Annotated in this window: 99 protein-coding genes and 2 tRNA genes (1 of these 101 running past the window's edge); 60 read left to right on the top strand and 41 right to left on the bottom strand. The window is 34.4% G+C overall.

What is annotated here, in order from left to right; translation table 11 throughout:
- The 7 genes from AC4FQ5_RS02885 to tssD (AC4FQ5_RS02855) all read right to left on the bottom strand — a co-directional run.
- Positions 1-97: the beginning of a hypothetical protein gene (locus tag AC4FQ5_RS02885; protein ID WP_491140998.1), read on the bottom strand. The gene continues 317 nt to the left of window position 1, outside the view; the window shows 97 of its 414 coding nt (coding positions 1-97); the start codon lies at positions 95-97; the stop codon falls past the left edge of the window.
- Between the two features lie 108 nt (positions 98-205).
- Positions 206-646 carry a hypothetical protein gene (locus AC4FQ5_RS02880; protein ID WP_491140997.1) on the bottom strand — a complete coding sequence of 147 codons (441 nt, stop codon included), beginning with the start codon at positions 644-646 and terminating at the stop codon, positions 206-208.
- 4 nt (positions 647-650) lie between these two features.
- On the bottom strand, positions 651-2429 hold the full coding sequence (locus AC4FQ5_RS02875; RefSeq protein ID WP_491140996.1) for a DUF3289 family protein: 1779 nt from the start codon (positions 2427-2429) through the stop codon (positions 651-653).
- 2 nt (positions 2430-2431) lie between these two features.
- Positions 2432-4330, bottom strand: coding sequence for a type VI secretion system Vgr family protein (locus AC4FQ5_RS02870; RefSeq protein WP_491140995.1), 1899 nt, complete (start codon positions 4328-4330; stop codon positions 2432-2434).
- Positions 4331-4452: 122 nt separating this feature from the next.
- On the bottom strand, positions 4453-4842 hold the full coding sequence (gene tssD, locus AC4FQ5_RS02865; protein WP_089875222.1) for a type VI secretion system tube protein TssD: 390 nt from the start codon (positions 4840-4842) through the stop codon (positions 4453-4455).
- 122 nt (positions 4843-4964) lie between these two features.
- Positions 4965-5351, bottom strand: coding sequence for a type VI secretion system tube protein TssD (gene tssD / locus AC4FQ5_RS02860; RefSeq protein ID WP_491140994.1), 387 nt, complete (start codon positions 5349-5351; stop codon positions 4965-4967).
- Positions 5352-5522: 171 nt separating this feature from the next.
- The gene (tssD, locus tag AC4FQ5_RS02855; protein ID WP_491140993.1) at positions 5523-5909 is read right to left on the bottom strand and encodes a type VI secretion system tube protein TssD; all 387 of its coding nucleotides are present in this window, start codon (positions 5907-5909) and stop codon (positions 5523-5525) included.
- 1315 nt (positions 5910-7224) lie between these two features.
- Here tssD (AC4FQ5_RS02855) and AC4FQ5_RS02850 point away from each other — a divergent pair.
- Genes AC4FQ5_RS02850 through AC4FQ5_RS02830 form a run of 5 tightly spaced genes read left to right on the top strand, consistent with a single transcriptional unit; the run spans position 7225 to position 16024 of the window.
- Positions 7225-8124, top strand: a complete 900-nt coding sequence (locus tag AC4FQ5_RS02850) for a DUF4007 family protein (protein WP_491140992.1) — start codon at positions 7225-7227, stop codon at positions 8122-8124.
- Positions 8114-11329, top strand: coding sequence for a hypothetical protein (locus AC4FQ5_RS02845; protein ID WP_491140991.1), 3216 nt, complete (start codon positions 8114-8116; stop codon positions 11327-11329). The genes AC4FQ5_RS02850 and AC4FQ5_RS02845 overlap by 11 nt, the downstream gene beginning before the upstream one ends.
- A complete protein-coding gene (locus tag AC4FQ5_RS02840; RefSeq protein WP_491140990.1) occupies positions 11329-12435 on the top strand; it encodes a phosphoadenosine phosphosulfate reductase domain-containing protein in 1107 nt (368 codons plus the stop codon). Before AC4FQ5_RS02845 ends, AC4FQ5_RS02840 begins: the two co-directional genes overlap by 1 nt.
- A 12-nt stretch (positions 12436-12447) precedes the next feature.
- Complete coding sequence (locus AC4FQ5_RS02835; protein ID WP_491140989.1) at positions 12448-14793, top strand: sensor histidine kinase; 2346 nt, start codon at positions 12448-12450, stop codon at positions 14791-14793.
- A gap of 19 nt (positions 14794-14812) precedes the next feature.
- Positions 14813-16024: a hypothetical protein gene (locus AC4FQ5_RS02830; RefSeq protein ID WP_491140988.1), complete on the top strand. Its 1212-nt coding sequence runs from the start codon at positions 14813-14815 to the stop codon at positions 16022-16024.
- Here AC4FQ5_RS02830 and AC4FQ5_RS02825 read toward each other — a convergent pair.
- The 8 genes from AC4FQ5_RS02825 to AC4FQ5_RS02790 all read right to left on the bottom strand — a co-directional run bounded on the left by AC4FQ5_RS02825 (position 16021) and on the right by AC4FQ5_RS02790 (position 25805).
- Positions 16021-18951, bottom strand: a complete 2931-nt coding sequence (locus AC4FQ5_RS02825) for a tetratricopeptide repeat protein (RefSeq protein ID WP_491140987.1) — start codon at positions 18949-18951, stop codon at positions 16021-16023. The genes AC4FQ5_RS02830 and AC4FQ5_RS02825 overlap by 4 nt on opposite strands.
- A gap of 2 nt (positions 18952-18953) precedes the next feature.
- Positions 18954-21344, bottom strand: a complete 2391-nt coding sequence (locus AC4FQ5_RS02820) for a hypothetical protein (RefSeq protein WP_491140986.1) — start codon at positions 21342-21344, stop codon at positions 18954-18956.
- Between the two features lie 13 nt (positions 21345-21357).
- Positions 21358-22500 carry a cysteine desulfurase family protein gene (locus AC4FQ5_RS02815; protein WP_491140985.1) on the bottom strand — a complete coding sequence of 381 codons (1143 nt, stop codon included), beginning with the start codon at positions 22498-22500 and terminating at the stop codon, positions 21358-21360.
- Between the two features lie 136 nt (positions 22501-22636).
- Positions 22637-23314, bottom strand: a complete 678-nt coding sequence (locus AC4FQ5_RS02810; RefSeq protein WP_491140984.1) for an IS1 family transposase — start codon at positions 23312-23314, stop codon at positions 22637-22639.
- 188 nt (positions 23315-23502) lie between these two features.
- Positions 23503-23579, bottom strand: a tRNA-Asn gene (locus tag AC4FQ5_RS02805).
- A 179-nt stretch (positions 23580-23758) separates the two neighbouring features.
- Positions 23759-23832, bottom strand: a tRNA-Asn gene (locus tag AC4FQ5_RS02800).
- Between the two features lie 80 nt (positions 23833-23912).
- Positions 23913-25259 carry an RIP metalloprotease RseP gene (gene rseP, locus AC4FQ5_RS02795; RefSeq protein ID WP_491140983.1) on the bottom strand — a complete coding sequence of 449 codons (1347 nt, stop codon included), beginning with the start codon at positions 25257-25259 and terminating at the stop codon, positions 23913-23915.
- A 105-nt stretch (positions 25260-25364) separates the two neighbouring features.
- Positions 25365-25805 carry a DUF6646 family protein gene (locus tag AC4FQ5_RS02790; protein WP_300348987.1) on the bottom strand — a complete coding sequence of 147 codons (441 nt, stop codon included), beginning with the start codon at positions 25803-25805 and terminating at the stop codon, positions 25365-25367.
- A gap of 99 nt (positions 25806-25904) precedes the next feature.
- On the opposite strand from AC4FQ5_RS02790, the gene AC4FQ5_RS02785 reads away from it, so the two are divergent.
- On the top strand, positions 25905-26657 hold the full coding sequence (locus AC4FQ5_RS02785; RefSeq protein WP_491140982.1) for a nitrilase-related carbon-nitrogen hydrolase: 753 nt from the start codon (positions 25905-25907) through the stop codon (positions 26655-26657).
- 141 nt (positions 26658-26798) lie between these two features.
- On the opposite strand, the gene AC4FQ5_RS02780 is transcribed toward AC4FQ5_RS02785, so the two are convergent.
- Both AC4FQ5_RS02780 and AC4FQ5_RS02775 read right to left on the bottom strand, forming a co-directional pair.
- Entirely contained in the window at positions 26799-27098 is a 300-nt protein-coding gene (locus tag AC4FQ5_RS02780; protein WP_491140981.1) for a thioredoxin family protein, read from the bottom strand.
- 52 nt (positions 27099-27150) lie between these two features.
- Positions 27151-28560, bottom strand: coding sequence for an MBL fold metallo-hydrolase (locus AC4FQ5_RS02775; protein ID WP_491140980.1), 1410 nt, complete (start codon positions 28558-28560; stop codon positions 27151-27153).
- A gap of 289 nt (positions 28561-28849) precedes the next feature.
- Here AC4FQ5_RS02775 and AC4FQ5_RS02770 point away from each other — a divergent pair, with 289 nt between their 5' ends.
- The 13 genes from AC4FQ5_RS02770 (at position 28850) to AC4FQ5_RS02710 (ending at position 44487) form a co-directional block, all read left to right on the top strand.
- Positions 28850-30376, top strand: coding sequence for a helicase HerA-like domain-containing protein (locus AC4FQ5_RS02770; RefSeq protein ID WP_491140979.1), 1527 nt, complete (start codon positions 28850-28852; stop codon positions 30374-30376).
- 115 nt (positions 30377-30491) lie between these two features.
- Positions 30492-31715 (top strand): 3'-5' exonuclease, encoded by a 1224-nt coding sequence (locus tag AC4FQ5_RS02765; protein ID WP_491140978.1) that lies wholly within the window; start codon positions 30492-30494, stop codon positions 31713-31715.
- Positions 31716-32056: 341 nt separating this feature from the next.
- Positions 32057-33256: a diaminopimelate decarboxylase gene (gene lysA / locus AC4FQ5_RS02760; RefSeq protein WP_491140977.1), complete on the top strand. Its 1200-nt coding sequence runs from the start codon at positions 32057-32059 to the stop codon at positions 33254-33256.
- 231 nt (positions 33257-33487) lie between these two features.
- Positions 33488-35221, top strand: coding sequence for a thiamine pyrophosphate-dependent enzyme (locus tag AC4FQ5_RS02755; RefSeq protein WP_491140976.1), 1734 nt, complete (start codon positions 33488-33490; stop codon positions 35219-35221).
- An 88-nt stretch (positions 35222-35309) separates the two neighbouring features.
- Entirely contained in the window at positions 35310-35795 is a 486-nt protein-coding gene (locus AC4FQ5_RS02750; protein ID WP_491140975.1) for an energy transducer TonB, read from the top strand.
- A 273-nt stretch (positions 35796-36068) separates the two neighbouring features.
- Positions 36069-36602 (top strand): hypothetical protein, encoded by a 534-nt coding sequence (locus AC4FQ5_RS02745; RefSeq protein WP_491140974.1) that lies wholly within the window; start codon positions 36069-36071, stop codon positions 36600-36602.
- Between the two features lie 151 nt (positions 36603-36753).
- Positions 36754-38190 carry a tRNA (N6-isopentenyl adenosine(37)-C2)-methylthiotransferase MiaB gene (gene miaB / locus AC4FQ5_RS02740; protein WP_491140973.1) on the top strand — a complete coding sequence of 479 codons (1437 nt, stop codon included), beginning with the start codon at positions 36754-36756 and terminating at the stop codon, positions 38188-38190.
- Between the two features lie 49 nt (positions 38191-38239).
- Positions 38240-39358, top strand: a complete 1119-nt coding sequence (locus tag AC4FQ5_RS02735; protein ID WP_491140972.1) for a PDDEXK nuclease domain-containing protein — start codon at positions 38240-38242, stop codon at positions 39356-39358.
- Positions 39342-39776, top strand: a complete 435-nt coding sequence (locus AC4FQ5_RS02730; RefSeq protein WP_491140971.1) for a hypothetical protein — start codon at positions 39342-39344, stop codon at positions 39774-39776. Before AC4FQ5_RS02735 ends, AC4FQ5_RS02730 begins: the two co-directional genes overlap by 17 nt.
- An 84-nt stretch (positions 39777-39860) precedes the next feature.
- Positions 39861-41141 carry a sigma-54 interaction domain-containing protein gene (locus AC4FQ5_RS02725; RefSeq protein WP_491140970.1) on the top strand — a complete coding sequence of 427 codons (1281 nt, stop codon included), beginning with the start codon at positions 39861-39863 and terminating at the stop codon, positions 41139-41141.
- Positions 41142-41146: 5 nt separating this feature from the next.
- A complete protein-coding gene (locus tag AC4FQ5_RS02720; RefSeq protein ID WP_491140969.1) occupies positions 41147-41839 on the top strand; it encodes a hypothetical protein in 693 nt (230 codons plus the stop codon).
- On the top strand, positions 41836-42354 hold the full coding sequence (lptE, locus tag AC4FQ5_RS02715; protein WP_491140968.1) for an LPS assembly lipoprotein LptE: 519 nt from the start codon (positions 41836-41838) through the stop codon (positions 42352-42354). The genes AC4FQ5_RS02720 and lptE overlap by 4 nt, the downstream gene beginning before the upstream one ends.
- Positions 42355-44487, top strand: a complete 2133-nt coding sequence (locus tag AC4FQ5_RS02710) for a DUF8458 domain-containing protein (protein ID WP_491140967.1) — start codon at positions 42355-42357, stop codon at positions 44485-44487.
- A gap of 58 nt (positions 44488-44545) precedes the next feature.
- Here the strand turns inward: AC4FQ5_RS02710 and AC4FQ5_RS02705 are convergent, their stop codons facing one another.
- The 4 genes from AC4FQ5_RS02705 to AC4FQ5_RS02690 all read right to left on the bottom strand — a co-directional run bounded on the left by AC4FQ5_RS02705 (position 44546) and on the right by AC4FQ5_RS02690 (position 47141).
- The gene (locus AC4FQ5_RS02705; RefSeq protein WP_491140966.1) at positions 44546-45154 is read right to left on the bottom strand and encodes a DUF4126 domain-containing protein; all 609 of its coding nucleotides are present in this window, start codon (positions 45152-45154) and stop codon (positions 44546-44548) included.
- Positions 45155-45423: 269 nt separating this feature from the next.
- Positions 45424-45798, bottom strand: a complete 375-nt coding sequence (gene rnpA / locus AC4FQ5_RS02700; RefSeq protein ID WP_491140965.1) for a ribonuclease P protein component — start codon at positions 45796-45798, stop codon at positions 45424-45426.
- Positions 45785-46522 (bottom strand): tRNA threonylcarbamoyladenosine dehydratase, encoded by a 738-nt coding sequence (locus AC4FQ5_RS02695; RefSeq protein WP_491140964.1) that lies wholly within the window; start codon positions 46520-46522, stop codon positions 45785-45787. Before AC4FQ5_RS02695 ends, rnpA begins: the two co-directional genes overlap by 14 nt.
- Positions 46515-47141, bottom strand: coding sequence for a TatD family hydrolase (locus AC4FQ5_RS02690; protein WP_491140963.1), 627 nt, complete (start codon positions 47139-47141; stop codon positions 46515-46517). Before AC4FQ5_RS02690 ends, AC4FQ5_RS02695 begins: the two co-directional genes overlap by 8 nt.
- A 97-nt stretch (positions 47142-47238) precedes the next feature.
- Here AC4FQ5_RS02690 and AC4FQ5_RS02685 point away from each other — a divergent pair, with 97 nt between their 5' ends.
- The 11 genes from AC4FQ5_RS02685 to AC4FQ5_RS02635 all read left to right on the top strand — a co-directional run bounded on the left by AC4FQ5_RS02685 (position 47239) and on the right by AC4FQ5_RS02635 (position 58184).
- Positions 47239-47868 (top strand): TetR/AcrR family transcriptional regulator, encoded by a 630-nt coding sequence (locus tag AC4FQ5_RS02685; RefSeq protein ID WP_491140962.1) that lies wholly within the window; start codon positions 47239-47241, stop codon positions 47866-47868.
- 97 nt (positions 47869-47965) lie between these two features.
- Complete coding sequence (locus tag AC4FQ5_RS02680; protein ID WP_491140961.1) at positions 47966-48961, top strand: outer membrane protein assembly factor BamD; 996 nt, start codon at positions 47966-47968, stop codon at positions 48959-48961.
- 41 nt (positions 48962-49002) lie between these two features.
- Entirely contained in the window at positions 49003-49326 is a 324-nt protein-coding gene (locus AC4FQ5_RS02675; protein WP_050377732.1) for a DNA-directed RNA polymerase subunit omega, read from the top strand.
- A gap of 125 nt (positions 49327-49451) precedes the next feature.
- Positions 49452-50654: a bifunctional phosphopantothenoylcysteine decarboxylase/phosphopantothenate--cysteine ligase CoaBC gene (gene coaBC / locus AC4FQ5_RS02670; protein WP_491140960.1), complete on the top strand. Its 1203-nt coding sequence runs from the start codon at positions 49452-49454 to the stop codon at positions 50652-50654.
- 78 nt (positions 50655-50732) lie between these two features.
- Positions 50733-51635: a type IX secretion system protein PorD gene (gene porD / locus AC4FQ5_RS02665; RefSeq protein WP_491140959.1), complete on the top strand. Its 903-nt coding sequence runs from the start codon at positions 50733-50735 to the stop codon at positions 51633-51635.
- A 71-nt stretch (positions 51636-51706) separates the two neighbouring features.
- Entirely contained in the window at positions 51707-53356 is a 1650-nt protein-coding gene (locus tag AC4FQ5_RS02660) for a DNA repair protein RecN (protein WP_491140958.1), read from the top strand.
- 238 nt (positions 53357-53594) lie between these two features.
- Complete coding sequence (locus AC4FQ5_RS02655; protein ID WP_491140957.1) at positions 53595-55061, top strand: DUF5687 family protein; 1467 nt, start codon at positions 53595-53597, stop codon at positions 55059-55061.
- Between the two features lie 4 nt (positions 55062-55065).
- The gene (locus AC4FQ5_RS02650; protein ID WP_491140956.1) at positions 55066-55779 is read left to right on the top strand and encodes an ABC transporter ATP-binding protein; all 714 of its coding nucleotides are present in this window, start codon (positions 55066-55068) and stop codon (positions 55777-55779) included.
- 169 nt (positions 55780-55948) lie between these two features.
- A complete protein-coding gene (locus AC4FQ5_RS02645; protein WP_491140955.1) occupies positions 55949-56509 on the top strand; it encodes an RNA polymerase sigma factor in 561 nt (186 codons plus the stop codon).
- Positions 56496-57116 (top strand): hypothetical protein, encoded by a 621-nt coding sequence (locus AC4FQ5_RS02640; RefSeq protein ID WP_491140954.1) that lies wholly within the window; start codon positions 56496-56498, stop codon positions 57114-57116. Before AC4FQ5_RS02645 ends, AC4FQ5_RS02640 begins: the two co-directional genes overlap by 14 nt.
- A 30-nt stretch (positions 57117-57146) precedes the next feature.
- Positions 57147-58184, top strand: coding sequence for an outer membrane beta-barrel protein (locus AC4FQ5_RS02635; RefSeq protein WP_491140953.1), 1038 nt, complete (start codon positions 57147-57149; stop codon positions 58182-58184).
- A 314-nt stretch (positions 58185-58498) separates the two neighbouring features.
- Here the strand turns inward: AC4FQ5_RS02635 and fumC are convergent, their stop codons facing one another.
- Entirely contained in the window at positions 58499-59893 is a 1395-nt protein-coding gene (fumC, locus tag AC4FQ5_RS02630; RefSeq protein ID WP_491140952.1) for a class II fumarate hydratase, read from the bottom strand.
- 281 nt (positions 59894-60174) lie between these two features.
- Here fumC and AC4FQ5_RS02625 point away from each other — a divergent pair, with 281 nt between their 5' ends.
- Together AC4FQ5_RS02625 and AC4FQ5_RS02620 are read left to right on the top strand one after the other, a co-directional pair.
- Positions 60175-61782, top strand: a complete 1608-nt coding sequence (locus tag AC4FQ5_RS02625; RefSeq protein WP_491140951.1) for a fumarate hydratase — start codon at positions 60175-60177, stop codon at positions 61780-61782.
- A 179-nt stretch (positions 61783-61961) separates the two neighbouring features.
- The gene (locus AC4FQ5_RS02620; protein WP_491140950.1) at positions 61962-62252 is read left to right on the top strand and encodes a hypothetical protein; all 291 of its coding nucleotides are present in this window, start codon (positions 61962-61964) and stop codon (positions 62250-62252) included.
- 96 nt (positions 62253-62348) lie between these two features.
- Here the strand turns inward: AC4FQ5_RS02620 and AC4FQ5_RS02615 are convergent, their stop codons facing one another.
- A complete protein-coding gene (locus AC4FQ5_RS02615) occupies positions 62349-63221 on the bottom strand; it encodes a helix-turn-helix domain-containing protein (RefSeq protein WP_491140949.1) in 873 nt (290 codons plus the stop codon).
- 146 nt (positions 63222-63367) lie between these two features.
- Here AC4FQ5_RS02615 and AC4FQ5_RS02610 point away from each other — a divergent pair, with 146 nt between their 5' ends.
- The 12 genes from AC4FQ5_RS02610 (at position 63368) to AC4FQ5_RS02555 (ending at position 80482) form a co-directional block, all read left to right on the top strand.
- Positions 63368-65428 (top strand): T9SS type A sorting domain-containing protein, encoded by a 2061-nt coding sequence (locus tag AC4FQ5_RS02610; RefSeq protein ID WP_491140948.1) that lies wholly within the window; start codon positions 63368-63370, stop codon positions 65426-65428.
- Between the two features lie 173 nt (positions 65429-65601).
- A complete protein-coding gene (locus AC4FQ5_RS02605) occupies positions 65602-68439 on the top strand; it encodes an alpha-amylase family glycosyl hydrolase (RefSeq protein WP_491140947.1) in 2838 nt (945 codons plus the stop codon).
- Positions 68440-68545: 106 nt separating this feature from the next.
- Positions 68546-69631, top strand: a complete 1086-nt coding sequence (prfA, locus tag AC4FQ5_RS02600; protein WP_491140946.1) for a peptide chain release factor 1 — start codon at positions 68546-68548, stop codon at positions 69629-69631.
- A 96-nt stretch (positions 69632-69727) separates the two neighbouring features.
- Positions 69728-70300: an STM3941 family protein gene (locus AC4FQ5_RS02595; protein WP_491140945.1), complete on the top strand. Its 573-nt coding sequence runs from the start codon at positions 69728-69730 to the stop codon at positions 70298-70300.
- A gap of 252 nt (positions 70301-70552) precedes the next feature.
- Complete coding sequence (locus AC4FQ5_RS02590) at positions 70553-72664, top strand: prolyl oligopeptidase family serine peptidase (RefSeq protein WP_491140944.1); 2112 nt, start codon at positions 70553-70555, stop codon at positions 72662-72664.
- Between the two features lie 124 nt (positions 72665-72788).
- Positions 72789-74912: a methylmalonyl-CoA mutase gene (scpA, locus tag AC4FQ5_RS02585; RefSeq protein WP_491140943.1), complete on the top strand. Its 2124-nt coding sequence runs from the start codon at positions 72789-72791 to the stop codon at positions 74910-74912.
- Between the two features lie 66 nt (positions 74913-74978).
- Complete coding sequence (locus tag AC4FQ5_RS02580) at positions 74979-75479, top strand: hypothetical protein (RefSeq protein ID WP_491140942.1); 501 nt, start codon at positions 74979-74981, stop codon at positions 75477-75479.
- A 564-nt stretch (positions 75480-76043) separates the two neighbouring features.
- Positions 76044-77435 carry an RtcB family protein gene (locus AC4FQ5_RS02575; RefSeq protein ID WP_491140941.1) on the top strand — a complete coding sequence of 464 codons (1392 nt, stop codon included), beginning with the start codon at positions 76044-76046 and terminating at the stop codon, positions 77433-77435.
- 266 nt (positions 77436-77701) lie between these two features.
- Complete coding sequence (locus AC4FQ5_RS02570; protein ID WP_491140940.1) at positions 77702-78247, top strand: nucleotidyltransferase domain-containing protein; 546 nt, start codon at positions 77702-77704, stop codon at positions 78245-78247.
- A gap of 1 nt (position 78248) precedes the next feature.
- Positions 78249-78947, top strand: coding sequence for a peptide chain release factor H (gene prfH, locus AC4FQ5_RS02565; protein ID WP_491140939.1), 699 nt, complete (start codon positions 78249-78251; stop codon positions 78945-78947).
- The gene (locus AC4FQ5_RS02560; protein WP_491140938.1) at positions 78934-79458 is read left to right on the top strand and encodes a tetratricopeptide repeat protein; all 525 of its coding nucleotides are present in this window, start codon (positions 78934-78936) and stop codon (positions 79456-79458) included. The genes prfH and AC4FQ5_RS02560 overlap by 14 nt, the downstream gene beginning before the upstream one ends.
- A gap of 25 nt (positions 79459-79483) precedes the next feature.
- Positions 79484-80482, top strand: a complete 999-nt coding sequence (locus AC4FQ5_RS02555; RefSeq protein ID WP_491140937.1) for an enolase C-terminal domain-like protein — start codon at positions 79484-79486, stop codon at positions 80480-80482.
- A gap of 15 nt (positions 80483-80497) precedes the next feature.
- On the opposite strand, the gene AC4FQ5_RS02550 is transcribed toward AC4FQ5_RS02555, so the two are convergent.
- Positions 80498-80785, bottom strand: a complete 288-nt coding sequence (locus tag AC4FQ5_RS02550) for a cytochrome C (RefSeq protein ID WP_491140936.1) — start codon at positions 80783-80785, stop codon at positions 80498-80500.
- Between the two features lie 26 nt (positions 80786-80811).
- Positions 80812-81105 carry a c-type cytochrome gene (locus AC4FQ5_RS02545; RefSeq protein ID WP_491140935.1) on the bottom strand — a complete coding sequence of 98 codons (294 nt, stop codon included), beginning with the start codon at positions 81103-81105 and terminating at the stop codon, positions 80812-80814.
- Between the two features lie 180 nt (positions 81106-81285).
- Between AC4FQ5_RS02545 and meaB the strand changes: the two genes are divergently transcribed.
- Positions 81286-82269: a methylmalonyl Co-A mutase-associated GTPase MeaB gene (gene meaB, locus AC4FQ5_RS02540; protein WP_491140934.1), complete on the top strand. Its 984-nt coding sequence runs from the start codon at positions 81286-81288 to the stop codon at positions 82267-82269.
- A 2-nt stretch (positions 82270-82271) separates the two neighbouring features.
- On the opposite strand, the gene AC4FQ5_RS02535 is transcribed toward meaB, so the two are convergent.
- Entirely contained in the window at positions 82272-82820 is a 549-nt protein-coding gene (locus AC4FQ5_RS02535; protein WP_491140933.1) for a DUF4251 domain-containing protein, read from the bottom strand.
- A gap of 103 nt (positions 82821-82923) precedes the next feature.
- Between AC4FQ5_RS02535 and AC4FQ5_RS02530 the strand changes: the two genes are divergently transcribed.
- Together AC4FQ5_RS02530 and AC4FQ5_RS02525 are read left to right on the top strand one after the other, a co-directional pair.
- Complete coding sequence (locus AC4FQ5_RS02530) at positions 82924-83727, top strand: M48 family metallopeptidase (protein ID WP_300348801.1); 804 nt, start codon at positions 82924-82926, stop codon at positions 83725-83727.
- A gap of 49 nt (positions 83728-83776) precedes the next feature.
- Positions 83777-84088 (top strand): hypothetical protein, encoded by a 312-nt coding sequence (locus AC4FQ5_RS02525; protein ID WP_491140932.1) that lies wholly within the window; start codon positions 83777-83779, stop codon positions 84086-84088.
- A 32-nt stretch (positions 84089-84120) separates the two neighbouring features.
- Here AC4FQ5_RS02525 and AC4FQ5_RS02520 read toward each other — a convergent pair whose 3' ends face one another.
- The 10 genes from AC4FQ5_RS02520 to AC4FQ5_RS02475 form a co-directional block, all read right to left on the bottom strand.
- The gene (locus tag AC4FQ5_RS02520; protein WP_491140931.1) at positions 84121-84759 is read right to left on the bottom strand and encodes an outer membrane beta-barrel protein; all 639 of its coding nucleotides are present in this window, start codon (positions 84757-84759) and stop codon (positions 84121-84123) included.
- Entirely contained in the window at positions 84743-85558 is an 816-nt protein-coding gene (locus AC4FQ5_RS02515; protein ID WP_491140930.1) for an ABC transporter ATP-binding protein, read from the bottom strand. Before AC4FQ5_RS02515 ends, AC4FQ5_RS02520 begins: the two co-directional genes overlap by 17 nt.
- Complete coding sequence (locus AC4FQ5_RS02510) at positions 85558-86310, bottom strand: MlaE family ABC transporter permease (RefSeq protein ID WP_491140929.1); 753 nt, start codon at positions 86308-86310, stop codon at positions 85558-85560. Before AC4FQ5_RS02510 ends, AC4FQ5_RS02515 begins: the two co-directional genes overlap by 1 nt.
- A 29-nt stretch (positions 86311-86339) precedes the next feature.
- Positions 86340-87710: an exopolysaccharide biosynthesis polyprenyl glycosylphosphotransferase gene (locus AC4FQ5_RS02505; RefSeq protein ID WP_491140928.1), complete on the bottom strand. Its 1371-nt coding sequence runs from the start codon at positions 87708-87710 to the stop codon at positions 86340-86342.
- A gap of 40 nt (positions 87711-87750) precedes the next feature.
- Positions 87751-88380 carry a 7-carboxy-7-deazaguanine synthase QueE gene (locus AC4FQ5_RS02500; RefSeq protein WP_491140927.1) on the bottom strand — a complete coding sequence of 210 codons (630 nt, stop codon included), beginning with the start codon at positions 88378-88380 and terminating at the stop codon, positions 87751-87753.
- A 6-nt stretch (positions 88381-88386) separates the two neighbouring features.
- Positions 88387-89271, bottom strand: coding sequence for a bifunctional 5,10-methylenetetrahydrofolate dehydrogenase/5,10-methenyltetrahydrofolate cyclohydrolase (locus AC4FQ5_RS02495; protein WP_491140926.1), 885 nt, complete (start codon positions 89269-89271; stop codon positions 88387-88389).
- Between the two features lie 309 nt (positions 89272-89580).
- Complete coding sequence (locus AC4FQ5_RS02490; RefSeq protein ID WP_491140925.1) at positions 89581-89799, bottom strand: hypothetical protein; 219 nt, start codon at positions 89797-89799, stop codon at positions 89581-89583.
- A gap of 42 nt (positions 89800-89841) precedes the next feature.
- Complete coding sequence (pgi, locus tag AC4FQ5_RS02485; protein WP_491140924.1) at positions 89842-91482, bottom strand: glucose-6-phosphate isomerase; 1641 nt, start codon at positions 91480-91482, stop codon at positions 89842-89844.
- 123 nt (positions 91483-91605) lie between these two features.
- Positions 91606-92544: a hypothetical protein gene (locus tag AC4FQ5_RS02480; protein ID WP_491140923.1), complete on the bottom strand. Its 939-nt coding sequence runs from the start codon at positions 92542-92544 to the stop codon at positions 91606-91608.
- Between the two features lie 109 nt (positions 92545-92653).
- Positions 92654-93559, bottom strand: coding sequence for a DUF4349 domain-containing protein (locus AC4FQ5_RS02475; protein ID WP_491140922.1), 906 nt, complete (start codon positions 93557-93559; stop codon positions 92654-92656).
- 201 nt (positions 93560-93760) lie between these two features.
- On the opposite strand from AC4FQ5_RS02475, the gene AC4FQ5_RS02470 reads away from it, so the two are divergent.
- Positions 93761-95119 (top strand): acyl-CoA dehydrogenase family protein, encoded by a 1359-nt coding sequence (locus AC4FQ5_RS02470; protein WP_491140921.1) that lies wholly within the window; start codon positions 93761-93763, stop codon positions 95117-95119.
- 93 nt (positions 95120-95212) lie between these two features.
- On the opposite strand, the gene AC4FQ5_RS02465 is transcribed toward AC4FQ5_RS02470, so the two are convergent.
- Positions 95213-95590 carry a DoxX family protein gene (locus tag AC4FQ5_RS02465; protein WP_491140920.1) on the bottom strand — a complete coding sequence of 126 codons (378 nt, stop codon included), beginning with the start codon at positions 95588-95590 and terminating at the stop codon, positions 95213-95215.
- Between the two features lie 152 nt (positions 95591-95742).
- On the opposite strand from AC4FQ5_RS02465, the gene AC4FQ5_RS02460 reads away from it, so the two are divergent.
- Positions 95743-95988, top strand: coding sequence for a bacteriocin-like protein (locus AC4FQ5_RS02460; RefSeq protein WP_491140919.1), 246 nt, complete (start codon positions 95743-95745; stop codon positions 95986-95988).
- A gap of 127 nt (positions 95989-96115) precedes the next feature.
- Here the strand turns inward: AC4FQ5_RS02460 and AC4FQ5_RS02455 are convergent, their stop codons facing one another.
- Both AC4FQ5_RS02455 and lon read right to left on the bottom strand, forming a co-directional pair.
- The gene (locus AC4FQ5_RS02455; protein ID WP_491140918.1) at positions 96116-97228 is read right to left on the bottom strand and encodes an AI-2E family transporter; all 1113 of its coding nucleotides are present in this window, start codon (positions 97226-97228) and stop codon (positions 96116-96118) included.
- A 70-nt stretch (positions 97229-97298) separates the two neighbouring features.
- A complete protein-coding gene (gene lon / locus AC4FQ5_RS02450) occupies positions 97299-99704 on the bottom strand; it encodes an endopeptidase La (protein WP_491140917.1) in 2406 nt (801 codons plus the stop codon).
- 256 nt (positions 99705-99960) lie between these two features.
- Here lon and AC4FQ5_RS02445 point away from each other — a divergent pair, with 256 nt between their 5' ends.
- From AC4FQ5_RS02445 to AC4FQ5_RS02420, 6 genes are all read left to right on the top strand, one after another.
- Complete coding sequence (locus AC4FQ5_RS02445; protein WP_491140916.1) at positions 99961-102096, top strand: peptidylprolyl isomerase; 2136 nt, start codon at positions 99961-99963, stop codon at positions 102094-102096.
- 127 nt (positions 102097-102223) lie between these two features.
- Positions 102224-103174: an MlaD family protein gene (locus AC4FQ5_RS02440; RefSeq protein WP_491140915.1), complete on the top strand. Its 951-nt coding sequence runs from the start codon at positions 102224-102226 to the stop codon at positions 103172-103174.
- An 8-nt stretch (positions 103175-103182) separates the two neighbouring features.
- Entirely contained in the window at positions 103183-104517 is a 1335-nt protein-coding gene (locus AC4FQ5_RS02435; RefSeq protein WP_491140914.1) for a 4Fe-4S dicluster domain-containing protein, read from the top strand.
- A gap of 64 nt (positions 104518-104581) precedes the next feature.
- Entirely contained in the window at positions 104582-105367 is a 786-nt protein-coding gene (locus tag AC4FQ5_RS02430) for a (Fe-S)-binding protein (protein WP_491140913.1), read from the top strand.
- A gap of 189 nt (positions 105368-105556) precedes the next feature.
- Positions 105557-106045 (top strand): hypothetical protein, encoded by a 489-nt coding sequence (locus AC4FQ5_RS02425; protein ID WP_491140912.1) that lies wholly within the window; start codon positions 105557-105559, stop codon positions 106043-106045.
- A 21-nt stretch (positions 106046-106066) separates the two neighbouring features.
- On the top strand, positions 106067-106882 hold the full coding sequence (locus AC4FQ5_RS02420; protein WP_491140911.1) for an FkbM family methyltransferase: 816 nt from the start codon (positions 106067-106069) through the stop codon (positions 106880-106882).
- Positions 106883-106890: 8 nt separating this feature from the next.
- Here the strand turns inward: AC4FQ5_RS02420 and AC4FQ5_RS02415 are convergent, their stop codons facing one another.
- Positions 106891-107700, bottom strand: coding sequence for a class I SAM-dependent methyltransferase (locus AC4FQ5_RS02415; RefSeq protein WP_491140910.1), 810 nt, complete (start codon positions 107698-107700; stop codon positions 106891-106893).
- Positions 107701-107755: 55 nt separating this feature from the next.
- Here AC4FQ5_RS02415 and AC4FQ5_RS02410 point away from each other — a divergent pair, with 55 nt between their 5' ends.
- The 5 genes from AC4FQ5_RS02410 to serS all read left to right on the top strand — a co-directional run bounded on the left by AC4FQ5_RS02410 (position 107756) and on the right by serS (position 113928).
- Positions 107756-108889, top strand: coding sequence for a glycosyltransferase (locus tag AC4FQ5_RS02410; RefSeq protein WP_491140909.1), 1134 nt, complete (start codon positions 107756-107758; stop codon positions 108887-108889).
- Positions 108886-110118, top strand: a complete 1233-nt coding sequence (locus tag AC4FQ5_RS02405) for an oligosaccharide flippase family protein (RefSeq protein ID WP_491140908.1) — start codon at positions 108886-108888, stop codon at positions 110116-110118. Before AC4FQ5_RS02410 ends, AC4FQ5_RS02405 begins: the two co-directional genes overlap by 4 nt.
- Positions 110119-110120: 2 nt before the next feature.
- Positions 110121-112019: an asparagine synthase (glutamine-hydrolyzing) gene (asnB, locus tag AC4FQ5_RS02400; RefSeq protein ID WP_491140907.1), complete on the top strand. Its 1899-nt coding sequence runs from the start codon at positions 110121-110123 to the stop codon at positions 112017-112019.
- 33 nt (positions 112020-112052) lie between these two features.
- The gene (locus AC4FQ5_RS02395) at positions 112053-112559 is read left to right on the top strand and encodes a hypothetical protein (protein WP_491140906.1); all 507 of its coding nucleotides are present in this window, start codon (positions 112053-112055) and stop codon (positions 112557-112559) included.
- A 100-nt stretch (positions 112560-112659) separates the two neighbouring features.
- Entirely contained in the window at positions 112660-113928 is a 1269-nt protein-coding gene (serS, locus tag AC4FQ5_RS02390; protein WP_491140905.1) for a serine--tRNA ligase, read from the top strand.
- A gap of 129 nt (positions 113929-114057) precedes the next feature.
- Here the strand turns inward: serS and AC4FQ5_RS02385 are convergent, their stop codons facing one another.
- Positions 114058-114621, bottom strand: coding sequence for a hypothetical protein (locus tag AC4FQ5_RS02385; protein WP_491140904.1), 564 nt, complete (start codon positions 114619-114621; stop codon positions 114058-114060).
- Positions 114622-115343: the final 722 nt, after the last annotated feature.

Below are 115343 nucleotides of genomic sequence, written 5' to 3'. Positions count from 1 at the left end.
TAAGATTATTATACACTTTAGATTGAATAAATTTTGCTTTCTTTTCTTGACAAGAAAGAAAGAATATTATTAATATAGAAAGAGAAATTTTTTTCATATATCTATAATTTAGGACTATTCCATATTTCTTGTTGGGTTTTTTCTATCAATTCTTCTTCTTCTATTTTATCCAATATTCAGAATTATAGAAAATTCTTTAGTAATATTAATTACATTTGTATATCAATGTATCCGATTTATTTTGACCATTTATATATCCTCTCAAACCATAAAAATGAAATTTCCCAACCAATTGTGTAGAATCATTTTCACATTTTGATATTAAATAATATGCAAGTTCATCTTCTGGATAGTCATTTAACTCATGATTTGAAACCCCTCCAGAAATATCCTCTCTGTTTTTTAAAAAAAACTTTGTATCAGTTGTATATCTATAAAAACTAAAATAAGTAATACTTTTATCATATTTTTTATAATTCTTTAATATAAAATATGAAATCTGATTTTTTATTAAAGAATCCTCTTCTGGAAGATTCTTTAATAAAATTAAATTTCCTATGGGCTCTGATTTTATAAACTCTATTTTTTTTTCTTCACAAGAAAAAAAAATAACAGAAATTAATAATAGTAAAAACAAATTCTTCATAAAATTAAAATTTAGGGCTATTCCATATTTCTTGCTGGGTTTTTTCTATCAACTCTTCTTTTCGTCTTTGTTCTTCTGCTGCTCTTCGCGCTTCTATTTGATCTAATCCTATATTCAGATTTCCAGAAAATTCTTTTGTGAAATTCATTCTGGTTAGTAATGGTTTGTATCCCCATAAATGCTGTAAAACAAACCAAGCACGGAAACCTGCTAAAATAGCATAAACTTTACCTTGGCTTAGTATTATATCTACATCTGGTATATCCAATCCAAAGTGATCCCAAAGAGTAACCTCATATTTTGCAGTATAATCATCTCCATTGAACTTAACATCTTTTAAAATTACTTCAGTTGCCCAAATGTCGTTTAGAGCAATAGTTTCCCCTCTAAATATATTCCAATTTTTTTTCCAAGTATATGCAGGACTTCCAAAATTTTTCCTTGCTTCTATTCTGTTTCCTTTATTTACATTAGAGAAAACAATCCTATCTCCTATTTTTTTTCCAAAATATGGCTCTTTATCTTCAGCCTTTTCTAGTTTAGAAAAATTTGTTTTCAATTGCTCTGCAATATAATCTTCCACATTTTGACAATAAGATGATGTTGCAGGATTCGCGAGAATAGCATCTGTTAAATCACTATTTTCATAAATTCCACCTTTATTCTGTTTCATCTTATCAACCATCATTAATATATTTGCTTCTAGTTTTCCTGAAGAGAATATATCTTGCACCATATCTTTAAATTTATTCCATAATAATCCTTCATCATCAATACTAATTGCTCCTCGCATTATAAATAATTCATTTATTTTTTCTTTAGAATAAATAGCTTTTACGTTTTTATTTCTAACTTTTCTTAATCCATTTCTTTCTTCTGTTGGAGTGGGAAATTGGGGTCTGTAAACGGTTGTATTATCTGCTTCTAATTTGTAATCTTCCTGCTTTTTATTAATTATTACTACATCTTCTATTTCCTCAGGTTCCATGAGGATATAATCTTCTGCATCTGCAAATAGAGCGTGTTTAGAAAAATCAAAACCAAAAGTGGTATACTCTTCTTTATATTTTGATAGTTTATCAGCAGAATATATAAGCTTTTTATGAGGTTGACCTGTCCCATAGGTCATATCATCGGCAATATTAGAACCGTCTGGTTTCAAGCCAGGCATTTTGTAACGGTCTATAACCAAAGTTCCCAATTGCAGATAATCATGAAAATTATAAGGGAGTCCCACATGTTCGGTTGCTCCTTTGTTTACATAAGAACAGCGAAAATAAAGTTCAAAAATTTTGTCCTGATCTAACCATTGAGTCCATCTTTCAAGAGTATCATCAGTAGAAAAATGAATAATTACTTTATTCTCATTATTTACTTTTTCCCAAGTGTAGGGCTTTTTAGTAGTTGAGTGGATTAGGGGAATTGGGTCATCTGCTTTCACTACATCATTCCCAAAAGTTTTCAAGTCGCTATCATATAATGCAAAGTAAATCACATCACCAGGTTTTGCATACGTTTTATCCATCTCTATATGAAAACGTAACAATTGACCATAGACAGCTCTTTTTATGGGTTCATCTTTATGGTTTGTCCACCAACCTTTTACAAAATATTTTCCTGCTTTCGGTTCTTTTTCTGGAGTACCATGATTAGTAACTTTTGCCTTAAAGCCATTATTATCTCCAGCGGTCATTGTTAGATTTTTATAAAATCCTTCAAAATTACCTTCTACCTCTGTACTGGATTTTTGGATAGCTACTCTCGTAATTTTTCCACCTGCCATAATTAGTGAGATTTAGAGTTTTGTCCACTATTATTATTAAATTCTCCCTGAGTGTGCCAATTATTATTCCCTTGCACCGAAACTTCTTTATTTTCGGCACTTTCGTTTATTTCCTTCGCCTTAGACTTCCTCTCACCCTGAGCAACTTCCATAATATTTGCAGCCATTAAAGAATAATCTGCAATAGCATTCTGCATCATCATTGCTCCAGCAAAACTACTGTGGTTCATGCCTGCAGTTTCAGAAATATTTAAACCAGCTGATGAAGTAATGTTCATTCCCGCCGTTATTGTTACATTCTCCCCCGCCGTAAAAGTCATATTCTTCGGTGCATTCACATTAATATTCCCATTACCATCCATCAGATAAGTATTTCCACTCGGATCTTCTATAAAAACAGAACCTTCAGCATCATTCAAAATAATCTTTGTTCCCGATCTGGTGTGAATTACTTTCTTATCGTTTCCACTGGTGTGGTAAGAACTCGTTTCACTCCCATTATAATGCGTTCCCATCACAAAAGGCTTCTCGGCATTTTGCGATTCATGACTTACCAATACTTCCTCCCCGATCTCAGGAATAAAATGAAAACCTTTTCCTGCTCCAGAGTGGGGTTGTATTAATCTAATCCACGGAGTTTTCTGCCCCTTTTCTTCCTGCCATGGAAATTGCACACGAACTCTTCCTGCTCCTGTTGGGTCGTTGTTATCAACAACTCTTGCAGGCTGTTCTTCGCCTTTTGGGACAGCTTCGGTGTCGATGTAAGGTGCAGCATTGAACAAATCCGGGATTCCTACAAACTCGTTGTAATAATCTCCCGGCTCGTAAACGTGCCTGATTTCTATGATTCGGTAAGTTTCCATCGCTTTGCCGTTGATATCGGAAAGCTGCGTTCTTCCGCCGATTTTCAGTTCGGGAGTTTTACTTCTGCCTTTTACCTGCATCAGATTCTCACGCTTTTCTTTCTCCAGTCTTACCGCTTCTTCCAACTGACCTTCCGACCACTTTTGGATTCCGGTGTGGTTGAAGTGCATTTTAGGTTTCTTCTTGAATACGTTTTTAGAAGCATTGGTTGCAATCACCTGAAACGGACTTTCCTTAAATTCGCTTCTTGCGCTACTGCTGTTTCTTTCTATTTTGGCTCCGCTTTGGGTGTCGTAACCCGTGAAGGTAAAATCCTGAGCCTGCATCTGCATCTCAAATTCAACATCGATTAAATCTACATTTTCGCTCAGCTTAAGGATAGGCTGTACCTGACCTCCAAAAATCAACTTCTCTCCAGTATAATAGAAATATTCTCCGTGCCGGATTGCCAGTCTTTTAATAAACCCATAATCGGATTCTTTGTACTGAACTGTGTAAGGAAGCGGATTTTTGTTGTACCCGTTGAGATAATTAGAAGAAATTTCAATTTTGGCTTCCTGCGGATATTCTTCGGTTACCTGTTTTATAATCTGTTCCAGTGTTTTGTCCTCAAAACTCTGGCAGTCTTTACCGGTTTCCAGCAAAATACTTGGTGCAAATCCGGTAATGTGAAGGTCTCCGTAACCACCGCCTTCGTCTTTTTTGTTGCGGATTTTCCCGATGATGCCTCTGAAATAATGCTGAACTGCCCCAAACCGCCAATAGGTAATTCCTATTTCTTTGCCCAGCAAATTTCTGGAGTGTTCCATCACATAACCCTTGAAGGTGTCTAAAGCATCATCCGGAACGATAATCGTAAAGCTGTCGTGGTCATTGGTTTTCTGGCTCAGTTCTACTGTATAGCTGTTTTTACGGATAAATTCTTTTCCGTCTAAAGTCAACAAACAATAAACGAGAGGGTTGGTTTTATCATGAAGCCAGTCTTCAAACCTGCGGGAAGTGCCGAATATTGAGGGATCAAAAGGTTCGTTTTCCATACTATGTTTTATTGGTGAATGATTATTGATGAGGGGATGATGATTAATTTTAAAATCAATTGTTTAAATTCAGGAAAAATATCTTTAATTGTTGGCAACTATTTATAATTATTCACTTATCATTATTCCAGCCACTGTTTTTCGTGCGTAGCTCCGTTGATGTTGAATTTCTTGGCAATCAGGCGCATCTCTATTTGCAAAGGCTGGCTGTCAAGTCCATTGAAGCATTCTGTAAACTCGATGCAGTATGCTTTTTCAAAATTCAGTTCCTGAAGTTTGCTCATCGCATCTCTTCTGTAGAAAATAATTTTTCCGTTTTTCATCTGGTTATGATCCAGCATCCATCCTAAAAGTTCAGGGTTTCCGGTACTTTCGATCTTGATGATGATGTCTCCTCCTTTGGGCATTCCTTTCGGTTTTCCGGTTCCGTCAACAGGTTGAATGAAGTTGTATTTGCACTCCAAAATATTGTAGGTGTTGCCGTCTAGTTCTAGTTTTGATAAAAATGACATGTTTTTAGTTGTTAGTTGATGATTTCCTGTTGATGGCTTTTAATCCTTTTTTTTTGAATCTCTATTTCAAAAAGCAAAAAAATGGGCAATTCTATATTACCCATTTTGTTACATTAAATGGTTTACACCCACTCATTCTCATAAGCTCCGCTTCCCATTTCTATTTTTCTTGCAGAGATGATGAAACTTTCGGTAAGGGGATTGTCTCCTACGGAGTCAAATTTTTCTTTGTGCTTTACCAGATATGCTTCCGTGAATTTCAGTTCTTTAAGCGTAGCTTCACTGTCTCTTTTGTAGAATACAACGCTACCGTCTTTTCTCTCGAATGAATTGGTCATCCACTCAAAAAGATCGGTCTCGCCCGTACTTTCAACGGTTACTTCAATTTTCCCGCCTCTTGTAATGGTAGAGGGTCTTCCTGTAGCATCTGTTTCCTGGAATAAACCGTAATTTACATTTAATACGTTGTAGTTTTTTCCGGCTACTTTTAATATGGATTTAAATGACATAATTGTAAAATTTTAATTGTTATGAATAGAATTTGTGTTTTAAAAAGTCTTTGCACCAATAAATTTGTACCTGATAAGGAAACAATTGAAGTTAGTTAAATTTAATCCCTATCTCTACAGTAAGGTCAAATTAGTGGTTTAAAGAATGTTGACGGATTTGCTGAAAAAAAACTATACCCACTCATTGGTATGTTTGGCATTCCCCAACTCAATCTCTTGCGCTGAAAGAACAAAAGTCTCAGTTAACGGATTTTCTCCTGATGCATCAAAGTTTTCGTTGTATTTTACGATGTAGGCTTCCTTGAATTTAAGCTCCTTCAGTGTCGCATCGCTGTCTCTTTTCACAAACCTCACACTACCGTCTTTTCTCTCAAATGAATTGGTCATCCACTCAAAAAGATCGGTCTCGCCTGTACCTTCTACTGTAATAAAGATTTTACCGCCTCGGGTAACGGAAGAGGGTCTTCCTGTTTTGTCGGTTTCCTGTAGCATTGCGTATTCTACAGATAGTACGTTACGCTTTTTTCCTGCGTACTCCAAAATGGTTTTAAATGACATAATAAAATATATTTAAAGGTTTAAATTTTAATACTACCAATAATGGAATATATCCGGATTTGTGTTTTTCATCATTCTGCAACTTTTACATCAAACCAATATGGAATATATTCGGATGTTACTAAATATTTTCTGACATTTTACTCTTACGTAGAAATATTTATAAAACAAATGTAGAATTATTTTTCAATCCTGCAAATACTTTCAAATGCTCTTTTTCAAATTAAGCTTTAGTAAATCAGTTTGTTATGGAAAGATATTCGTAAAATAGAAAGCAAAAATTACAAGCAGATTTTCACATAATTAAAAAATGTGATATTTATTCATATTAATAAAATACTACAGCTAAATTATTTGGAAAATGAAAATTTCACAATTTATTCACCTTTGTAGATAAAAATCTACAAAATTTCTTTAAAAACGGATGGTTTTTGTTCCAATTATTTCTGATTTGAAATGAATTGTTTAATTTTTTTCGAAAAAACTCCGATGGAAATACCAATCGGAGTAACTTGTTAACCTTTCTTGCAGAATTTAATTAGATAATACCCAACAGTTGACCAAGGGATAACTTCGTCACAGTTGTGATTTCTAATCATTTCGTACAATACTTTTTCATATAGACTTCTGTTTGAGTTTAATGACTTTATACAATTTTCATGTCATCTTCAATCCAAATGTAATGCTCACACAAAAATCTTAAAAAAAAGAATTTTAAAACTCTTAGAGAAACTGTATTTATTGTTTAAATATTAGTTTTCTTCTTATTTATTTTCTTGAAAATCAAATAGGAACCTGACGAAATGGTTAGCGTAAATAATGCTGCTTAGTTACGAAACTCTTATCAAACTCAACAAATAAATATGATTGGTTAGGGAATTGCCTAAAACCCATCATTTTATTTTGAACTTCTCAATGCTTGTAAGGAGATATTATTTTGTATCAAAGGGTATAAACGAAAAAGACCTACATTTCTGTAAGTCTTTTTGCTCCCCCTATTGACACTAGCTCGAACCTATTAGTAATGATTTTCAGCACATTAACTTAATTTATAACTCCTTGCAGGGCTCGAAACATTTGGTTTCTTAAAGAGTTGAGAACTTATTATTAAGAACAATATCACTTCAGTTCAAATAATGCCTTGAAAGATATATTTAGGAAATTTAGCTTTTAAAAAAGACGAAATCTTTTAAACTGAGAGCTTCGGAGCGAAGAGAATGAAATTCCTGAATATATACTACAAGTTTGTATAATCGTATTTAAAATTTAGTTATATTTTGTTACTTTGTATCAACAATAAGAACAAATAATAAAAATGTCTGAAACATTGATCATTCCATCAACTAAACTCACTTTCTCAGGTCATGATACTTTTCATTGCAGACAACTGTGGCTAAAGAAAGGGTATGATTTTGTAAAGAAAGGGAATAAATTTACGGATAGTGAAGCGGTTGTTTTATTAGGTGTGGGTAAAAATATGGTTTCTGCAATCTACTTTTGGATGAAGGCATTTGGATTGATCGATAAAGATGGTAATATTACAAATTTAGCTGACTATATTTTTTCTGTAGAAGGTAAAGATCCTTATTTAGAAGATGAAGCTACATTGTGGCTACTTCATTATCATTTGGTGACTCATGGGCTTGCATCAATATATGATTTGATTTTTAACGATTTACGAAAGGAAAAGATAGAATTTACAAAAGATAATTTCTTAGCATTTGCAGAAAGAAAAGCAAATGAAATTGGTTTTTCTCAATTTAATAAGAAGACAGCCGGAACAGATTTCGATGTATTAACAAAAATGTATATCAGAACTACGGAGCAAGTTAAAGATAAGGAAGATACTTTTTCTGGATTATTGACAGACTTAAATCTCATACAAGAGGAAAAGAAAAGTAGTAGTAGTTTATATTCCATCCCTAATGAGAATCGTAATAATCTGCCAGAGGAAATTATCTTATATACAATTTTGGATAAGCAGGATTTTCAAAATTCAATAAGTTTAAATATCTTGTTTCAAGATAGAAATCAGGCGGGTTCTGTTTTTGCTATTACCAAAAATTTATTAATGGAAAAACTGGAATCTATTTCAAATAACTCAAAATATCAGAAGTATGGTATAACGTTAAGTGACCACGCTGGTATAAAAGAGTTACAAATCACATCTAAACCCAACAAGTTTGATGTTTTAAATCATTATTATGGCAAATAAATTCACTACATCTACTAATATTATTCGTGATACGGATAGGGAATTGAAATATATACCTACCCCTAATGCCATTCGTATAAGTAATCAGATTAGTAATGATTTTAAACAAGGCATAAGATCATTTAATATAATTGGATCTTACGGAACAGGTAAAAGTTCATTCTTATGGGCTGTAGAACAAACACTGAAATCAAATAAATCATATTTTGGATTGAATTTACTTTCAAACCCAAAAATAGATTTTATTAAAATAGTAGGTGAGTATAAATCATTGAAGGAATCATTTGCTGATTTACTTGAAATTAATAGTGATAAAAACGTTACAGAAAATATCTTCTCTGAAATATATAATCGTTACTATGATTTGGACAAAAAGAATCCACTTCTTTTTATTGTAATAGACGAATTTGGAAAATTTTTGGAGTACGCTTCCCAAAATGAGCCCGAGAAAGAGTTATATTTTATTCAGCAATTGGCTGAATTTGTAAATAATTCAGATAATAATATTGTTTTATTGACAACTGTACATCAAAATTTTGATGCCTATGCTATCCATTTAGAATTCTCACAAAGACAAGAATGGACAAAAGTAAAGGGGAGATTTAAGGAAATTACTTTTAATGAACCAGTTGAACAGTTATTATTCCTCGCATCTGAACATATAGAAGAGAAACAATCAACCAACAAGAAAGAAAAAATAATTAAAGAATTAGTAGAATTACTAACAGCATCACAGGTTTTTAATACAAATGAGGACTATATTAATGAAATAGCTAAAAAGCTATATCCTTTAGATGCGATATCTTCTTATGTATTAACTTTATCATTACAAAAGTATGGTCAGAATGAACGGTCATTATTTTCTTTCTTAGAATCAACTGATCACACAGGTTTATATCAACACAGTATATTACGAGATGATTTTTATTCAATAGCTGAAGTATATGATTTTTTGGTATATAATTATTTTTCTGATCTTAACTCAAGATACAATCAAGATTTCAGTGCGTGGAAAGCAATAAAAACTTCTTTAGAAAAAGTGGAAGTTTTGTTTGATAAACATCTTCCAGAATATGAAAAATTGGTTAAAACAATCGGTCTATTATCAATTAATGCACAGGCTGGCTCATACATAAATCGTGATTTTCTGACAAAATATGCTGAAAAGAGTTTAGGAATAAAGAATGCTGATAATTTAATTGAGGACTTAGAAATAAAAAAAGTAATTTTTTATAGAAATTATAATAACAGATATATTCTTTTTGAAGGAACCGACTTAGACATTCCAACAGCATTATTTAAGGCAGGAGATAAAATTGATAGCATTACAGATGTTGTAACACTACTTAATAAAAATTATTCATTACCGCCTGTTCTTGCTAAAAGAGCGATGTTTGAGACTGGAACACCTCGTTTATTTGAATATAAAATTTCGTCTCAGCCTATTTCTATAAAGCCCGAAGGAGATGTTGATGGATTCATTAATTTAATTTTTAATGAAAAAAATATTCTTGAAGATATTAAAAATATCTCCAAAGAAAATGAGGAAGCTATTCTATATTGCTATTATTTAAATTCTAAAGAGATTAAAGATTTACTCTTTGAAATTGAAAAAACAAGAAAGGTAATTGAAGAAAATTCTGATGATAAAGTTGCTGTTACAGAGCTTAAAAATATTGTTGTACATCAGCGAAATTTATTAAATCATAAAATACTCAACAGCTTTTTTGGTAATAAAGCATCTGTGATATGGATTTTCAATGGTATCGAAAAAGAATTAAAGTCACAAAAAGAATTTAACTCTTTCTTGTCTGAGATTTGTAAAACAGTCTATTACAAAACACCATATTTTAATAATGAACTTGTAAACAAACATAAAATATCAACATCTATACATACAGCAAAAAGAAGATATTTTAATGCTTTGGCTAATGATTGGGATATGCCTCAGCTTGGTTTCGATACAGATAAGTTTCCGCCCGAGAAAACAATATATCTATCATTATTGGAAAATAATGGCATCAAATTATGTGACGACAACTCGTCCAATTTGATTGAGCCGCATAATGAAAATGGATTTTATAATTTATGGGACGCTTCTGTTGAGTTTTTAAACAGTGCTAAATTTTCAAAAAGAAGTGTCTCAGAATTTGTCGAGATACTGAATAACAAGCCATTTAAACTTAAACAAGGTTTCATTGATTTTTGGATTCCTACTTTTTTATTTATTAAAAGGGATGAATATGCTTTATTTAATGAAAGTATTTATACACCAACAATTAATGAAGACATTTTAGAACTTATTTCTAAAATACCGAAAGATTTTGAAATTAAATCTTTTGTGTTAGAAGGTGTTAAACTTGATATTTTTAATAGTTATCGTAAATTTTTAAATATTGATTTAAACAAAAGTGGTAACGCACAGACTTTCATCGAAACAATAAAACCATTTTTGGTGTTTTATAGAGGATTACCTGATTATTCAAAGGAAACTAAACGCTTGTCAAAGGAAAGCATTGCTATTCGTGAAGCAATAGCTAATTCTAAAGATCCTGAACAATCTTTCTTCGAAGATTTTCCTACTGCATTAGGTTATTCTGTTGCAAAAATACAAAGAGACAGAACGGAATTACAACATTTTATTGTTCAATTACAAGACTCTATAAAAGAAGTTCGTAATTGTTTCGATGAATTGGTAAACCGTTTCGAATCTTTTTTACAAGATAAATACTTTGATAAGTCAGTATCATTTGAAGAATATAAAATCAAATTTCAAAAAAGATATACGAGCCTACATCGTCATTTGTTGCTGAATTCTCAAAAATCATTTGTACAACGAATAGATTCTCAAATTGAAGATAAAAAAGCTTGGTTGAGTTCGTTAGCTCAATCTTTAACAGGAAAATCACTGGAAAAATTTAAAGATGAAGACGAACTTTTGCTTTATGACAAGTTCACGGATATGATTTTGGATTTAGATAGCCTGAATAGGATTTCAAAGAGTAAATTTGATGAGAAAAAAGAAATAGCTTTAGATGTTCAGATTAATTCTTTTGAAGGAGGAATGACAAACAAGGTAATTCGACTGCCGAAAGGCAAAAGTAAAGAGGTAGAAAATCTCGAAGGAAAGATAAAAGAGTTATTATCAAAAGATAAAAGTATTGACTTAGCTGCGATAACAACGGTTTTAAAAGATTTATTATAATGAGTAAAGTTAGGCACGTATTAGGAATATCAGGAGGCAAGGATAGTGCTGCTTTAGCTATATACATGAAGCAAAACTATCCGGAGTTAGATATTGAATATTACACTTCAGATACAGGAAAAGAACTTCAGGATACTTACGATTTGATTGAAAGTCTTGAAAACTATCTTGGTAAGGAGATTAAAAAGCTACCCGTTCTTTCAGATGATTCATTAAATCCATTTGATCACTACATAAAAATGTATAATGGATTTTTGCCCGGATCTATGTCCAGATGGTGTACAAAAAAACTGAAATTAGAACCTTTTGAAAAGTTTGTAGGTGATGATTTAGTGATATCTTATGTTGGTATTCGGGGAGACGAGGATAGAGAGGGATATATATCCAAAAAATCGAATATTCAGTCTATTTTTCCGTTCCGAAAAAATATTTTTAGCGAAGATGTCAGTGCCAAATTTCTTTCAAACAATAATATTCATAATGTTTTAAGGTATTATGAAACATTAGATTTAGGAGAAAAGAGAGAGCGAATTTTTGAGGTTATAAATGAAGAAGTTTCTATTAATTTCAGTCAAACGCAAAAATTGAATAGCCTGTTAGATTTAGGGATTAAAGAATACAATAATGCTTTATTCCAATTTTTACAAACAACAGATTATCCAATATCAAAAGAAGATGAATTTCCTCTGATTAATAATGAAGATATATTAGTTAGGGATGACATTTTTAAAACTTTAGAAGAATCAGGTGTAGGTGTTCCGGAATATTATAGAGCTATAGAATTTGAAATAAATGGTAAAAAGTCTACTTATGCCCGAAGCCGTTCCGGTTGCTTTTTTTGTTTTTATCAACAAAAGATAGAGTGGATTTGGCTATATGAGCAACATCCAGATTTGTTCTTGAAAGCAATGGAATATGAGAAAGATGGCTATACTTGGATACAGGATGAATCTCTAGCAGAACTAGTACAACCAGAACGCATAGAAAAGATAAAAGAAGAATATATTAAACGCAAAGAACGCAAAAAAACAAAAGTACAGTCACCATATCTTTTAGATATTCTTGAAGATGCTGAAGGTGAAGGTTGTGCGAGTTGTTTTATATAATAGAAACACACTATGATAGACCATAAAAAATTAAAATTTGTTTCAGGAGCGATGTCTATCATCCAGATGGGTGAGGAGCAAATTGGTCATCCTTCGACTGCTATTAATGAATTAGTTAAAAATGGGTATGATGCAGATGCAGATAAGTGTTGGGTGTACACACAGTACGATATTGATTCAAATAAAAATTTTTTAATAATCAAGGATAATGGATTAGGAATGAAAAGTGATACTCTTTTTGAAGATTGGTTAATAACTTCAAGAAGTAGTAAAAGAGATGATGATAGAAGTAACCGAAAAAGTTTGATTTACGAGAGAAGATATTTAGGCTCAAAAGGTATTGGTAGACTTGCTGCTATGGCTTTAGGAAGATATCTAACCGTAGTAACAAAGCAAGCTAATGATTTAGAATACAGCTGGATAAGAATTGATAGAGAGTTGTTTAGAGTTGATAGTCTTTTAGATAAAGTTGATTTCCCTGGAGGAACTACAAATGATTTTAATTTGTTATTTTCTGATGAAGAATTGTTAAAGGAAAATGATTTAGCAAAAAATGGAGTTTTATTAAATATACTTAATTCCGAACCCTTCAATTCATTCAATGAAGGTACAATGATTGTACTTCAAGATGTGGATGATTCCGTAAAAGGAATAATTGAGGAGGAAGTTAATTTAAAAGATATTGAAGCAACAACATTTTACAAAAGTCTAGTAGATTTAATAACTCCACTAAAGCAAAATACTCTTATCCAAAAAGAACTTGTTAAGGAAGGAATAATTAAAGAGGAAAATAAAATAGATAATGGCTCTGGAACATTTGAATTATTTTATGGTTTGAATTTTATTAAAAATCAAGTTAAGGGAAAAATTGATTTTATTGAGATTGAAACATCCAAAATATTTGAATACTACGATTATAGAATTTTTGGCAAGGTTACAGCTAATAATAAAGTAGAAGGGAAATATATATGTAAGAGATTGGGCGAAGAAGGAGTTCCCGAAAATTTTGATATTGAACCAGAATATTTACTTTCAGACGAAGATCTGAATAAGAGAAAAGAGATAACTTTTGAGGATATCCCTACAAAATATAAGGACACAAAACTAGGAGAATTCTACTTCGATATAAGAATCTATGATTTAGATGAAGATTCGAAACAAAAAATGGTAAAACTTTTAAAAGCAGCCGGACGAAGGGAAGCCACTGCAATTATGAGTAGATATTTGGGGTTAAAAGTTTCCAAAAATGGTTTTGGTGTAAAACCTTATGGTGAAGAAGAACAAGACTGGCTTGGTTTAGGAGCTCAAAGAGTAAAAAAACATATTGTATCAATCGGACCAAACCAAATTTTGGGTTACACTTTTTTATACTCGCCTGAAAACGACGGGTTAAGTGAAAAAACAAACAGGGAAGGTTTTTTTGAAAATAAAGCGTTTATTGTTTTTAAGAAATCAATAACAGGGATATTAGAAGAAGCTGGAAGGAGAAGAGCTAAATATAGATTAATTCATAATCTCGGACTTAAGAAAGGTAGTGTTAAGAATAGATTTGAAAGACCTGATTCCGAAAAATTCATACAGTACTTGGCGGAGAAAAGCAATAATGATCCTGAATTAATGAAGCTAACTCAAGAGTTTGTTACAGAAACAAACACTTCCCTAGACAATATGCAGGAAACTTTAACCTTATCTCAACGTTTAGCAACTTTAGGAACAAGTCTTGAATTAATTTATCATGAATTAGCTCAACCAATCTCAGCAATAGGAGGAGATGTGAGTTTATTGAAATTAAAAGTAAAGCATATTCAAGATAATGATCTAAGAAATGATTTTATAAATCGAATAGGAAACATAGATTTATCTTTAGAAGCAATGGATGAATTAAAAGATTCTCTTCAGCCTGCAATCGGTAAAGGAAGACACAAAACATTTAAGCCAATTGAGACATTTAAAAAGGTTTTACATCTTTTTAGAGATAAAATTGAACAAGATGGAATCATTGTTAATATTAGCAGTTCTTTAGAGTCATTAGAGATTAAAGAAATAGAATATCCTTTTTGGGTTTCATTTTTAAATATAATAAATAACTCGATTTACTGGTTACAATATACCCACACAAATAAAATAATTAACTTCGAATACAAAGAGCCAAGCACCTTCATTATTAGTAATACAAGTCCTAAAATTGAAGAAGATGAGTTAGAAATTATTTTTGAGTATGGGATTACTGGAAAAAAGGAAAGAAATGCTACTGGGTTAGGATTAGCTTTCACTAGGAATATGTTAGATAATATTGATTGGCAAATTACCTCTGAAAATAAATCATATGGTCCTGCATTCTATATTACAAAAAATTAAAAAAATTATATTTAAGTATATGAGTATTTCACCTACGCTTACCAAAGGAATTGCTCCGAAGAACATCGTTTTACTATTAGAAGATGACAAAAAAATAATAGAACCGTTTGTTGGTTATTTTACTGAAAAAAAAATGGATGCGCAACTTATTGTTTCGGAGAATTTAGCTATTTACATACAAAATTTTGAGAAATATCGCGATAATGTAAAATGTCTTGTTATGGATCTTAATAATCAAGATGGGGATTCTGACACTTCAATTGGAGAAACGATAAAACAGATTAGAAATCATTATGAAAATAATAGAATTCCGATTTTTGTGCATAGTGGAAATTTGGCTCATTTTACAGAACTTGATGAGAAAGGAACGGTCATAAAAAAGGAAAAAAATCGTAAATCAATAGAAGAAATAATAGATTCAATAGAACTAATGTTGAACTGTGGATTTCTTAATATTTTTTCCATAAATGGCACTTTGGATCAGAAAATTATGACTGAGATTCATTCTGCATTTATAAACCAGTTTAAGCACAATGAAATTGAGGAAATCATAAAATCTATTCAGAATGGAAAATCTGGAGAACCTAACATAGCGGATAGAACTAAAGAAGTTTTTGAAAGGATTGCTATAAGATCTATTTACCAAAATCTCATAAATAATGATCTCGGAGAAAAAAGTGTTATTGTTAATACGATTGAGCATTATTACAGAAGAACAAATACCGCTAAGCACTACTTTTATACCGGAGATATTTTTGAAGATCAAAATCAAAAAATGTTTTTCGTGGCAACTCCGAGATGTAATGTGTCGAACAAAAACTATGACCAAATTTTACTATGTGAAGTTAATGAAATTTCTACTGATCAAAACACTAGCTTTCAATCTCAAAAAGTAGAAAATAAAGCAACTGGCGAAACAAAAGGAGGAAAACAGTTAAGAACTAGTATAACTGATGACGTAACAAATTCATATGTGGGTGAAAGATTTAGATTTTTGCCACCTTCTCCTCAATTTAGAGGAGGTTTCGTAGATTTTAAAAAAATAATTACAGTTAGTGAAGATGAATTGAAAGGATTTAATTTAATTATTTCTTTAGTCGATGATTTAACAAATGATGTTGTTAGAAAATTAGCAGGTTATCTATTGCGGGGTGGTATTTCAGATACGGCTTATGAAGAAGCACTATATTTTATTAAAAGCAATAATTTAGAAGAACAAGCAAAAACCTAAACTTTATCTTCAAAAGTTGCCCAAGCTTGATCCCATAATTTTTCTGCTGTAGCAGTTACATCAAGATTGGTATGTTGCATCCATTTTTCTAACCAATAAAATATCCTTGTCTTACTTTTTAAATCTGGTCCACCATTGATAATCACACAACTTTGTAAAATTGTCTTAATCATCAATGGTTTATTTTCTGCAATATCCCTCCATTCGTCAATTGCTCCGGTTGCATGTCCTAGATTCAGAGCTGCAGTAAAATATCCAAAATCAATATTTTTTATTTTAAATTCTTCAGCAAAATCAATAATCCAGTCTGTCATTAAAAAACGATAAGGAGTAAAACCTATAATCTTTATTATACACATTAATTGACTTATCAGACTATGTGAGATTTTTTTTGTGACAGTATTTAAATCATTATCTGCTAACTCATCATGAAAGAAATTTTGAAATAGATAGTTTAAATGTTTTATAACTTCTTTAAAAGTTTCTTTATTGAGGTGTTCATTATACAAGATGCTTAAATTATCTTCTATAATAATTCCTATGCTAGCTATTGTATTAAATAGATATTCATATTGTCCATTAAGTTTGAACCCTTCAACAGCTTTAAGATAAAAATCTATTGCTTCATTGGTCTGATTTAGTTCTACAAGACAGTTGGCATAGTGATAATAACACGCCATTAAATTTGTTTCGTCATTAAATTCTCTATGTATTTTAATTGCTGCTTCATAATTCTTGGCTGCTTCTGAAAAATTACCCGAAAACTCATGAACTTTAGCTATTTCAGACATAATTAGTGATAAATTTCCTAAATGATGGGCTTGACCATATTCTTCGAGAATTTTTTTATTCAATATTTGGTCAGTTTTAGGTTGTACATAATCTTTAAGTACAATACTAATTAACTCTTTTGCTTTATTAAATAGTATTAAAGCTTCACTAAAATTATTTCTATCTAATTCTAACCTACCATTTGCCCATGTAGAATCTATTTCTATATGAATATTATTAGTATTTTTAGCTAGAGTTTTTAAATTATCTACAGTTTTAGAAAATCCCTCGTCGTCATGTTGTCTTTGCTGAATTTGTCCTAAATACATATATTGGGTGGATGCAATTTCGTAATTTTTAAGTCTAAGATTAGCATCAATTCCCGCCTTTGAAATTGTCGTTCCATATTCAAAATACCCTCTTGCCCAACAGAATTTACCTAATGCTCCAGCTATTCCAACTATAAAATTTAAATATTTTTCATTTAACGCATCATTCCCTTCGTTTTCATAAAAAAGAGCTCTTTCCTGTGAAACTTTAAATGCTTCTATTATATTTGGCAACTCATCTTCGAGACGTCTAATACCATAAGCAGGGGGACCATAAATACCATTCTCTATATAATGGCTGTCAATTATTATGGACTCTATCATTATTGCTGAAATAGCTTCCATACTCAGTTCTTCTTCAATGATAGCTGATCTATTTTTAGTTTTTTCTTTTAAAAATATTCGAATAGGATTAGTAATTGTTATTCTTTCAAAATCAAGTTGATCTTTAACAATATCAACGAAAAAGAATTGCTTTAAAATAGCTAAATTTTTAATAAAATCTATCTCTGAAAAATGCTCTTCTGCCCAATTTAATTTCAAGCCAGCAGGAAAGTATTTTATGTAATGGATAATTTTATTTTGTTCTTCAGATAGAGTGTTATAAATTGTAGATAAACAAACATCAAGTGCTGTCATTTTATTGTGAATCTTACGGATGGGATGTTTAGGTATACCAATATTTTTGAGTTGTAAAATAGCACGGTTAACATCTTCATGAAATTTAATAATTGAAACTATCAGCTTTAAGCAAAGTGGATGACCATCACAAAAATCAAGTATCCACTCACAATTATGATCAGAAAATTCAATATCTTCTTCTATTAAATCTCTAAAAAGTTCTAAACTATAATAATTATTTAGTCCCTTCAATCTAATAACTTTTTTACTGTGATCTAAAATTAATAAATCAATTTGGCTAGTTATAAGAATCTGACAACTGCCTGTTTGTGTTAATATGCTTTCAATAAAATCTTCTATTTCATCTCTTTCGGATATCAGTAATTTTTCTAAGCTATCAAAAACAAGTGTTAAAGGTCTACTTTTTAATGCGTCAATAATTGAGTCTTCTGAAATTTCAACATACTTTGAAATAGCATTATTCAAAAAGATAAGAAAGTCATTAAAACTTCCAATTGTTTCAACATCAATCCAGATTACTGGGTTATGATATTGTACATTTTCTAAGGCGTTTAATAATAACTGTGTTTTTCCAATTCCTCCTAATCCTTCAATAATTATCAATCTTTCATACTCCATTGATTCTGTCAATTCCAATAGTTCCGAAAATCTTCCGATAAATGTAGGGTGAGGCTTAGGCAAATTAAAAGATGATTGAAACTTGTTGCCTTCTGTTTTTAATTGTACTCGTAAAGATTCAATTAATTTATTTTTGATATCAAAAAGTAGAGGGCGCGGAATAATGCCATTATCTATTTTAGTATGTTCTTCTTTAGAAATCCTAATTAAATTATGATGATGGTGGCTTAGAGATTCACTATACGGGATTATATGAGCATTTTCCAAAGGATAGCCTTTTTGAGAAATGGGGCATTTTCCACCGATCTCAACTTTTAGATAATCTTGAATAAAACTAGGAATTATGGGTCTCGTCTCATTGGGATTAGACCAAGGTTCCTTTAAATAGTCATCAAACTCAGTTAGTTCGTTGTCTTTAAAAAAATTTTGCCCATCTCTAACTACTGACACCAATTTGCGTTCATGCCCCAAATGTTTTTTTGGAGCGTTTCGGATATAAGCAAAAAGTAATTCTTTAGTTATGCCTAATTTAAATGCTGCCTCAGTAACAGATAATAATTTTCCCATAACTAGTCCTCCAAGCTACCCATTAGCTGTTCCATACCAAAATTCAATAAAAAATCGGAGTAATAACTATCGAAAACATCTCGAATATAATCATCGATAGTTATTTCTTCGTCATTGTTTTCAGCCACTAAAGAAAGTCGATAATTTTTCTTTTTGGTAATCATATATAAAAACAGAGAGTGAAAATAAACGGAAGCTATATATCTTTTTTGAGCTACAATTATTTGATCTTCGTTCTTTAATTTCTTTCTGTAATTTAAATAGACGTGACTATCCAAATTGACATAAATTTTTTCCAATATATCTCCCGAAGCTACAGGATTCATAACAGTGTCATAATTCATAGAAATACCATGAGATTCCAAATCATCCCATTGTTCTTTAGAAACTCTTATTAATTCGGGTAATCCTATGTTACTATAATCTTCTTCCTCTTTAGGTGTAAGTTCCTTTTTTTCTTCGGGATCGACAATTTTGAGGAAAACAATCTCTTGGAAAAAATCGTTACCAGCACCTTTCAACGATGCTTCAATTTCTATTTCATCACCTTGCCTCAGTTCTACGTCTGGATTGAAGGTAATTTTAATTGTTCCTTTATCCGGACTTGATTTAATAATATTTAATAACTCTCCAGGCTCTTTTTCATTCCCCTGTTTATCGCCTCCTTTACTATCCGTTCGTTTTACTCTTAAAATACTCACTTGTAAGTCGCCGGGTTCATCTGTACGATCAAAATAATGATCTTCAACATCGGTCTCAAACCGCAATGTCTTTTCACCTCCGGTTGGTACAGGAATAGGACTGTTAGCTTTATGCTGTAATTTAAAAAAGCTAGGAAACCGCTCCGGTTTAAATGGTTTTTGTTGTTTTTCTTGTGGTCTATTGTCTGTATGCTCTTTTTTCTCAGGTTTTTCTTTTGATTTTTCTTCGAGCTTAAGCGTATTTTGTAATAATTTGAAAAGTTCGCTATCCTTGGATAAATTTTTCGCAAAGCTCTTTATCAGTTCAGAAGTATCTTCACTTTCTAATCCGATAGAATCTTTCCTACGCTTATTAATATCATCAAGTTTAGATTTTGTTAATTTTTTTCGTAAATAATCCCTTAATTCTTCTGCTTTTGCTCCATTCTTCAAACGATCTCGAGAAGCCATAAAAAGGTCTTTTCTAAATTCATACTTCATCTTTGTACAATCCACATTGATGAGCAAATAATCTTTGAGTAAATTATATTTTAAACTTCTTGTAATAAATTCGGAAGTATAATGACCATGAACCTGTCCGTTCATTGAAAATAAGACGGACATATTATTTTTAAAATATCTACGCTGTATATCCGCTTTAGTCTCTTTAACTGTTTTTCCTTCTTGCTTTGCCTTAAAAACATAACAAGTAACTTTCATTTTGCCAAAAAGAGTATCTTCATATTCTTCAGAAAACCAATCCTCAACATAATCCTTTTCTTCTTCCAAACGTCGTTGAAGACCATAGACAGTTGTTTCCAAGACTTTATTGTTTGGATAACGTTCCTTGGTATCAACAGTGAATATTGGTAAAACAGGTTTAAAGAGAAATTCATTCAGACTTTGGTTTAAATCTTGAGCAAATCCAGAAATTCCTTTCATCTGATAAGAATACATTTTAATAATAGAGCCTGTTTTAAATTTTCTGTTAAGGAGCTTTAAATCCAATTCCGAAATATCAAAGGAAGGAATCTCTCCATTAATTTTTAAATATTCATACCAAGTGTTTTTTTTAGTTTCTAATTCATCCTTCGATAAAGGGTGTTCTCTCACTAATGTAAAACCAAAATCACCAGAATTATCAAATCTTTTAGAGCCTATTAATTGGTAGCCTTTGGTTCCACAAAATACAATAGCTCCGCTACCTCCCATATTGTATTTTCCTTGAACAAAATGAATTTCATTTTTATTTCCTCTCATTAAAGAAAGAAAAGTTTTCTCAAAATCTTTAGGATGCTGTCCTTCCCCATTATCATAAATAATTACAGAACTTTGCTTAGTTGGACCATCTGCTATGATTTGTATATCTTCAGCCTGTTTTCTTCTAAATGTATTCAAATCCCAATTTTTGTTATCTGGAAAAAATACTTCGATTGCTTCATCCATCGATTTCGGTGCATTCTTACTTTTAGGATCTAATCCTAATTCAAGACACTTTTTCATCAGTGTAGCATCAATTGAGTTGGTAACTTTTTCAACTAATGCTGCAATTGGGTTAGACTGCTGATTTTCAATGATACTGAAATTTGATTCATTTTCTCCAATTGGAAACCAGTTTAATACATTTTTTAAGTATGCATTCCCAGAGATAAGTGCATCGACCTCGGTTTCAGTTTTGCAGAGATATAGTGATTCGAATAAAGTTTTAGGCATAAGAAATACTTAATTATCGGATTGCTATAAAGTTATGAATTCTTTCTAGAAATATTTCGATATCTTCCTTTGTATTCTCCTTTCCAAGAGAAATACGGATACTGCTCATAGCATTATCATTAGAAAGCCCCATTGCTAAAAGAACGTGTGATGGTTGCACCAAAGCGGAATTACAAGCAGAGCCGTTACTTACAGCAATATCTTTATTCATACCAATAAAAAATTCAGTGTCGAAATTAGGAATACAAATGTTTATTGTATTATAAATTCTTGAAGCATTTTTACTATTTATAAAAGATCCATCAATTTCTAATAACGCTTTTTCTAAAATATCTCGAAGATTTTCAATATGAACACGATTAATTTCCATTTCCTTTTCAGCAATTTCGAATGCCTTTCCTAATCCAGCTATCAATGGTACATTATGTGTTCCACTTCTTAAACCATTTTCCTGACCTCCACCATGAATTAAAGGTTGTACTTTATTTTGTTTTGTAATTGAGTGGTTGATATATAATCCTCCAATTCCTTTAGGAGCATACATTTTATGACCAGAGAAACACAGTATATCAATATTGGATGTCACTACGTCTATGGGTATTTTTCCTACCCCTTGTGTTCCATCACACACAAAATATATATCAGCGTCTTTTGTTATTTTACCAATTTCATTAATTGGATGAATAACGCCAGTTTCATTGTTTACCCATATCAAACATACTAACAAAGTATCTGATTTTATTAAAGACTTTAACAATTCCAAATCTACTGTACCATCATTACCTACAGGGAGATAATCAATTTCATATCCAATACTTTCTAGATAATGGCAAGTTTCTAAAACTGCTTTATGCTCTGTAAGGCAGGTAATGAGATGTTTTTTTTTATTAGTGGGATTTAATGCCAAGCCTTTTAATGCTAAATTTAGACTTTCGGTTGCACCAGAAGTAAAGTAAATGTCTTTGTTGTTACACCCAATGAGTTGACTAATACAATCTCTAGATAAACTGATGGCAGAATGAGAGTGTTTAGCAAACGCATAGGAACCAGAGGCGTTGCTATAATACTGTTCAAAATAAGGATTGATTACTTCCACTATTCGTTTGTCTACAGGTGTAGTGGCGTTATTATCTAAATAGTGGATATTTTTATACATTTTAAAGCAGGCTAATTTAGTATAGCTAATTTACCAAAATAAAACTTTTAGGTAGAAGCATACTTATATAATTTCAAAATTATTAGAGATTGTATTAATATCTAAGGATGAAATTTTATAAATTAAAATAATATTATCATCCCCACAAATAAATTCTCAATACAGCATTAAGCACCAAAACACTTTTTGAAAAACAAATTGTTCTACGGTTAAGCCGTTTCAGATGAGTCCTTAATGTGAGATGAAACCGCTCCAAGTGATTAGTGCCATACTGAATTGTTTTGTGAACTTTCCTCTTTATTAGAGTTTTATAACTAGGAAGTTTGTCTGTAAATATCTTTTTTGCTTGAGAAAGATGTAAACCTTCAGTTACTTTTTTCAGAGTTTGACTAGTTCTTCTACCGATGTTAAAGCTCACGATTTTACGACTTTTTCTTTCCAAAGCACAGACTAGCCAAACTCTTCTGTTCTTATCGCCTACATAAGTACATAGTTCATCAACCTCATATTCTTTGCCGATTGGAATCATCGGTTGTTTAATACTTTTTGCAACCAGTAGGATTCTTTTTAGTAAAGTTGTTGTAGAAATTTGTAAAACCCTTGCCGTACTCCGAATACCCAAACCCTCTTTGGTTAATAGTGTAATTTGTTGATCAATATTGCTTTGATAAGCACAATATGTATAATTTTCTACTCTTGTTGATTTACAAATTTTACATAGATAACGTTGTTTGCCTGATCGTGTTTTTCCATTCTTTACCATTAAATTTCTGTCATCAACACATCTGAAACACTTGATTGGTTTTTGGCTCATTTTAGGCGATTTTGAGTTCGCAAAAATAGAAAAACAACCCGAAGGTTGTTCTCTTATTATTTATTTTCTTTTTTAAAGGATTGGAAATCAATTATTATCATTCTAAAAATATCAAATCAACACATCTGATACGTTGCCATCAAAGGGTTATAAACGAAAAAAGCCACCAAATTGGTGGCTTGTCAGTATGGCTCCTCCTGCTGGGCTCGAACCAGCGACCCTCTGATTAACAGTCAGATGCTCTAACCAACTGAGCTAAGGAGGAATGTCCCTCTTTTAAGGTGGTGCAAATATAATATGAAAAACAATATCAAACAAATATTTTCTGCTTAAAATTACAGTAAACAGGCTATAAGATTATTTTTCAGGAATTTAAATTTTAAAATAATTAAAACAGAAAAGGGATTAAGATAAAAAAGACCTACATTTCTGTAAGTCTTTTTGCTCCTCCTGCTGGGCTCGAACCAGCGACCCTCTGATTAACAGTCAGATGCTCTAACCAACTGAGCTAAGGAGGAATGTCCTTATTTTTAAGTGGTGCAAATATAGGACTGATATTTATACCACGCAAGTTTTTTAATTAATTTTTTAGATAAAATTAAAACTTATTGGTAATGATTTTAAAAATATCTGCTCCGAAGATTAGTAACATTAAGCCTAACAGGAAGATAACTCCCACCATCTGCGCGTTCTCTAAAATCTTTTGTGGCACTGGTTTTCCAACAATCATTTCATATAAAGTAAAAATTACATGTCCACCATCCAATCCTGGGATCGGAATCAGGTTCAGGAATGCCAACCAAACTGAAAACATTGCCGTAAAACTCCAGAAAGCAGTCCAGTCAATTGAAACACTTCCGTCTTTAGCTTTGTCAACAGGCATGTTTTTGATAATTGCCAACGGTCCGCCAACTTTTTTATAACCCTGAACTTTTTTGTTGAAAATTAATTTGAATTGTTTTACCTGATACGTTAAGCTTTCAATACTTCTTGTGAATCCTCTTCCGATTGATTCTCCGAATGAGAAATGTTTTGTTTCATAGTATTTTGTCATTTGTTTATAAGACGAAATTCCCAGAGTTCCATCTTTTGAGACAGGTAAAGTCAGTGGCTGAACTGCACCGTTTCTTATAACTTCTACATTAAGATTTTTGCCTGCATTTTTTGTGATGATTCCCTGTAATTCATCATAATAATTAATTTTCTGATTATTGACAGCGACAACTTGGTCACCCACTTTTAAACCTGCAGCAGCCGTTTTAGGATTGATAATAGTATCAATTACCGCAGAAAATCTTGGGGTAAGGAATGCTTTGGGATTTTCATCTCTGAAAGCCATCGCTTTTCCATCGTCGTTGGTAGGGAATGTAACTTCCTTTCCGTTTCTCAACACGGTGATTTCATCGCTTAATAAAACATCTAAAGCAAGTTTGTCAAGGTTATTCTGTGTTTTTCCGTCAACCTTTAAGATCTTATCTCCATCCTGAAAGCCCATTCCTTTAGCAACGCTTGTATAATTCATAGGAGCGTCCACTTTCGCAGTATCAAAAGTAGTTTCGCCATTAAAAAAGGAAAGACATCCGTAAATAATCCATGCAAGGAAAAAGTTTACTGTAACTCCACCCATCATGATGATCAGTCTCTGCCAAGCTGGTTTTGCTCTGAATTCCCAAGGTTGAGCTGGCTGTTTCAGTTGCTCGGTGTCCATGCTTTCGTCTACCATTCCGGCAATTTTTACATAACCTCCGAAAGGAAGCCACCCAATTCCGTATTCTGTTTCACCGATTTTTTTCTTGGCTAAAGAAAACCACGGGTCGAAGAACAGGTAAAATTTTTCTACTTTGGTTTTGAACCATTTTGCGGGTAAGAAATGCCCAAGCTCGTGAAGAATTACTAAGATTGATATGCTTAATATGAATTGAAAGATCTTAATTGCTAATTCCATTAATTGTTTTTAGATTTTAATTTGCAAAGGTAACAATTATCAAAAGGATGCCAAATAAAAAAAGCTCCTCAAAATGAGAAGCTTTGTCATATATTGCATCTGTTTTTAAAAATTAAAGGACACGCCAAGACTTCCGTTGTTTCCGACTTCAGCAAAAACGCCGACTTTTTCTGTGAAGAAATATCTTGCTCCGATATGGGCTCCGATCCCGAAATCTCTACCGAGAACCCCTAAATCAACTCCGGGGTAAATATCTAGCTGCTCTGGTAAATCCAAAGCTTCTTTCAGGTGGAAATTTACTCTTCCGAAAATAAAAACTCTATTGTCTTCATTATTATCCTTATACCCATCAAAATATGCGTTGGCTCCGGCTCCGACAGACAAAAGTTGGTTCAAACCATAATCATAAGTTGCGGTAATTCCTGTGCCATAACCCCATGCGTTAAGACCCAAATTGACTTTCTGATCTCCTTTCCCCGTCCAGGCTTGTGCGCTGATTGCAGTTCCTGTAAGAACAAACATCAGCATAAAAACCAATTTCTTCATAGATTTTATTTTTAAATTATTACTAATGACAATTTGCAGCAAATATAAAACCGAAACCGATTAAAAAATGTAATTTTATGGAAGTTTTGAATTAGAAATATGAAAATTATCGCATTAAATCAGGATATTATCTGGAAAAATAAGACAGGAAACTTTCAATTAGTAGAAGATCAGCTTCAAAATCAAAATGCAGACTTATTTCTTCTGCCAGAAATGTTTTCGACTGGTTTTTGTATGGATGCAGCCGAAATTTCAGATAAAAATGAAGAGTCTCTGGAATTTTTAAAGAAGATTTCAAAAGAAAAAAATGCTGCCTTTTGTGGAAGTGCATCTGTAGAGGTTGAGGGAAAGTTCTACAACAGAATGTATTTTGTGAAACCAGATTCTGAAGTTGTTTTTTACGATAAAAGACATTTGTTTTCCTTTTCTGGAGAAGATAAAATTTATACTCCCGGAAATAAAAGAGTGATTGTAGAATATCTTGGTATCCGTTTTCTGTTACAGGTTTGTTATGATTTAAGGTTTCCTGTTTTTGCGAGAAATAATGATGATTACGACGCAATTTTATATGTTGCCAACTGGCCTGAAAAAAGAGTAGGAGCGTGGGAACATTTGCTAAAAGCGAGAGCGATCGAAAATTTATCCTATGTTTTTGGTTTAAATAGAATCGGGACGGATGGAAATGATCTTTTTTATAAAGAAAGTTCACACTGTTTTTTTGCTGACGGAAAAGAAATTGCTGAGAAAAATGGAAATTTAGTTTCAGCAAAATTAAATTTAGAAGAATTGAACGATTTTAGAAATCATTTTCAGTTTTTAAATGACAGGGATGATTTTGAAATTCAATTATAATTCTTGAACGCTCATTGAAACATTGTGTTTGTCATCCCGTAGGAATGTAAGCAATCTTTTTAGAGGAAAGATTCACGCCTGGATCCCTACGGGATGACAAATAAACTATTTAAAAATAAAAAAACTGTGAGAAATCACAGTTTACATATATTGTTTTAAAAGTTGTGTCAGTCGGTTCACATCATGCACACCACTTTCTTTATATAAAAGTTCTCCCTTTTTGAATACTGCCAATGTTGGAACTCCACGCACTCCGTATTGAGATGCGATTGCAGGATATTGATCCACATCTATTTTTACAATTCTCGCACCTTCACCAACATTGTCCTTAACGGTTGTTAGCACCGATGACTGCACTTTGCAAGGTTGACACCATGTTGCGAAAAAGTCAATTAAAACCGGTCTTTCTGATTCTATAAGTTCCTGAAATTTTTGTGACATACCTAATTTTTTGCTAAATTCCTGCAAGAATAATTCCAAATAATTGTTTAGTTTACAATGTTTTTGACTGACAGACAAAATCAGTTGTTGCAAGTTTTTCTGTTTTCTTAATTCCGTTAAATCCACCTTCGATTTCAGTGAAATTTCTGATTCCGTGGGAGTTAAGGATGCTTGCTGCAATCATACTACGGTATCCTCCTGCACAGTGAAGAAAGAAGTGTTCTGAATCGTCAATCGTAGAAACCCAGTCACTAATCGTATCTAAAGGTTTGTTATAGGCATTGTCGATATGCTCTGCAGAATACTCTGTCAGCTTTCTTACGTCTATTACTTTTGAACTCTCATTAAACTTTTGTACGAACTCCTCAGGGGAAATCCTTTTTACTTCATCAGTTTCTTTATCTGAATTTTTCCAGGAATTAAAGCCGCCTTTCAAAAATCCTAAAACATTATCAAAACCCACTCTGCTTAATCTCGTAATCACTTCCTCTTCAGTCCCTTCATCTGAAACCAACAGCAAAGGATGTTTTACATCTACAATGAGACTTCCAACCCATGGTGCAAAATCACCTTTCAAACCGATATTGATTGAATTGGGAATAAATCCTTTATGGAATTCACCAGGACTTCTCGTATCAAGAATCAAAGCTCCGGTTTCTTCTGCAAAATTCTCAAAATCCTCTACAGAGACAGGATTTAAGCCTTTTGTCATTACATCATCAAGACTTTCATAACCTCCTTTGTTCATCGCAACATTCATCCCGAAATATTTTGGAGGAGCCGTTAAACCATCCAGAACTTCTTTTATAAAAGATTCTTTATCAGGCTGATTAAGGGCGTAATTTGTTTTTTTCTGATTTCCGAGAATATCCACCGTTTCTTTCTGCATATTTTTACCGCAAGCCGAGCCTGCTCCGTGAGCCGGATAAACCGTAATGCTGTCATCTAAAGACAAAATTTTGCTGTGCAGACTTTCATATAAAATCCCGGCAAGATCTTCCTGCGTCATGCTTCCTGCTTTCTGGGCAAGATCGGGACGTCCTACATCACCTAAAAACAGAGTGTCACCGGTAAAAATTGCAGTTTCTGTTCCATTTTCGTCAATCAGAAGGTAAGTGGTACTTTCCATCGTGTGGCCGGGAGTGTGAAGTGCTTTTATTCTAATATTTCCGATTTCAAAAATCTGATTGTCTTCAGCAATGATTGCTTCAAAATCTGGTTCTGCGGTTGGCCCGTAAACAATCGGAGCATTTGTTTTTTTGCTTAAGTCTAAATGTCCTGAAACAAAATCTGCGTGAAAATGAGTTTCAAATATATATTTTAAGGTCACATTGTCTTTTTCCAGACGATCCAGATAAGGTTTTACTTCTCTTAGCGGATCTATGATGGCTGCTTCATTTCCTGATACGATATAATATGCACCTTGTGCCAGACAGCCTGTATATATTTGCTCAACTTTCATTGATTCTTATTTAAAATGATTATAAAGATACAAAGTAATGGATTAATTATAAAGAAAAGATAACTCTGTGTGATAGTTTTTCTCAATCTCCAAAATTTGTTTACATAAAAAATTGAGTCAATATACTAATTATCAGTCTTAAAAGAATTGAAATTTATTTCCTGAAGAATGTGAGATGTTTTAAATCATATTAATTAAATTTATTTTATGCTTAAATTATTAAGAAATTGATAAGCCGCAACTGATTATTTTACAAAAAAATTTTACCTTTAAGAGTTAAAAATATCAAATGGCAGACAAAACAAAATTTATTGACGAACTTACCCCAAGATACACTCCAAAAGGTGAACATATCATTTTAGGAAAAGGAATGTTAGACGGCGATGTGGTCACCGAAGTCAATGTTACGATTCCTTTAAAAACGATCAACCGTCATGGTCTGATTGCCGGAGCCACCGGAACGGGAAAAACAAAAACGCTTCAGGTTTTCGCCGAGCAGCTTTCTCATTCGGGAATTCCTTCTTTGGTCTTAGATATCAAAGGAGATTTTTCTGGTATTGCAGCATCCGGACAAATGAATTCGATTATTGAAGAGCGATATGCAAAAACGAAGCTTCCTTACAATCCGCAGGATTTTCCGGTAGAACTGATGACAATTTCCGGAGAAAAAGGCGTGAAACTGAGAGCAACTGTTACCGAATTCGGACCGATTTTACTATCAAAAATCTTGGAACTGAATGATACACAACAAAGCATCATGTCAATTGTTTTCAAATATTGTGATGATAAAGGTTTACCACTTATAGATTTAAATGATTTAAAAAAAGTCCTTCAATATGTAACCGATAATCCGCAGGGGAAAGCAGAATTGTCTGCCAATTACGGATCGATTGCTTCAGCTTCTTTAGGAACAATTTTAAGATCAATTGTTGCGCTGGAACAACAAGGCGCAGCAGATTTCTTTGGTGAGCTGAGTTTTGATGTTCATGACCTTCTCGAAACAAGAGATGGAAAGGGGGTTGTCAATATTTTGAGAGTTGCCGGTATTCAGAATAAGCCGCAGTTGTTTTCAACGTTTATGCTTTCGCTTTTTGCTGAAATTTATATGACATTTCCGGAAGAGGGTGACAGCGGAAAACCGAAGCTGGTTCTTTTCATTGATGAAGCTCATTTGATTTTTGATGAATCTTCTAAAGCTTTGGTTTCCCAGATTGAAACGATGGTAAAACTGATCCGCTCCAAAGGTGTTGGAATTTATTTTATCACACAGATTCCCGGCGACGTTCCAGAGAGTGTGCTTTCTCAATTAGGGTTAAAAATTCAGCATGCTTTGAGAGGTTTTACGGCAAAAGATAAAAAAGAGATTTCTAAAGCTGTTGAAAACTATCCGACAACGGAGTTTTACAATGCTTCAGAATTGATACAGAATCTGGGAATTGGTGAAGCTTTTATCACTGCTTTGGATGAAAAGGGAATACCGACTCCCCTGGTTCACACTTATTTAATTTCTCCCGAATCAAGAATGGATGTTCTGAACGATGCTGAAGTTTCAGATTTAACGAGCAAATCAGCTATGGTTTCTAAATATGAAAAAGCACTCGACAGCGAATCTGCATATGAAATTTTAGTAAAAAGAATGGAACAAGCTGTTGAAAATTCTGCTCCGACCCAAAAAACGAAACCCGTGAAAGAAGAACCCGGAATGTTTGAGCAGGTTTTAAAAAGCAGAGCAGGAAGAACTTTTGCCAATACCTTAATGAGAGAAGGTGCAAAAGCGATTTTGGGAATGTTTGGTCTGGGCGGAAGAAGGAGATAACGCTTATTCTTTTTGTATTATTTAATGTATTTTCATTATTTTAGCAAAATTTCATTTTTATAAATAGCATTTTCAGAAAAGTATTCATTTTTTGATAAGCTCAGGTAAGATTAAAATGTATTCAATTATAGATATAGAAAGTAATGGTGCAGGTTTCAGGAAGGAATGCATTATAGATATTGCCATCTACCGATATGATGGTCATAAAATTGTCGACCAGTTTATTTCTCTTGTCAATCCTGAAAGCGACATCACTCCTTTTGTTCAAAAACTGACCAATATTACACCAAATATGGTGAAAACTGCCCCGAAATTTCATGAATTGGCTAAAAGAGTTATAGAAATTACGGAAGGCACAACATTGGTTGGTCACAATATCGATTTTGATTACAGGATGCTTCGTCAGTCTTTTCAAAGGCTTGGTTATGATTTTAAAATCAATACTTTAGATACGATTCCTTTAGCGAAAAAACTGATTCCTGATGAGGTAAGTTATTCTTTGGGAAAACTTGTGAGATCATTAGGGATTCCTTTGGTGAATGCTCATCGTGCAGAAGGTGATGCAAGAGCAACTCTGGAATTGTTTAAACTTTTGGTTTCAAAAGATACCGATAATGAAATTATTCAGGAGCAGCATGAGGAAACAAATGCTAAAACCTACATCAACAAAATCAAGCTTTTAACCCAGGATTTGCCAGGCGAAAAAGGGTTTGTTTATTTTCAGAACGAATCCGGGAAAATCATTTTCTCTGATTATGTTCAGGATATCAACCGGTTTTCTAAAAAGCTTTTCAATTCAAAATCAAAGAAATTTATTGAGATTCAGAAAAATGTGGAGCAGATAAATTTTGAATTGACCGGAACTGACATCATTGCCAAATTAATTCAGAATTCTAAAAACATCAAGAAAAGAGAAACGCTTCCATTCGGGCTTTATTTTAGAAATAATAAATATATCGTTGAAAAAAACACACTCAACAAACAGGAAAAGCCGATCCTGAAATTCAGATCGTTTACTCAAGGTTCAAAAGCGGTACAGTTTATCGGGAAAATTGAAGAATTTGCTGATGTTGAAGTTTTTAAAAAGAAAATAGATTTCAAAAAAAGAAACGAACTTTGGTTGGGTGCAGGAAGAAAATTAGGTGAAAAATTATTCCTTATTATCGAGAACGGAAGAGTTGTATCCTATGGTTTTTATGATTTATTCACCCAAATTCAGACTTTAAGTAAAATCTCAAAATTAAAGTTAGACTTGCCTCTTTCGACCGCAGATTTGAATAATGAATTGCAATTGGCATTGTTGCGTGGTGATTTCGAAACCTTACCGTTACCGAAATAAAAAAGCAAAACAATGATTAGTAAAAAATTATTAAGGACTCTTGTATTGAGTATCAACATTTGCCAGAATTTCAAATTATAATAGTAGATTTTATAAGGTTCGTTTATTTGTTGGTTCAGAGACATTGTCATTAATATTCCTGAAGTAAAAAAATAAATAGTACTTTTGCAAAAGAATAAAATAAGCAATGCAAAAATTTAAACAAAATCAAACCGGGAAAAAGGGAGCTGTAAAGTTTTCAAAGGTTTGGAATACCTAAAAGAGTTGCCTTGCATAAAAAAATAAGTAATGTGGCAGACTCTTTTCGAAGAATCTGCCTTTTTTTATGTTAAATTAAAATTATGAATCCAAAAGAATTATTAAAGATTGCCCAGGAATTTGGCACACCGGTGTACGTTTATGACGCTGAATCAATCAAAACTCAATACGAAAAGCTTACATCTTCTTTTTTAAAACACACCAAGTTCTTTTATGCTGCAAAGGCTTTAACGAACATCAATATTTTAAAATACATAAAGAATCTGGGTGCTTCTTTGGATTGCGTATCAATCAGTGAGGTAAAATTAGGTTTAAAGGCAGGGTTTCCCAAAGAAAAAATATTATTCACTCCCAACTGTGTTGATTTGGCTGAAATCGAAGAAGCAATGCAGCACGGAGTTCATATTAACATTGACAATATCTCAATTCTTGAGCAGTTCGGGAATAAATACGGAAATACATATCCGATTTTTGTGAGAATCAATCCGCACATTTATGCAGGTGGAAATCACAAAATTTCTACAGGACATATCGATTCGAAATTTGGTATTTCTATTCACCAGATGCGTCACATCGAAAGAGTAATGAAAAGCACCAATCTGAATGTAGAAGGTCTTCATATGCATACTGGAAGCGAAATTAAAGATCCTGAAGTGTTTTTACAGGCTCTTGAAATTATGCTTGAATTGTCTGAACATTTCCCGAATCTGAAATATCTGGATATGGGAAGCGGATTCAAAATTCCTTATCAGGAAAGCGATATGGAGACTGATGTAAAAGCTCTTGGAAAGAAAGTCGAGAAAGCAATTTCAGATTTCTCTAAAGAAACAGGAAAGAAATTTGAACTTTGGTTTGAGCCGGGGAAATTCCTTGTAGGAAAATGTGGTTATTTATTGGTGAAAGCGAATGTTATTAAGCAGACAACGGCAACGGTTTTTGTAGGAGTAAATTCAGGATTCAACCATTTGATCCGTCCGATGTTCTATGATTCTTACCATACGATCGAAAATTTATCAAACCCGAAAGGTGCTGAAAGAATTTATACCGTAGTGGGAAATATCTGTGAAACTGATACTTTCGCCTGGGACAGAAAATTGAATGAGGTAAGAGAAGGTGATGTTCTGGCGTTCCATACAGCGGGAGCTTACGGTTTTGAAATGAGTACAAATTTCAATTCTAGACTAAAACCTGCCGAAGTTCTTTTCTTAGACGGGAAAGCACATTTGATCAGAAAGAGAGATGAGTTTGAGGATCTTTTGAGAAATCAGATTGAAGTATTGTAAGTCTGTATTGTTTGATAAAATAGTTTTAAATAAATATAAATCATACTCCGCAAGAAATTGCGGAGTATTTTTTGCTGTACCTTCAAAAGAAAATATAGGTGTATTATTTCATTAAGAATCGATTATGACTAAATTTGATTGTTCAATAAACGATTTGAGCAGAATGAAGGATAAGTTGATTTTCCTATTCTATTTTTCACAGTAGACATTAATTTAAACAAAATATTAATTATGGCTAAAAATATTGCAGAGCAGATTGTTGAAATGCTCGAAAACGCTAATGTCAAAAGAATATATGCCGTAACTGGTGACAGTCTCAATCATTTAAATATCGCTGTAAAGAAAAGTAGCATTGAATGGATTCATGTAAGACATGAAGAAGTTGGCGCATACGCCGCCGCTGCTGAAGCAGAACTGGATGGCTTTGCGGTATGTGCAGGAAGTTGCGGTCCCGGTCATGTTCATTTGATTAATGGGGTTTATGAAGCGCACAGATCCCACGTTCCGATGTTGGTGATTGCATCAACGATTCCAAGCAATGAAATGGGCATGGATTATTTTCAGGAAACCAATACGATAAAACTTTTTGACGACTGCAGTTATTACAATCAGATGATTACAAGACCCGAACAGGTTCAGAGAACATTACAAACTGCGATTCAGCACGCGATTTCTAAAAAAGGTGTTGCGGTGATCGGTCTTCCGGGTGATGTTTCTGAGCTTGATGCTGAAGAAACAACGACCTCCACTCAGATTTTTAAAACAAATCCAGTGATTCGTCCGTCAGATGAAGAATTAAATCAATTGGCAACTTTGATTAATGACAGCAAAAAAGTAACAATTTACTGTGGTATCGGTGCCGAAAAATCAAATGCTGAGGTTGTAGAATTAGCTAAATTTTTAAAAGCTCCTGTAGGATACTCATTCCGTGGAAAAATGGCAATACAGCCAAACAATCCAAATGAAGTAGGGCTGACCGGGCTTTTAGGTTTGCCTTCTGCATATCACGCAATGCACGAAGCAGATCTTGTTCTCCTTCTGGGGACAGATTTTCCTTACGAGAAATTTATGCCTGTAAAAAATAAAATCGTTCAGATTGATGAGAGTCCTGAAAGATTGGGAAGAAGGGCTAAATTAGAATTGGGTCTTGCAGGTGATGTGAAAGAAACAATCAAAGCTTTACTTCCATTGCTTAATGAAAAAACAGATGCAAATTTCCTCAATCAACAATTAGAATTTTACGGAAAAGTAAAAGAACATCAATTGACTTATGTGAAAGAATTCGGAAAAGAAGACGCTATTCAGCCGGAATATGTTGCACATACTTTAGATCAAATCGCTAAAAAAGATGCAATTTTCACTGTAGATACAGGAATGTGTTGCGTTTGGGGCGCAAGATTCATTACCGGAACAGGCGAACGAAAAATGCTGGGATCTTTCAACCACGGATCTATGGCGAATGCGATGCCGATGGCAATCGGAGCTTCTTTGGCATATCCGGGAAGACAGGTTATTGCGATGTGTGGCGACGGAGGTTTGTCGATGCTTTTGGGTGATATGGCAACAATATTTCAATATAAACTTCCAATCAAACTGATTGTTTTTAATAACAGAAGTCTTGGTATGGTAAAACTTGAAATGGAAGTCGGAGGAATGCCTGATAACGAAACGGATATGATCAATCCTGATTTTGCAATGATTGCACAAGCGATGGGCTATCCCGGAAAAAATGTTCATAAGCCGGAAGAAGTTGCAGGTGCGATCACAGAATGTTTAAATCATGACGGACCTTACCTTTTAAATATTTTCACCAATCCAAATGCACTGGCTCTTCCTCCGAAAATTGAATTTGAGCAAGTAATCGGGATGACAAAATCTATGGCTCAGCTGATGTTGGGAGGAAAAATGAAAGAGGCTTTAGATACTGTAAAAAGCAATTATAAGCACATTCAGGAATTATTGTAGTATCCATATAAGTACTTCATTTTTAGATACCTTTTGTTCTTGTCGGTCATCTGATTATATTTGTTCCAGAATTTTAACATAAAAAGTTATGAAAAATTTAATTTTACTATTCGCATTTTTTGCTTTTAATGTCTTTTCTGCACAGGATGATCTTGAGTACAGAGATGACTCCTTTATTGTTGAAAATAATAAGAATCTTTTAAAAATAAATATCCGGGAACCATTTCTGCAAATAGCACTAAAAGATTGTAATGATTTTAAACCCGCAGGTTTCGAAGGAGGTGTTGCATCGTACAGAGAGGTTTTGAGAAAATATATGTTTAATTATCTGAACTCAGATTATTATACTTTGGCAGGTGAGTTTACTTTTAAACTAACCATCGATGCTGCCGGGAAAGTAACTGATGTGGAGGGTTCACCGAAGGTTTTAAACAGTGAAGTTTTTTTTGATGATATGCAGTATGTTGTGAGAAGGATTAAGAAAAGCTGGTCTCCGGCAAGCTGCAATGGACAGCCTACTGCTTCACAAATTAAGATAAAAATGAATTTTTCATCTGTTGCAACAGACCTTTAAAGCGGTAGGCTATTAAAGATGATAGAAATATAGTTTAATTCTTTATTTTAGCTCAATAATTTTTCAAACTGTTCTTAAATTTTTAATATGATATTTAGAGTTTTTTCTTTTGCACTATTGTTTTTTTTCGGCTATATGAATGCGCAGGTCTTATACAATTATCCGAAAGGGCAGGATTTTTATGAAGGAGGACGGGAAAATTTTATCAGGGAAATTCAGCAAGTTGTTGTTAAAAATAATATAAAGCCGTGTGAAAAAACAGAGGCTTTATTTATGAGATTTATTGTTTATCCGGATCATAAGGTAAAATATGTTGCAGATGCCGATTTGAAAGCAGTTGAAAATAATAAATGTATGAAAAATAAGATTCTCGAATTAATAAAGCATACTGATAATTGGAAGCCAGCTGAATTGGATGGAAAAAAAACACCCGCAATGTTTTGTAATCTTTTTTCAGATGATCTCCTGTTTAATCATGAAGGTGAGAAAGATTTTTCAATGCCCATTTATATGTATCGTGACAAAGAAAGTGATATTATGAAATTTAGAGAGAATTTTGCTAAGTGTTTTGATGTAAATGGTTACCGCTCAAATATAGATTACTCTTTCGTATTAAACTTTGATGTTGATACCAGTGGAGATGCAGGTTTTTTTTACATAGAGAATCAGTCAAATTTAGATAAGTTCAATGAGATGGTTGTAAAATGCGCATCAAATACAAAGAAATCATATTGGAAGCCAGGTTATTATAAGGGCGTACCGGTAAAGCAGGTTTTTAGAATGCCGATTAAGTTTACCGCAAATTAATAAGATTTCTTGTAATTCATTTATTTAAACTACAATTGCTTTTCTGACATTCTGTCACAATATTTTGTATCTTTGCAAATTCAACGAGATTAAAATTATCATTCAAAATTTATTTTTGGATATTAAGTTTTAAACCCAAAACAGACTTATCGTGCAGGAAAAATATATAGACGAAACAAAACAAGGTGAGGCTTTTGCCATTGCTGAGAAAACGGGGAATTCTAAAAAACTATTTTTAGAAAGTTATGGTTGCCAGATGAATTTCTCTGATTCTGAAATTGTAGCTTCTATTCTTAATGATCAGGGTTATAATACCACGCTGAAAGTTGAGGAAGCAGATCTGATTTTATTAAATACTTGTTCTATCCGTGAAAAAGCTGAGCAGACCGTAAGAATGCGTCTTGCACAGTTCAAAAATCTAAAAAAAGAAAGACCCAACATGACCGTTGGTGTTTTAGGTTGTATGGCTGAAAGGCTTAAAACTAAATTTTTAGAAGAAGAACAACTTGTTGATTTAGTCGTAGGTCCGGATGCATACAGAGATTTACCCAATCTTTTAAAAGAAACTGAAGACGGAAGAGATGCCATCAATGTAATTCTGTCGAAAGAAGAGACTTATGCAGACATTAATCCCGTTCGTTTAGGAGGAAATGGTGTGACTGCTTTTGTGACGATCACAAGAGGTTGCGATAATATGTGTACATTCTGTGTAGTTCCTTTTACAAGAGGTAGAGAAAGAAGCCGTGATCCACATTCTATTTTGGAAGAATGCAAAAGTCTCTGGGAAAGCGGGTATAAAGAAATTACGCTCCTTGGTCAAAATGTTGACTCTTACCTTTGGTACGGAGGCGGTCCCAAAAAAGATTTTGCCAAAGCATCAGAAATGCAGAAAGCAACAGCTGTCGATTTTGCAAAACTTTTAGACTCGGTTGCAAGAGCCGTTCCTCAGATGAGAATCAGATTTTCAACATCCAATCCTCAGGATATGAGCCTTGATGTTTTCAGAACAATGGCAAAGCATGATAACATCTGCAATTACTGTCATTTGCCGGTACAGAGCGGTAGCAACAGAATGCTTGAAGCCATGAACAGACAGCATACCCGTGAAGAATATTTAGAGTTAATTAGAAAAGCGAAAGAAATCGTTCCCGATATTTCGTTTTCACAGGATATGATCATCGGCTTCTGTAATGAGACCGAAGAAGATCATCAAGATACATTAAGTTTGATGAGAGAAGTAGAATATGATTACGGTTATATGTTTTCTTACTCTGAAAGACCGGGAACTCCGGCCCACAAAAAAATGGAAGACAATATTCCTGCCGATGTCAAACAAAGACGTTTAGCAGAAGTTATCGCTTTACAGGGCGAGTTGTCAAGAAAAAGAATGCAGGGTTATGTTGGTAAAGTTCATAGTGTTTTGATTGAAGGAATTTCAAAGAAAAATAAAAACCAGTGGAAAGGCAGAAACTCTCAAAACGCAGTTTGTGTTTTTGATATGCTTGAAGGTCAGAAATTGGGTGACATTGTGGATGTTTTTGTATTTGGTAATACACAGGGCACACTTTTAGGGGAAACAGTAAAATAATTTTAAAGTTTTAAACTATTTAAGTTTTAAATTTATTTTTAAATAGAAAATGAGTAATCTGCAATCAAACGAACTCCTTCAAAATATTTCTGCATTATTAGATAATGCCAGAAAAAGAGTTGCTATTGCTGTTAACCAGACAATGGTGCTTACCTATTTTGAGATTGGCAGAATGATTGTAGAAGACGAGCAAAATGGTGAAAACCGTGCGGAATATGGGAAATATTTACTTAAAGATTTGTCCTCGCATTTAACTAAGAAGTTCGGAAAAGGCTTTTCCCAAAGAAATTTAGAGCAAATGAGACAATTTTATTTGTCTTATTCAATTCCGCAAACACCGTCTGCACAATCAGAAATTTTAAACAATAGAATTCCGAAGACACTGTCTGCGGAATTCGAACCCATAGTTCTTAACGCATCATCTAACTTATCTCAAATTCAACAGACACCGGCTGTTCAATTCAATCTATCTTGGTCACATTATCTAAAGCTGATGCGAATAAAAGACATCAATGAAAGAAAATTCTACGAGATTGAAAGCTTTAAAAACAATTGGAGCTTAAGAGAACTGCAAAGACAATACGATTCAGCATTATACACAAGATTGTCTTTAAGCAAAAATAAAGAAGAAATCATTCAGCTTTCAGAAATAGGGCAAATTTTTGAAAAACCAAAAGATCTGATCAAAGATCCGTATATCTTAGAATTTCTTGGTTTGCCGGAACAATCAAACTATTCTGGAAATGATTTAGAAAGTGGCTTGATTGATAAATTACAACATTTTCTCTTAGAATTAGGAACAGGGTTTACATTTGTTGCACGACAAAATAGAATTACTTTTGACGAGAAGCATTTTAAGATTGATTTAGTTTTTTATAACAGAATTCTAAAATGTTTTGTATTAATTGATTTAAAAATTGGTGAACTCAAACATCAAGACATTGGTCAAATGCAGATGTATGTAAACTATTATGATAGAGAAGTAAAGTTAAAAGATGAGAATAAAACTATAGGAATTATTCTTTGTCAGGATAAAAGCGAAGCCTTGGTTCGATATACTTTGCCTGAAGATAATGAGCAGATTTTTGCAAGTAAATACATGACTGTTTTACCAAGCAAAGAAGATTTTATTAAAATATTAAACTCAGACAATGGAAAAACTACATAAATATTGCCTGAGTGTATTATTGGTAATAGTCTGCAGTAATATTTCGGCACATTCAAACAATGAATCTATAAAAAATATTGACTGTAAGCAGTTTTACAAAATTTACAGTCAGTTTTTAAAATACGAGTCTGAAACCTCAAAAGAGTTTTGTTTAAAAGAAAAATCAACTCGCAGTTTTGCAATAAATAATAAGAACAAAGCGGTTGATATTATCGCAAATTTTAATTTAGGGAAACAACAAAACAGCTTATATAATAAAAAATCAGATAATTTTTCTAAGGAGGATAGATATTATAAAATCCTGGAAAACTTCGAGAAACAAAGCAACGAGAACGATTTTGCTGAAAACATTTATTTCAAAAGTAAAGTTGCGAAAATTAGAAATAAAGATGATTTAGAGTTAAAAAATAAGACTTAGAAACAATTATGATGAGAAATCTTAAATAGAGTTATCCATCAATTTCAAAAATCTCTAATTTTTTTTAATCTTTAAATCAAGAAAATGGCAGACTTACAATCTATAAAAGCACGTTTTGGAATTATCGGAAATTTTCCGGCTTTAAATCGTGCATTAGAAAAATCGATACAAGTAGCACCTACCGATATTTCCGTTTTGGTCATCGGAGAAAGTGGTGTTGGGAAAGAATTTATCCCAAAAATCATTCATTCAGAATCAAAAAGAAAACATCAGCCTTACATTGTTGTAAACTGCGGCGCAATTCCTGAGGGAACCATCGACTCCGAACTGTTCGGACACGAAAAAGGTGCTTTTACAGGCGCAACAGCAACCAGAAAAGGGTATTTTGAAGTCGCAGATGGCGGAACCATCTTTTTGGATGAGGTTGGTGAATTACCTTTGCAGACTCAGGTTCGCTTATTGAGAGTTTTAGAAAGTGGTGAGTTTATGAAAGTGGGTTCTTCTCAGGTTCAGAAAACCAATGTGAGAATCGTTGCAGCAACTAATGTTAATATGATGAAGGCGATTCAGGACAATAGATTCCGTGAGGATTTGTTTTACCGTCTAAATACCGTACAAATTGATATGCCAGCTTTAAGAGAGCGGAAAGGTGATATTCATCTGCTTTTTAGAAAGTTTGCGATTGATTTTGCCGAAAAATACAGAATGCCCGAGTTGCATCTTGAGGCAAGCGCAGTTCATTACATTGAAAATTACGCATTCCCCGGAAATGTGAGACAGCTTAGAAATTTGGTTGAGCAAATGACGGTTGTAGAGACCGACCGGAATGTGACGGTGGCAAAATTGGCAGAATATATTCCGATGGATTCTCATTTGCCGATGATCGTTAATAATCCGAATACACAGAAACAAACTGATTTTGGTAACGAAAGAGAAATCATGTACAAAATTCTCTTCGATATGCGTAATGATATTAATGATTTAAAATCCTTAACTTCGGAATTGATAAAAAACAGAGGTGCGGCAGACCTGAGCAATCAGGAGAAAAATCTGATCAACAGAATTTATACACCCGAACCGCAGCAGAATGCAAGTCCCAATTCACTTTTGTTTTTTGAAAATAATAATCAAAATGTTCAGAATCCAACCATTATTTCAAATTCTGATGACAATTATGAAGATTTTGAAGACATCGAAGTAGAAGAAAACAGACCGGAATCTTTATCTCTTCAGAATAATGAGAAAGATTTAATTATAAAAGCTTTAGAGAAACATAACGGACGAAGAAACAGAGCAGCAGATGAGCTTGGAATTTCGCAAAGAACTTTATACAGGAAAATAAAACAATATAACTTAGAAGACTAAACATAATGAATTTTGATAAAATAATTAATCAGGGATACGATTTTAAAATTGGAAATTATATTTCTGACGGATTTGCGCTCTTTAAAAAAGATATTGGAGGGTTTATTGTTGCAACATTACTTGCAATTATAATGAGTTTTATTCCGTTTTGCAGTCTTTTAGCTATTGGAAATTTTTATAAAATTTGTAAAAAAGTAGATGAAGGGCACTCTGTTCAGGCAGGAGATATTTTTGATTTTACAGACTTTTGGATGTATTTTAAATTGTTTTTCCTGATTCTTTTCGCAGTTGTTATTTTAATGATTCCGGTGCAGTTTACTGTTATTCCACTTATTGTTGCAGCCAAAGATACGGGTGAAAATATAAATGTGGCAATGATTATAGGAGGTATGGGAATATGGTTTTTATTGTTTATATTATTCTTATTTGCATTCACGGTTTCACTTTATTTTGTGCAGCCAATTATATCTTTATATAAAATTCAAAGTGTAAGACAAGCGTATTCACTTTCATGGAAAATTGCAAAAAAGAATTTTTTCATGATTCTTATTTTCAGTCTCATTGTTGGAATCATCTCTCAATTAGGTGTTATCATATGTGGAATAGGGATATTATTTACAATACCTGTGGGAATTTGCATTAAATATATAAGTTATAAAGACGTACTCGATACTCAAAATCAAAAAACAGGAATATGAGTAAGATAAAAGTTGTTTTTGGGATGATCATTCTTACACTGTTTCATCAGTGTTACTCGTTTACAGGTTCATCTCTAACCGATGAAAAAACTGTGCAGATCAACGAATTTCCCAATAATTCAGCATTGGTAAATCCTACATTATCACAACAGTTCTCAACAGATATCCAAAACAGATTTTTACAGCGTACCACTCTGAAAGGAACGAAACAAAATCCTGATATTCTGATCGAAGGTGAAATTACTGATTATTCAATTACTCCCACCACGATCAGTTCTACAACTCAAAATACTTCTGCGGGAGTGATTCAGGATTCTCAGAACAAACTGACCATCACTGTAAAAGTACATTATGAAAACAAACTGCATCCTGATGTGAGTTTCGACAGAACTTACAGCGATGAAGCAGTCTTTAACAGCAGTTTATCTCAAAGCCAGATAGAGACATCTCAGGTGAAAATTGCGACCGACAGAATTATCAACAAAATTTTTAACGACATCGTAGCAAATTGGTAAATGATAAATACTAGAGTTTTAGAATTATTAAAAAATCCGAAAAACATTCAGTCAGAAGATCTCAATCTTTTGAAGGCGGAAATTAATTCTTTTCCATATATTCAGAATATCAGAGCTTTACATCTTTATGGAGTTCATCTTTATGATAAAGAAAACTATCAGAAAGTGCTTTCTTCCACGGCTGCATATACCACAGATAAGAAGATTTTGTATCAGCTTATTAACGGTAAAATTCAGTTAAAAACTCCCGTTATTGAGCCTGTTCAGGAAAATATTTCTGAAAAAACAGACGAAGCTCAGACTACAGAAAAAGAGAATATTTCACAGGATGAAACTCTCCCGGAAGAAAATTCTGTAAGAAATGCTGCCAAAAGCTTTTCTGATCATGATTATGAAGCTGTTTCCGAAAAGTTAATTGCTGAAAAGCCTGAAATAAAGCATCTTATTGTTGGTGGTGAAAGAAACAGGATTTTATTTGAGGGTGAAGAAAATTTCCTTGATGAAGATAATAATGAAGTTATTGATCTTGAATCTACGTTAGAATCAGGTGTAATCATAACTCATAAATCTGTTTCCAATCAAAATAACGTGACTGAATCTGATGAAGAAGAGGCAATTGTTGCTGAAGAGTTAGCAGAAACTTCTTCTGAGGAAATGGTTGATAATATTCCTGTTGTTTCAGAAACTCAGGTTGAAGAAATTACAGATAATGCTGAACTAAATTTAGAAGAAATTTTACCTGAATCTGATTTAGATAAAACTGAAGAACCCGAAACTCCAGACTCCGAAGTTATCATTGATGAAGATAAAATAGATTCAGAAAAAGTAAATGATGAAGCTGAAATAAGCTTTCAAAAAGTGGAATCTTTCTCTGCTGAAACAGAAATTCCGAATGATGAAAATACTCAATCTGATTTAAATAATGCAGAGCAAATTACTGAAGTTTTAAACCCTGAATTAATTATTGAAGAAGAAAAAATTGAATCAGAACAGATTTCTGAAAAAATCAATGATACTGCTGAATTAAGCTTTCACGGAACAGATTCTTTCCTTCCGGAAGTGAAAATAGAATCAACTAAAACCGAAGAAAGCACACCGTCTCAAACTCCAAAGTCGAATATCAACAAGCATGAAGATGAAATGCGCCGTTTGATTGAAGAAGTGGAGAAAAGAATGAAAGAAAGAAAAGAAAGTACTCCTGAAAGATTAGAAATTGAAGACGAGGAAATCAATCACAACATCAGTTTTGCCGAAACTCAGGCATTTCATGTAGGTGAAGAACAAAAAACAGCAGAAGAAGTAGTTGTAAAAGAAGCCGAGTTTATTGTTGAGGAGAAACTTGAGGAAGAAAAGGCTGAAGAAAATATCAATGCTAAAGAAAATATTTCAGAACCGGAAACACGGGTAAATTCCACCTGGAAACCGATGAATTTTGAAGTAAGTCGTCCCGATTCTTTATTAGAAAAGGCAATTGAAGTTTCTCAACCAGAGATTCAGAAAGTTGAAGAAGCTCCAAAACCTGAACCAATAGTTGAAGAGATTCCAAAAGAAATTCAAGTTAAAAAGACCACTGAAGATGTTGATAATTTGGATGATTATGATGAGGTGGAAGAAACTGAAGCAGAAGAAACTCCTGAAAAACAAAGTGGCGAAGCTCCTGTGATGAATGTTTCGTTTTTCGGATCTGATATTGCGAGTTTAGGTTTATCCTATAAATCTGACCAGAAAGAAAAAGCAGATGCCAAAGAAGAGGAGGCAAAAATTGCTCAGCAAAAGATTGATGACAGCAATGTTCCCGGATTTATCAATACATGGCAAAGCTGGCTGAAAATAGATCGGGCTGAAGAAACTCCTGTTGATAAAACTGAGATTAAAAATAAAGTGATCGAATCATTTATTGAAAATAATCCGAAAATCAGTCAGCTAAAAGATGAGGTCAATTTCGTTGTTAAAGAAAAAACCGACGATATTTCGCACCTGATGACAGAGACTTTGGCTAATTTATATATCGAACAAAAACTATATTCAAAAGCAGTCAATGCATTTTTAGTTTTATCTAATAAATTTCCTGACAGAAAAGAATATTTTGAAGCGAAAATTCAGGAAATCAAAGACAACAGAAACAAAAATTAAACTTTGATTATACTAAAATTAAAACGGCAAAATTCAATTTCTGCCGTTTTGTTTTTTATCAGTCTGTAGAATTCAACTGTTTTCTTTTTCTCAATTTTTTCCAGGCTTTTCGGCCGAAAACAATGACGAGAATCAAAGTGATTACTGCAAAAACTGCTGCAATAAAAGGCGCTGCCATTGCTAAAATAGACATGATTCCTGCTCCTGCTGTTTCGGTGGTTCCGACTACAGAATTTCCCAGTCCGCCAGTTGTTGCCGTAGAAGCTGCCCGAATTCCCGCAAACCCGGAACTGATTGTCGCTGCTGTTCCGCCACCCGCAATCAATGCCAAAGCCCATTGTGGAAACGTTCCCAACTCGGTAAACTGACTTGCAAATAGTATTGATCCTGCAACTGTAGCCATCGGTATCGAAATCGTATCGAGCAAATGATCAACAAAAGGAATATAATAGGCTAAAATTTCTGCAATCATGGCAATTCCGGTCGTGATTAATGCAGGTAAACTCGAAAGCCATTCAAAACTTTCACTCATTGGAATCCAGTGAAAATAAGACGCTAAACTTACCGCAAACATCGGTAAAAATACTCTGAAACCTGAAGCCGCCGCCAAACCAATGCCGATGAAAGCACTCAGAACATAAGGTAAATAAGGAACTTGATCTAACATTTTTATTCGTCAATTGTTTGCTTAAAGCTACAAAAAATTATAAAAGATTATTAGAATTTCTTACAAAACTTCGAAGTGGCAAAAGTTGCTTTTAAAAGTATAGTTTAATACAATTTAGATATTTTTAAGATATGTTTGTCATTCCGGAATCTCAACAACGCTTATTTTAAGAGTCTTTTTTTCTGAATGAAATTTGCAAAATCCGCTCAATCTGCTAGAATAAATTAAAATTAAATAAATATGAAATTTGTTCAATCCGTGCGAAAAACTCAAGCCCTCTTCTGCGACTGACACAATTTAATAAACTGCGCCTCAACCTCCTGAAAATTTTTAGGCAATTCCGGGGAAACCCAAAACAACATTGCGGTCGTTTTATCTCCGAAAGATTCCTTGAATAGCTCTTTATTCAAACGATAACATTCTCTCAAAAGTCTTTTGATACGGTTTCTGTGAACTGCTTTTTTAAAATATCTTTTAGAAACGGAAACGCCCAGTCTGACATTCTCTGTCAAAAGATCAGGATGATTTTTCAGGATGATGATTCTCAGATTTCCAGTGTTTTTCCACTTGCCTTTCTCAAAAAGCAAAGTAATCTCATCTTTTTTCTTGAGTTTTTCCGCTTTAGGATATTTAAAGTTCTGCATCCGTCTTTTTCACTAATTGATTGATGACTTCCGCAGCAGCATACAATCCGAAAATGGCAGGAATAAAGCTTATTGTTCCGTAGAAAGATCTTTTATAATTGCTTCCGTCAGTCATTTTCAGGCTGCTCTCGTCCTGAATTTCACTTGAAAAAACACAACGGATTCCTTTGTCAATTTTTTCTTTTTTCAGCCTTTTTCTTACTTGTTTTGCTAGATGACATTCTGCAGTTTTGTGAATGTCTCTCACCATCACTTTCGAAGGATCAGATTTTCCGCCTGCTCCCATTGAGCTTACGATTTTGATTTTTCTTCGTTTGGCAGCAATGATTAAGCTCACCTTTGGCGTGATGCTGTCGATACAGTCTAAAACATAATCAAATTTACCTGCGTCTAAAACTTCAGCCATCCTTTCGGGATTTAGAAATTCGTTGATTTTCACTAAATCCAGTTGAGGATTAATATCCATGAGTCTTTCGGCAACTACTTCCACTTTATGTTTCCCTACGGTTGAATGAAGGGCAGGAAGCTGTCGGTTGATATTCGTAATGTCTACGGTGTCGCCGTCTACAATGGTCATTTTTCCAATTCCGGCTCTTGCCAGAAACTCAGCAGCGAAAGATCCTACACCGCCTAAACCTACCACGAGAACAGTTGCATTGTTTAGTTTTTCAATGCCTTCTTCTTTGATCAGAAGTTCCGTTCTTTCCAGCCAAAATTTATCCATTTTTTATCGTTTCTAAATTTTCTACAATCTGTTGTTGAAGTCGTTCTATTGAGATTTCTTTGATTTCTGAAACTTTCTGATACAATTCTTCAATGTTAAAATCATCATTATCAGTTTCTAAAAAGAGTTTATCTAAAGGAACTGTTTTCAAAGTATTCTGCAAAGATAGATGATACAAAACAGCTTTCCCAAAACTCAGATAAAAATTATTCTTCAGAAGATCATCTGCAACACTTTGTTTTTTATTAAAGCCATGAATGATCATTGCCTGTTCAGATTTTTTTCTGAATGAAATCACTTCATAAAACCTTCGTACACAATGAATAATCAAAGGTTTTTTAAGTTCATTCGCCAGTTGAATCTGTGTTAAAAAAACTTCTTCCTGAATTTTTATATCTACGGAAACCAATCCGTCCAAACCGCATTCTCCAATGGCAAAACAATTTTTATTAATAATAGATTTTAACCATTTAAATTGATTATCAGTGTTTTCAATTTGAATGTCTTTAGGATGAATGCCTATGGAATAAAGGGAATTTGGAGGTATACTTTCAATATCCAGATTGTAAATTCCATATTTTATATTTTTCTTGTGATGATGAAAATCAAAAAAATCCATAATCAAAAATACAACAAATAAAAGTTCGCTAAAAATTATTAAACGTTCGTTTATCAATACGTTAAAAATTTCTTAACTTTACTAAAACAACACACACGTGGGGAAGAAATTTACAGACAAACAGATCCATATATTAGATATAGCCGAAGAATTGATTGCTAAAAAGGGCTACGAAGGCACTTCGGTAAGAGATATATGTTCGAAAGCCAACATCAACGTGGCGATGATTTCCTATTATTTTGGATCCAAAGAAAAGATGATGTCTTATCTTTATCAATATCGTGTATTAAAAACAAGAGAAAATTTTTCTGAATTTGCAGATACCATCAAAGACGGCAAACCCGAAATGCAGATGAAAGAAATGATCAAATATATTGTTGCTCAATTATTTAAGTATAATTATTTTCACGGTTTTGTTACTCAGGAATTGCGTCATACAGAAAATCTTAAGGATGAACTTTTAGATTTTTACCAGCTATTTGTAAAAAAACTGGATGAAGTCATCAAAAAAGGAGTGACTTCCGGAGTTTTTACTTTTACTCCGAAACCTGAAGATATTTTGACAACCATCATCGGATCTACACTTTTTGTCATCCGTAACAAAAACTTTTACGAATTATATGTGCCGCATAAAGATGACGAGTCATATACCAGAGAAGCCGAAAGAAAAGTAAGAATGAATCTTTTAATGAATGTTTTTGCAGTTTTGGGATACGCAGCCGACTAATTTTGCGTTAAATAATCATAAAAAAAAATCTTTTAGCAAAAAAGTTATATTTTTGCAAATTAATAGGTCGGTAAAACCGAAAACTGTTGAATTTTATATGAAGAAATATATTTTAGGTATTTTTGCCATAGCTGTCATTTCGGCGTGCACAAGTCAGCAAGATAAAGCGATGAAAAGCGCGGATAAAACGTTTATCCTGAAGACCGCCAATGAAAATTTCGCTAAAAAGAAATGGAAAAATGCTTTGGCTCTTTACGACAGACTTCCGAATCTTGTTGCAGGTACAGATGATGCCCCGAATGTGGTTTTCAATTCTGCGTATGCCAATTATTACGATAAAAACTACAAACTTGCCGGGCATCAGTTCAAAAACTTTGCAGTAAGTTTTCCTCAGGATAACAGAAAGGAAGAAGCATCTTATATGTCAGCTTTATGTTACTATAACGGATCTATGGATTATAATCTAGATCAGTCGAGTACAGAATTGGCAATCAATGAGCTTCAGGATTTCTTGACAAACTATCCAAATTCTGAACGGTCAAAAAACATCAATACTTTAATTGATGAGCTGTCATACAAATTAGAATTTAAAGCCTATGAAAATGCTAAACAGTATTTCAAAATGGCTGATTACAAATCTACAAATGCAGCTTTTGAAAATGTTTTAGAAGATTTTCCAAGTACAAAACTTCGTCCGAAGATTTATGATTATATGATGAAGTCTCGTTATTTGTTGGCGCAGAATTCTGTTTATGATCTTAAAGACGAACGTATCGAAAGTGCCTTGTCTTTCACAAAGCAGGTTGAAAAAGAACTTCCGAATACGGAATATTCTAAAACAGCTGTAGATTTGAGACAGAAACTGGAAAAGGAGAAGAAGGATTTTGTAGTTGTAAAAAAACAGACTGAAGAAAGAATTGCGGTACTGACAGCAAGACAAAAAAAATTAGCGGATAAATTGGCTGAACAATCAAAAACCGAACAGCAGATTAAAGATCAGGTGTCAAACGAGAAGCAGGCAATGCAGATCCAGAGGGATAGCGCTGCATTGACAACACCTCCTCCGGCAGCGACTTTCAGAATCCAAAGATAATTCGTAAATTTGCCATCTTATAAATAAATAATTTTCTGAAAATGAGTGTAAAAGATACCAAAGCAGAAGTAAATACTATTACTTACGATAAAGACAAGATTGAAGCAAACGTAGGGTCAATCTATGAAGCTATTGTTATCATGGGGAAAAGAGCTGAGCAGATCAATGCAGAAATCCGTACTGAATTACACAATAAATTAGACGAGTTTGCAGTTCACAATTCTACATTGGAAGAAGTTTTCGAAAACAGAGAGCAGATCGAGATCTCAAAGCATTACGAAAAACTTCCGAAACCAACTTCTATCGCAATCCAGGAATGGCTAGACGGTGAAGTGTACTTTAGAAAGACTGAAGAGAGAAACTAATCACTCTGGTGATTTTTTATAAATGAAGGTCATAAAGAAATTATTTTCTTTATGACCTTTGCTGTTGCTACAAGTTTCCATTCTTAGAAAAAAGAAGTATTTTAGTACTTTAAAAAATAATTTACATGAATATTTCCGGGAAAAAGATTCTCATTGCTGTTTCTGGTGGAATTGCTGCCTACAAAATTCATTTTCTCATCAGAGATTTTGTAAAAAAGGGAGCAGAAGTTCAGATCATTATGTCTCCTGAAGCTGAGCATTTTGTGACAAAGCTGAGTCTTTCCACTTTATCTAAAAATCCTGTTTACACCGATTTTTACGGAGATAACGGTACCTGGAACAGTCATGTAGAACTGGCACTTTGGGCAGATGTAATTATTATGGCTCCGTGTACGGCAAACACTTTAGCCAAGATGGTTCACGGGATTTGTGACAATTTAATGATTGCAACCTATATGTCTGCAAAATGCACTGTTTTTATTGCACCTGCAATGGATTTGGATATGTATCAACACCCTTCAACCAAACAGAATTTAGAATTGGCTGAAGATTATGGTCACATAGTAATTCCTGCAGAAAGTGGAGAATTGGCGAGCGGATTAATCGGGCAGGGAAGAATGGCTGAGCCGGAAACCATTTCAAAAGCGATAGAAGATTTTTTTAGTTTAAATGAAAAGAAATCACTTCAAGGCAAAACGGTTTTAATTACAGCGGGACCAACTTATGAAGCACTTGATCCTGTAAGATTTATCGGAAATCATTCTTCAGGGAAAATGGGTTTTTCTTTAGCTGAAGAAGCGGCAAAACGCGGTGCAAAAGTGATTTTAATTTCCGGACCAAGTTCCCTAAATTCAAGACATGAAAATATTCAGCTGCATCGTGTAACCTCCGCAAAACAAATGCTTGACAAAGTGTTTGAATTTTATGATGGAATCGATATTGGAATTGCAAGTGCAGCCGTAGCAGATTATGCTCCAAAGGAAGTCGCTTCAGAGAAAATTAAAAAAAACGAAGATACTTTTACGATTGAACTGATTAAAAATCCCGATATCCTGAAAACGATGGGAGAGAAAAAAACAAATCAGTTTTTAGTCGGATTTGCACTCGAAACCCAAAATGAAGAAGAAAATGCAAAAGGAAAATTAGAAAAGAAAAATCTGGATATGATTGTTTTAAATTCGCTACGGGATAAAGGTGCGGGTTTTAAGCAAGACACCAACAAAATAAAAATATTTACCAAAACGGAGAAAGTAGAATTCGACCTCAAATCAAAAGAAAATGTGGCAAAAGACATACTCGATTGTATTGAAGCTCATATTTCAAAATAATTTTTATAAATTTCCGTTCTGAACATTGAGATCACCATGAATCGGCATGGTTTGTTCTGATTCAGTAATTAGCTACATATGAAAAAATATACGATACTTCTATTTCTGCTTTTGTCTTTTAATTTCAGTTTCTCTCAGGAGCTTCTGGCAACTGTTCAGGTAAATGCCCAACAGTTGGGAGGAAGTAATCAACAGGCTTTTAAGGCATTGGAGAAAAGTCTTAGAGACTTTATCAACAACACAAGCTGGACGGGTAAAAAACTTCAGAATTTTGAGAAGATAAAATCGAATTTTGCAATTGTTTTGAGTGAGAGAGATGGTAACAGATATAAAGGGAGTATTGTTGTTCAGGCGGTGCGCCCAGTTTTCAGCTCGTCTTATGAATCTCCGCTTGTCAATCTTCAGGATACAAAATTTGGGTTTGAATATGTTGAGAATGAAAATCTTATCTTTAACGAGAGACAGTTTTCAGGGAAAAATTTAATTGATGTTATCAGTTTCTATGTTTATTTGATATTAGGCTACGATGCAGATAGCTTCCAGTCTGCAGGCGGAACACAATGGTTCAGCAAAGCACAGCAGATTGCGCAGAATTCTCAAAACCGGGGGTATGACGGTTGGGGACAGATCAATGATCCCAGAAGCCGCTCTATTCTTATTGGTGAGATTTTAAATCCAAATATGAGTCAGCTTCGCCAAACAATCTACACGTATCACAGAGCGGGTTTAGATGGAATGTTTAATCAGGATCAGACACAATCAAAAAAAATAATTTTTGATGCATTGATGCAGTTGAAGACGTATGAAAACTCATTTCAGCAGAATTATTTTTTCAATACATTTATCAATACCAAATATGATGAGATATTCAATATTTTTGATTCCGGGAACAACGGCGGAATTATTTTGAATGATCTGAAGCAACTGATGATTATTTTTGCGCCCAAGTATACCGATACCAAATGGAATAAGTGGAAGTAAAGACATCTTATTCTTGAATTCTGAATTCTAAAATTTTATATTTGCAGTAATAAAGTAATCTGCTACTGAATATGCTTTCGAGAATATACATTAAAAATTTTGCCCTTATTGATGCACTCGATGTATCTTTAAAAAATGGTTTACAGGTGATTACCGGTGAAACGGGAGCAGGGAAATCTATTATTTTGGGTGCGCTTCGATTGATATTAGGAGAAAGAGCAGACTTAAAATCGATCTCAAAAACTGAAGAAAAGAGTATCGTTGAAACAGAATTTGACCTGAATAATCAGTTTAAAAAATTCTTTATCGAAAACGATCTCGATTATGAGCATCAAACAATTATCCGAAGAGAAATTTTACCATCAGGAAAATCCAGAGCATTTATCAATGATGTTCCGGTGACTTTGGATGTGCTGAAAGAGCTTACTTCACAATTGATCGATATTCATTCACAATTTGAAACATCTAACCTTTTTACGGCAGATTATCAGTTTAAAATCATCGACGGACTTTCTGAGAATAAAAAAATCATTGAAGAGTATCAGCAGGATTTTTTGGAATTTCAAAGCTTAAACACTCAGCTTAAAAAATTCAGAACCCAGCTTTCTGAAAATACAAAAGAAAGTGACTACAAACAGTTTTTGCTGAATGAATTGGAAGATCTCAAACTCGATGATGTAGATTATGATGATCTTCAGAATCAGCTTTCTGTGCAGGAAAATGCAGGAATGATCTCTGAAAATATAGCACAGATTCTCTCAAGATTTCATCAGGAAGAAATAGGGATTCTTTCCTTTTTCAATGAAGCTAAAAATAAACTGTCTAAAATCGCTGAAGTTTCTCACGCTTTTTCGGAATTGGATGAAAGGCTGGAAGTTTCTTTTGTTGAAATGAAAGACATTCTCTCGGAGCTGGAGGATGAAGCTGACAAAATTGAGATCAATCCGGAAAATTTAACGATACTTTCTGAACTGAACAATAAAATCAACGCTCTATTTCTAAAACATAACGCTTCTGATCTTAATGAGTTAAAAGAAATCAGAGATCAGTTGTCGGGCGAACAAAAAGGGACAGCAGAAATTGAAGCATACATTGCCGAGATTGAAATCAATATTGCTAAAAAAGAAAAATCGCTTCATTCTTTAGCCGAAAAACTATCAAAAAACAGAAAGAAAAATGTTCCTGTTTTCATTAAAAAAACGGAAGATCTATTAAAGAAATTAGGACTTGAAAAAGCGAAAGTAGAAATCGAATTAACAGATGTTCCGGAATTTAATCAATTCGGAAAAGAAAATATTCAGCTTCTCTTTCAGGCGAATTCCGGTTTTCCATTAAAACCGATTCAGACTGCCATTTCAGGCGGTGAAAGATCACGTGTGATGTTGGCTGTAAAGAAAATCATTGCCGAAAGCGATATGCTTCCAACCCTTATTTTAGACGAAATCGACACCGGAGTTTCCGGAAAAGTTGCTGAAGAAATAGGAAACCTGATGCGTGAAATGTCTCAGGATATGCAATTGATTGTAATTTCCCATTTAGCACAAGTTGCTGCAAAAGGAAATGATAATTACAAAGTGGTAAAAGAAGATATTGACGGCAAGACGCAGTCAACAATTATTACTTTAAGTGAAGAAGATAAATTGAATGAGATTGCGCAATTGCTTTCCGGAAGTAAGATTACGGAGGCTGCTATGGCACAGGCGAAAGAGTTAATTGGGTGACGGATTTCTGCATACACTTTGTCATTCCGGAGGAATCTCAACAATTCTTCATTCTATCTAGATTCCTCCGGAATGACAAACACTGCGCTTATTTTGTTTGACCATAATTTAGACCAGCAATTTTACGTATACTTTGCTTTAAAAAAGATAACCACATTAAAATCCAATTAAAATCCCAATTTCAGCATAAAACTGTAACAAAAACTACATTATATTTACTAATGTAAAAAAGTAAACTATGTTTGTACAGTTCCTGAAGTTAGAAATCAAAAGTTTTTTTCGTGGCACTTCCGTCGGAATCAATCTGGCAATGAAAATTTTCCGGTTCATCGGGATCCTTTCTTTTATAGCCTATTGTATTGGTGCCGCTTTTTTGGCTTTTTTCTATGTAAATAAAGAGATGGAAGAAGATGCAATGAAAATTGTGTCTAGATTTATGATCGTTTTGTGGGCAGCAGATTTGATTTTGAAATATCTCATGCAGCAAATGTCTACACAGAATATCAAACCTTATCTTACGCTCAACATTTCTAAGAAAACCCTGGTCAATTATATGCTGATCAAGACGTTTCTCTCGCCGTTTAGCTGGATGAATTCTTTTTTCTTCGTCACATTTGCAGTGATCTGTATGTTCAACGGTTTTGGAATTTTAGGAAGTTTAAGTTGGCTGATTGCGCTTTCACTATTGTTTTATCTTAATAATTTCATCAATATTCTTTTCAACAATAAAGAAAATATTGCCATTGCAGTAGGGATTTTGTTTGCGGTAATTGGTGGCTTGACGTACTACAACATCATTCCGCTTTTTGATTATTCAGAAAAACTTTTTTACGCTTTTTATGATCAGCCTTATTTTACGATTCTTGCTATCGGATTATTTGCAGGATTATGGTGGATCTGTTTCAACCATGTAAAAAAAGAATTCTATCTCGACCAGGGATTGGAAGATAAAAAAACAATCGGTAAGACAGAGAACATTGCTTTCCTGAATAAATACGGTGCAATCGGAAGTTTTATCAACAACGACATCAAAATGATGCGACGGAATAAAGTCACTAAAGGAATTATTATCGGAAGCCTCATGTTTATATTCTACGGATTGCTGATGTTTTCGTCAGATATCTACAAAACACCATACATGATGATGTTTATGGGATTGTTTGTGACGGGTGGTTTTCAGTTTTTGTTTGGGCAGAGAGTGCCTTCTTTCGACAGTTCGTATTATCCTTTGATGATGACTTTGAATGTTCCTTATAAAGAATATTTGAAAGCAAAATGGTGGCTGATGAATATTGTGACGGCCGTCTCTATTGTTGTAGCTCTATTTTATGCAATTATCAGTTGGGAAACATATTTTACTTTTTTCGCTGCAGGTTTGTATAATATTGGGGTAAATTCTCAGTTCACTTTATGGTCTGGAGCATTCAACAAAACGCAGATTGATCTTAATTCCAAAGAAAAGGTAATGGGACAGAAAAATAGTTTCAATCTCAAAAGTCTTTTATTATTAATTCCAAAAATGCTTTTGCCAATGGCGGTTTTTGGTATATCTAAATACTTCTTCGGGATGACAGCGGCAGTCATCAGCATCGCAGTTTTAGGACTCATAGGATTTTTATTCAGAGAAAAAATATTTGATACGATTGTAAAACAGTATAAGAGTGAAAAGTACAGCACATTAGAAGCATTTAAATCTAAAAATTAATACAATGATTACTATAAATAATTTATCTAAAACTTACGGGAATGCAACCGTTCTCAATATCGAAAATCTTGAAATTCCAAAAGGTGAAACTTTCGGTTTGGTCGGAAACAACGGAGCGGGGAAAACCACACTTTTCAGTTTGATGCTTGATTTGATACAGCCAACAACAGGTTTTGTAAGCATTGACGGAATAAAAGTCAACGAATCTGAAGCATGGAAATCTAAAGTTGCGGCTTTCGTAGATGATACTTTTCTGATAGGATATTTGACACCGGAAGAATATTTTTATTTCATCGGTGAGCTGAGAGGGCAGAATAAGGCTTCCGTAGATGAGTTTTTAAAACAGTTTCATGATCTTTTCAATGGTGAAATCGTCAATTCCGGAAAATACGTGAGAGATTTATCGAAAGGAAACCAGAAAAAAGTAGGAATTGTAGGTGCAATCATCGGAAATCCTGAAATCGTAATTCTGGATGAGCCTTTTGCCAATCTTGATCCTTCTACTCAGATCAAGCTGAAAAATTTAATTAAAGAATTATCTAAGCAAAGTGGTGTTACGTTCTTAATTTCAAGCCATGATCTTGCCCACACAACAGAAGTCTGCAACCGAATTGTTGTGGTCAATAAAGGTCTTCAGGTAAAAGATATTCAGACCAATCCTGAAACATTGAGAGATCTGGAGCAGTATTTTGCCGATCAGGTGAATGTTCCGGTTTAATTAAAAATCAAAAAATCCATTTTCTTTACCAGGAAGTGGATTTTTTTTAAATTAAATTTCAAATTTTTAATATTCATTTTCAGTAAGTTATAAGTTTATTTATAAAAAAGTAAAATTTTTTGTCACCTTTTCAATCTTTTCTTGTCTTTATAGTAGAAACAGAATAACCATGAAGCTTTTGTTTAATAATAAAAAAGAAGATTTGCTGAGCCGTTTGAAAAAACAGGATCCGGCTGCGCAGAAAATCTTTTATGATCAGAGTGTAAAGAAATTCCTGAGTGTGGCAAAAAGCTACATCAGCGATATTTATCAGGCGGAAGATTGCGTGATCAAAGCATTCTGTAAGATTTTTAAACATATAGAAAGCTTTCGTGGAGAAGGAAATTTTGAAGGTTGGGCGAGAAAAATTGTGGTGAACGAATGCCTCAATTTTATTAAAAGTCACAAGACGGTTTTTTATCTCGACGATGTTCACGCTTCTGTTCTGGAAGAAATTCATGATGAGCAAATTGTTTTTGATTTTAATGCACAGGAACTTTTAGATCAGCTTCCGGATGCTTACAGAATGGTTTTTAACCTTTATGTGATTGAAGAATATTCGCATCAGGAAATTGCAGATACTTTGAATATTTCTACTGCGGTAAGCAAAACGCAACTCTTCAGAGCGAAAGAAAAACTGAGAAAGATCTACTTTCAACAACAAAAGAAACTGAAAAATGAACACATCTAAAAATAATATCGAATATCAGATCAAAAAACAGATCGACGAAAGAGAAATTGCTCCTTCAAGAGATCTTTGGTCAGAAATTGAAACTCAGACTCAGCCAGTCAACGATTCTCAGACAAAAAAAGTCAATTGGTTTTTGGTTGCAGCGTGTTTGGTTTTGACTTTAAGTTTAGGAGCTGTTCTGTTTTTTGATCAGGATTCTGAACCAAATGTACAGGTTGCAGAAACCAAGAATACTGAAGTTCTCAAAAAAAATCCTGTAAAAACAGAAAAAATAAATTCTCCTGAAATCATTCAACAAAATCAGGAAAAATATGTTGAACTGAAAAACGTTTCTTCTCAATTAAAATCTGATACCAAAACTTCGGAAATGATTGCAGAGAAAAAAGAACTTCCAATCATTAAGGAAAATTCAAAGGAAATTGCTGCTCAGATCAGTCAGATTCCGGCAGAGAAGATTTTAGCAAAAGCAGATTCTGCAAAAGTTCAGGTGAAAAAGAAAAGATATGTTGATCCTTCGACTTTACTTTTCTCTGTAGAACATAAAGACGTCATCGAAAAAACCAAAGGTGGAAGTAACGTAGCAACCATCGATCTGAATACCAAATAAATTCAATTTAAACTAAAAAATAATAATACTATGATTAAGAAATTTATCATCGCAGGAATGTTGTGCCTTGTTGCAACGTCAATGAATGCACAAAAAAGATTTAAACTCAACCTTCAGCCAAAAGAAGATACCGAAGTAAGCCCGGTTGTAAAAGAAAAAGTGGATGAATATGCAAAAAAAATCGATACGATCATTCAGGAAGAAAAAAAGCTGATGGAAGCTGAACTTCTGATTCTTCAGTCAAAAAATTTAGACAAAACAGAATTCGACAAACAGAAAGCAGAAGTTGCCAACCGTTATTCTGAAAAGATTGATGAGAGAATTGAGGCTTTAGGTTTTGATCTTGATACGGTGATCCAGAAGCAGGTAAAATATTCTCTTTTGAATTCTGACGTGACTTCAAATGAAGAATTGAAAGCAAAATTGCTTAAGAAATTTCGTGCGACAAAAGATTTTACTGGCTATTTCACTTACGGAATCATGACTTTGACGAATGATAAAGCAGACAATGATTTAGATAAAAACTTAGGTTACGCCAATAATCTTGAATTTGGTCTAAAATTTAACTATCAGTTTAACAGAACAAGTCCGTGGGGTTTGATTTCCGGAATCGGATTTTCATGGAGAACCGTACGTTTGGATAACAATATGATTTTTGCCAAAGATTCTAATGCAGATGTTTATGTAGCAAATTATCAAGGAAATACTGATAAAAGTAAACTGAGAACTGGTTATGTTATAGTTCCTCTGGGATTACAGTATAATTTTTCTAAACTAAAAAATGCAGGAATGGATATTCAGTACAGACCTTATTCAGACGGCTTTAGAATTGCTGCAAATATGTACGGTGGAGTAAAAATGTCTAGTAACAACATTGTAAGTGGTGATCGCGAAGATTTCAGAGACAGAGGAAATTACAAAGTAAATCCGTTTGTTTATGGTGCTCAGTTTACCGTTTCTTATGATAATATCAGTCTTTTCGTTAAAAAAGATTTCAGCAATTTCTTTAAAGATTCTTATTTCCAAAATGATAAAGCCTTGGTTTTCGGAATCGGAATCGGATTATAACTTTCATAGAATTTCATATTAACAGGAAACAATTGATTTTATTTAAAGTCAATTGTTTTTTTTGTGTCAAAATAATTGTAGTAAACGAGATTGTCAGATTTATAAAATAAAACAGTGGATTTGGAAAACATCCATGAAGTTTGTCATTCCGGAGGGAACTAACCGTGAATCTTCTCATAATTTTTTCAAACTATATCGAAGTCCTTACGGATGACAAGCTTTGTTGAATTAAATAAAAAAAAGGTTAATCATTAAATAAAAACTCCGGATATTCATTCCGGAGTTTTATCAATTATCTAAAAATTAAAAAAATATTATTTCAGACTTCCCACCATATCTTCAGGCTTCACCCATTCGTCAAACTGTTCAGAAGTTACAAAACCAAGATTGATCGCTTCTTCTTTTAAGGTTGTTCCGTTTTTATGAGCGGTTTTCGCAATTTTTGCTGCATTTTCGTAACCGATATGAGTATTTAAAGCGGTTACCAACATTAAAGATTTGTCTACCAGTTCTTTGATTCTCTCGTGATTAGGTTCAATTCCAACCGCGCAATGATCATTAAATGAGATACATGCATCCGCAATCAACTGTGCCGACTGTAAAAAATTATAAGCCATTACAGGTTTGAAAACATTCAGTTCATAATTTCCCTGAGTTCCTGCAAATGAGATTGTTGTATCGTTTCCTAAAACCTGTGCGCAAACCATTGTTAACGCTTCATTCTGTGTGGGATTTACTTTACCCGGCATGATGGATGATCCCGGCTCATTTTCCGGAATGTGAATTTCACCAATTCCGGAACGAGGCCCTGAAGCCAGTAATCTTACATCCTGAGCAATTTTATATAAAGAAACTGCCAATTGCTTTAGTGCTCCGTGAGATTCTACGATAGCATCATGAGCCGCCAAAGCTTCAAATTTATTTTCCGCGGTTACAAAAGGAAGATTCGTGAATTTTGCAATATACTCTGCAACTTTTACGTCGTAACCTTGTGGGGTATTTAATCCTGTTCCCACTGCTGTTCCGCCCAAAGCAAGCTCAGAAAGGTGTGGTAATGTATTTTTTAACGCTTTAATTCCATAATTCAACTGAGCAACATATCCTGAAAACTCCTGTCCTAAAGTCAATGGAGTGGCATCCATCAAATGTGTTCTTCCGATTTTAACGATATTTTTAAAAGCTTCTGTTTTTTCAGCTAAAGTATCTCTCAGCTTTTCAACCGCAGGAATGGTTGTTTCAACAACTTTTTTATACGCTGCGATGTGCATTGCGGTAGGATAAGTATCATTTGAAGATTGAGATTTGTTCACATCATCATTCGCATGAATCTCAGATTTATCACCTAAATTTCCACCATTGTTTACATGCGCTTTGTTGGAAATAACTTCATTCACATTCATATTCGACTGCGTTCCCGAACCAGTTTGCCATATTACCAAAGGAAATTGGTCGTTTAAGTTTCCTTCAAGGATTTCGTCGCAAACCTTGGCAATCATATCTCTTTTTTCAGCAGGGAGAACTCCTAAATCAGTGTTGGTAAACGCTGCAGCTTTTTTTAAATAGGCAAAAGCTTCGATGATTTCTGTAGGCATAGAACCTTCCCGACCGATCTTGAAATTATTTCTTGAACGTTCTGTCTGTGCTCCCCAAAATTTATCTGCAGGAACCTGCACTTCACCCATGGTGTCTTTTTCTATTCTGTAATTCATTGTGATTGAAATTTTTTTTAAATTAAACCACAAAAATTATCCGCCCAGTTTGTCATTCCGTAGGAATCTAAATAATGTAAGTTAAAAACTTTGCCAAGATTCCTACGGAATGACAAATGAGACGATTATTTTTTGAGATCTTTGTGGTTTATAAAATTAATCATTAACTCAGAATCCCGCAATTTATAATCATTATAAATACAGCGTAATATTGTTGATTTTGATCATGTTTTTTTGCGTAAGCCGTATTTTTGCACCGAAAATAGAAAGTAAAAAAGTAAATGGATTTTAAATATCAGGATCCGTATCCAATTCTGAAAGACGATACGGTTTATAAAAAATTGACTTCAGAGTATGTGAAAGTTGAGCAACATGGCGAAAGAGAAATTTTAACCATCGATCCAAAAGGTCTTGAGTTGTTAGCTGAAGAAGCGATGGCAGATGTTTCTTTCATGCTACGTTCTTCACATTTAGCAAGTCTTAGAAGAATTATTGATGATCCTGAAGCTACAGATAACGATAGATTCGTTGCTTATAATTTATTACAAAATGCTGCGGTTGCGGTAGAAGGAGCTTTACCTTCTTGCCAGGATACGGGAACGGCAATTGTGATGGGTAAAAAAGGAGAAAACGTTTACACGGGCGTTGATGACGGTGAATATTTAAGCAAAGGAATTTACAATACCTATCAAAAAAGAAACTTGAGATATTCTCAGGTTGTACCTTTGACGATGTTTGATGAGAAAAATTCCGGTTCCAATCTTCCGGCGCAGATTGATATTTATGCCAAAAAAGGAGATTATTACGAATTTTTATTTTTAACGAAAGGTGGCGGTTCTGCCAACAAAACTTTCCTCTATCAAAAAACGAAATCTTTATTGAATGAAAAATCTCTTGAAGCATTTGTAAAAGAGAGAATTTCAGACTTGGGAACTGCGGCTTGTCCGCCTTATCACTTGGCATTGGTCATCGGTGGAACTTCTGCGGAAGCAAATTTAGCTGCGGTGAAAAAAGCATCAGCAAAATATTACGACAATCTTCCGACAGAAGGAAATGAAGCAGGTCAGGCGTTCAGAGATCTGGAGTGGGAAGCAAAAGTTCAGAAAATCTGCCAGGAAAGTGCAATCGGTGCTCAATTTGGCGGGAAATATTTAACTCATGATGTTCGGGTTATAAGACTACCTCGTCATGCGGCTTCTTGTCCGGTTGGAATGGGTGTTTCCTGTTCGGCAGACAGAAATATTAAAGGAAAAATTACCAAAGACGGGATTTTCTTAGAGCAATTGGAACAAGATCCGAAAAGATTTTTACCGGCGACTCCACCACATTTGGAAGAAGCGGTTGAGATTGATTTAAATAAGCCGATGCCGGAGATTTTAGCAGAACTTTCAAAATATCCAATCAAAACAAGATTAAAATTAAACGGAACTTTGATTGTTGCAAGAGATATCGCCCACGCAAAAATCAAAGAATTGTTAGACAGCGGACAACCAATGCCTGAATATTTCAAAAATCATCCGATTTATTACGCAGGTCCCGCAAAAACACCGGAAGGAATGGCTTCAGGAAGTTTCGGACCGACGACTGCAGGTAGAATGGACGTTTATGTTGACGAATTCCAAAGTCACGGCGGAAGTATGGTGATGTTGGCAAAAGGAAACAGAACAGTTGATGTAACTAATGCTTGTCATAAATACGGAGGTTTTTACATCGGTTCAATCGGTGGTCCCGCAGCGATTTTAGCAAAAGATAATATTTTGTCTGTCGAAGTGGTAGATTTCCCTGAATTAGGAATGGAAGCGGTAAGAAAAATAGAGGTAAAAGATTTCCCTGCATTCATCATTACCGATGATAAAGGAAATGACTTCTTTGCCAACCTTGCGCATTAATTATATAATTTTGAGTGTTTTATCAGAAATCAGAAGAATGATTGAAAGTCTAAAATCAGAAATCTTATTTAAACATCTCATTAATTAGTTTAAAATAAAAACAAATTGCGAAATTTAGGTTCTTTATCTTTTGATAAAAAAGAAAAAAATCCTATTTTTGCCTAAAATCTATAAGAAAGATGATGTTATCAGCATTTTGGCCGTTTTATCAGTTCCTTTGGACAATTTACTTTGTTACAATGTTCCTAGTAGGATTCTGGTGTATTTTTATGTTTTTCGGTTTCGTTATCCCATTGTGGTTAACAGAAGGTTTGAAGGAGTATTTCGGTAAGGTAAAGCCTTTCGATCCTGAAAACATCAGAAGAAAACTAATTACTGAGCAGGAAGGTGTTGAAGTAATCTTCAACCAGCCTAAAGGTCACGGTCCTTTCTTACATGATGCTCACACACACGACAAAGGACATCATTAATTGAATGTCATCGCTTTTTCACCTTAATTCTGAAAAAGTGATATCATAGCAAAACAACATATATAAAACCACTGATTTATCGGTGGTTTTTCTTTTTTAAAACGAACTTGTTCTGAGCTTTTCCGGTGAAACTCCGAATTTCTTTTTGAAAGCGCGGGTAAAGTTCTGCACGTATTCATAACCACAGTCGATTGCAATTTCTTTGATCATTAAATCTTTATTGATGATCAGCTTTTTGGCTTTCAGCATTCTTAGTTCTGAAATGTAATCGATAATGGTCTTTTGATAATGAATTTTAAATTCTTTCCGGATTTTAGTTTCGTTGATTCCTAAAATCTTACTGATTTCTTCAATCTTTAAATTTCGGTGAAAATTTTCATCAAGAAATTTTTTAATGATAAAAGGAGTTTTAGATAAATCTTCCGCAGTGTTTTTTTCGTTAAACTGTTCGAAAATCAAAATCAGTAATTTAATAATTTTGGCTTCTACAAACAGTTTCTGCATGATTCCTTTTCTACAGTAACTTATAATTTCCCTTAAAATCATATGCATTTCAACCGTCATATCGGGAGGAGTTTCTTTGTGAAGGAAAACAAAATGATTATCAGTCATTCGCCTCAGGATTTCTTCACTTTCCCTGTTAGATTCGGGATCAATCAAATTAAAGATATATTGATATTTTATTTGAATCTGAAGATATTTTAAAGTTTCGTCATTTGTCCACAATTCAGCCCGACTTTCTTCTGATGTGTAATGTAAAATGTATTGATTTTTCTTAAATGTAAACCGGGTTTCGCAGTGGTTTGCATTCAGATGAATGTTTGGACTTAAGAGGAATAATAAATTGAAGCTTGATTTTCCTTCTGAGAAATAAGATTGTACATAATTTCCAGGGCTTGAGTTCTCACGCATGGTAATCTGGATATTGTCAGATATAAAAACTGTTCTTTCTTTAATTGGCTGCTCCATATAAGTTTTTTGCTTCATTACTGTATTCATTATTCGAGTAAGACAGGATAACAAGTAATTCGTAAATGATAAGTCAACTCAAATTACGAAATGTATTTTTGCGCAAAAGTAAATTAAATTTAGAATAATTAAAAATAAGATTTATCATGTTCAGAAATTTATATTGTAGAATAGTAAAAATAAGTTTTGGGATACTTTCTCTTATCGGAAGTTTCTCTTATGCGCAGCAATGGCAGGATGTGGGTACAGCAACCATTTCTGCAGGTGGTAGTAGCTTTAATAATTTAGCTATCGATGAACAGGGAAATTATTATGTTTCTTACTACGATCTTTCTGTCTCAAAAGGATCAGTACAAAAATTTAACGGAACTTCATGGTCGCATTTAGGCGGAAATGCAGGTGTTACAAACGGTTCCGCAACTTTCAACTCTTTATCAGTAGCACCGACGGGAAATAACATCTATTATACAAACCAGGGAAGCGGTTTAGAAGTAAGACAATTTAACGGAACTTCGTGGATGCAACTGGCAAGTCCTACGACTTCAACTATAAATTATCAGGCTTCTGCAGTGTCTTTATCGAATGTTTTGTTTACATATTCTACACACAATTCAGGAACAGTTCAGCGGTATGTGAATGGAACTTGGGAACAGGTAGGAAATACCGGATTTTCTAGTGGCGCCATGTTTGCGGAAATGGTGATTGGTTCAAATAATAAAATTTATACCTGTAATGTCGCAGGCGGTTTAAGAGTTTATGAAAATAATACTACTGCTGCAAGTACAGATAACTGGACTTTAGTTGGTGGAGCTATAGTCGATGCAGCTTCAGCTTCAGAGCAATATACTTCAGACATTGCGATTGATGCAAATAACAATTTATATGTTGCTTATGTTTCAAACTCTGCAGGCGGACAAAAATTGAATGTAAAAAAATTCAACGGAACTTCGTGGTCACAAATTGGAGCGGCTAATTTTTCCACAGGAAGAGTGCAGCATGTTGCTATTGCAGTCACGCCTTCTGGTGATCCATATGTCGTTGCAAGTCGTTGGGAAAACGATGACATGCTGAAAAATACAGTATATAAATTTGATACCACTACTCAGGCTTGGGTTGCTTTTGGAGGTGCTTTTATCTCTGATGGTCAAGCGACATATAATGACGTAGCAATTGATAAGGTTAATAATTTTTTGGTACTCTCATATTCTCAAAACGGAGTTAAAGTGAAACGTATTTCGATTCCGGTAACTACTACGACGCCAACCTGTAACAATACTGATCCCGGAAATACTGCCGGAGATACGGGTTGTGTGACATTTAATTATAAAGGCCAGTCAGTCACTTATACAACAGTTCGTGGTGCAGACGGAAAAATCTGGCTTCAGCAGAATTTAGGAAGCTCTCAGGTGGCAACTTCAATGGCAGATGCAGATTCTTACGGAGATCTTTTCCAGTGGGGAAGATGGGACGATGGTCATCAGATGAGAAACTCTCCGACTACTACGGTTCCTTCTGTAAATAATCCTGCAGGATTAAACGGGATTGCTTCATTTATCTTGGGAACCGGTCCTTCATGGTGGTCAACAAATGCTTCAAGTGATTTATGGAACGGAGCCAATGCATCAGCAATTACTTCAGAAGTTGGTGTTGATCCTTGTAAAGCTATCGGACCAGGCTGGAAATTGCCTTCCCAGGCAGAATGGGTTGCAGCAGTAAGTGCTGAGGGAATGGTAAGCGCTGCAACAGCTTATTCAAGTAAATTAAAATTACCTGCAGCCGGATACAGAAGTCAAAGTTCAGGTGGTTTTACTTATGTTGGAGAAAGAGGATATTATTGGAGTGGCGATATTGCTGTTTCAGGAGGTAGATATCTGTACAACTCGACTGCTTTAGCCAATCCAAACGCCGGAGGTCCGCGAGCTCAGGGACAATCGGTGAGATGTATTAAAGATGCAACAGGATTGAGTACAGCAGACATCAGAAAAGTTTCTTTAGGAGTTTATCCAAACCCGACAAATGGAATTTTGAATGTAAAAACAGATACAAATGTTGAGAACGTTAACGTAACCAATGTTGCAGGGCAGAAAATCAATGTACAGTTTAAAAATAATCAAATAAATATGAGTGGACTTCCAAACGGAATTTACATTGTAGAATTACAGTTGAAAGAAGGCCAAAATATTTCAAAAAAGATTATTAAAAACTAAAAAAAATCTAACACCAAATCACAGATATTTAAATTTTTAATTTTATTTTTTACATTGAAAGCTCATGCATTTTGTATGGGCTTTTTCGTGATTTGTATTTGCTGAATAATAAAGTTGAAAAAATCGCTCATTAATTAAGGATTTTATTCTACTTTTATTAAAATTAAACTAAAATGAAAAAACTGTATTTCTTATTTTATCTGCTGATTACAGGTATTGTATTTGGACAGATAACTTATACGATTACGCCAAATCCTTTTAATGAAACCGATCAGATTACGTTATCAGTTCCCGGAAATCAGATTGATGAAACTGCTTGGGGAGTTGCCAATAATGCCATTTACATTTGGACTTGGTCTTTAGATCAGAACTACGCAAACAGTCAGGATTGTCCGACCAATGGAAGTTGGACGAGTTCCAATGAATTAAATAAGCTGTCTTACAATGCGGGAACCGATACTTATTCTTTAACGTTTACTCCAACAACATTTTACGGACGTACAGGAATCGGAAGATTCGGTTTTTTACTAAAAACTAAAACAGGAAATCATCAGACTTCACCTGATATTTTTGTAAATGTAGGAACATTAAATTTAAATCTGACAAATCCTGCTGCCAATAGTTTGACTTCAGTTCCGACGGGTAATGCGATTAATATAACGGCAACAACAAGCATTAATGCAACTTTTCAGTTAAAAGCAAACGGAACGGTTGTCAATTCAACTTCAACGCCTTCAACTTCTTACAGTTATAGTTATACGGTTGCTGCAGATGCAAATATGGAGTTGATTGCAACGGCAAATTCTACGGTTAAAAATGCCACGTTCACATTACAGGTGCCGAGAAATGTAGTTTCACAGGCTATTCCGGGTTGGGTCAGACAGGGAATCAATTATCATCCCACAGACAATACAAAAGTCGGTCTGGCTTTGTATGCACCTTTCAAAAGCTTCGTTCATGTGATCGGAAGCTTTAACAACTGGACGGTGAACGATACTTATTTAATGAAGAGAGACACCACAAACCCGGATTTATACTGGATTGAGCTTAGTGGCTTAACTCCTCAGCAATTATATACTTTCCAGTACAGGACCAATGATCTGAGAAAAGTTGCAGACCCGTATTCACCGCAGATTTTGTCTTCTTATGATGATCAGTATATTACTGCAACTACTTATCCGGGATTACCAGCTTTTCCTACCGGACAAGGTTTTGAAGTTTCTATGTTTAAAACCGGAGAAACTCCTTACAATTGGCAGGTTACCAACTTCGCAAGACCAAGTAAAGATAATTTAATTGTCTATGAATTATTATTAAGAGATTTCACACAGGAAAAAAACTGGCAATCGTTAATTAATAAAATCAATTATCTTAAAGATTTAAAAATCAATGCCATCGAATTGATGCCGATCATGGAATTTGAAGGAAACAATTCTTGGGGTTACAATACTTCTTTCCATTACGCTTTAGATAAAGCTTACGGAACACCACAGAAATTCAAAGAGTTTGTAGATCTGTGTCATCAAAACGGAATTGCTGTGATTTTAGATGTTGCTTTTAACCATGCAACGGGTAGATCACCTTTGGTAAGACTTTGGAACGTTGATCCGGATGGTGATGGTTATGGTGATATTGCGGCAAACAATCCTTATTTCAATACAGTGCCGAAACATTCTTATAATGTTTTCAATGATTTTAACCATACAAGTTTAGCAACAAAATATTATGTTGAAAGAACTCTGCAGCAATGGTTAACCGAATACAAAATTGACGGTTTCCGTTGGGATTTGACGAAAGGATTTACCCAAAACTGTACAGCAACTGACGAAGCCTGTACCAATGCTTATCAGCAGGATCGGGTAGATATTCTGAAAGGATATGCAGATAAACAATGGGCTCTTGATCCCAATTCATACATGATTTTTGAGCATTTAGGAACAGATGCAGAAGAGCAGCAATGGGCAAACTACAGAGTGGCAGAAGGAAAAGGTGTACTGATGTGGAATAACCAAAACGGGTCTTACAATCAGAATACGATGGGTTACAAAGAAAACAGCAACTATGACAGAATGGATCATGAACTTCACGGCTTTACAAATATGCACGGAGTTGGCTATGGTGAAAGCCACGATGAAGAAAGACTAATGTTTAAAAATCTTGCGTACGGAGCTGTAAACGGAACTTATAACGTTACCAACCTGAATACATCGTTAGAAAGAATGAAAACTTTCGGGGCGACGTTCTTCACGATTCCCGGTCCGAAAATGATTTGGCAGTTTGGAGAGTTGGGATATGAATTCAGCATCAACAGATGTCCGGATGGAAGCATCAACAATAATTGTCGTACAGACGAAAAACCCGTTGCTTTCACTTTGGGCTATGATACCAATACCAGCAGAAAGGCAATCTATAATACTTGGGCGCAAATCATCAATATTAGAAATACTCATCCTGTATTCAAATCAAAAACCTACACAGTAGAATCAAATAATCTGACGAATGACCCGAATGGGTTGATCACAAGAATTTATATCAATGATCCTTTACTGACAACAGGAGTGAAAAATGTAGTTGTATTAGCAAATTATGATACTTCGGTAAAAAATGTGGTTCCATATTTTCCTTTTACAGGACAGTGGCAGAATTTAATGGATGGTACAGCTTTCAATGTAGCTTCAACAACAACTCCGATCACACTGCAGCCGGGAGAATTCAGAATCTATGGAAATCCATTTACTACTTTATCGACAGCTGAAGAAAATTTAGATAAAAGATTATCGCTTCAGATTGCAGATAATCCTGTGAAAAACGGCTTGGCTACATTGATTTATCACAAAGCAAAAAACGGAGAAATTGCGATCTATGACATGAGCGGAAAGAAAATGGATTCATTCAAATTGAAAAATGAAGACGGAACTTATGAATTAAGAACAAATTATCCTGCAGGAACTTATCTTGTTCATCTGAAAACAGATAACGGAATTGCTATTCAGAAAATGATTGTTAAGTAAAATTTAAATTGTATTCATAATCCGTATCAATATTTACAAAAGCTCATGAAAATGAGCTTTTTTTATTAATCATCAAATCCGTATCTTTGCATACTAAATTTTTAATATGTCTAAGTCATTAATTCCAAAATTAGAAGCGATAAAACAACGATATAATGAGGTTGCAGATCTTATTATACAGCCAGACGTAATTTCGGATCAGAAAAAATATTCTTCATTGAATAAAGAATACAGCGATTTAGGAAAAATTGTACACGTTTACAATCAATATAAAGGAGCTTTGGATAATATTGCAGAATCTGAGGAAATCATTGCAGATGGTTCAGACAGAGATCTGGTCGATATGGCTAAAGAAGAGAAAGTAGAAGCGCAGGCAAAGCTTCCGGGCTTAGAAGAAGAGTTGAAAGTACTCTTGATTCCTAAAGATCCTGCCGATGATAAAAACGTAATTGTAGAACTTCGGGCCGGAACCGGAGGGGATGAAGCTGCAATTTTTGTTGAAGATGTCTACAGAGCATATTCTATGTTTTTTAAAACTAAAGGGTGGAAGCATGAAATCACAGATTCTAACGAAGCTGCGAAAGGCTATAAAGAACTTATCCTAAAAGTAGAAGGTGAAGGCGTTTACGGAATCATGAAATTCGAATCCGGAGTTCACCGTGTGCAGCGTGTTCCTGAAACAGAATCGCAAGGTAGAGTACACACTTCAGCAATTACTGTTGCCGTTTTGCCGGAAGCAGAAGAAATTGATTTTGAACTGAATCCAGCTGATATTGAAATGCAGACTTCTCGTTCTGGTGGAGCGGGTGGACAAAACGTAAACAAGGTAGAAACCAAAGTACAGTTGACGCACAAACCTTCAGGAATGGTGGTGGTTTGTCAGCAGGCTCGTTCTCAATTGGCAAACCGTGAACTGGCAATGGAAATGCTCCGTACCAAATTATACGATATTGAAGTTCAGAAATCTGTCGGAGATATTGCTGCACAACGTAAATCGATGGTTTCCACCGGTGACCGTTCTGCAAAAATCAAAACCTATAACTATCCACAAGGAAGAGTTACTGACCATAGAATCAATAAATCAATGTACAATCTTGATGCATACATGAATGGGGATATTTCTGAAATGATCGATGCCGTAATCATGGCAGAAAATGCCGAGAAAATGAAAGGGGAAGAAGAGAATTATTAAGATTTTCTTTTTAAAATATCTAAGAGCTTCTGAGAAATCGGAAGCTTTTTTGCTCAAATACTTTTCTGTACTTTTGAATAAATTGAATCCATAAAAATGAATAAAGTAAATGAACAGATAGAAATACCGTTAAGTAAAGTTAAAATAACGCTGTTGTTTTTCGGAGCATTAGCATTCGTTGCTTTAGGACTTGGGTTTATGATAAATCCTCCGGAAATCAATCAATCAAATAGACGAGCCGCTTTTTTAAATCCTGTATTTTTATTTTTCATAGGAGCAATTTCAGTTTTGTTTTTTGGATGTTGTGCAGTATTTACTTTCAGAAAACGATTAGATAAAAAACCGGGTATAATCATTAATCAAAAAGGATTTATAGATAATTCAAGCGGATTGTCTGTGGGATTGGTTTTGTGGTCAGACATTCAAAAAATAGAGATTTTCACAGTAAATAACCAGAAATTCCTGATGTTTATTTTAAAAAATCCGCAAGATTATTTAAATAAAGTAACAAATAAGCTGAAGAGAAAAAGTATGGAAATAAATTATAAATGGTATGGTTCACCGATATGTATTTCTGCGAATTCTTTAAAGACCAATACTAAAGATCTACACAGATTACTCACAGAGAGAATGAAAGAATATAAAAAAGAGAATCTTCACAACCTGTAATTGAAATATTAAAAGACTCTGAGGAATCAGATGTTTTTTTGTTACGTTATTATTAAGGATAAATCATTTTGTTGCAGGCAACTTATGTAAGGGAAAATAATTGTCATTTGCTCTAAACATTTATTTGAAACAATATAATTTTTAGTTTAAAATGTTCCTGTCTAAAAAAGATATTGATATTGTCGAATTGCAGTCATTCATCTGGTTTTTGTATTCCCCCAACTTTCCTTAAATTTGAGAAAATCCATCACAATGAATTTCAAACCAATTTTATTAACGGCTGGAGTCTTATTTTCAGCTACTATTTATTCTCAGAAAATGAATTATCCTAAAGCAATAAAAGGAAATCAGACTGATACCTACTTCGGAACTGCCGTTGCAGACCCATACAGAGATTTGGAAAACGATTCTGAGCCGACCAAAAAATGGGTGGATGAAGAAGTTGCTTACAGTCAGAATTATCTTTCAAAAATTCCTTTCAGAGAGCAGATTAAAAACCAACTGACAGACATCTGGAACTATGAAAAAATTGGCGCACCTTTCAAAGAAGGAGATTACACCTATTATTATAAGAATAACGGACTTCAGGCGCAGTCAGTTTTATACAGAACCGATAATAAAACAAAAGCGACAGAAGTATTTTTAGATCCGAATAAATTTTCAGAAAAAGGAACGACTTCTCTTTCAAGTTTATCTTTCAACAAAAAAGGAAATTTAGCAGCATATGCAATCTCAGAAGGTGGAAGCGACTGGAATAAAATCATCATTATAGATGCAATCACCAGGAAGCAAATCGACGAAACCATTGTTGACGTAAAATTCAGCGGAATTTCTTGGTTGGGCGATGAAGGTTTCTATTATTCAAGCTACGACAAGCCAAAAGAAGGAACAGTTTTGTCTGGGATGACCGATAAGCACAAAGTTTTCTATCACAAATTAGGAACAAAGCAGTCTGCAGATCAATTGATTTTCGGCGGCGAAAAAACTCCGAGAAGATATTTGGGAGCGGGAGTTTCTGAAGATCAGAGATATTTAATCATTTCTGCAGCCAATGCAACCAACGGAAATGAAATTTATATTAAAGATTTAAAAAACGGTGGTGACTTCGTTCAGATCAATAAAGGTTTTGATATCAATGTCAACATAGTAGATACGGAAGGCGATAATCTTTTCATTTTTACAGATAAAGATGCTCCCAACATGCGTTTGGTAAAAACAACTATCCAAAATCCATCTCCGGAAACTTGGAAAGACGTTATTCCTGAAACAGAAAATGTATTAGGGATTTCTTCAGGTGGTGGTTATTTTTTCGCAACGTATATGGTAGATGCGATTGATCAGGTAAAACAATTTGATAAGACAGGAAAATTGATCAGAGAAATTTCTCTTCCGGGAAAAGGAAATGTGGGAGGCTTCGGCGGTAAGGAAAAAGAGAAAGAAATGTATTACTCTTTCAGCAATTATATTACTCCGGGAACTACTTATAAATTTAATGCAGATACCGGAAAATCTGAAGTTTACCAGAAGCCAAAAGTAAAATTTAATCCTGAAGATTATGTTTCTGAACAGGTTTTCTATACCTCAAAAGACGGTACAAAAGTTCCGATGATGATCAACTACAAAAAAGGAACAAAATTAGACGGAAAAAACCCGACAATTCTTTATTCTTATGGAGGTTTCAACATCAGCTTACAGCCATCTTTCTCGGTAGTCAATGCAATCTGGATGGAAAATGGCGGGATCTATGCCGTTCCAAACATCCGTGGCGGAGGAGAATACGGTAAAAAATGGCATGATGCAGGAACAAAAATGCAGAAGAAAAATGTCTTTGATGACTTCATTGCAGCCGGAGAATATCTTCAAAGCAAAGGTTATACATCAAAAGAATATATGGCACTTTCAGGCCGATCAAATGGCGGACTTTTAGTTGGAGCAACAATGACGATGCGTCCGGATTTGGCGAAAGTTGCCTTTCCAGGAGTTGGTGTTTTAGATATGTTGAGGTACAACAAGTTTACAGCAGGAGCGGGTTGGTCATATGATTACGGGACTGCAGAAGACAACAAAGAAATGTTTGATTATCTTAAATCTTATTCACCGGTTCATAATGTAAAATCAGGAACCTGTTATCCGTCAACGATGATTATTACAAGTGATCATGATGACAGAGTAGTTCCGGCGCACTCATTCAAATTCGGGGCAGAATTACAGGAAAAGCAGAAATGTGCAAACCCGATTTTACTGAGAATTGAGAAAAATGCAGGTCACGGCGCTGGAAGAGCAACTGATCAGGTGATCAGTGAAAATGCAGACTTAATTTCTTTTGCTTTATTCGAAATGGGAATCAAAAAGTTGGAGAAATAATTAAAAATATAGAATAAAAAAGGGCGATTTTGCAGCAGTGCAACTTCGCCTTTTTTTATGTAAAAAATTAAGCAGGATTTGTTAATCCGAAAATGCTTATTTTTAAAATCTTAAATCAGAAATCATGAGAAGGGAAATTCAGAATAAAAATCCCCAATTTACAATATCCGAAAAGCATCAGGAAGTTTATCAATTTGAAAAAGATGGGCTTGAACTGAAATCAAAATATTCCGCAGAAGATGTTAAAGATAAAACCATTAGTAATTCTTCTCCGGGAATTGCACCTTTTTTAAGAGGTCCTTATTCCACAATGTATGTACAAAAACCTTGGACAGTTCGTCAGTATGCCGGTTTTTCAACGGCAGAAGAATCCAATGCTTTTTACAGAAGAAACTTGGCTGCCGGACAAAAAGGACTTTCCGTAGCATTCGATCTGGCAACGCACAGAGGCTACGATTCTGATCACGCAAGAGTAGTGGGAGATGTGGGAAAAGCCGGAGTTGCCATTGATTCTGTGGAGGATATGAAAATTTTGTTCAATGAAATTCCTTTAGATGAAATTTCGGTTTCGATGACGATGAATGGTGCGGTTTTGCCAATTTTATCTTTCTATATTGTTGCTGCTGAAGAGCAGGGAGTTTCTCAGGATAAGCTTTCAGGAACAATTCAGAATGATATTTTAAAGGAATTTATGGTGCGTAACACCTACATTTATCCGCCAACACCTTCCATGAAAATCATTGCAGATATTTTTGAATATACATCTAAAAATATTCCTAAATTCAATTCAATTTCCATTTCAGGGTATCACATGCAGGAAGCAGGAGCAACTCCGGTTCTGGAAATGGCTTACACCTTAGCAGACGGTTTAGAATATGTAAGAACAGGTATAAAAGCAGGAATGAATGTTGATGATTTTGCTCCGAGATTATCATTTTTCTGGGCAATCGGAATGAATCACTTTATGGAAATTGCTAAAATGCGTGCAGCAAGATATATTTGGGCTACACTTTTAAAGCAGTTTAATCCGCAAAATCTGAAGTCTTTAGCACTAAGAACACATTCTCAGACTTCAGGATGGTCTTTGACAGAACAGGAGCCTTTTAATAATATTACAAGAACCGCCATTGAAGCTTTGTCTTCAGCTTTGGGAGGAACTCAGTCTCTTCATACAAATGCATTGGATGAAGCAATTGCGCTTCCTACAGATTATTCGGCGAAAATTGCAAGAAACACGCAGATCATTCTTCAACAGGAAAGCGGAATCTGTGATGTTGTAGATCCGATGGGCGGAAGCAATTTAGTCGAAAGTATGACTCAGCAGATGATCGAAGAAGCAATGAAATTCATCGATGAAGTTGAAAAAGAAGGCGGAATGACAAAAGCAATCGAAGCCGGAATTCCGAAAATGAGAATCGAAGAAGCTGCTGCAAAAAAACAAGCGAAAATAGATAGTGGCGAAGAGTTTATTATTGGTGTAAATTCATTTAAATCAAGCCTAAATCAAGCTCCAATTGATATTTTAGACATAGACAATACGGAGGTTCGCAGAAAACAGATCGAAAGATTAGAGTCAATTAAATTAAACAGAAATTCTGAAGCTGTTAAAGAAATTTTAAATGAAATCCGGGAATCCGCAAAAACAGGAAACGGAAATCTTTTGGCATTATGTATCGAAGCTGCACGTAGAAGAGTGACTTTGGGTGAAATGAGTGATGCAATGGAAGAAACTTTCGGACGTTACAAAGCCAACATCAGAACAATACAGGGAGTTTACGCTATGAATGCAGGTAAAAATGAATATTTTGGTCAGGCTCTTCAGCTGACTCAAAAGTTTGAAGAAGAAGAAGGACGCCGTCCGAGAATTATGGTCGCAAAAATGGGACAGGATGGTCACGACAGAGGTGCAAAAGTGGTTGCAACGGCTTTCGCAGATATGGGTTTTGACGTCGATGTCGCACCATTGTTTCAAACCCCGGAAGAGGTGGCAAAACAGGCGGTGGAAAATGATATTCATATTTTGGGAGTTTCATCTTTGGCAGCAGGACACAAGACTCTGGTTCCGCAGGTTGTTGAAGAATTAAAAAAACTCGGAGCAGACGATATTACCATTGTTGTCGGGGGAGTTATTCCTCAACAGGATTATGAATTTCTATATGCAAACGGAGCCGATTTTATTTTTGGTCCTGGAACGAATCTTCCAAAATGTGCGGTAGATATTCTTAATGGTTTTTTAAAAAATAGTTAATAAGTCGTAATCAGATTTTTTTTGCACAACATTTGTACTGTAAAGCATAACAAAAAATAAAATATTATGGCTTATACAGTAGTTTCAGTATTTCCCGCAAATGTCAATACAGAGGAAATCACATCAGGATTAAAAAATCAGGGGTTTAATGAAGCAGATATCATTGTTTCAAAATCTAGAATTGAAGACGAATCAACGACTGATGATTATCAGGATGATGAAAAAACAAAAAGTTTCTGGAATCATGTTTTCGTAAATGAAAATGAATTGCTGGATGCTTACAGCAGAGAAAGTGCAGGTAAAACCAATGTAGTTGTTTATACTTCTACCATTACAGAAGCACAGGATGCAAAAAAAATATTGGATCAGTATGGTGCGTTAAAAATATATAACAAACCTTCATTCAGTGAAGAAAAGTCTGATACAGCAGGTCTTCCGGAAGACGTTTATAATGGTATTATAGCCAAAGCAAGACACAATCTTTATTTTCTGGATTCTGAAAGAACTTCTAATCAAAGTACCCGCGGAATGAGTGATACGATGGATGATCTTGGTTCAAAAGATTAAACTAAATTTTACAATATGAAACCTGAATAAAGAAATTTGTTCAGGTTTTTTTATTGTTTTTTTCAAAAAAATATTTGCCAGTATCAAAATTATTCTATCTTTGCAACTGAAAATCAAGTTTAACCAATTAAAAAAACAACGAAGCAATGTTCAGATTAGATCATAATTCTCCTTTCGGTTTGCCACTTATGGTGGTAAGGCTTCGTGGTTTGGTACACTCTTAGAATAACAGTATAATGAAATATCAAAACCCGAAGTCATAAAGATTTCGGGTTTTTTATTGCGCAATATTTCAAAACTCAACCAAGTTTTCCCGAAATCCATTTTTTTAGGAGCTCAATCCCGCTTTCCGCTATATCTTTTTTTCCTACGCTTTTTTCAAGCCCATGCAAAAAAGGATGTCGCTGCAATCGGGGCTAATGATAACGCTCTGCCAATAAACCTCATAGATTTCAAAGCCATGAGGTTTGAAAAATTAATCAACTAAAATATTAGTTGAAAAAAATATCAGATGCTCAAAGTCTAACTTCTAGCATCTAATATCTAACATTTTATAAAAGAACAATGGGAAATTTAAAACTTAAAGGAAAAGATATATTAAAACTGGGCTATCCAAACAATCAGAGTGTAAATATCGCTTTGGAAGTCATGAAAAGAAATTTTGCAACTAAAAACGTTCATCATGTAAAATCTCTTTTAAAGGAAATTCTAGTCAATCCAGAGAATTACGAAAAAGATTTAACCTTCGGGCAAATTGCAGAAGCTTTGCTTTCATCTAAGAAAACAGAGAAGAGAATGTTGAATACCAACCGAGCTTCTTTTCAAATCTTCGGAAATAATATTTCGGATGAAGCAAAAAACCAATTGTACACCGCATTGAAACTTCCAATTGCAACACAAGGAGCTTTAATGCCCGATGCACACAGCGGTTACGGACTTCCGATTGGTGGAGTTCTCGCTGTAGAAAATGCTGTGATTCCTTATGGAGTCGGGATGGATATTGGCTGCAGAATGAGTCTCAGTATTTTGGATACCCCTATTTCATATCTGGACGGAGCAAGAGATAAATATGAAAAAGCTCTTGCCGAACACACTAAATTCGGGATGTATGAAACGCATAAATCTCACGTTGATCACGAAATTTTCGACAGAGATACTTTCGATATGATACCGATTTTGAGAAGATTAAAAGGAAAAGCCATCAAACAAATGGGAAGTTCCGGCGGTGGAAATCACTTTGTGGAATTCGGGGAAGTTGAAATTACGGAAGAAGACAAACAGATCGGACTTCCAAAAGGAAAATACCTCGGGATCCTTTCGCATAGCGGTTCGCGCGGATTGGGAGCAGAGATCGCTCAATATTATTCAAGAGTTGCGACAGAACAATGTCCGTTGCCAAAAGAAGCGCAAAACTTTGCCTGGCTGGATTTGAACACGCACCTCGGATTGGAATATTGGACGGCAATGAATCTCGCGGGAGATTACGCTTCAGCCTGTCATAACGATATTCACAGAAGATTAGTGAAAGCTGTTGGCGGCAGAGTAAAAGCAAGAATTGAAAACCATCACAATTTTGCCTGGAAAGAGATCCATAACGGAAAAGAAGTGATTGTTCACAGAAAAGGAGCAACTCCGGCCAATGAAAATGAATTGGGAATGATTCCCGGATCGATGACAGCAAAAGGTTTTATCGTTCGCGGAAAAGGAAATCCGGATTCTCTGAATTCAGCTTCACACGGTGCAGGACGGGCTTTTTCGAGAGGAGAATGCAGAAATCTATTCACTCAGAACGACATCAAAAAAGAATTAAAACTAAAGAATGTGGTTTTGATGGGCGGAAATACTGAAGAAGCACCAATGGCGTACAAAGACATCAATGAAGTGATGAATGCGCAAAGCGAATTGGTAGACATTCTCGGAACCTTTCAACCCAGAATTGTGAGGATGGATAAATAATTTGTTGTCAGTTTCTGGTTGTCAGTTGATAGGTTTGGCTGATAACCAGAACCGACAACTATTAATCAGAATATTAGGAGCTTGATCGCGCTTTCCGCACTCGTTGTTTTCTGGATTTCGGCGGCGGCAAAGCCGCCGCCGAAATCCAGAAAACAAGTTCAAACAATTGCTGCAATCAGGGCTAGGATAACTTTCTGTCAATAAAATCTAAACCTAACAGGTTTCGAAAACCTGTTAGGTTTGTATATAAATAAAAAAACAAAAAAATGGGAGCACCACATAATATAAAAAGATACGGAGAAGTCTGGCCGGAATTTAGAATCCTGCATGGGCTTGAAATTTTAGAAAAATTAAAAAATAAAATCATTATATCAGGAGGTTGGGCGTGGCATTTTATGTCTGAAGCAGGACATACAGAATACAAACATGCCCACGACCATAAGGATATTGATGTTTTTGTAAAGAAAGAAAATGTTGCTGAAGTAGTTATGGCTCTTCAGCAGGAGGGTTTTCAAAAAGTCTGGACCCGATATGACCATCTGCCGAGCGAAGAAAGCTTTCGCAGGTATGAAAAAACAGTCGAGTTGGAAAACGGGAAATTTCATAGAATTACAATAGATTTCTTTGAAAGAAATAATCTGGAGACTATTGAAGCCAATGGATTTACCATCGTAAAACCCGAAGTTTTACTTTCATTTTACAGAAATATACATTCCAGTGATAAATGTTGGGCAGTGATGGCTGCAAAAGATTTATTGGAAAAGGGAATTGATCCTGTCCGTCATCCCCGATTAAGTGAAATGCCAAAATAAAATGGACAGAATAATACAAATTACTTCAGGAAGAGGACCTTTAGAATGTCAATGGGTTGTTGCCAAAATTCTGAAGGTTTTTCTTGAGGAGATAAAACAGGAAAAAATAGAATATGAAATTATCCACCGGGAAAGCGGGGATGAAAATCTGACATTGAAATCCGTAACCATCCTTTTAAAATCAAAAAATTTAAATGAATTTTTAAAAACATGGTTGGGAAGTATTTGTTGGACAGGGAAAAGTACATTCCGGAAACTGCACAAAAGAAGCAATTGGTTCATCGGAATTTTTGAATTAGAAGGTTTGGAGAAAATCAATTTTAATGAAAAAGATATTCAGTTTCAGACTACGAGAAGTCAGGGAAGTGGCGGACAAAATGTAAATAAAGTGAACACTGCCGTTCGTGCGACTCATTTACCAACAGGACAAAGTGTTTTCGTACAGGATTCGCGTTCCCAATTGGAGAATAAAAAATTATCTATCATAAGATTAAAAGAAAAAGTGATGGAACAGAATATTATTCAGCTTCAAAAAAGAATGCAGGAAACCTGGAACAATCATTTGCAGGTGCAAAGAGGAAGTCCGATCCGTACTTTTTCCGGAACAGATTTTAAAAAGAATTATCAGGAAAAATCGTTTAAAAAACAAAGAAACGTCCTGAAAAACGAATTAAAAAACTACAAAAATGACCTTAACTAAAAGTAAATACTACTTCGAGGCTTTAGATAATTATCCTTACAGCTTACCGGATTGCCTGGAAGCATTGAATTATGCGCTGTCCTACGATCCGGAAGATGCAGACAGCCTTTGTCTGATGGGAAGAATCTACAGCGAAATGTTGACCGACTACGAAAAAGCAAAGCTCTATTTTGAGGAGGCGATGCAGTGTGATGTAACGAATTTAAATGTTCCACAATATTACATCAAATGTCTTTTGGACAACGAAGATTTGCATGAGGCAGAAAAACTGATTCGGTATTCATTGAAAGTAAAAGGTATTGATAAGTCAATTATATGGCTTTACAGATCTTTGCTTTCCGAGAAAAGAGGAAGTTTAATAAATGCTTTGAAATTTTTGGATGAAGCTAAAAAATATTGTTTTACCGAATACCGTTTGAATATTGTAAAAGAACGCAAGAAATTTGTAAGATCTAAAATGCCCAAAAAGCCAAAACAAAAACAAATTAAAAAGAAGGAGGAGACGAAATAAGTCTCCTTTTTTTGTAAATTTAATAATGGAATTACGGTTTGAACTTAAACAGCTTCACTTAAAAGAAACATTTTCAATTGCTTACGGAAATTATGATAAACGGGAAGCATTACTCATAAAATTGTCTCATCAAAACGGAAAAGGTTATGGCGAATGCGTTGCGATCGATTATTATCAAATTGATCTTCAGGGTTTTGTTGTAAAATTAAAAGAAATTCAACCTAAAATTGAAGCTCAGGAAATCATTCATCCAAAAGATTTTTTCAAATTTTTATTAAGTTTAAATCTTCATCCGTTTTTACTTTCTGCCTTGGATTGTGCTTATTGGGATCTTTTCGGGAAACTGGAAAACAGAAGTTTCATTGAATTAAATCAGATTCCTTCTGAAAATTTAGTTGAAAGTTCAATCACCATTTCTGTGGGAGAAATTGACAAACAGATTCAAAAAATTGAAAAAAGCAGTTGGAACAAATTCAAAGTGAAATGTAAAGGTTTAGATAAAAACAGTGTCGGAAAATTGTTGCAATTAAATCAAAATATTGCATTGGATTCAAATGCAAGTTTTACCGGTGAAGATTGTCTTTGGCTTCAGGAAAATGTTGAGGTTCGCAAGTTTTCATATTTAGAACAGCCAAGACCGATTGATCAGTATAAAATTCTTAAAAAAGAAAGTTTCGCCAATTGGATGGCAGACGAAGATTGTCAAAATTTGGATTCAGTAGACAAATTAGTTCCTTATTACAAAAGCATCAATATCAAATTAATGAAATGTGGCGGATTGACTCCCGCTTTAGAAATGATCAAAAAAGCCAGAGAATTAAATTATAAAATCATGATAGGGTGTATGACAGAATCAAGTGTTGGAATTTCTGCAGGTTGTGTTTTAGCAGGACTTGTTGATTATGCAGATTTAGATGGAGCCAATCTTATTTCCAATGATTATGCTACCGGAAACTTTGTAGAAAACGGCAAAATAATTCTCTCCCAAAAACCAGGCTTGGGAATAGCATTAAAACAAAAATAGACTTTCAGGTGAAAGCTATTTTTTATTTACAGAAATAAGATAGTCGTAAACCATTTGATGTTGGTCGTCATTTAACTTAGCTCTGGGAGCCATTCTGCTTAAGGTTTTTATCCACCCCTGATCGTCATGCTTTGTCGGGCTTGGTAAGCCATGACATTTGTTGCACGAGTTTTCAAAAATAGTTTTCCCTTGAGCCAGTTGTTCAGATGAGGTATATTTTGGCCCGGTTACGGCGGTACTTTTCGGTCCGCAAGAAGCTAAAAAAGCCGAAATGAGGACAAAACTTAAAACTAACTTTTTCATATTATTATTTTTGGTGAATGATTCAATTACTTTTTCACAGAAACTACATAATCATAAACCCATTGATGTTGCTCATCCGTAAGTTTTGCTTTGGGAGCCATAGAATTCATGATTCCTACCCATTGTACAGAAGAATAAGCGGTTGGATCTGGCAAGCCATGACATCTTTTGCATGAATTTTCAAAAATTGTTTTTCCCTGAGCCAATTGCTCAGCAGTAGAGACTGCAGGACCTGCCGGAGTAACCGGTGTTGAAGCTTTTGGTGTGCAGGAAGCTAATAAAATTGCAGTGAATGATGCAGCAGCAATTAGTTTTTTCATATGGTTTTTATTTGAATGATAACAAAAATAGACAATTCCCGAGAGGCATCATACAAAAGTATTTAATTTAGAAGCATTAAAATTAATGAGCTGTTTTCACGGATTTTGCAGGTTATTTTTATATTTTTGAATCAAAGAACCGAAAGGTTGTATTTTTTGTAGAACAACAGAAATAATCAGGTGAAATTTTCAACAGAAGAGTTAACAGAAGGAATACAGTCAGGCGATAAACGTCTGATTGCAAAAGCTATTACTTTGGTTGAAAGCAAGAAACCTGAACACAGATTACAGGCGGAAGATTTATTAAAACAAATCATGCCTTTCACCGGAAAATCTGTCCGTGTGGGAATTACGGGGGTTCCCGGAGCCGGAAAATCAACTTTTATAGAAAATTTTGGAAGACTGGCAATTTCGAAGGGTAAAAAGGTTGCTGTTTTGGCAATTGATCCCAGTTCGGCAATCAATAAAGGCAGTATTTTGGGCGACAAAACCCGAATGGAAGAATTGGCAAAAGAAGAAAATGCTTTTATCCGGCCTTCCCCCAGTTCCGGATTTTTAGGAGGTGTTGCCAATACTACTTTTGAGACTATGTTGATTTGTGAAGCTGCAGGTTATGATTATATTTTAATTGAAACCGTGGGAGTAGGGCAGTCCGAAGTTTTGGTTGCTGATATTACAGATGTTTTTTTATTTTTAAAAATAATTGGTGGCGGAGACGAACTTCAAGGGATTAAACGAGGAATTATGGAAATGGTTGATGTAGTTTTCATTAATAAAGTTGAAAAAGAGAATCTTCAGAAAGCAAAAAATACAAGGCTTGAATTAAAAAGAGCTCTGGATTTTATTCCGCCTAAAGAGAAAGATTGGAAAGTTCCTGTTTTACTCGGTTCTGCACTTTATGATGAAGGTTTGGATGAAGTTTATAATAAAATTGATGAATTTATTTCTCTAAAAAAGAAAACAGAACGTTTTGATCTTGTAAGAAAACAACAGGCAGAAAAACGCTTTGAATATTGGGTTCAGGAATATATTTTATCAATGATGAAAAAAAACAATTCTGTGGAAGAGGCTTACATTCAGCATAAAAAAAATGCTTCAGCAATGGTTTCGAACCCAAGTACTGAAGCAAAATTGTTTGTTGAGAAATTTCTTAAAAAGAATTAGTATTACTCAATTTTCTTTACCTTGATTTCTTCATTTTTAGAAATATATCCATCATAGGTAATCGGCTGTCTGTCGTTACTTCTGATTGAGGTGAATGCTTTTCCATTTTTGTACACTTCTATATTAATATCAGAAACATTATTTACATCATTCGGTTTAATTTTAAAAATCCAATTTCCTTTTTTACTTTGAGATTTTGTTATTGTGTAATCTTTTGACGTAAATCTATAACTGTTGTCTGATCTTCCATAGCTTGAATTAAATGCTCTTCCAAAATACGGGAGAACAACTTCCATCTTATCTTTTTTTATTTCAATCGAATAACTTCCTGCGTCCAGTTGAAGAATTCTTGTTGAAGGATTATTCGGAATAGAATTTAGTGTATTGATCACATCATAATTCATCGGGTTTGCTCTTTCTGCATGAAAGGTAAACTCTTCGGAACTTACCAAAGTGTTGACGGTTTGCGAATCTACAGTGTTTTGAGCAGTACAGCTTTGGAAAAACGCAATTAAAACAGAAACGGCTAATATATTGATAAACTTTTTCATAATCTTTTATTAGTAAGGGTAAACAGCAAAATCTATGCAAATCTATTTTCCGGATTATTTTTGGAATAGAAATTGTAAGGTTGAAGTTATAATAAGTAACACAATGAAAATTACACATCTATTAGGAATAGGAGCTACAGTTTTATCTGTTGCAGCTTGTACGACAAATCCTATCACAGGAAGATCTTCGTTACAGATTGCCAACAATTCTGAGATCGAAGCAATGGCTTTACAACAATATAAGCAGACTTTAAATGAGTCAAAAATAGTTACGGGTTCTCAGGCTCAAAGCGTGAAGAATGTTGGTAACAGAATAAAAAATGCTGCCGAAAAATATTACGCAAGTATAGGACGTGGTGCCGATCTTGCAAATTATAAATGGGAATTTAATCTTCTTCAGGACAGTCAGGTAAACGCCTGGTGTATGCCGGGAGGTAAAGTTGCGGTTTATTCCGGGATCCTTCCAATCACTAAAGATGACACAGGGTTAGCTGTCGTAATGGGACACGAGGTTTCTCACGCATTGGCAGGTCACGGTAACGAAAGAATTTCACAATCAATGATTGCTCAAGGTTTGGGTACAGCATCTGGTCTGGCGATAAAAAATGAAAAAACAGCAGCAATCTTTCAAAGTGTGTATCCAATCGGGTCACAGGTAGTTTTGTTGAAATATGGTAGAAATCAGGAATTGGAAGCTGATCAGATGGGATTATATCTGATGTCAATGGCTGGCTACGATCCAAGACAGGCAATTCCTTTCTGGAACAGAATGGAGGCTTCATCTTCAGGAGCCAGACAACCTGAATTTTTATCCACTCACCCAAGTCCGGGATCAAGAGTAGGGGATATTCAGAAAAATCTTCCCAAAGCATTAGAATATTACAGAGCAGCAGGAGGAAAGGTTTAATTTAAAATACATTTTCTTCTATACTTTATTAAACTAAAATTATCATATCATGAAAGGTATCTCGATAACAGGACTTATACTTTTAGCAGTATCGGCATTGCTATTTTATCTGACAACAGATTTTACTGTTGAAAAGATTACGATTTCCCATGTAATGGGTGTAATGGCGGGAATTGGAATTGGGCTCATCATTGGTGGAATGATTGGTTATGTGAGCAAAGGCTCTGCAATAAAAGCTGAACAGCAGAGAAAAGAATTTAAACAGCTTCAGAAAGATAAAGAAGAATTGGAAAAACAGGCAGCGCTAATCGCACAACGCGAAGCCGAGCTGGAATATCAAAATAAAAATCCTCAAATTTAATTTGAGGATTTTTTATATTAAAGTAAATTTTGTTAGAATTTATATCCTACACCAAGCATAAAAAGACTTGATCTGTTATCATAGTCGATTTCCTGACTCGATCCTGCAACATTGTTGATAAATTTTCTCTGGTCTTTTGAAAATGCACCTTCATATTTTGCCGAAAGGATAACTTTCTTGATTTCACTCTGGAAACCTAACTGATATCCAACAGTAAATTCTTTAGCGTCAACTTTCTGTACAAAACTACCGAAATTATCTCCTTTAGCAAGATTAAAACTTCCTACAGGACCTGCATAAGCACTCAATAGATCCCCCAAAACATTCACTCCTACCAAAACAGGAACGTCAATTCTGCTGCTTTTTGCTTTTATCGTAGTCGCTTCTGCGTTAATGTCATTTGCTACAGTAACTTCATTGCTGAAATTGGTATAATAAATTTCCGGCATTAAATATAATGCAGTCGGCAAATCGATTTTCAGAGACAACCCGGCATTGAAACCAGTAATGTTTTTCCCTTTTTGTTCTACTGCATTGGTCGCTGCAGTTTTAAGGTTTTTCCAGGATGCAGAGCTTGTAGGGATTAAAACATTAGCTTTTGCTGCCAGAGAAATCTGTGCCGAGGCAAAGATTGAAAAACTTAATAATGCGATACTAATTACCTTTTTCATTGTCGTCAATTTTAGTGATTGTATTTTCTACAGTTTTATTATTTTCAAGTAAATATTCTCTCAATTCTTTGAATAATTCTGATGAATAAACAAAGTCAATCAGGTTTTTGTTGCCTGCTGTGATCAGGATGTCTTTATTACCTTCCCACTCTTTTATTCCCAATCTCAGATAGACAATTTTTTCGCCAATTGTCATCACAGAGTTCATATCGTGGGTATTGATAATTGTCGTTGTGTTATATTCTTTCGTGATTTCTAGCAATAAATCGTCAATAACATTAGACGTATAAGGGTCTAATCCTGAATTGGGCTCATCACAGAAAAGATATTTGGGATGGTTTACAATTGCTCTGGCAATAGCAACACGTTTCTGCATACCTCCTGAAATTTCTGACGGGAATTTTCGGTTTGCTTTATCTAAATGTACTCGTCCGATTACCTCAAAAACTCTTCTTTTCTTTTCTCTGAAAGTCAGATTTGTAAACATATCGAGTGGAAACATGATATTTTCTTCCACCGTTAAAGAGTCAAATAATGCGCTTCCCTGAAATAAAGTTCCGATCTCAGACCGCAAATGCTGTTTTTCTTCACGGTTCATTACATTAATATCTCTTCCGTCAAAAAGGATTTCCCCCGATGAGGGTTGGTAAACGTTTAACAGACTTTTCAGGAAAACAGTTTTTCCGGAACCGCTCTGCCCAATTATAAGGTTTGTCTTCCCTTTTTCGAAAGTGGTTGAAATTCCTTTAAGCACTTCAACATCACCAAAACTCTTTTTAAGATCTTTTACCTCAATCATCAGCTTAATATTAATTGTGTTAAAATCAATTCGGAAATAATGATGAAAACCATCGTCCAAACTACAGCTTGCGTACTTGCTCTACCAACTTCCAGTGAACCGCCTTTTACGAAATATCCAAAGTATGAAGGAACTGTTGCAATGACAAATGCAAAAACAATGGTTTTGGTGAATGCATAAATGATGAAAAGATTTGGCATATACATTTGGATACCTGTGATGTAATCTGCGGTTGTCCAGTTTCCGGTCAGCATTCCTGCTATATAACCACCACCAATACCAAAAACGATACTGATTGCTATTAAAATAGGATTAAAAATAAGGCAGGCAATGATTTTAGGTAAAATCAGGAAATTAGGAGAGTTGACTCCCATAATATCCAATGCGTCAATCTGCTCAGAAACACGCATGGTTCCGATAGTTGATGCAATATACGACCCTACTTTTCCAGCAAGGATCAAACTGATAATCGTGGGTGCAAATTCTAGTACCAAAACTGCTTTGGTTGCATAACCTACAAACGAAGTAGGAATTGGAAACGAGGATGCATCAAAATTATTAAACATCTGTATAGCAACCACCGCACCGACAAATATAGATGTGAAAGTAACCAACCCGAAAGAGTTGACTCCCAAATCATTGATTTCTCTCATAAATAGCTTCCAGAAAACTCTCATTTTCTGTGGCTTTTGAAGAGATTTACCGATCAGGATCATATATTCACCCACGGCTGTAAAAAACTTTTTTAACATTCTGCTAAATTAGACTATTTTTATTTATTTTACTTTGCATTTTTGTCACCACACAGCACCAGAACGATGGTTCTTAAGATGATGACCATATCCATAACAAAACTCCAGTTTCTTATATAAAATGCATCTGCAAGAATACGTTTGTTCATCTCTACTTCCACATTTCCTGAGTCTCCGCGAAAGCCACTTACCTGAGCTAAACCTGTAATTCCGGGACTGGCTAAACTTCTTAATGTATATCTTCCTATCTTTGGTTTATAATAATTATCTACTGCAAGCATATGAGGTCTTGGTCCTACAACTGACATTTCGCCCTTCAAAACATTAATGAACTGGGGCATTTCATCTAAGCTTGTTTTTCTTAAAAACTTTCCGATTCTTGTAATTCTTGTATCATTTTCTTCAGTAGTTTTTACGGATGAATCATCATTTACAACCATGGTTCTGAATTTAATGCAATTAAAAACTTCTTCGTGAAAACCGTATCTCTTCTGAACAAAAAAAACAGGACCTTTTGAACTTCTTTTAATTAAAAATGCAATGACAGGGAACAACCAAGAGCAAATCAAAACTAAGACCAATATCGAAAAAGTAACGTCGAATATTCGCTTTAGCAAAAAATTTGAATAGAAATCTAAAGGATATTTTCCCTGATTTAAAACCGGCTGAGTTTCGATGTAGCCCAAATCGAAGAAGAAATAATCGTTTTGAGAAATATTGGGTATTAATGAGATGTGTATTTTATGAGCTTCTGCCAATCTGAAAATCTCATCTTTGGTGTGATCTGAAAAAGGATTTTCTGTCGGAATGAATAGGGTATGAATACCGTTTGATTTCCAGAAATTAATAAGCGTATCTGAATTAATCTCGGATGAATCATAGCTGAAAATTTTATAGCCATAATCTTTCCTTTCCTTAAGAATGTTTTTCAGTGTTTCGGTAGAATCATTCTCGTGCAGAAACATGACGTTCCGGTTGTTAATTCCTAAAGATCGAAAATATCTGATAATGAAATAGACAATAGATTTCGTTAAAATAATAGCTGAAAACAGATACAATGAAAACCAGGTCAGCTCAGAGCTGAAAAACTGATTGTTACTGACTTTTCTGATAAGAACAATCCCAATAGTAAATAAGAGGAAATGAACAATGACACGTTCTACGAAAACAAGATAAGTGAGATTTCTGGCGATATTGTAAATTTTTGTTCTTCCGCTTAATAATATCCAGAAAAAAAAGATAAGCAGAACTGAAAACAAATTTTGAGACAACAGATCTCTGTCATGTACAAAATCAGGGTTCCGGTTTAAGAAATACAATATAAGAATACCTGCTATCACCAGAAGGTCAAGCATGATGATAATAGTTTTTAAATATCTGGAATACCGGATTCTTTGCATCTATTTAAATGTAGGATACAGAGGCTAATTTAAGGAATTTTTATGGGATATTAAGATATTTATGGGTCTGAACCGATGCCTGCCAACGAGGGTTTGCAAGAATGAAATCTGTGATTTTAGGATACATCTCATCACGCTTGCTCCACTCACTCTGAAGGTACAATCTGCAGTTTTCAGAAACTTTTGCAGCCTGTTCTTCTGCAAATTTGAAATCATTATTGTTAAAAATAATCATTTTCAGTTCGTGTGCTTTAGCATAAATTTCTTCTTTCGGAAGCCCTGTTTTTTTGGGCGAAAGCGTGATCCAGTCCAAGTGTCCACTCATCGGATAAGCTCCCGAAGTTTCTATATGAACGGTACATCCCAATTCTTTTAATTTGGATGTCAAGATATTTAAATTCCACATCAATGGCTCACCACCGGTTAATACAACAATCTTGCAGTGTTTTGCTGCCGTTTCTGCAATTTCTTCTGCATTCATTAAAGGATGAAGATCAGGATTCCAGCTTTCCTTTACATCACACCAATGGCAACCGACGTCGCAGCCTCCCAATCTGATGAAATAGGCTGCTTTTCCGGTATGTGCTCCTTCTCCCTGAATTGTGTAAAAATGCTCCATCACCGGGAGCATTTTACCTTCATTTAATAAAATATCTTCTTCTTTATTCATTTTAAATTAGTCATTATAGACCGAAGTTTTGTAAGCGATGATGGTGTTTTTCATCAACATTGCTCTTGTCATAGGTCCGACACCTCCGGGAACAGGCGTGATCCAGCTTGCTTTTGCGGCACAGCTGTCAAAATCTACATCACCTGCCAAATAATATCCTTTTGGAGAATCGTTATCTACTCTTGTAATTCCTACATCTACAATCACGGCTCCGTCTTTGATCATTTCACCTTTTAAGAAGTGAGGATCTCCCAAAGCTGTAATAACGATGTCTGCTTTTTTAGTATATTCTTCGATGTCTTTTGTATAAGAGTGCGTCAATGTAACCGTTGAATTTCCAGGGAAATCTTTTCTTCCCATCAGGATACTCATTGGTCTCCCTACAATTTTACTTCTACCGATGATGACACAGTCTTTACCTTTGGTTTCAATATTATATCTTTCCAATAATGTTAAAATTCCGAATGGAGTTGCAGGTAAAAATGTATCCATTTCTAAAGCCATTTTTCCGAAATTTGTAGGGTGGAAGCCATCAACGTCTTTTCTTGGATCAATTGCATTGATGATTTTTTCCTGATCGACCTGGTCTGGTAAAGGCAACTGAACGATGAAACCATCTACAGATTTATCTTTATTAAGTTCTTCGATTTTTTCCAATAATTCAGATTCAGAAACCGTACTTGGAAATTTAACTAAGCTAGATTGAAAACCTACTTCTTCGCAATCTTTCACTTTAGCATTTACATAAGCCTTGCTCGCTCCGTTGTTCCCAACAAGAATCGCTACCAAATGTGGTGCTCTTCTTTTGCTTGCAATGATCTTATCAACTTCAACCTTGATTTCTGCCTTGATTTCTTTGGAAACTTTTAATCCGTCAAGAATTTCTGCCATTTTACTTTTATTACTTTTTATTATTAGATTTTAAGGATATTTTTCCGGATTCTGATGAGTGCAGAAAACAGAAAGTACAAAAACCTTTTTTGCTACTTCATCAACCCGAAATAAAACAATATAGGGATACTTTGAAAAAGGTAAAAACCTTATATTATTATATTTTTTTTCAAAAAAAGGATTTAGTCGAATTTTTTTATAAGAATTCAAAAGTTGTTCTTAAATGATTTTGCCGCTGATTTAGAAAATTGATTATAATATTGAATAGCATCATCAATTTCTATTTCTGCTTTTGGAGATAAAACAATTTTATATGCCATATTTTTCAGAAATCTTTTTTAAAGACTCTTCAGCATCTACATAAGTGTTTTCATCTTCTGCTAATCTTTCATCAATTAATCTTTTCATTTCATCTGTCAGTTCAAAATCCTCTTCATTTTTTTCAAAACTGATTTTCATTTTTTTTAAAAATGTCTCCACAAAGATTTGCTCCTCTTTATCGTTAAGTTGAATAATAATCTGTGTCATCTTTATAAATTTTAATCAAAATTAATGAAAATCTCAAACAAGTTATTTGTTTGATTTATAATAATTAATCAACCCATTCGTAGAACTGTCATGAGAACTTATTGTCTCACCATTTTCCAATTCCGGTAAGATTTTATTTGCTAAAACTTTTCCTAATTCAACTCCAAACTGATCAAAACTGAAGATATTCCAGATTACTCCCTGAACGAAAATTTTATGCTCATATAAAGCAATTAACTGTCCTAGTGAAAATGGAGTTAATTCATTGAACATAATAGAGTTAGTAGGTGTATTCCCATGAAAAACTTTATAGTTTAATAAGAAATCAATTTCCTCGTCAGATTTCCCTGAAGCTTTTAATTCCTCTTCAACTTCTTCTTCTGTTTTCCCAAAGGCAAGTGCTTCAGTCTGAGCGAAAAAGTTAGCTAACAATTTATCCTGATGGTCAGAAACTTTGTTAGGACTTTTTGCATAAGCAATAAAATCTGCAGGAATCAATTCTGTTCCCTGGTGAATCAATTGATAGAAAGCATGTTGTCCATTGGTTCCAGGTTCTCCCCAAATGATTGGTCCTGTCTCATATTCTACAAATTCACCGTTTCTGTCGACACATTTTCCGTTACTTTCCATATCTCCCTGTTGAAGATAGGCTGCAAATCGGTCTAAATACTGAGAGTACGGTAAAATTGCATATGTTGTCGCAGCATAAAAATTACGATACCAAATTCCTAATAACCCCATCAAAACAGGAACGTTCTCAGAAAAATCTGCTGTCTGGAAATGTTGATCTGTATCGTATGCTCCTTTCAATAATTGCTCGAAATTTTCATACCCTACTGAAAGAACAATGCTTAAACCAATTGCACTCCAAAGTGAATATCTTCCTCCAACCCAATCCCAGAATTCGAAGATGTTTTCTTCTGCAATTCCAAATTCTTTAACTGCCTGAACATTAGTTGATAAAGCCACAAAGTGTTTTGCTACATCATCCTGTTTTCCTGCTTTTAAGAACCAGTTTTTTGCTGAGTTTGCATTCGTCATTGTTTCCTGAGTTGTAAACGTTTTGGAAGCAATGATAAATAAAGTGGTTTCAGGGTTTAAATTTTTTACAACTTCTGCAATATGATTTCCGTCTACGTTGGAAACGAAATGAACATCTAATCTTGTTTTAAAATGTTTCAAAGCAGAAACCACCATTACAGGTCCCAAATCTGAACCTCCGATTCCGATATTGACAACGTCTGTAATTTCTTTTCCGCTGAAACCTTTATGTTCTCCAGAAATTACATTTTCAGAAAAAGCTTTCATGTGATCAAGTACTCTTTTGATGTGAGGCTTGATATTTTCACCGTCCACCAAAATTTCTTTATCTGAAAAATCCCTCAAAGCTGTATGCAGAACGGCTCTTCCTTCTGTTTCGTTGATCTTGTCACCTGAAAACATTTTTGAAATCGCATCCTGCAGCTGACATTCTTCTGCTAAATTCAACAAAAGCTGTTTCGTTTCAGCAGTGATCAGGTTTTTAGAATAATCGAAAAGGAAGTTTTCTCTTTTTACAGAAAATTGATTAAAACGGTCAGTATTATATTGAAAAAGACTTCTCAGTTCTAAGTCGTTATTTGCAAAATGATCGTCAAGTGCCTTCCAGCTGTTAGTTTGGGTAGGATTTATTTTTAATAGCATAGTAAATTCAACATTTAAAAATTCAAGGTTTGGAATCAATATTTTCTAATTGAATCTTGAAATTAAGGTACAAATTTACGGAAAAATAAAACCTTGATGAAATTACAGCATTGAACTTTACTGTTAAAATTTTTGGTAATAAACAGGACCTTTATTTAAATAAAAATGAACATAATATTCTTTTGTACGGTCTGCTTTGAATTTTTCGAAATTATTAAAAGGAGAATGACAGTGCGGACAGCAGAAAGAATTGTAATATTTAAATGCTCCGTCAAACGTTTTCGGAAGCTGTTTTTCTATTTTAGCAAGAGTACTTTCTTCAATGTATTCCTGAAGTTGAGTCGGCATATCTTCGATGTAACCATAAGGAACGATAAGCGTTTCCAAACTATTGGTTGAATAGAAATATTGTGCATCTGAAAATCCTGCATGAAGAAAATTTACTGAGAAACTTTTTTCACAAGCATCACAAATACAGATGAGTCTTATATCTCCTGATGAAATATAGCCACTGAAATGAAGTCCTCTTGCAAACATCCCGCATCCAAAAAGAGCTTCGTTTTTCTCATTTTTATTAGAAAGGTAGAAAGGTTGAAATCTCACATATTCTCTTTTCTCATCATCTTTATTTTTACAGATGGCGCCTTCTATCTGTACTGAAAAATCGGGATGAACCCTTACTTCGCAATCAAAAATCTGATTATTGAGGTCTGGATTTGAATTTTTAGGTTCAATTTTATAAGTTCTCAGATACTTTCCGTTTTCATAAATTTTTATTTCCGGAACTTTTCCTTCCAGAATGAGTTCCTGTGTTTCCGTAAAGCTTACTCCGGCATATAATAAGTGATTTTTAATATGAATTTCATTTCCTTTAAACTCAATTCTTTTATGATGGTCTTTTAAAAATTCCTGTTGAGTTTCATTTAAAACTGCAAAACTTTCATTTTTAGATTCCCTGTTTTCTATTTCAGGATTTTGATGATCTTTTCTTCCTGTCTGGTTCCAAAAAAACATAAGCAGTACAAATGCCAATAAAATTCCGATGAAGAAAATGGTTCCCATAATTTGGTTGTTTGTACAAAATTAGTCTTTTAATAAAAAACCTCCGAGGAAATCGGAGGGCAGTAAAATCTAAAATTATGATGATAACCTTAAGGTTAGGATGCCGGTTTTATTTTTTTGTAGCTTGAATTGCTTTCCTTTTAGATTGGTTTTTTCTGTAAAAGTAAAATCCAAAACCTGTAATTAAGAGAATCGGCCAAATCATAATTAATCCCACCACAATTCTCTGAATCAGATAAAAGCCCTCCACAAAGGCATTTTTTGCACTGTAAAAGAAGGCGAACTTATATTTATTGTCAATATTTGTTGTATTGGTAACAGCAATTTCTGCAATACGGAACTGTGGCTCTTTGATGTAAATATCTACAGTGCTGTAATTTAAGTTGTCTGCAACATCTAGATTGGCAAGCTTTTGCTGGTTTTCTTCAGCCATATTAGCATTGTTCATATTCACTTTATCTTTGTTTGTCTTAAGCTCTGAAATATTTTCACTGGTTTTTTTAATTCTTTTTTCTTCGAGTTCTGCATATTTTATACTTGCAGTGACGTCTTCAGCGTTAATAATTCTTGAATTCAGAAAAAGTTTTTTGTTGTTAATGATAGTCAAAAGTTCACCTAGTTTTTGAGTAGGAACACGAACCTGCATTGTATTTTCTGTCTGATATTTTTTCACAAGCATGGCTTCGTTGTCTGATGTGTTGTAGGAGTCTTCTGAAACAACATTGCTGCGCAAATTGCTATTGGTGACAAAACCTCCCAAATCCTGAACCGATTTTTCGATGGAAATCGTCGCTTCGTAAACGTCTTTCACTTCCATATTGACGTTAGCAGTTTTGATGAATTGTTTGTCTTTCACGTTCATTGTAGCGACAGAAGAAATTTCTTTTGAAACTGCTGCAGAATCTGCACTTTCTGAGATTTCATAATCGCTTATGGATGCCTCCCCTTTTTTGCAAGAATAAATTCCTGTTAAAAGAACTGTTGCCAATGATAATTTGATGTAGGTAGTTTTCATATGTTGATTTTTAATGTTTTGCCTACCTCAAAGTTGAGAATGAAATGTCTGTATTGTTTGAAAATGGCAAGTAAAAGATTTGTAAATAAAATAATTGAATTAAATGATTGTAAATCAGTATTTTGTAAAATAGCGTAGTTTATTAGTGTGGTATTTCGGATTGATTTTTGCTTAAATTTTACAAATCAAACCAAAATCAATATGTCTAAAACTTTTTCTAAAATCAGAAACGCTATAGAATTATTCAGATCAATAGATTTTGATCAATTAAGCGAAATTTCTCAAAAAGTAAATCTTCCGAAACTCATGGAAAATTTTTCCAAACTGGATGACAAACAATTGAGCGGAATGATGAAAATGCTTGACCCGAATAAAAAAAAGAAAGAACTTCCGATTATTGATGGAGATTTCTACGATATTTATCACACGTTGACAGCAGAACAAAGGGAAGTTCAGTCTAAAGTAAGAGAATTCATGGAAAAAGAAGTAAAACCGTTGGTGAATCATTATTGGCTCAGAGATGAGTTCCCGCATGAATTAATTCCAAAATTCCAAAAGTTAGATATTTGCGGTGTTACATATGAAGGTTATGGCTGTAAAGGAATGCCTTTTCTGATGGAAGGTGTTATTGCAATGGAAATGGCAAGAGTAGATGCTTCAATTGCCACTTTCTTCGGAGTACAATCTGGTTTGTCGATGGGTTCGATCTATATCTGTGGTTCGGAAGAACAGAAACAGAAATGGCTTCCTCAAATGCAGAAGTTTGAAAAAATAGGTGCTTTCGGGTTGACAGAACCGGAAGTGGGTTCCGGAGCAGCAGGAGGTTTAACGGTAACCTGCAAAAAAACTTCTGAAGGCTGGATTCTGAACGGGCAAAAAAAATGGATCGGAAATGCCACTTTTGCAGATTTAATTATTATTTGGGCGAGAGATTTAGATGACGGTGAAGTAAAAGGTTTTATCGTTGAAAAAGATAATCCGGGGTATTCTGTTGAGAAGATCAAAGGGAAAATGGCATTGAGAATTGTTCAGAACGGATTAATTACTTTAAAAGATTGTTTAGTCACAGAAGAGAACAGGCTGCAGAATGCCAATTCGTTTAAAGATACCGCAAAAGTTCTTAGAATGACCAGAGCCGGAGTTGCGTGGATGGCAACGGGTTGTGCAAGAGGAGCTTACGAAAGCGCATTAGATTACACCAGAACAAGAGAGCAATTCGGAAAACCGATTGCATCTTTTCAGATGATTCAGGGGCATTTGGTAGAAATGTTATCCAACCTTACAGCAATGCAAACCATGGTTTTCAGACTTTCTGAAATGCAGGACGAAGATATTTTAAAAGATGAGCATGCTTCTTTAGCCAAAGTTTTCTGTACAATGAGAACCAGAGATATCGTTTCAAGAGCGCGAGAAGTAATGGGCGGAAACGGAATTCTGCTCGAATATGATGTTGCAAGATTTGTAGCCGACGCCGAAGCAATCTATTCTTACGAAGGAACAAAAGAAATCAATTCGCTGATTGTCGGAAGATCAATTACCGGGTTTAGCGCATTTGTGTAATTCAGAATCAATAGTCAATTGCGAATTTTGCTCTGCAGGTGAATTTAAAACTGACAGCAAAGAGAATTATTCACAATTGACTATTCATATTTTTTAGCTAATTAAAGCTTTGTATTTTTCTTTATTGTCAATAATGATCCAAAGATTGATTAAAGTTAAAACTGCTGAAATGGCAATTCCTGTTGATGATGGATCTCTGTAAACATTATGCAGTAAGATACCAATCATTACAGGTAAGATAATAATTGCCCCTAAAGCTCTGGTTTTAGGGAAAATAAACAATAATCCACCAATTATTTCTACAGTTCCAACTAATGGCATCAGCCAACCGATTTCTTCGAAAGCTGCGTAAACTTTCATTTGTTCTTCAGATAATTGTGGCATCGGATTGTAATGAAAGAATTTATCTAGTCCGGCATTGATAAACATGAGCCCAAACAGAAGGCAAAGAATAAATTTTACGATTTTCATGGGATATAATTTTATATCAAATTTAAAAAAAATATTTTCTCATTTGTAATTAAAAAACAAGTTCCTTTTTCTTCTCTTTTTAGAGAAATAATTTTATTTTATATTTTAATATTTTATATATTTGTTTACAAGTCAAGTTAAAATATTAAAATATGTTGAAAAATTTTAAAAAATTAAATCGAGAAGATTTAAAAGGAATTAATGGAGCCGGCGGTTCTGGGAAATGTGATATAGGACCAATAGGATGCCCATGTATAATTCCACCGGGAGATCCTTGTTTGGGCGGTTCTGGTGGAGGAGGAGATCCTGTTTTGGGTTATTGCCCGGACAGTCAGTCTTATATTCCGTGCGATCAAACTTGTCCCAACGGAATGAGTCCTCTTTGTCCTTTAGGATAAATACAAAATTGTATGTCTCACAACTAAGAATCTTTAGTTGAAAAAACCATTCTCTGAAAGGAGATAAATTGAAATAAAAAGTCCGTTTTCAACTAATTGTGAAACGGGCTTTTCATTTTTTACTTCTTTAATCCATTTCCTTCAAGGTAATATTCTTCGAAATTTTGTAGCTTTTTTTCTTTTTGTTGGGTTTTTCATCTTCGCCTAACAGTTTTCCCCAAGGTTTTAATCCTTCAACTCTTTCAAAAATAATTTTGATGATCGCAATCGCCGGGATACAGAGAAACATTCCTGAAATCCCCCAAAGATGCTCACCTAAAAGAATTCCGATAAAAGAAAATAAAGCGTTGATTTTCACTTTTGAGCCCACTACGAATGGAAGAACAATATTACCGTCAATAGCATGTACAATCACATATCCAATTGCAACGTACACGCAGGTAGAAACCGTTCCTGTTGCAAATGCAATGAAACACGAGATCAAAAGCGAAATACAAATTCCGATATAGGGAATAACGTTTAATAATCCTGTCAAAACACCAAGCAAAATAGCATATTTTACGCCTAAAACTGTAAGAACAATCGTAGTAAGTGTCGATACGATCAAGATCTGAAGACAAAGACCAATGATGTATCTTTTGGTCATAATTCTTACTTCAGAAACTACTTCCTGTACACTTGTTTTGTGCTTTTCATTAAAAACATTAACAATGAAATTATTTAAAATTCTCCTGTAATTTAAAATAAAGATGAAAAACAAGATAAAGAAAGCCAAAAACCCCAGACTTGAAGAAAAAATACCGAAAGTGAATCCCAAAATCACACCCGAAGAAGACAAAAGTTTACCTAAACCCTGATCAAGATAATCGAGCTGCTCATCAATTTTCACATTAAAAGTATGAGAAACCCAGGTCTGAAGGTTATGGAAAACCATATTGAATTGTTTGGTTAAGTGTGGCAAATCTCTGCTGAAACTCGAAATCTGTGACCCGAAGAAATAGATCAATCCTGTCAGAATAACCAGCATCATGGTAACAGAAACTATGGTAGACAGCGATCTTGGAAATTTTAATCTTTTTTCAAAAAAATTGGCAACCGGTAAAAAAAGCATTGCCATCAGAAACGCCAAAAAGAACGGAGCCAAAATGCTTTGTCCAAGTTTGATAAGATATCCGATTCCAATGATTGAAACTACGGCAAGGGCAAGTTTTAACAGAAAAGGAAGTTTAAAACAATTCATGATAAAGTTTTTCCAAACATAACAAAAACCTCACCGTTATGATGAGGTTTTTAGATTTTATTGCTAAAAATTATTTTTCAATGGCGAGTTCAAGAACTTCGGTCATCCAATTTACATAATTTACTTTCAGATTTTTCAGATAATCCTGCTTGATTTCTTCCACATCTTTTCTGTTGGCTTCACAAAGGATTACTTCTTTAATTCCTGCTCTTGTTGCGGCCAACAATTTCTCTTTGATTCCACCTACAGGAAGTACTTTTCCTCTTAGAGTAATTTCGCCTGTCATTGCCAAATGGGGTCTTACTTTTTTATTTCTGAATGTAGAAACCATCGAAGTCAGCATTGCAATTCCGGCAGAAGGTCCGTCTTTCGGCGTTGCGCCTTCCGGAACGTGAACGTGGATGTTTTTCTTTTCCAAATCATCCTCCGTAATTCCTAGATCTTCATGTTTAGCTTTAATGTATTCTAATGCAATCGTTGCAGATTCTTTCATTACTGTTCCAAGATTTCCGGTCATGGTAAGATTTCCTTTTCCGGTACTTGTAATGCTTTCGATAAATAAAATATCACCGCCAACACTAGTCCAAGCCAATCCTGTAACAACTCCCGGAACGTCTGTCAGTTCAGACAAGCTTTTCGGTCTTGGAACACCCAGTATTTCATCTACTTTTTCAACAGAAATTTTAGCATCATACTCTTTCACTAAAGCGGTTTGTAAAGCTACCCAACGAGCAATTCCGGCAATTCTTTTTTCTAAAGACCGCACTCCGCTTTCAGAAGTATGGGCTTCGATAATATGTTTAAGTTCAGCATTTCCAAGTTTGAAAGATTTTGCCGTCAAACCGTTTTCGTCCTGCTGTTTTTTAATTAAATGTCTCTTTGCAATCTCAATTTTTTCTTCTAACGTATAACCCGCAATCTGAATGATTTCCATTCTGTCCAAAAGCGGAGTCTGAATCGTTGATAAAGAGTTTGCTGTTGCCAAAAACATCACTTTAGACAAATCATACCCCATTTCAAGGAAATTATCATAGAAAGCATTATTCTGCTCAGGATCAAGTACTTCAAGCAAAGCAGAACTTGGGTCGCCGTGCATTCCTTTTCCTACTTTATCAATTTCGTCTAAAACAATCACAGGATTTGATGTGCCCGATTTTTTAATAGATTGAAGAATTCTTCCTGCCATTGCACCGATATAGGTTTTTCTGTGACCACGGATTTCACTTTCGTCATGAAGTCCGCCCAAAGAAACGCGTACATATTTTCTTCCCAAAGCATCCGCAACAGATTTTCCTAGAGAAGTTTTACCCACTCCCGGAGGACCTACCAACAATAGGATAGGAGATTTCATGTTGTTTTTTAATTTTAGAACAGCCATGTGTTCCAGGATTCTTTTTTTAATATCTTCTAAGCCAAAATGAGCTTTGTCTAAAACTTTTTCAGCTTTCTCAATGTCAAAAGTGTCTTTGGTAAAGGTTTCCCACGGAAGGTCAGTAAAAAAATCCAGATAATTTCTCTGAACATTATAATCCGGTGAGTTAGGATTTTGTCTCTGCAGTCTTGCGATTTCCTTCTGGAAGTGTTCTTCTACTTCGGGTTTCCAGTTTTTATCTTTTGCTTTTTTCAGCAAATCTTCAACATCGCTTTCCGGACCGCCACCAAGCTCATCCTGAATGGTTCTGATCTGCTGATTCAGGAAATATTCTCTTTGCTGTTTGTCAAGATCTTTCGATGTTTTCTGGTGAATCTGATTTCTTAGTTCCAGCTTTCTGAAGTCTTCATGCATCATTTCGTAGCACTTATTGGCTCTTTCCATCAGACTTTTCTCCTCAAGCAGTTTTTGCTTTTCTGAATAAGGGAAATTAGCATTCGTACAGATAAAATTCAGCAAATCATCATTATTGTTGATGTTTTTAATGGCAAAATTTGCTGCATTGGGAATATTAGGATCAAGCTCAATTATTTTTAGAGCTAAATCTTTTATGTTTTCCAATAATGCTTCGTATTCTTCTTTGTTTTTTGCTTTAGAGTCTTTCAGTCGGGTAATTTCACCTTTAAAATAAGGCTGGTTACCCGTAATTTTTTTTATTTTAAATCTTTGAAAACCTTTTGTAATTGCAGTTACATTTCCTTCAGGAAGTTTAATGATTTTTATGATCTTCGCCAAAGTTCCGACCTGATAAAAATCTTTTTCTGAAGGTTGCTCAATATCCGAGTTTTTCTGACTTACAATTCCGATCAGGTCACCATTTTGCTGCGCCTCTTCAAGAAGCTGGATTGACGTCTTTCTCCCTGCAGTGATAGGAATCACCACATTCGGGAACATTACCATATTTCTTACCGGGAGAATGGGGAAAATAATCTGCTCAGAGTTTTTCTGGTTTTCGTTAATATCAGAAAGATTGATCTCTTCAGCTACAATATCAAAACCTTCGCCTAAGATTTCATCAAAATTTATATCTTCAAATTCTGTCATAATAAGTTGAATGACAAATTGTCATTTATAGTTTAAATCGTTAAAGGATAAATCAAAATATGTTTAGAAAATGCTTTACATATAATGCGTACGTAATTTTCACAATACTTATGCCATTTGTTTTTTGATAAAAAATACGGTCAAAATTTCCATTTTATCAGGATTTAAATTTTAAAAATTAAAAAACCGACTTATATTTCTCTAATTTCTTAAAAATGTGTATTTTCGCACACTGATATAAAACTATATTTATAAAATGGCAATTTTAGGACAGATTAGGAGTAGACCTTGGCTTTTGATGGGAATGATCGCATTGGCGCTTTTAGCGTTTTTGGTAAACCCAGAAAGTCTCGATAAAGTTTTTGGAAAAAATCCTGATGTTTTAGGAAAAGTAAATGGTGAAAAAATCACCCGTGAGGAGTATAACGACCAGCTTTTCATATTACAGCAACAAGCTGATCAACAGCAGCAGCCAAAAAGCGGACTTGAAGAACAGGCTTGGCAATTGCTTGTGCAATCAAAACTGGTAAAGCAACAATTTGAAAAAATGGGATTTGAAATGACAGACGATCTGTTCTGGAATCAGATTCAGTATGATCAGATGTTTGCTCAGAACCAACAGCTTTTTGATGAAAAAGGAAATTTCAAGCTTCAGGAATTGAAGAAAGAGATTGAAACTTTACAAAATACAAACCCGGAAGGTTACAGCCAATGGCTGAAAACCAGAAAAACGATCGAGTACAGAATCATGGCAAGACAGGTTTTTGCAAATATTTCGACTGGGATCACTACAGGTAAAAAAGAGGCTGAAGAATTAATAAAAGAGAGAGATCAACTTGCTGATATCGATTTTGTAAAGGTTGATTATTCTTCATATCTTCAAAAAAATAAAATCAAAGTTACTACTGAAGATTTAAAAAATTACATAGACCAACATCCTGTCATGTTCAAAACTGAGCCAAGCAGAAATCTGGGTATTGTATTTTTTCCTTCACAGCCAAGTCCGGCAGACGATGCTGCAGTATTGAAAGATATTACAAAAATATACTCTGTAGGAACAGACGAAAGTGGCGGAAAAGAGAACTTTATGAATACTACAAACGATTCTATGTTTGTGACGGCAAATTCTGATGTTCCTTTCAATAATCAGTATGTTTCGGCAAACCAAATGCCTCAAGGGTTAAAAGGTAAAATCGAAACAGCTGCAATTGGTCAGACTTTCGGTCCTTATAAAGAACAGAATCTATATGTTGTTTCCAAATTGATTGATAAGAAAAAAGCTTCAGATTCTGTCACTTCTAGTCATATTCTAATTGCATACAAAGGAGCAGAACGTTCAACAGCTACTAGAACGAAAGAAGCAGCTAAGAAAATTGCTGATAGCTTATTGGCTGGAATTAAAGCGAATCCTGCGAAATTTGCAGAAGATTTGAAGTTGTCTGATGAACCAAATGCTGTCGACAGAAAAGGAAGTGTGGGTTGGACTACTTCTCAGAGCCAATTTGCACCTGAGTATTTAGATTTTTTACGTAAAAATGATGTAGGAAATATTGGGTTAGCGGAAACTTCTTTCGGTTATCATATCATAAAGGTTGATGATAAAAAATTAGGTTACAAAGTAGGTCACTTAGTAAAATCTATCAAGCCTTCTGAAGCTACAGAAGCTGTAGTCGATAAAAATTCAAGAAGATTTATTCAGCAGGTTCAAGGGAAGTCATTTAATGATTTTGTAAATCTTGCTAAAAAATCAAACTATCAATACTCAAACGCAAAATCTGCTAAGAGATTTGATGGTCAGTTACAGGGATTAGGAACCGATAAAGATGGTGAAATCATTGCCTGGGCTTTTGATAAGAAAAGAGAAAAAGGAAATTCTGAAATTTTCACAGTTGACGGAACGGGAGATAAGATTGTTGTTTACTTAAACGGAAAACAGGAAAAAGGTCTTGCAGATCCTGAATCTGTAAGAGATCAGATCGAGACGATTGTAATGAATAAGAAAGCAGCGAAGATGATTTCTGATAAAATAGGAAAACCTTCAAGCTTAGATCAGGTGGCTAAAACTTTTGCCACAACTAAACAGTCTGCTCAGGTTAATATGCTCAACCCGTCAGTTGCCGGTGCAATGGAACCTAAAGTTGCGGGTGCTGCATTCGGTGTTAAAAAAGGAGCAATCTCAAATGTTATCGAAGGCGGAACAGGAGTGTATGTTTTGGTCAAAAAGAACGAGACCATCAACAAGCAACCGGGAGATGCTAAGCAATTTGCAGAATCAGTTACTCAAAGAAATGCAGGAATGTTCGGTCAGGCTTGGCTAAAAAGTTTACAGGATAATGCAGATATTGATGATTACAGAATTGAAATCTGGAGTAAGCTTGGCAATCAGCAATAAGACATCCAAAATCAATAATATAAAAGTGGCAGAGTTTTTGCCACTTTTTTTGTGTTTAACCCATAGCAATAAAGAAAAAACATTAATTTAAATGTACTATATTTGCTTACTAGAAAAAATATAAAAAGTGAAGTTCAGTAAAGAAATAAAAGCTGGTTTAATAGCGATCTTAGCTGTTGTCGGCTTTGTCGTTTTGTTCCAATTCATGAAAGGCAGAAGCCTTTTTACCACCGATAATATATTTTATGCAAAATATGATAACGTTGAAGGTCTTACACAGTCTTCCCCCGTTTCCATCAATGGATTAAAGGTTGGGCAGGTTGATAATATTGCTCCTGTTACTGCAAAAGATGGAAAAATTCATTTTATTGTAAAAATCACGGTAGATGACAATTTCGAATTTTCAAAAAATTCTACACTTGAAATTTTCGAACCGGGATTGATGTCCGGTAAAGAAATGAGAGTAAATCTTGCCTATGGAGGTTCGACTGCAAAAGACGGTGATACTCTGCAAGGAGCTTTTAAATTGGGAATGATGAATAGTCTTTCTTCACAGGTAGGTCCTGTGAAAGATCAGTTGCAGACAGTTTTGCACAGAGTTGATTCTTTGATGGTGAATGCGAATCAGGTAATGAATGAGCAGAACAGAGAAGAAATAAAGATCTTGCTTCATAATTTAAATAAAACTGTCGGTGCGTTGCAAACAACTGCCGGAAGCGTAAATAAACTGGTAGGAAACAATGACCCGAAACTTCAGAAAGTTCTGGATGATGCAAGCATTACAATGAAGACAGGTAAAGTTACTCTGGATAAATACGGAAATCTTGCAGAAAGTATTGATACCAAACAATTGAACCAGACCATCGCTAATCTTGATGCAACCGTGGGAAAACTCAATAATGTAGTTGCTGGAATTGACAGGGGAGAAGGGAGCTTAGGTAAAATCATGAAAGATGATCAGCTGTATAATAATCTGAATGCAGCATCCAACAATTTAAATTCTTTGATTGAAGATTTGAAAGCAAATCCTAAGAAATATGTGAATTTCTCAGTATTTGGTAAGAACAGTAAAGACTAATCATCCTTATGGAATATCTTGACAATATAATTTTTCTGATTTTATTAGTTGCAGGTTTTGGGCTATTCGGGAAAAGCCTTCTTAAGATTTATAGAAATATCAGATTAGGAAGAGAGATCAACCGGAGCGACAGAAAAGCTGAACGTTGGGAAACTATGGCTCGTGTAGCAATGGGTCAGAGTAGAATGGTGAAAAGGCCTGTCGCGGGTATTCTTCACCTTTTTGTGTATGTAGGTTTTGTAATTATTAATATCGAATTAATCGAAATCATCGTTGACGGAATTTTCGGAACTCATAGGTTTTTAGCGACAATTTTCGGACATACTTTTTACAATATTTTTACAGCAACTCTTGAAGTTTTAGCACTTCTTGTTATTATTGGTGTTGTATTATTTTTTATCAGAAGAAATTTCTACGGTGTTAAAAGATTAACGATGAAAGAACTTTTCGGATGGCCAAAAAATGATGCCAATTGGATTTTGATCATCGAATTTGCTTTGATGGTTTTTTTCTTTACCATGAATTCTTCAGATCTCATTTTGCAACAAAGAGGAATTTTGGCTGAACATGGAAGTTTTCCTATTAGTCAAATGACATTAGTTCCATTTTTTGAGATTTTCAGTTTTGATAACGGGTTTTTAGTTTTTGTTGAAAGATCAGCATGGTGGTTGCACTTTGTAGGAATTCTGTTCTTCATGAATTACCTTTATTATTCTAAACATTTACATATCATTTTAGCGTTCCCTAGTACTTGGTATGCCAATTTAGATTTGTACGGAAAGTTTAATAATTTAGATTCAGTTACTGCTGAAATTAAATTGATGATGGATCCAAATGCAAATCCTTACGCAGCTCCGGCAGAAGGTGCTGTTGCAGAAGCTCCGTCAAAATTTGGTGCAGAAGATGTTTTTGATTTAAATCAGGTCCAGCTTTTGAATGCTTATTCTTGTACGGAATGTGGTCGTTGTACTTCAGTTTGTCCGGCAAATATTACCGGCAAAAAATTATCGCCAAGATTGATTTTAATGAAAACCAGAGATCGTCTCGAAGAAGTAGGAAGAAATATCGACAAAAACGGTAAGTTTGAAGATGACGGTAAAAAATTATTGAACGATTATATCACAAAAGAAGAACTTTGGGCTTGTACCACTTGTAATGCATGTACTCAGGCTTGTCCGGTATTGCTTGATCCTTTATCTATCATTTTCGAAATGAGAAGATTTTTAGTCATGGAACAATCTGCGGCACCACAGGAGTTAAATCTGATGATGACCAACGTAGAAAACAATGCAGCACCTTGGCAATACAATCAGGCCGATCGTCTGAATTGGGCAAATGATTAATTATTGTATAAATCATTTCCTGAAATTTTAATTCAAATTAATACAAAATACATTTTATAACAAAATGGATTTCACTATAAAAACAATGGCAGATTATGCTGCCGAAGGAAAATCGCCTGAAGTTTTGTTTTGGGTAGGCTGTGCCGGAAGTTTTGACGACAGAGCAAAAAAAATCACCAAAGCATTCTGTAAAATCCTGAATAAAATAGGGGTTGAATTTGCCGTTCTCGGACAGGAAGAAAGCTGCACAGGTGATCCCGCAAAAAGAGCAGGTAATGAATTTGTTTTCCAAATGATGGCAATGACGAATATCGAAGTTCTGAACGCTTATGAAGTGAAGAAAATCGTTACGGCTTGTCCACACTGTTTCAATACGCTGAAAAACGAGTATCCAAGTTTAGGAGGAAATTATGAGGTGATTCATCACACTCAGTTCTTGAAACAATTGATGAATGAAGGAAGACTGAAAATTGAAGGCGGAGCTTTTAAAGGTAAAAAAATTACATTTCACGATCCTTGTTATCTTGGAAGAGCAAATGGTGAATACGAAGCACCAAGAATGCTTTTGGAAAAACTGGATGCCGAGTTGGTTGAAATGAAGCGTTGCAAGACAAACGGTTTATGTTGTGGAGCAGGAGGAGCCCAAATGTTTAAAGAACCTGAAAAAGGAGATAAGGATATCAATATTGAAAGAACTGAAGAAGCTTTGTCTTTTGAACCAAAAATCATCGCTACAGGTTGTCCGTTTTGCAATACCATGTTGACTGATGGCGTAAAACATTTCAATAAAAATACTGAAGTTGAAGTAAAAGATATTGTAGAACTTTTGGCTGAAGCTGAAGATTTATAAGTTTTACTTTTTAAAACTATATTAAACTCAGGATTGTTCCTGAGTTTTTTTATTTAAAAATTTGAATCAATAAAATTGCGTAATTTTGTTTTTTAAAAGTATTAAATGAAATCACCATGACTGGTTTTGATATATAAACCAATGAAGATGGGCGATAGTATATGACCATTAAATAATAGATACCTACATATGAAAATCGAAGAATCAAATATAGTTGAAGCCGAAGATTACAGAGTGATTATTTATCCTGCGTCACGAGCTTTTACAACCAAAGAAGCAAAAGTTATTACAGAAAAATTATACGACTTTCTTGCAGGTTGGGCGGCTCATGGAAAACCGCTTTCATCCTCTTTTAAAATTGAAAAAAATCAGTTTATCGTAATCTGCGTAGACGAAGAAAAAGAGATGGCTTCCGGATGCAGTATTGATGCTTTAGGGAAAGTCATGAGAGAGATTGATGAAGAGTATCAATTGGGATTATTTGACCGTATGAAAGCAAGTTTTATAGAAAATGGCGAAGTAAAAACATTAAAACTTTTAGACTTTAAAAATAAAGTAAGAAGCGGCGAATTATCTAAAGAAATTGAGGTTTTTGATTTTTCTAAAAACACCTATCTCGAATTTTTAGGAAATTTTTTACTTCCTTTCAACAGAAGCTGGGCAGCCGGAATCAAATAATTTTTTTTGAAAGTGGGGAAATTGATAGCCGAATTATTCAGAAATTTATTTAGAATTCATTTTTTCAGGAAAAGATATTTTGGATTTCATAAGCATATTTTCAACCCATATCAGCTTTTCGCCGGTGTAAAAAAACAGATAACTTACAGAGAAAATTTAAAACTTCGGATTAACTTATCTGATTGGATTCAGCAACAATTGTACTTCCTCGGAGATTATGAAAAGCCTGAAATTGATTACCTCTCAGACTTTCTGAAACCGGGAAATGTATTTGTTGACATCGGTGCAAATATCGGACTTTTCTCTCTCAACGCTTCCAAAATCGTCGGAGAGAAAGGGAAAATCTATGCTTTCGAAGCATTTCCTCCGAACTGTAATCAGTTTAAAGAAAATATTTTGCTCAACAAATTTGAAAATATTATTGCTGAAAATAAAGCGATTTCCGGTCAGAATTCTACAATCGAAATTTTATATAACGAGAAAGATAACAATATCGGAATGGCTTCTGCTTTCCTGAAAGATTTTACTTCAAAAGAAGTGGTTGAAAGCACGACATTAGATCAATATTCGGCTGATCATCAGATTAACAGAATTGATTTAATTAAAATTGATATTGAAGGAGGAGAATACGATGCACTTTTAGGAATGACCAGGATTTTAACCGAAATCAAACCTCAGATTTTAATAGAAATCAATCACAAAACTTTAGAAGATTCCGGACATAGTGAAACGGAAATCATGAATTTATTCAGTACATTTAATTATAAAATACTCAAAAAACTTAGCAGCGATGAACAGTCTTATAATGCGGTTTTCGGGGTTCCAGAATTAAATTAAACTATATTTTAAGAAAAAGTTTTCTTTTCTATTCCAATCGTAAATATATTTTCAGGAAATTTCATCTTATCAAAAGTTGATGATTTCAATTTAGCCTTTGTAAAAACGGCGCAAATCGTATTCTTTGGATGATAGAGATAAGAATGATTCTCACTTCCGACACCGTCTAATATCGCCTGGAAAACATCATACCGTATATTTTGCGGACTGTAAGCGTAATCATGCCACACAACAATAGAATTTTCATGCAGAAGATGTTTAAACACTTTTTGAGTATCATTTAAAACCATTTCATAACTGTGTTCTCCGTCGATAAAAACTAAATCGTATTTTTTGTTTAACGAAGCAAAATCAAAAGTTTTGGTATTGGCTCCGAGATGTAGAATTTTTGGATTTTTGCCTGAAAGAATTCCGTGCTGTTCTGCATATTCATGACTCAATCCCATTGCTTTCATTTCTTCTTTAGAAAGATTAATTGTGGTACAGTCATCAACATATCTGGCGACATTATGAACACTTTCACCACGCCAAGTTCCGATTTCAAGGTAAGAATTGACATCTTTTCTTGCAGCAAGAGCAGAAAGGAGTTGCAAATCTGTTATCAAAGACCCGCCGTCAAGAATGAAAGTATCAATGTTCTTAACGATTTCTTCACAGAGTTGTTCTATATCAATTTGAGGTAATGAAGTTAGATTAGGATAAAACTTTTTAAATCTTTCTTCAGCTACGAGCGGACTGTCTAAAATGATATTGACTAAACTGGGCTTTTTAAGAATTATTCGAATAAAAGAAAGAATTTTATTAATTTTAGCGTTCATTTTGCTTAGATTCGTTTGATATAAATGATAAACAAAGATACATTTAAATAAAATTTTGGAAAGAAAAAATATCCTCTTCATCTCTTCCTGGTTTCCAAACAAAGTTGAGCCGTCTAATGGTAATTTTGTTCAAAGACATGCTGAAGCTGTATCTTTAAAACATCATGTTGAAATTTTGCATTCTATCGGAGATTTTCATCAAAAAGAAAAATATTTAATTGATGATCAGGTCGTTAATGGAATTAAAACAGTAATTGTTTATTATAGAAATTCAAAAAATCCTCTTCAGAATTTTTACCGCAGAATGAAAGCTTACAAAATAGGATTTTCAAGAATGCAGAAACCGGATTTAGTGCATGCAAATGTTTTGCACAATTCTATATTTTTTGCAGTTTATCTTAAAAATAAATTGAATATTCCTTTCGTTATCTCAGAACATTGGACAGCCTATCAGGAAAATGCTTCTGATGCCCATGGAAAGGTGTGGCGTTTTTTCGCTAAATGGATTGCCAACCAGTCTTCCGCAGTTTTACCGGTAAGTGAAAATTTGAAAAAAGGTTTGATCGCTTTAGGGGTAAAAAAACCTATACATGTAATATCAAACGTAGTAAACACAGATGTTTTTAAGCTGAATAATGAAGTGAAAAAAGACGAAGTTTTTACATTTTTACACGTTTCATCTTTGGTTGAAAGAAAAAATCCGGATAAAATCATTATTGCTGCCAAAAAGTTGTTTGATGCAGGGTACAAATTTCATCTGAAAATTGGTGGAAGTGATTTCAAACATCTTGAAAAACAGATTATTGATCTTTCAGCATCCGATTATATTTCGACATTTGGGCTTTTACCTTTATCGGGAGTTGCAGAAAAAATGCAGCAATCTCATGCGCTAATTCTTTTCAGTGAAAACGAAACCCAGGGTTGTGTTTTGGTAGAAGCGAACGCTTGTGGAATTCCTGTCATATCTTCCAAAGTTGGCGGAGTGCCGGAATTTGTGAATGAAAAGACAGGTGTTTTAGTCGAGAAAAATAATGTAGAAGATTTGTATTTGGCTATGGAAAAAGTTCTTTTACACCAAGTAAATTTTGAAAGTCCTGAGATTTTACATCAGCAAATCAAAGAAAAATACAGTCCGGAAAAAATAGCAGAAGCTTTTTCTGAAGTTTATGAATTTGTACTCAAAGAATGATCACTTTTATCAGAGATTTCGTTGCTAAAAAAGGAATTTGGGTAGGTTTGTCTTTACTCATAGCGAGACTTTCTGCATTTTTATTAAGTGTTTTTGTTGCACGGATCTTGTCGAAGGAAGATTTTGGAGCAGCAACATTTGGGCTGAATTTCCTTACGATTTTCTTAGCATTTTCCGGTTTTGGAGCAGCACAAGGTGTTGTAAAATATGGTTCCGGAATTGAAAACTCGTTTCAAAGAAAACAGCTTTTTCAATACGCTTTTTCTTACGGACTGATCTATAATTTCATCCTCACATTGATCATGATTTTGATTTCAGGAATTTTGTATTGGGATGAATTTGTTAAAATTAAACTGATCCTCTTATTCAGCATCCGTTTTTTGGGAATGTATTTGGTTGAGCAAAAAAAAGCTGAATACCGTGCAGATTTAGATAATCAGACCTTTGCTAAATTTGATATTTTCCTTTCTGTTACTTCACTGATTTTAGGCGTTTTGTGCACTTACTTTTGGAATTTAAACGGATTTATTTTAAGTCTCTGTATTTCTCCGTTCTTTTTGTTTTTTTACGACCGAAAATTTAGTTTTTCATTAAAAAAAATAACATTTAACGATTTCAGAAGTAAAGAATTCTGGCGTTTTTCCTGGACGACTGCGCTTACCACCCAAATTGGGGAGCTCGTTTTTATTCTTGATATATTTTTCATCGGATTATTAATGAAAGAGCAGGATGTTGCGTATTATAAAGTAAGCTCGATGATTCCGATGAATATTTTGGTTTTGGGATTTATATTTATGCAGACCGAATATCCAAAGTTGTGTCAGCATCATCGTGATAAAAAATATCAGTATCAATTCATTTTCAATTACTGGAAGCTTTTTACAGCTGTTGGAATTGTTATTTTGGCTATCGGTGTTTTTTTCGACAAACAAATACTTTCCATTTTTGGACATCAATATCAGAACACTGAAATTTACAGAATACTTTTGTTTGCTGCGGTGATTTCTCTGATTTTCAGAGTTTTATTCGTCTATATGTTGGCTTCGATTGGTAAAACAATGTGGAATTTGGTTATTTCTGCCTTTATGCTTTTTGCGACTTCGCTCAGTCTTTATCTTGCCATTCCTGAATATGGTTTGACAGGAGTTTCCTATGTGACATTTGGGTGTCTCGCTTTATCGGGAATTTTGCCTGCTTTTGCTTATTTTTACGAATCCAAAAAAATCTGATCATGTGCGGAATCTGCGGTTATTATTCATTTAAGAAAGAAATTTCTTCTAAAAATATTTTAGAAATGAATAGAGCCATTCAACATCGCGGTCCGGATGATGAAGGTTTCTGGCTTTCCGATGGATTGCATGGGAAATCTTTTTCCGGTGAAGATTCTACTCAGAAAATCAAAGAAATATTTCCTGTTCTGAAAGACGAAAATTCTCAACTGGCTTTAGGTTTTCGCAGGCTTTCCATTTTAGATTTATCCGAAAAAGGACATCAACCGATGCTTTCGGATGACGAGAAAATCACGATTACTTTCAACGGTGAAATTTATAATTTTAAAAAGCTCAGAAAAGAGCTTGAAGATTTAGGGTATACGTTTAAAAGCCATTCAGATACAGAAGTTATTTTAAAATCATATCAAGCTTGGGGAACTGCAATGTTTGCCAGATTTGACGGAATGTTTGCGATTGCTCTGATCGATTCAGATAAAAATAAAATAATCTTAGCAAGAGACCGGGTAGGTTTAAAGCCTCTTTTTTATTACAGAAATCAGGATGTAATTTTGTGGGCTTCCGAAATAAAATCTCTTCTCAAAAATGAATATTTAAATCCGGAAATCAATTGGCAGGGTGTTTATACCAATTTTCTTTTTCAGACAACCTTAGCTCCGGAAACCTGTTTTAAAGATATTTTTTCTTTAGAACCGGCTTCGTTGATGACGATTGATTTAAATGATTTTAAAACAACAAAAGAATTTTATTGGAATTTTCCTCATCAACGAATTGATATTTCTGAAGAGGAGGCAGTTTCAGAAATTGATAAATTGCTTTCAGAAAGTGTACAGGAACAGCTTTATGCCGACGTTCCGGTTGCAAGTATGATGAGCGGTGGGATAGATTCTACTTTGATTACGGCTCAGTCAAAACCTTATAAGAATGACATTAATGCATTCACAATTGCATATCCGTTCTCTGAAGATGAAATAAAAAATGCTTCTTTGGTTGCTGATAAAATTAAAATTCCGCATCACATCAAAAAAGTGACGGATGATGAAGTTTTAGATCAGCTAAAAGAAAATATTCAGCATTTTGAAGAACCATACAGCAGCTTGGAAGTTTTGATGAATGCTGCTGAATACGCTAAAAATTTAGGGTTTAAAGTCGTTCTCAGTGGAAATGGTGCAGATGAATTGTTTGCAGGATATTCTCATTCTTTAAAGCTCAATAAATGGCTTTTGATGAAGAATTTCAATTTTGTAAGAAACTTTATTTTCACAAAAGATCATTTTTCACAAAAGGTTAAGAATTACTTTTCTCAGGATTCTTTATTTGATTTTTTCAGACAAAGCCAAGTCGGTATGAAACCTATGCAGGCGAAAAATGTATTAAAAAAAGAAATCTTTAATCAGATCAATCCCAATCTAAAGAAATTCCATTTGTCTGAAACCAAAGATTACAAGGGATTGTTTGAATATGACATGAAATATTCTCTTTCGTCTCACCACGTTTTCCGAGACGATCTTAGTGCGATGAAATATGGAGTTGAGTTTCGATATCCATATTTGAGCAATGATTTGATCGATTACGTTTCATCTTTGCCGGAAAATTTTAGATTTAATGGAATTCAGAATAAACCTTTACTAAGAAAAGTTGCCCAAAAATATCTTCCTTCCGAAGTTTTAAATATGCCCAAACGCGGATTTTCTTTTCCTTTGGCTTATTTCATTAAAAATGAGAAAAAGATTCAGGAATTTATCATTGAAAATTTAGAAAGCCTTAAAAAAAGAAAATTCTTCAATGCAGAAATCGTTGATGATTGGTGGCAAAACCAGAAAGACGAGTATGATTATGTAAAAATCTGGCAATTGGTCACTTTTGAGCTTTGGTACCAGAAATATTTTGAAAATCAGTAAAATCAGTTTCATTTTATATTTTACCTTTGCACTATGAAAAATCTGCTTTTTGGAATTTTACTCGGATGTTTTACGCTTATGGGATGTAGGAGCGACGAAGATTCTATTCAGAAAATTGATCAGATCATGAATTTTTACATTCAGGATGCAAATGGTAAAGATCTGTTGGTTCCCAATACGATAGGGTCTTATACGGTTTCTATGAATGATGTTTTAGCAGCAACAGATATTGCGACCGTAAGTTTTTCTCCAAAAACCTCAGAGAATTCAGTAAATTATCTTGAATATATTGCCGGAGCGACCAGACAATTGCAAAGTGGAGGTGATTCTGAGGAAAGAGTTTACCGGTCGAGAATCAGAGTTGCTCTTACCAAAAAAATTACAGATACTACATTTGCTCCTGCAGTTAACGATACTTTAGAAATTCTTTACCATTGGACACCAACAGTTTTCGAGGTGTCGAAAGTTCTGTACAACGATTCAGAATTACCGGTAACGAAAGATTCGGAAAATCGTAATGTCGTGAAAATCACAAAATAATCTCTAAATTTGCATAAATCTGTTGGATGACGGAAGCTGGATGATGGAAGTCCTGCAACACCCAACAACAAACATCTAACACCCAACAACAATAACAAAAATGTTACAAGTCAATTTTTTGCGCGAAAACAAAGAACGCGTTTTAGAAGGTCTTCAAAAAAGACAATTCAAAAATCCTGAGTTGGTAGACGAGGCGATCGTTACTGACGAAGAAAGAAAGAAAATTCAGTTTGAATTAGATTCCCAGCTTTCAGAAATTAATAAAATCTCCAAAGAGATTGGTATTCTGATGAAAGAAGGGAAAAAAGAAGAAGCTGAAGCATCCAAATCTAAAACAGCGCAGTTCAAAGAGTCGAGCACAGAATTGAAATCACAGTTAGAAGTGATTGAAAAGAAATTATTAGACATTCTTTATCAGATTCCAAACGTACCTTACGAATTGGTGAAAGCGGGAGTTTCTGCGGATGATAATGAAATCATTTATCAGTCTCACGATGTTGAAGGCTTAGGTGAAGGTGCAATCCCGCATTGGGAATTGGCGAAAAAATATAACCTGATCGATTTTGAATTGGGCGTAAAAATTGCCGGAGCGGGTTTCCCTGTTTATTTCGGAAAAGGAGCGAGATTGCAGAGAGCTTTGGTTCAGTATTTTTTAGATAAAAATGTTAATGCCGGTTATCTGGAAGTGAATCCGCCTCATGTTGTCAATGAAGCTTCAGGATATGGAACCGGTCAGTTGCCGGACAAAGAAGGACAGATGTATTACATCAATGCAGATGAACTGTATTTGATTCCCACAGCGGAAGTTCCTGTGACAAATCTTTACCGTGATGTTTTGTTGGATGAGAAAGATCTTCCGATTAAAAATACGGCGTTTTCTCAATGTTACCGAAGAGAAGCGGGTAGTTACGGAGCTCACGTAAGAGGTCTGAACCGTCTTCACCAATTCGAAAAAGTAGAAATTGTAAGATTGGAGAAGCCTGAAAATTCTTACGCTGTTTTGGAAGAAATGGTAGAGCATATCAAAGAAATCCTTACAGATCTTGAATTGCCTTACAGAGTTTTGAGATTGTGTGGTGGCGATACTGGTTTTGCCTCTGCAATGACCTACGATTTTGAAGTGTGGAGTGCTGCTCAGGAAAAATGGCTGGAAGTAAGTTCGGTTTCAAATTTTGAAACCTTTCAGGCAAACAGATTGAAGTGTCGTTACAAAGCTGACGGAAAAACTCAGTTGGTGCATACCTTAAATGGTTCTGCGATGGCATTGCCAAGAATTATGGCTGCTTTGCTGGAGAATAATCAGACTGAAGAAGGAATTAAACTTCCGAAGAAGATTGCTGATTATGCGAAGTTTGAATTGATTAATTAAATTTTACAATAATAATACAATAAAAGCCATCCGATTCGGATGGCTTTTGTCATTTTGACAGTGGTTTTTAATGAGCTGTCGCTATACAGTCGCTATACCTTTTCTATACCCCTTGCCCAACTTTTATTTTTATAGTGTTTTTGTCTCTTCTGTCATATTGGCAGGAGCGTCAGAGGCAGTTACGGTGATCTTATCACCTGCAAGATCGGGGTTTGAAGCGGTTGCTGTATAGATCCATTCAGCTCCGTTATTAACGGCTGCGCCTTCTTCTACTAAAGTTCCGTCGGCATTTTCTATTTTTACTTGTACTGATACTACTCCAAAATCATCAGTTGCTACAATTTTTATAAGGTCTCCCGAATTACCTGTGTAGCCGGAAAGATTGATTTCTTCAATATCAGGCGCATTCAGAAGATCGGCAACGGCTACGTTATAGGTGCTCATTCCAATTGAATGATCCGCCTTTGCTTCATACAGCTGTTTTTTTACGGGATCATTGAGAACTGCTTTTGCATACAGGACAGCTTTCTGAAATCGAAGGGTGTGCTGCTTTTGTTTTTCAGACATTTCGCCTGTTCTTTCCTTGGGTGCTTTCGATACTACTGTTTTACCATTTCTTTGGCTGAATACGAGTAGATCTCCGACTTTTCCACTCAAACCGTGGGTTACGATGTTGTTTTTACTTTCTGCCATTATCTGTGCTTTTTAAGGTTAATACTATAACAAATGTATTTATTTTTTGGAATATACATAAATTATTGACGTATTTTTTTAGTTTTTAATTAATTATGTTAAATTGAATGAATTAAAATCAGAAATAAATTAACCCAGACAGGTAATCGTATTGATTATAATTAGTATTTCAGAGTAATTCATTTCTTATATTTTTGATTTATATCAAAATATTTTTATCTTCGCAGCAGATTTTAACGAAAAAATAAAAGCGTAAGCTATCATATTGGTATTAGAAAACCGCGAATTTTCTCCAAAAGACCAAATTTTGATAGACTTACGCCTGTGTCTACTACTGGCGCGGGCGTAGTCTTTCTGGTCTTTGGGTTCTTCGCGGTGCCTCTAATACGGATTGATTACTGCTCTGCGCCTTTCTTATTTTCTATAATCAATAAAAAAACTAAATTAAGATAACACGACAGGTTCTGTCGCATCTGGTATTGATATTTGCATTAAAGAAGTATAAAAAACAAAATAAATGAAATGAATAACAATTAACCGAAAATTAAATTATCATCAATATGGATTGAAATTAAACTTTACTCATAATAGAAATGAATAAATTTTTATATTTGCAAAAAATTAACAACAATTAAAAAACTCAACGATGAAAAAACTCTACATGAGTGCATTATTCTTATGCACAGTGACGGGCATTTCAGCTCAGGATGTGGTTTGGCAGA

Source organism: Chryseobacterium sp. DT-167 (assembly GCF_058310155.1).
The sequence above is the reverse complement of the archived record's forward strand: the minus strand, read 5'-3'. Positions and strand labels throughout refer to the sequence as shown.

Bases quoted from the DNA above. Each gene is read 5' to 3' on its own strand.
- AC4FQ5_RS02645 (WP_491140955.1), top strand. From the start codon at position 55,949: ATGAAGCTTTTGTTTAATAATAAAAAAGAAGATTTGCTGAGCCGTTTG.
- AC4FQ5_RS02395 (WP_491140906.1), top strand. From the start codon at position 112,053: ATGAAAAATCTGCTTTTTGGAATTTTACTCGGATGTTTTACGCTTATG.
- AC4FQ5_RS02555 (WP_491140937.1), top strand. From the start codon at position 79,484: ATGGAATTACGGTTTGAACTTAAACAGCTTCACTTAAAAGAAACATTT.
- tssD (WP_089875222.1), bottom strand. From the start codon at position 4,842: ATGTCATTTTTATCAAAACTAGAACTAGACGGCAACACCTACAATATT.
- AC4FQ5_RS02820 (WP_491140986.1), bottom strand. From the start codon at position 21,344: ATGCCTAAAACTTTATTCGAATCACTATATCTCTGCAAAACTGAAACC.
- AC4FQ5_RS02515 (WP_491140930.1), bottom strand. From the start codon at position 85,558: ATGATTGAGGTAAAAGATCTTAAAAAGAGTTTTGGTGATGTTGAAGTG.
- AC4FQ5_RS02850 (WP_491140992.1), top strand. From the start codon at position 7,225: ATGTCTGAAACATTGATCATTCCATCAACTAAACTCACTTTCTCAGGT.
- AC4FQ5_RS02415 (WP_491140910.1), bottom strand. From the start codon at position 107,700: ATGAACGCTAAAATTAATAAAATTCTTTCTTTTATTCGAATAATTCTT.
- AC4FQ5_RS02525 (WP_491140932.1), top strand. From the start codon at position 83,777: ATGAAAGGTATCTCGATAACAGGACTTATACTTTTAGCAGTATCGGCA.
- AC4FQ5_RS02470 (WP_491140921.1), top strand. From the start codon at position 93,761: ATGTCTAAAACTTTTTCTAAAATCAGAAACGCTATAGAATTATTCAGA.
- AC4FQ5_RS02745 (WP_491140974.1), top strand. From the start codon at position 36,069: ATGAGATTTATTGTTTATCCGGATCATAAGGTAAAATATGTTGCAGAT.
- AC4FQ5_RS02510 (WP_491140929.1), bottom strand. From the start codon at position 86,310: ATGTTAAAAAAGTTTTTTACAGCCGTGGGTGAATATATGATCCTGATC.
- tssD (WP_491140994.1), bottom strand. From the start codon at position 5,351: ATGTCATTTAAATCCATATTAAAAGTAGCCGGAAAAAACTACAACGTA.
- AC4FQ5_RS02785 (WP_491140982.1), top strand. From the start codon at position 25,905: ATGAAAATTATCGCATTAAATCAGGATATTATCTGGAAAAATAAGACA.
- AC4FQ5_RS02545 (WP_491140935.1), bottom strand. From the start codon at position 81,105: ATGAAAAAACTAATTGCTGCTGCATCATTCACTGCAATTTTATTAGCT.
- prfH (WP_491140939.1), top strand. From the start codon at position 78,249: ATGGACAGAATAATACAAATTACTTCAGGAAGAGGACCTTTAGAATGT.
- AC4FQ5_RS02430 (WP_491140913.1), top strand. From the start codon at position 104,582: ATGGATTTCACTATAAAAACAATGGCAGATTATGCTGCCGAAGGAAAA.
- AC4FQ5_RS02835 (WP_491140989.1), top strand. From the start codon at position 12,448: ATGATAGACCATAAAAAATTAAAATTTGTTTCAGGAGCGATGTCTATC.
- AC4FQ5_RS02520 (WP_491140931.1), bottom strand. From the start codon at position 84,759: ATGAAAAAGGTAATTAGTATCGCATTATTAAGTTTTTCAATCTTTGCC.
- AC4FQ5_RS02435 (WP_491140914.1), top strand. From the start codon at position 103,183: ATGGAATATCTTGACAATATAATTTTTCTGATTTTATTAGTTGCAGGT.
- AC4FQ5_RS02730 (WP_491140971.1), top strand. From the start codon at position 39,342: ATGGAAAAACTACATAAATATTGCCTGAGTGTATTATTGGTAATAGTC.
- rseP (WP_491140983.1), bottom strand. From the start codon at position 25,259: ATGGAATTAGCAATTAAGATCTTTCAATTCATATTAAGCATATCAATC.
- AC4FQ5_RS02845 (WP_491140991.1), top strand. From the start codon at position 8,114: ATGGCAAATAAATTCACTACATCTACTAATATTATTCGTGATACGGAT.
- AC4FQ5_RS02505 (WP_491140928.1), bottom strand. From the start codon at position 87,710: ATGCAAAGAATCCGGTATTCCAGATATTTAAAAACTATTATCATCATG.
- AC4FQ5_RS02840 (WP_491140990.1), top strand. From the start codon at position 11,329: ATGAGTAAAGTTAGGCACGTATTAGGAATATCAGGAGGCAAGGATAGT.
- AC4FQ5_RS02580 (WP_491140942.1), top strand. From the start codon at position 74,979: ATGGCTTATACAGTAGTTTCAGTATTTCCCGCAAATGTCAATACAGAG.
- prfA (WP_491140946.1), top strand. From the start codon at position 68,546: ATGTCTAAGTCATTAATTCCAAAATTAGAAGCGATAAAACAACGATAT.
- AC4FQ5_RS02780 (WP_491140981.1), bottom strand. From the start codon at position 27,098: ATGTCACAAAAATTTCAGGAACTTATAGAATCAGAAAGACCGGTTTTA.
- tssD (WP_491140993.1), bottom strand. From the start codon at position 5,909: ATGTCATTTAAAACCATTTTGGAGTACGCAGGAAAAAAGCGTAACGTA.
- AC4FQ5_RS02825 (WP_491140987.1), bottom strand. From the start codon at position 18,951: ATGGGAAAATTATTATCTGTTACTGAGGCAGCATTTAAATTAGGCATA.
- AC4FQ5_RS02620 (WP_491140950.1), top strand. From the start codon at position 61,962: ATGATGTTATCAGCATTTTGGCCGTTTTATCAGTTCCTTTGGACAATT.
- AC4FQ5_RS02655 (WP_491140957.1), top strand. From the start codon at position 53,595: ATGTTTGTACAGTTCCTGAAGTTAGAAATCAAAAGTTTTTTTCGTGGC.
- scpA (WP_491140943.1), top strand. From the start codon at position 72,789: ATGAGAAGGGAAATTCAGAATAAAAATCCCCAATTTACAATATCCGAA.
- AC4FQ5_RS02615 (WP_491140949.1), bottom strand. From the start codon at position 63,221: ATGGAGCAGCCAATTAAAGAAAGAACAGTTTTTATATCTGACAATATC.
- AC4FQ5_RS02870 (WP_491140995.1), bottom strand. From the start codon at position 4,330: ATGGAAAACGAACCTTTTGATCCCTCAATATTCGGCACTTCCCGCAGG.
- AC4FQ5_RS02385 (WP_491140904.1), bottom strand. From the start codon at position 114,621: ATGGCAGAAAGTAAAAACAACATCGTAACCCACGGTTTGAGTGGAAAA.
- AC4FQ5_RS02595 (WP_491140945.1), top strand. From the start codon at position 69,728: ATGAATAAAGTAAATGAACAGATAGAAATACCGTTAAGTAAAGTTAAA.
- AC4FQ5_RS02640 (WP_491140954.1), top strand. From the start codon at position 56,496: ATGAACACATCTAAAAATAATATCGAATATCAGATCAAAAAACAGATC.
- AC4FQ5_RS02550 (WP_491140936.1), bottom strand. From the start codon at position 80,785: ATGAAAAAGTTAGTTTTAAGTTTTGTCCTCATTTCGGCTTTTTTAGCT.
- AC4FQ5_RS02570 (WP_491140940.1), top strand. From the start codon at position 77,702: ATGGGAGCACCACATAATATAAAAAGATACGGAGAAGTCTGGCCGGAA.
- AC4FQ5_RS02635 (WP_491140953.1), top strand. From the start codon at position 57,147: ATGATTAAGAAATTTATCATCGCAGGAATGTTGTGCCTTGTTGCAACG.
- AC4FQ5_RS02880 (WP_491140997.1), bottom strand. From the start codon at position 646: ATGAAGAATTTGTTTTTACTATTATTAATTTCTGTTATTTTTTTTTCT.
- AC4FQ5_RS02750 (WP_491140975.1), top strand. From the start codon at position 35,310: ATGAAAAATTTAATTTTACTATTCGCATTTTTTGCTTTTAATGTCTTT.
- AC4FQ5_RS02775 (WP_491140980.1), bottom strand. From the start codon at position 28,560: ATGAAAGTTGAGCAAATATATACAGGCTGTCTGGCACAAGGTGCATAT.
- serS (WP_491140905.1), top strand. From the start codon at position 112,660: ATGTTACAAGTCAATTTTTTGCGCGAAAACAAAGAACGCGTTTTAGAA.
- porD (WP_491140959.1), top strand. From the start codon at position 50,733: ATGAAAAAATATACGATACTTCTATTTCTGCTTTTGTCTTTTAATTTC.
- AC4FQ5_RS02610 (WP_491140948.1), top strand. From the start codon at position 63,368: ATGTTCAGAAATTTATATTGTAGAATAGTAAAAATAAGTTTTGGGATA.
- AC4FQ5_RS02445 (WP_491140916.1), top strand. From the start codon at position 99,961: ATGGCAATTTTAGGACAGATTAGGAGTAGACCTTGGCTTTTGATGGGA.
- AC4FQ5_RS02680 (WP_491140961.1), top strand. From the start codon at position 47,966: ATGAAGAAATATATTTTAGGTATTTTTGCCATAGCTGTCATTTCGGCG.
- lysA (WP_491140977.1), top strand. From the start codon at position 32,057: ATGAATCCAAAAGAATTATTAAAGATTGCCCAGGAATTTGGCACACCG.
- AC4FQ5_RS02605 (WP_491140947.1), top strand. From the start codon at position 65,602: ATGAAAAAACTGTATTTCTTATTTTATCTGCTGATTACAGGTATTGTA.
- asnB (WP_491140907.1), top strand. From the start codon at position 110,121: ATGTGCGGAATCTGCGGTTATTATTCATTTAAGAAAGAAATTTCTTCT.
- AC4FQ5_RS02765 (WP_491140978.1), top strand. From the start codon at position 30,492: ATGTATTCAATTATAGATATAGAAAGTAATGGTGCAGGTTTCAGGAAG.
- AC4FQ5_RS02495 (WP_491140926.1), bottom strand. From the start codon at position 89,271: ATGGCAGAAATTCTTGACGGATTAAAAGTTTCCAAAGAAATCAAGGCA.
- AC4FQ5_RS02465 (WP_491140920.1), bottom strand. From the start codon at position 95,590: ATGAAAATCGTAAAATTTATTCTTTGCCTTCTGTTTGGGCTCATGTTT.
- AC4FQ5_RS02650 (WP_491140956.1), top strand. From the start codon at position 55,066: ATGATTACTATAAATAATTTATCTAAAACTTACGGGAATGCAACCGTT.
- AC4FQ5_RS02790 (WP_300348987.1), bottom strand. From the start codon at position 25,805: ATGAAGAAATTGGTTTTTATGCTGATGTTTGTTCTTACAGGAACTGCA.
- AC4FQ5_RS02755 (WP_491140976.1), top strand. From the start codon at position 33,488: ATGGCTAAAAATATTGCAGAGCAGATTGTTGAAATGCTCGAAAACGCT.
- AC4FQ5_RS02530 (WP_300348801.1), top strand. From the start codon at position 82,924: ATGAAAATTACACATCTATTAGGAATAGGAGCTACAGTTTTATCTGTT.
- AC4FQ5_RS02725 (WP_491140970.1), top strand. From the start codon at position 39,861: ATGGCAGACTTACAATCTATAAAAGCACGTTTTGGAATTATCGGAAAT.
- AC4FQ5_RS02460 (WP_491140919.1), top strand. From the start codon at position 95,743: ATGTTGAAAAATTTTAAAAAATTAAATCGAGAAGATTTAAAAGGAATT.
- AC4FQ5_RS02735 (WP_491140972.1), top strand. From the start codon at position 38,240: ATGAGTAATCTGCAATCAAACGAACTCCTTCAAAATATTTCTGCATTA.
- AC4FQ5_RS02535 (WP_491140933.1), bottom strand. From the start codon at position 82,820: ATGAAAAAGTTTATCAATATATTAGCCGTTTCTGTTTTAATTGCGTTT.
- AC4FQ5_RS02710 (WP_491140967.1), top strand. From the start codon at position 42,355: ATGATAAATACTAGAGTTTTAGAATTATTAAAAAATCCGAAAAACATT.
- AC4FQ5_RS02720 (WP_491140969.1), top strand. From the start codon at position 41,147: ATGAATTTTGATAAAATAATTAATCAGGGATACGATTTTAAAATTGGA.
- AC4FQ5_RS02815 (WP_491140985.1), bottom strand. From the start codon at position 22,500: ATGTATAAAAATATCCACTATTTAGATAATAACGCCACTACACCTGTA.
- AC4FQ5_RS02695 (WP_491140964.1), bottom strand. From the start codon at position 46,522: ATGGATAAATTTTGGCTGGAAAGAACGGAACTTCTGATCAAAGAAGAA.
- rnpA (WP_491140965.1), bottom strand. From the start codon at position 45,798: ATGCAGAACTTTAAATATCCTAAAGCGGAAAAACTCAAGAAAAAAGAT.
- AC4FQ5_RS02675 (WP_050377732.1), top strand. From the start codon at position 49,003: ATGAGTGTAAAAGATACCAAAGCAGAAGTAAATACTATTACTTACGAT.
- AC4FQ5_RS02490 (WP_491140925.1), bottom strand. From the start codon at position 89,799: ATGACACAGATTATTATTCAACTTAACGATAAAGAGGAGCAAATCTTT.
- AC4FQ5_RS02560 (WP_491140938.1), top strand. From the start codon at position 78,934: ATGACCTTAACTAAAAGTAAATACTACTTCGAGGCTTTAGATAATTAT.
- AC4FQ5_RS02875 (WP_491140996.1), bottom strand. From the start codon at position 2,429: ATGGCAGGTGGAAAAATTACGAGAGTAGCTATCCAAAAATCCAGTACA.
- AC4FQ5_RS02590 (WP_491140944.1), top strand. From the start codon at position 70,553: ATGAATTTCAAACCAATTTTATTAACGGCTGGAGTCTTATTTTCAGCT.
- AC4FQ5_RS02705 (WP_491140966.1), bottom strand. From the start codon at position 45,154: ATGTTAGATCAAGTTCCTTATTTACCTTATGTTCTGAGTGCTTTCATC.
- AC4FQ5_RS02810 (WP_491140984.1), bottom strand. From the start codon at position 23,314: ATGAGCCAAAAACCAATCAAGTGTTTCAGATGTGTTGATGACAGAAAT.
- AC4FQ5_RS02625 (WP_491140951.1), top strand. From the start codon at position 60,175: ATGGATTTTAAATATCAGGATCCGTATCCAATTCTGAAAGACGATACG.
- AC4FQ5_RS02575 (WP_491140941.1), top strand. From the start codon at position 76,044: ATGGGAAATTTAAAACTTAAAGGAAAAGATATATTAAAACTGGGCTAT.
- AC4FQ5_RS02480 (WP_491140923.1), bottom strand. From the start codon at position 92,544: ATGGGAACCATTTTCTTCATCGGAATTTTATTGGCATTTGTACTGCTT.
- AC4FQ5_RS02770 (WP_491140979.1), top strand. From the start codon at position 28,850: ATGGCAGACAAAACAAAATTTATTGACGAACTTACCCCAAGATACACT.
- AC4FQ5_RS02475 (WP_491140922.1), bottom strand. From the start codon at position 93,559: ATGAAAACTACCTACATCAAATTATCATTGGCAACAGTTCTTTTAACA.
- AC4FQ5_RS02830 (WP_491140988.1), top strand. From the start codon at position 14,813: ATGAGTATTTCACCTACGCTTACCAAAGGAATTGCTCCGAAGAACATC.
- AC4FQ5_RS02425 (WP_491140912.1), top strand. From the start codon at position 105,557: ATGAAAATCGAAGAATCAAATATAGTTGAAGCCGAAGATTACAGAGTG.
- AC4FQ5_RS02500 (WP_491140927.1), bottom strand. From the start codon at position 88,380: ATGAATAAAGAAGAAGATATTTTATTAAATGAAGGTAAAATGCTCCCG.
- fumC (WP_491140952.1), bottom strand. From the start codon at position 59,893: ATGAATTACAGAATAGAAAAAGACACCATGGGTGAAGTGCAGGTTCCT.
- pgi (WP_491140924.1), bottom strand. From the start codon at position 91,482: ATGCTATTAAAAATAAATCCTACCCAAACTAACAGCTGGAAGGCACTT.
- AC4FQ5_RS02405 (WP_491140908.1), top strand. From the start codon at position 108,886: ATGATCACTTTTATCAGAGATTTCGTTGCTAAAAAAGGAATTTGGGTA.
- AC4FQ5_RS02690 (WP_491140963.1), bottom strand. From the start codon at position 47,141: ATGGATTTTTTTGATTTTCATCATCACAAGAAAAATATAAAATATGGA.
- coaBC (WP_491140960.1), top strand. From the start codon at position 49,452: ATGAATATTTCCGGGAAAAAGATTCTCATTGCTGTTTCTGGTGGAATT.
- lptE (WP_491140968.1), top strand. From the start codon at position 41,836: ATGAGTAAGATAAAAGTTGTTTTTGGGATGATCATTCTTACACTGTTT.
- AC4FQ5_RS02660 (WP_491140958.1), top strand. From the start codon at position 51,707: ATGCTTTCGAGAATATACATTAAAAATTTTGCCCTTATTGATGCACTC.
- AC4FQ5_RS02455 (WP_491140918.1), bottom strand. From the start codon at position 97,228: ATGAATTGTTTTAAACTTCCTTTTCTGTTAAAACTTGCCCTTGCCGTA.
- lon (WP_491140917.1), bottom strand. From the start codon at position 99,704: ATGACAGAATTTGAAGATATAAATTTTGATGAAATCTTAGGCGAAGGT.